Raw genomic sequence first — 113,520 nt, forward strand, 5'->3', positions numbered from 1 at the left:
GACAGCCACCGGCGGTTGGCGCGCAGTGATATCAAATAGCGTGTACGCCAGGGTCAAATGCTTCACATCCTTGGGCATGTCGCGATCGACGATAAAACGTACTGGCATTTCGATGCGTTGGCCGGGTTGCAGCACTTGCTGGGTGAAGCAAAAACACTCGGTCTTGTGGAAATACATCGCCGCTTCGGCCGGGGAAATGCTCGGCACCGCCTGCGCGGTCATCGCCTTGTCAGTGGGGTTGTAGGCGACAAACAGCATCTCGGTGACGGCGCCCGGGTTGACCACCACCTCATCCGCCTTGGCGTGGAACTCCCAGACCATATCGATGGCATTGGTCGACAGGAACTGCACCCGCACCTGCCGCGAGGGGTCCACTACCTGCTCACCCTCGTACTGCCCGGCGGTCTTGCCGTTGATGCCGAACGCCTTGCACATCACGTCATAGATCGGCACCAGGGCGAAGCCGAAGGCGAACATGGCGACCACCAGGATCAACAGGCGCGTCACCAGCCGCCTGATCGGTACGGACTCAGCCATAACGACCACCCAAAGTGAACGCGATCAATGTGGGAGCGGGCTTGCCCGCGAATGCGGTGTGCCAGGCACTGCATGTGGCGACTGATACACCACTTTCGCGAGCAAGCCCGCTCCCACAGGGGATTTGCGGTGCCTGGGTGGCCGAAGTGCTCATTTGACCTCCGGCGGCGTGGTGAAGGTGTGGTACGGCGCGGGCGAGGGCACGCTCCACTCCAGGCCTTCGGCACCATCCCACGGCTTGGCCGGCGCCGGCGGGCCGCCACGGATGCACTTGATCACAATGAACAGGAAGAAGATCTGCGTGGCGCCAAACATGAACGCGCCGATCGACGAGACCATGTTGAAGTCGGCGAACTGCAGGTTGTAGTCCGGTACCCGGCGCGGCATGCCGGCCAGCCCGACGAAGTGCATCGGGAAAAACGCCATGTTCATGCCCACGAAAGACAGCCAGAAGTGCAGCTTGCCCAGGGTTTCGTCGTACATGTGGCCGGTCCATTTCGGCAGCCAGTAGTAGGCGGAAGCGAAGATGCCGAAGATCGCACCGGGCACCAGTACGTAATGGAAGTGCGCCACCACGAAGTAGGTGTCGTGGTACTGGAAGTCCGCCGGCGCGATCGCCAGCATCAGCCCGGAGAAACCGCCGATGGTGAACAGGATCACGAAGGCCACGGCAAACAGCATCGGCGTCTCGAACGTCAGCGAGCCCTGCCACATGGTGCTGACCCAGTTGAACACCTTCACCCCCGTCGGCACCGCGATCAGCAGTGTGGCGTACATGAAGAACAGTTCACCCACCAACGGAATGCCGACCACGAACATGTGGTGCGCCCACACGATGAACGACAGGAACGCGATGCTCGCCGTGGCGTAGACCATCGAGGTGTAGCCGAATAGCGGCTTGCGCGAAAAGGTCGGGATGATCGAGCTGACGGCACCGAAGGCCGGCAGGATCATGATGTACACCTCGGGGTGGCCGAAGAACCAGAACACATGCTGGAACAGCACCGGGTCACCGCCACCGGCCGCACTGAAGAAGCTGGTGCCGAAGTGGATGTCCATCAGCATCATGGTCACGCAACCGGCCAGCACCGGCATCACCGCAATCAGCAGGAATGCGGTGATCAGCCAGGTCCAGACGAACAGCGGCATTTTCATCAAGGTCATGCCCGGGGCACGCAGGTTGAGGATGGTGGCGACCACGTTGATCGCGCCCATGATCGAACTGATGCCCATCAGGTGGATGGCAAAGATGAAGAACGTCACGCTTTCCGGCGCATAGGTGGTGGAGAGCGGGGCGTAGAAGGTCCAGCCGAAATTCGGCCCGCCGCCGGGGGTGAACAAGGTGGACACCAGCAGCAGGAACGCCGCCGGCAGCAGCCAGAAGCTGAAGTTGTTCATGCGCGGCAGGGCCATGTCGGGCGCGCCGATCATCAGCGGGATCATCCAGTTGGCCAGGCCGACGAACGCCGGCATCACCGCGCCGAACACCATGATCAGGCCGTGCATGGTGGTCATCTGGTTGAAGAACGCCGGCTCGACGATCTGCAGGCCGGGCTGGAACAACTCGGCACGGATCACCATGGCGAACGAGCCGCCGAGCAAAAACATGGTGAAGGCGAACCACAGGTACATGGTGCCGATGTCTTTGTGGTTGGTGGTCAGCACCCAGCGCATCAGGCCCTTGGCGGGACCGTGGGCGTGGTCGGCGTGACCATGGTCATCGATCACAGTGCTCATGGCCGTTCTCCTGCAAACGAGTGGGCGGGGTGGTTCAGGGCAGATGCAATGAAGGAAGTCATTTGCTTTCGGCCTGTTTCAGAGCCAGCACATCCTTGGGCGTCACCATGTCGCCTTTGTTGTTGCCCCAGGCGTTGCGTTCGTAGGTGACCACGGCGGCGATGTCCACTTCCGAGAGCTGCTTGCCAAACGCCGCCATGGCGGTGCCGGGCTTGCCGAAATAGACGCGATGCAGGTGGTCTTCCTTGGGCCCGACGGCAATTGGCGAGCCCTTGAGCGCCGGGAACATCGGCGGCAGGCCCTGGCCTTCGGCCTGGTGACAGGCCACGCAGGTGGTGTGGTAGACCTTGTCGCCACGGGCCACCAGCTCTTGCAGGGTCCACTCTTTGGAGGTCAGCTCCTTGAGTTTGGCAGCCTCTTCCTTGCGCTCGCCGAGCCAAGTGTCGTAGTCGGCCCTGGATTTGACCTCGACCACGATGGGCATGAAGCCGTGGTCCTTGCCGCACAGTTCGGCGCACTGGCCACGGTAGATGCCGGGCTTCTCGATGCGGGTCCAGGCCTCGTTGACGAACCCGGGGATGGCGTCGCGCTTGACCGCGAAGGCCGGCACCCACCAGGAGTGGATCACGTCGGCGGCGGTCACCAGGAAGCGAACTTTCGCCCCCACCGGCAGCACCAGCGGCTGGTCGACTTCCAGCAAGTAATGCTCGCCCTTGGTCGCCTTGTTGTGGATCTGCTCGGCGGGAGTGGCCAGGTTGCTGAAGAACTCCACGTCCTGGCCCAGGTATTTGTAATGCCACTTCCACTGGTAGCCGGTGACCTGAATATCGATGTCCGACTCGGTGCTGTCGTAGATATTGATCAGGGTTTTGGTCGCCGGGATGGCCATCGCGATCAGGATCAGCAAGGGCACCACGGTCCAGAGGATTTCCACGGTCGTGCTCTCGTGGAACTTGGCCGCCACCTGGCCTGTAGAGCGCCGGTGCAGAATCATCGACCAGAACATCGCGCCAAACACGATGATGCCGATCACCACACAGATCCAGAAAATGGTCATGTGCAGGTCAAACACAGCGTGGCTGACTTCAGTCGCCCCTGGCGCCATATTCGTTGTCCAGGCGGCGTGCGCCTGACCGAATACCGACCACAACAGAAGGCCCATCCAAACATGTGGATGTCGCGTCATTGCGGGTTCCCCTTATCGTTCTTGTTATCCCGCCGGTTTGCACCTGCGTCGAAGGGAGCGGCTTCCATACTGCTTACAACCGCTTAGCCTCACCTGCTTATGCAGTCTGGCGTCATCAGCTAATTGCGTACAAATCCGAGTATAGACAGGGTCTGCAACCCCGCAATGTGTAGGGGCAAATCAGCAAAAACGGACAGGCGGAGCCAATAAAACCGGGAGCAGAATCGTTTATCCGACGAACGATGGCGTTTCGATATAACGCAGGTGCATAACCGTGAAATAATTATGACAAATGCGTCTGAGGTGCTCGTATAAACGAGCTACCTTGTCATCTCCCTTTTCCTACACCTGTTTCACTGGAGCCCTCATGAACACCGCCGCATTGCGCGAGCAGATTTCCCGTGCCCATCAACACGAAGCCAGCACGGGCCAGTTGGCCCAGCAACTGGCAAGCCAATTGCCACGTCTGCACTCGGCCATTGCCCTGGCCGACGGTGATCGCAACATTGTCATGACGCGCTTCGTCACAGCCTACATCGAACTCGTCCCGGACCTGCTCGAAGCCGCCAATGACGTGGCCCGCGAGGCCGGTATCGAAAGCCAGATCAAGCCGGTGCTGAAGATCGCCGAACAGTTCTTCCTGCAACCGCCGGCGATCCTGGCCGGGCACGAGGGGCTCGACGGCCTGCTGGATGAGGCCTACCTGGCGCACCGCCTGGTGGAAGAAGTCAACGATCTGTATATCAAGCATTTCGGCCAGCCGCTGATCCCGGCCGATACCACGGTGGCCAACGTGATTGCGCACCAGCTGATTGGCGAAGAATTTGCCAACAGCCTGGATGAGGCCGTGCATTTGGCGGTGGATGAGATGCTCAACGAAGAAAGCTTTGCGCTGGAGTCGGTGGAGGCTTACCGAGAAACCCTCAAGAGCCCGGACACGGAAGCTGCGTGGAAACGCTGGCCGTGCCTGTCGCGGCAGTTGGGGGTTGAGTTGACGCTGGACCAGCCGGCCTGATTTCCTGCTACGCAAACGATCCAATATGGGAGCGGGCTTGCCCGCTCCCACATTTTTGATTCGGTTTCGTCAGCCTGTTGCGGGTGCGGAGCCTATCCCCGTCGTCGTTCTGACCCGCCCCTCCAACCGCCGCTTCAATCCACGCGCCTCGATCACCAGCTTCGACCCCTTCGCCGCATTGGCCCGCCCCCACTCCTCCAGCAACTCCAGGCAGGAATGGTCGATGTAACTCAGGTTGTTCAGCGGCACATGTACGGTCGTCCCCGCCGGCACCGCCGACAGCACCTGGGTCAGCGCCGGCACTTTCAGGAACGTCGCCGCGCCACTCAAACGCAGCTCCATCTCACCGTCCTGCGGCAAGTCGATCAGGCTCACTTTCAGACGCGAGGCCTTGAGCGCCAGCTTGACCAGCGTCAGCCCGAACCCCACCAGTACACCGGTCAGCAGGTCGGTAAAGATGATCGCCAGCGCAGTCGCCGCATAGGTGAACATCGGCATCCGCCCGTAACGCCCCAGGGCCTTGAACGCCTTGATGTCCACCAGCTTGATCCCGGTGTACACCAGCACGCCCGCCAGGCTCGCCACCGGGATGCTTTGCAGCACACTCGACAGCAACAACACGAAGGCCAGCAGCCACAGGCCATGGAACATGGCCGACAAGCGCGTGGTGGCGCCGGCCTGCACGTTGGCCGAACTGCGCACGATCACACCAGTCATCGGCAGGGCGCCAACCAGACCACACAGCATGTTGCCGACACCTTGAGCCGACAACTCCTTGTCGAAATCCGAGCGCTGGCCGCTGTGCATGCGGTCCACCGCCGCTGCGGAGAGCAGGGTTTCGGCACTGGCGATAAACGCCACGGCAAAGGCGGCGATCAACAGCTGCGGATCAGCCAGGTTCAGCAGGTCGCTGGGGCGCAGCCAATCGATGGCATCGGCGAGGTTTTCCGGGACCTCCACCCGCTTGACCTGCAACACCAGCAACAGGCTGACAAGCGTGGTCAGCCCCACACCCAACAGCGCGCCGGGCACAAACCGCAGGGATTGCGGGCGGAATTTGTCCCACAGGTACATCACCAGCATCGTCGACAAGCCAAGCAAGCCGGCTTGCCAGCCCAGGCTCGGAATCGCTTGCGCCACCGCAGCCGGGAAACCTGCCAGGTTATCCAGCCCGGAGGGTTTGGGCGCGCCGTCGAGCATCACATGGATCTGCGACAGCACAATCAGCACGCCAATCCCCGCCAACATGCCGTACACCACCGCCGGTGCCGTCACGCGGAACCAGCAGCCCAGGCGCAAACGCCCAGCCACCAGTTGCAGGAAGCCCGCCAGCAGCAGGATCGGCCCCAGCATCATCATTCCGTGTTGGCGCACCAACTCGAACACCAACACCGCCAGACCCGCCGCCGGACCGCTGACCTGCAGCGGCGAGCCCGCCAGCCAACCGACCACCAGGCCACCGATAATCCCGGTGATCAACCCCTTGGCCGGCGGCATCCCGGAAGCAATCGCGATGCCCATGCACAGGGGCAGGGCGACCAGAAACACAACCACCGAGGCGAGCAGCTCCCGTGGCAATACAGCTTTCAATTGAGCAGCACGCATGATGACTCTCCCGAGGCATTCGCCGGGCGCGGTAATGCCTGGCTGCATCCATGGCAGCCACCGCATCACCCGGCAGGGAAGTGTTTTAGAAGCGCGCTTTAGGCGTCGCGCAAGGAATCGGCCCTTCGCCGTTCAACGGTCTGAACGTGGCCTGATCGGCATCGTAGGCGCGGATTTCGCTGGTCTCGATGTTGTAGATCCAACCATGGATAAACAAATGACCATTGGCCATGCGCGAAGCCACGGAGGGGTGGGTGCGCAAATGTTGTAGCTGGGCGATGACGTTTTCTTCGGTCAGCACCTTCATGCTCTCGCCTTCGTTGGCGCAGTCGCAGTTGTCATGGACCATGGTCTTGGCGACCTCGGCATGCCGCAACCAGGCCTTCACCGTCGGCATTTTTTCCAGGCTGTCGGGGTTGAGCACCGCACGCATCGCACCGCAATCGGAGTGCCCGCAGACAATGATGTGCTGGACGCCCAGGGCGAGTACGGCGTACTCGATGGCAGTGGAAACACCCCCATTCATCTGGCCGTAGGGCGGCACCACGTTGCCGACGTTACGGGTCACGAACAGGTCGCCCGGTGAGCTCTGGGTAATCAGCTCGGGGACGATGCGCGAATCGGCGCAGGTAATGAACATCGCCCGCGGGCTCTGGGCCGTGGCGAGTTTCTTGAAGAGTTCTTCCTGCTGGGGGAAGACGTCGTGATGGAAATGCAAAAAGCCGTCAACGATATGCTTTAGCGCTGCATCGGCGGATTCCGCCACCTCAGGGGCTGAAGCCGACGCAGCCAACGGCTGTTTATCCTTATCACTCATGATTCATCCTCTTGGTTAATGCAGGGGAGTGTTCAAGCCAGTTCGACGCCAGGCCAATGCAATTTGTTGCAAATGCCACAAATCAGACTGCCGACTCATCAGTCACTCGCTGAACAAGGTAGCCGCCGAAACTTAACTCAAACTGAATGAACCGCTCTAGATCGCGGGTTTCAGTGATGTCAAAGTGAGACTATTCCTACAGAAAAAGTACACCTTTCCCAGCATTCTACAACAACGCCATCTGCCTGCCCGGCGGGCAGAACGCCGTGCAATCCAGGTTGAATCCTTCCCGACGGTTGAGCCCCAGGCGTTTGATGGCCTTGCTGAAGCGCTGGGCCAGCAATTCGGCAAACGGCCCCTCGCCACGCATGCGTACACCGAAGCGGCTGTCGTAAACCTCGCCACCGCGTACCTGGCGCACCAGGCTCATCACATGGGCGGCGCGCTGCGGGTAATGGGCCGCCAGCCACTCCTCGAACAGCGGCGCCACCTCCAGCGGCAGGCGCAGCATCATGTACGCTGCGCTTTGTGCCCCGGCAGCGTGGGCTTCGGTAAGCAGGCTCTCCAGTTCGCTGTCGTTGATCATCGGGATCATCGGCGAGCACAGCACGCCCACCGGGATGCCTGCCTCGCGCATCACGCGGATCGCCCGCAATCGCGCCTTGGGCGCCGCCGTACGCGGCTCCAGGATGCGCTTGAGCTCGTCGTCCAGGCTGGTGAGGCTGATCATCACGGCCACCAGGCGCTGCCTGGCCAATTCGGTCAACAGGTCGAGGTCGCGCAGGATCAGCGAGCCCTTGGTGATAATTGTCACCGGGTGCCGGTAGCGCAGCAGCACTTCAAGGGTTTGCCGGGTGATCCGGTATTCGCGCTCGATGGGTTGGTACGGGTCGGTGTTGGAGCCCAGGTTGATCGGCGCGCAGACATAGCCCGGTTTCGACAGTTGCTGTTCCAGCACGTCTGCGGCATTGCTCTTGGCGATCAGCCTGGTCTCGAAATCCAGCCCCGGTGACATGTCCCAATACGCATGGCTGGGCCGCGCATAGCAGTAAATGCAGCCGTGTTCGCAACCGCGATAAGGGTTGATCGAACGGTCGAACGGCAGGTCCGGCGAGTTGTTGCGGGTGATGATGGTCTTGGCCGTCTCGATCCGCACCTCGGTGCCCTGGGTCGGCGGCACTTCCTGATACCAGCCGTCGTCCTCGGCCACGCTGACGGTCGGCGCAAAGCGGTTATGCAGGTTGGTGGCCGTACCTCGGCCACGGGGTGGCAGCGCAGTAGACATGAAAACGCCTCGATACTGTTTTTATATACAGTATCGAGGCGCGCGGGTTCTGACCAGTGCCGTTTGGCGGCCAGGGAAGGATCAGTGCTTCTGGCGCAAGTCCGCCACGTCGCCCGCTTTCACCGGCTCGCCTTTATTGCCCCAGCTGCCACGGATGAAACTGACTACATCCGCCACTTCCTGGTCCGACAGACGCCAGGCGAACGCAGGCATGGTGAAGGTGGAGGGCGCCGTGTGCGTAGCGGGCAAGGTGCCGCCGTTCAACACAATGTTGATCAACGAGGTGGCGTCCGCCGTCTGCAGCACCGGGTTGCCCGCCAGCGCCGGGAACACCCGCGTGTAGCCATGGCCGTCGGTGCGGTGACAGGCCGCGCAGTTGTCGATGTACACCGCCGCGCCGCGCCGGCTGTCATCGCCTTTCCACAAAGCGTCGGCGACCTGCTTGTCGTACTGATGCGGCTGATCCTTGGGGTCCACCGCCGGCAGGCTCTTGAGGTAACGGGCGATGGCGGTCAGGTCGTTTTCCGACATGTACTGCATGCTGTGGACGACAACATCACTCATGCCACCAAACACCGCGCTACGGTCACTGCGGCCGGTCTTGAGGAATTGCACCAGTTGCTCCTCGCTCCAACCGCCGAGGCCGTCCTTGTGATCGCCACGCAGATTCTTCGCGATCCAGCCTTCCAGCGGCGCACTGCCGGACAGGAATGCACTGCCATCAGTGGCACTCAGGGCTTTTTCCTGCATGGTCAGAGCCCGTGGCGTATGGCATGCGCCGCAGTGGCCGAGGCCTTCCACCAGATAGGCGCCACGGCTGATCACCGGGTCGGCCTGCGCAGTTGGCTGCGGCTCGGCAACCTCAGGCGCGAACATCCAACGCCACGCGGCCAGCGGCCAGCGCATGCTCAGCGGCCAGGGAATATCACTCGCCTTGTTCTCTTGAGCGACCGGCTCCACCCCTTTCATGAAGTACGCATATAGCGCCTGCATATCGCTGTCGCTGACGCGCGCGTAAGACGGGTAGGGCATCGCCGGGTAAAGCGTACTACCGCTCTTGGCGACGCCATGGCGCACGGCCTTGTCGAAATCCTCGAAGCTGTAGTCGCCCAGGCCGGTCTTGTCCGGGGTGATGTTGGTGGAATAGATCACGCCAATCGGCGTTTCCATCGGCAGGCCACCAGCGAACGGCTTGCCGCCCTTGGCGGTGTGGCAAGCCACGCAGTCACCGGCGCGGGCCAGGTATTCACCCTGCTTGACCAGGTCGGTTTCAGCAGCGCTCACCGAGCAACTGCCGAACAGTGCAAACGTCGCGATAACAAGTGCTTTCATGGTCATCGCTCCTTATGCCTGAACCAGTGGGCCGGGGTTTTTCAGGTACTGCTCGCGGATCGCGCGGGCCGACCAGTAGGTCAACGCCGCCACCAGGCCGGTAGGGTTGTAACCCAAGCCCTGTGGGAAAGCGGAAGCGCCCGGGACAAACACGTTGTGTACATCCCAGCATTGCAGGTAGCGGTTCAACGCACTGGTCTTCGGGTCGGTGCCCATGATCGCGCCACCGTTGAGGTGGGTGGTCTGGTACGACGCGGTGTTGAAATGCTCGCCGACCTTTTTGCCCAGCACGGCAATCGCCTTGGGGTTCATCGCCTCGGCAACCTTGCCCATTTTCTCGACCATGAAGCGGTTCATCTTGATGTCGTTTTCCTGCCAGTCGAACGTCATCCGCAGCAACGGCAGGCCGTAGGCATCGCGGAAAACCGGGTCTAGATCCAGGTAGTTGCCCCGGTAGGATTGATGGGCACCGTGGGCATCCATCGACACCTGGTGGGTGTAGTAATCGGCGGTGGCACGCTTCCACGCACTGCCCCAGGCCGGGGTGCCCGGCGGGTTGGACGTACCGGCAATCGGCCGACTGCCAGCCTGGTTGACCCACATCGGCGAGCCGCCAACGAAGCCATGGGGGCCATGGTCGAAGTTGTCGGCGTTGAAATCATCCATCGCCACGCCATTGCCGCCCGCACCGATGAAGTTGTTGGTGTGGGTGTCCTTGTCGAAGAACGCCTTGATAGTGGCCATGTTCTGGTAGGCAAAGTTCCGGCCCACCACACCCTCATTGGTAATCGGGTCGTAGGGTTTTCCGATACCCGACAGCAGCATCAACCGCACGTTGTGGAACTGGAACGCGCCGAGGATCACCAGGTCCGCCGGCTGCTCGATTTCCCGGCCCTGGGCGTCGACATACGTCACGCCGGTGGCCTTGCTCTTGGTGCTGTCGAGATTGACCTTGAGCACGTGGGAATTGGGCCGCAGCTCGAAGTTCGGCACCTGGCGCAGCGCCGGCAGGATGTTCACGTTCGGCGAAGCCTTGGAGTACATGTAACAAACGTAGCCGCTGCAAAACCCGCAGAAGTTGCATGGGCCCATCTGCGCACCGTAGGGGTTGGTGTAGGGCCCCGAGGTGTTGGCCGACGGCAGGTTGTAGGGTTTGTAACCCACATCGCTAGCCGCTTTCTGAAACAGCTGTGCGGAGACGGTGTTTTTCTGCGCCTCCAACGGGAATGGGTTGGAGCGATCCGGCGCATACGGGTTGCCGCCACGGCCTTCACCGACCAACTGGCCTTTGACGGTCCAGGCCTGGCCGGAGGTGCCGAAGACTTTTTCCGCGTAGTCGAAAAACGGCTCCAGCTCTTCATAGCTGACGCCAAAGTCCTGAATGGTCATGTCCTTGGGGATGAAGTTTTTGCCGTAACGCTCTTCGTAATGGCTGCGCATGCGCAGCTCGATCGGGTCGACCCGAAAATGCACGCCCGACCAGTGCAGGCCCGCACCGCCGACGCCATTGCCCGGCAGGAACGCACCCAGTTGGCGGTTGGGCAGGGCCACATCATTCACGCTATGGCGAATGGTCACCGTCTCTTTGGAGATGTCCTGGAAGAGTTTTTTACGCACGCTGTAGGTCAGTTCGTCGATGACCTGCGGATAGTTGCCATCCGGGTACGTGTCCTGCATCGGGCCGCGCTCGAGCGCTACCACGTTGAGGCCCGCTTCAGTCAGCTCCTTGGCCATGATCGCGCCGGTCCAGCCGAAGCCTACGATCACAGCGTCTACTTTCTTCATGATGGTCGCCACGTTTATGCCCTCTCGCCGCGGATGGAAACTGCCGGGAAGGGGTATTGCTCGTTGCGTTCAACCCAGTCCATGAAGTCGGCGCGAGCGCCGGGGAAGCCGATCATGGTCCAGCCGACCATGCCTTTGTTGCCACCGTGGATCGGGTCGCAGAAGAAGCCTTCCTTGGTGTTTTGCAGCAGCAGGTTGAAGAAAATCTTCGGCGGCACCGCGTCGAAATGCGCGGTCACCTCACTGCCCCCAGCCTCCAGGCGACGCAGCATATCGTCTCGGGTAGCGCTGTCTTGCGCAGCAAACACTTTACCGTTGAACGCTTTCGACCATGCATCCGTCGCGGCGATGCCCAGACGATAGATGTCCTTGGGCACCAGTTTGCTCTGCCAGCCCATCTCAGGCGGCGCGTCGGCATTGAACGGACCCTGCATGAACCACAACGCACCACTGGCGTAAGGCGTGTTCATCTGACGGTCGATGTATTCCGGCACACCGGCTTCCACGGCGCCTGGGCCCTGGGCATCGGTAGGAATCAACTGCGCGACGGCGGCGTTGATAAACGCCCACTCTTCGGCAGTGAAGTAACTTGGCTCGTAGGCCTTTTCGTTGACCAGCGCCTTAGCCGGGCTGGCCTGTGCCGGCTCGGGCGTAGCCATCAACATCGAGCCGCCAAGGCCGGTACTGGCAACCGTGACCACCGGGATCAAGGTCAAGGATTTGCGCAAAAAGTCACGCCGGGGGTTGTCTTGATCTTGATCAGACATGGGTGCACCTCATCATGTGGTCACGGGTTCGACAGCCGCTTCTTGGGAGCGGCTTGTGGTGTGCGGGCAGCGTGTTGGATAGAACGCAGCGGCAATCAATAGTTACAAATGATAGCAGCCTAACCATCAACAGAATCGTTTCAGCGACTAAAGACTGAGGATTCACGCTTTTTTGACGGGCGCCTCACGCCCCATTGACCCCCCGCAGACCAATCTGCGCGCTATCTACCCACAGCCCATTCGGTGACGTTGCCCATGTTCAAGAATCGCTGGCTGCCAGCGCTCGGCCTGGCACTTACGGCACTGTTCGCCACGGTTTATGCCCAAGCCGATGACAGCCCTTCCATCCGCTCAGCCGAGTGGGCACAGCCCGTGGGCAGCCAATACAACCTGCACCAGATGACGCCGACGCTGTATCGCAGCGCTCTGCCGGACAGCAGCGCCGTGCCACTCCTGCAAAAGCTCAAGATCGGTACCGTGATCAACTTCCTGCCCGAGTCGGATGGCAACTGGCTGAAGGCTGCGGGCATCCGTCAGGTCCAACTGAGTTATCGCACCAATCATGTGGATGATTCCGACGTGCTGGCAGCGCTCAGAGCAATCAAGGAAGCCGAGGCCAACGGCCCGGTGCTGATGCACTGCAAACACGGCTCCGACCGTACCGGCCTGATGGCAGCGATGTATCGCGTGGTGGTGCAAGGATGGAGCAAGGAAGAGGCGCTGAACGAGATGACCCTGGGCGGCTTTGGCACCAGCAATGGCTTCAAAGACGGCGTTCGCTACATGATGAAGGCCGATATCGACAAGTTGCGTACAGCACTGGCGAATGGCGATTGCAGCACCAGTGCATTTGCACTGTGCTCGATGAAGAGCTGGCTCAACACGGCTGGAACCGGCCGTGTTGAACCAACGAACGATACGGGATTGGCGATAAAACCCTGAATGGGCGTCAGTCTTTTTTCAGTTTCGGGTTAGGAAAAAACTGTACCGCCTGCACCTTCGGGTCCGGCGCCTTCAGCGCCGAGGTATTCACCCGCGTGCCCAATTCCTTGGGTACCGACAGACCCTGATCATTGAGCGTGTCGGTATAACCGCAGGCCACACACTCACGGTGCGGCACGCTGTCTTCAGTCCACATCTTCAACTTGTCCGGCTCGCTGCACGCCGGGCAGACCGCGCCGGCGATAAATTGCTTTTTGGTCACCACAGGTCCTTCACTCATGCTGCCGCGCCCTCACTCAGGCCGCTGTGGCGCAAGAGTGCGTCAATCGACGGTGCACGTCCGCGGAAGTCGACGAACAGCACCATCGGCGCCTGGGAGCCACCGCGTGCCAGGATCGCCTCACGGAATGCGCGGCCGGTTTCGGCATTCAGCACGCCGTCTTCTTCGAACTTGGAGAAGGCATCGGCGGAGAGCACTTCGGCCCACTTGTAGCTGTAGTACCCAGCCGCATAACCACCGGCGAAAATGTGCGCAAAGCTGTTCGGAAAACGGTTGTAGGCTGGCGGACGCATCACCGACACCTCATCGCGCACGCCTTCGAGCACCTGGGCCACACTGCGGCCGTCGCCGTGGGTGGCGTGCAGCTCGAAGTCAAACAGCGAGAACTCCAACTGGCGCACCATCATCAGGCCGGACTGGAAGTTTTTCGCCGCGAGCATTTTTTCCAGCAGGTCCTGGGGCAGCGGCTCACCGCTCTCATAGTGACCGGAGATCAGCGCCAGGCCTTCCGGCTCCCAGCACCAGTTCTCCATGAACTGGCTTGGCAACTCCACCGCATCCCAGGCCACGCCGTTGATGCCGGACACGCCAGCGTGCTCGACGCGGGTCAACAGGTGATGCAGGCCGTGGCCGAATTCGTGGAACAGCGTAGTCACTTCATCGTGAGTCAGCAGGGCAGGCTTGCCACTGTCGGCCGGGGTGAAGTTGCACACCAGGTTGGCCACCGGGCTTTGCAGCACGCCGTCGATCTTGCGGCGACGGTCGCGCGCGCCGTCCATCCAGGCACCGCCACGCTTGTTGGCGCGGGCGTACAGGTCAAAGAAGAAGCGGCCAACGTGCTGGCCGTTTTCCTTGATTTCAAACAGGCGCACATCCGGGTGCCAGGTGTCGAAGCCCTTCAGTTCGGCGATCTCGATGCCGTACAGGCGTTGCACGATGGCGAACAGGCCGCCGAGCACCTTGTCGATCGGGAAGTAGGCACGCAGCGCTTCCTGGGACACGCTGTAACGCTGCTCACGGAGTTTTTCGCCGTAGAAACCACTGTCCCAGCTTTGCAGGTCGGCACAGCCTTGCTCGGCAGCATAGGCCTTGAGCTGTTGCAGGTCCTGGGCGGCAAACGGCTTGCTGCGCTTGGCCAGGTCACGCAGGAAGCTCAGCACCTGGTCGCTGGACTCGGCCATCTTGGTGGCCAGGCTCAGTTCGGAGAACGAGGCGTAGCCCAAGAGTTGAGCAAGCTCCTGACGCAGGTCGAGGATTTCTTCCATCACCGGGCCGTTATCATTCTGACCGGCATTCGGGCCTTGGTCTGACGCACGGGTGCAGTAGGCCGCGTAGACCTCTTCACGCAGGGCGCGGTCCTGGGCGTAGGTCATTACCGCGTAGTAGCTCGGAAATTCCAGGGTGATCAGCCAGCCATCGAGGCCTTTGGCCTGGGCAGCGCCAGCCATCTGCGCCTTGGCCGAGTCGGTCAGGCCGGCGAGGGTGGCTTCATCGGTAACGTGTTTGGTCCAGGCCTGGGTCGCGTCCAGCAGTTGGTTGGAAAACTTGCTGCCCAACTCGGAAAGCTTGCTCTGCACTTCGGCGTAGCGTTTTTGCTGCTCCGGCGGCAAATCGATACCCGACAGGCGGAAGTCGCGCAGGGAGTGTTCCAGGATAGTTTTTTGCGCCACGTCGAAACCGGCCGCTTCCGGGCTGTTGGCCAGGGCTTCGAAAGCCTGGAACAGCTCGCGGTTCTGGCCCATCTCGGTGGAGTAGGCGCTCAACGCCGGCAGGCAGCCTTCGTAGGCTTCGCGCAGTTCAGCGCTGTTGCACACGGCGTTGAGGTGGCTGACCGGGCTCCAGGCGGCGCCCAGGCGGTCATTCAGTTCGTCCATGGCCAAGACCAGGCCGGCCCACGTAGGATTTTTCCCCTGGCTTTGCAGGATGCCTTCGATGGCGACACGGTTGTCGGCGAGGATCTGTTCGATGGCCGGCTGTACGTGCTCGGCACGGATCGCCGAGAACGGCGGCAGGTCGTAGGGCTGCAGAAGAGGGTTGTTCGCGCTCACGGTGGGTACCTTGGCTGAAGACATGTAAGAACAAAGATGGGGCCATCTTAATTACAATCAACGCCCACCGCAGCTATCAGCAGAAGAGAGAGAAGCTATCGTGACCCTTCGCACCTATCAAAACCACACGCCAGCCCTGGGCGCCGGGGCTTTTGTCGATATTTCGGCGGTGGTGATCGGCGATGTCGAAATCGGCACCGACAGCTCCGTATGGCCACTGACCGTGATCCGTGGCGACATGCACCGCATCCGCATCGGTGCGCGCACCAGCGTGCAGGACGGCTGCGTGTTGCACATCACCCACGCCGGGCCTTTCAACCCGGACGGTTTCCCGCTGCTGATCGGCGATGACGTGACCATCGCCCACAAGGTCATGCTGCATGGCTGCACGGTGGGCAGCCGGGTCCTGATCGGCATGGGCAGCATCGTGATGGACGGTGCCGTGGTGGAAGATGACGTGATCATCGGCGCCGGCAGCCTGGTGCCGCCAGGCAAAAAACTGCAAAGCGGCTTTTTGTATGTGGGCAGCCCGGTTAAACAAATCCGCCCACTGACTGACAAGGAACGCGCGTTTTTCACCTACAGTGCAGCGAACTACGTGAAGCTCAAAGACCTGCACCTGGCTGAAGGATTCGATCAATGACCCTGCATTACCCAACCGTGCTGTTCGACCTGGATGGCACCCTCACCGACCCGCGTGAGGGCATTACCCGTTCGATCCAGTACGCCCTCGCCAAGCTCGGTATCGACGAGCCGGACCTGACCAGGCTCGAACACTTTATCGGCCCGCCATTGCTGCAAGCCTTCATGCAGTTTTACGGTTTCGACGAAGCCAAGGCGTGGGAAGCGGTGAACTTCTATCGCGAGCGCTTCAAGGTCACCGGCCTGTATGAAAACCGCGTGTTCGACGGCGTGATGCCGTTGCTGGAAGAATTGAACAGCCAGGGCCGCCAGTTGTACGTGGCTACCTCCAAGCCGTGGGAATTCGCCCGCGAGATCGCCCGGCATTTCGACTTTGCCAAGCACTTCAAAGTGATCTACGGCAGCGAGCTGGACGGTACGCGCACGAACAAAGTCGAGCTGATCGCCCATTTGATGCGCGAAGAAGGCCTGGACCCGGCGACCACCCTGATGATTGGTGACCGCAAGCACGACCTGATCGGTGCGCGTAGCAACGGGCTGGATTCGGCGGCGGTAGGCTATGGATTTGGCAGCTTTGAAGAGTTGCATGCCGAGGCGCCGACTTGGCACTTCGAGACGTTGGCCGAGATGCATCAGGCGTTTTTGCAGCAGCCTTGAAACCGCTATCGCAGGCAAACCAGCGCCCACATCCGACTGTATTCACACATCAAAATGTGGGAGCGGGCTTGCCCGCGATGAGGCCCTAAAGCCCCTCCATCTCCAACTGCCTCAACGCCACCTTGCGCTGCTCCACCGGCAACGCCCCCATCCGCTCCACCGCCGCATAAAACCTCAGCCAATCCCCACCTTCTTGCCGAAACAACGCCGCAAACGCCGGCACCCACTGGTCATACAGCCCGAATGGCAACAGCCGCGCATTGTTCATCGGCTGGTTGATCCAGGCGTCATAACGCTTGTCGCCCGCCCACTGGCTGTCACGCATCTGCCGGTAATCGCTGCGCAAGCGCTCAAACTCAAGCGCTTTGGCCGCCCGCATCGCCTCCTTCGACAGCGGTTGGGCGTAGAGCTTTTCCAGACGCTGGCGAGTATCGAGAATCAGCCGGATAAACTGGTCACGTTGCTGCAACGCCCCATCGCCGAGCGGCGCCAGCCCTCGTGCGGCACGCCACTGGCGCGTGCCTTCCTGCTCGACGAAGTTGGCAAATGACTCGTTGAATTCGGTGTCGTCCTTCACATAGAAACGCTGGTGCGCCAGCTCATGAAAGATCAGCGTGGCCAGGCGCTCGTCACCCCAGTTCATCATCGAATTCAGGATCGGGTCGTTGAACCAGCCCAGGGTCGAGTAGGCCTCGACGCCGCCAATCGACACGTCCATGCCTCGCTGGCGCAACAACGCCGCTTCACCCCGTGCAGCGCCCTGGTTGTAGTAGCCGCGATAGGCGACGCAACCGGCGATGGGAAAGCAGTGGGTTTCAGGCGACAGGGAAAATTCTGTCGTGGCGAAGACATTCCACACCACATAGGGCCGGCCAATGTCGGCGTACAACCTGTAGCTCTGGTTGTCAGGCAAATGCAGTTGTTCGCTGGCAAAGGTCCGCGCCTTTTGCGCTTGCGCCAGGTGTTCACGCAGCAGTTGGGGGCGAGAGGGGTCGGCAATGACCGTGGAAACCGGCTCGCGAGCGCGCAGCAATTGCCACTGGCCGCTAGCCAACTGGCCGTAATAGCTGACACTTGAGCAGCCGCTGAGCAGCAGCACCATCAACCCCGGAAGAAAACGCCTGACCATGCCCCAACCGCTCCTGGGTGATTTGCTCGCAAGACTATCGCGCCGGCACGGAATTTTTCCATGGCCTGCGGTGTTTATACTCATGGGGAGCCTGCAGCGTCAGGCTCAATTCATTTCTTTCATTGAGTGCCCGCCATGCGTCAGCTCTTGCTTCCCGTCGCCGTCCTGCTGCTCAGCGCCTGCACCTCGACGCCGTTACCGGCAGTCGATCCGCAACAGGCCTGGGTCGATTTCACCACCCCGACACCGGGCGCCAAACTGCTCATGGCGCAGCGCCTGGACGGCAAAAACCTCAACGATGGGCGCTTCTTCCAAGTGCCGCCCGGGCGCCACGAGCTGATGGTGCGTTTTGATTTCGAGGTGCCGACTGGCGGCGGTTTCGGCGGGTTGGGGCAGACTGCCGAGCGCACCTGCTTCATAACGTTGCAGTACGACCACTTCCAGGCAGGCCAGCGCTATGTGCTGGAAGGGCGCTCGCTGGCGTACACCCCGAACATCCGGCTGTACAACGCCGCGCGCAAGCTGCTGGCCGAGGAGCGCAGCGTCAACTGCCTCTGATCAGTCGTTGTTCTTCTGGTAAATGATGGCCTTGGTGCCGTTCTCACAGCTGCCGACGACCATGGCTACATCGTGCTTGTCGGCTTCTTCCTTGGTCACGATCTCCAAGGTGTAGGACGGCACGGCGTTCGCCTGGATCTTGATCTCGATCTCTTTCCTGAGCTCTTCACAATCTTTGGGGGCGGCCACGGCCGAAGTGGCCAACACACCGCAGATGATCGCCAAAGCAAAACGTTTCATGTGTGAAGCTCCCTGAATGCATTGCGCACGGGTGTGCGCCTAGGCTGCAATGGCTATAGGACCATAGTTTGCCCACGCAGGTTCTGATTTAACGCAAAACCAATATGGAAACGGGCCTGCTCGCGAAGGCGCGGTATCAGAAACACATTCAGTGGCTGACACTGCGCGTTCGCGAGCAAGCCCGCTCCCACATTTTTTGACCCGCGGTATCAGCTAACCAGCGTCGCATCCAGGCTGATTTTCGCATTCAGTACCTTGGACACCGGGCAGCCTTCCTTGGCCTTTTTGCTCAGTTCTTCGAACTGCGCCTGGCTCGCGCCCGGGATCTTGGCCTTGAGGATCAGATGCACCGCCGTGATCGCAAAGCCGCCATCGACTTGATCGAGGGTCACTTCAGCCTGGGTGTCGATGCTGTCAGCCTTGAGCCCGGCATCGCCGAGAATCATGGAGAACGCCATGGAGAAACATCCGGCGTGGGCCGCGCCGATCAGCTCTTCCGGATTGGTGCCCTTGCCACCTTCAAAACGCGCCTTGAAGCCGTAAGGCGCTTCGCGCAGTACCCCGGTTTCCGTGGAAATGGAACCCAGGCCCGTCTTCAAATCACCTTCCCAATGTGCAGATGCTTTTTTCACGATACTCATAGCGGTCTCCTCGAACGATGGTTTTGCGTCAGTAAGGGTTCTGAGGATAGTCGGACAGGCAAAGTTCATCCTGTCGGAGAAACCTAGCAATTAAGTAGGAAATTTCCTGCCGTGCTATTGAATCTCGGGTATATGCCCTCATTGCATAGAACATGCACATGAAGCGCCAGGTCTTGGTTCGTCTACACAGCCTGCGCGCCCCCTTGGAGAAGCAGGCTTATGAAATCGCTGTCCGACGTGAAATTCTCGACCCTCGACCTCGTGCCCGTGCGGGCCAACGGCAGCCCGGCGCAGTCGTTGCGCAATTCCCTGGACCTGGCCCAGCACGTGGAAAAGTTCGGCTACAACCGTTTCTGGGTGGCGGAACACCACAATATGGACGGCATCGCCAGCTCGGCCACCTCGGTGTTGCTTGGCTACCTGGCCGGCGGCACCTCGACGATTCGCGTCGGCTCTGGCGGCGTGATGCTGCCCAACCACGCGCCGCTGGTGATTGCCGAGCAGTTCGGCACCCTGGAAAGCCTCTACCCCGGCCGTATCGACCTGGGCCTGGGCCGCGCGCCCGGCTCCGACCAGATGACCGCCCGCGCCCTGCGCCGTGAACGCTCCGGCAGCGCCGACGAGTTCCCCGAGGACGTTGCCGAACTGATGGCGTACCTCGGCCCGCGCACCCCGGACCAACGCATCATCGCCGTACCCGGCACCGGCACCAATGTGCCGGTGTGGCTGCTCGGTTCCAGCCTGTTCAGTGCACAACTGGCTGGTGAGCGCGGTTTGCCCTACGCCTTCGCCTCCCATTTCGCACCGCGCTTGATGCACGAGGCGATTCGCGTCTACCGCAATCACTTCAAGCCTTCAGCCGTGTTGGATAAACCGTACGTGATGCTCGGCATTCCGCTGGTGGCGGCGGACACCGATGAGCAAGCCGACTATCTGGCCACCTCGGTGTACCAGCGCATCCTCGCGCTGATGCGCGGGCAAAGCCTGGTGCAGCGCCCACCCGTGAACAGCATGGACGGCCTGTGGCTACCCCATGAAAAAGATGCCGTCGGCAGCTTCCTTGGCCTGGCGATGGTCGGCAGCCCGGCAAAAATCCGCGCCAAACTGGAAGTGCTGATCGAACAAACCGGTGCAGACGAGTTGATCTTTACCTGCGACCTGTACGAACACGCCGACCGGATTCATTCCTACGAACTGCTGGCGCAGTTGATGAAGGGCTGAAGAACGCACTTATGGCGAGGGAGCTTGCTCCCTCGCCACAGGTGCCGGCAACACGGGGTCAACCGCGTTTGTAGACGATTTCCTTGGTGCCGGCTTCACACGAGCCAACCACTTTGGCGTCGCCCGCAGCACCTTTCTCCACAACGTCCAGGGAATAGTGCGCAACGCCCTTGGCATCCAGTTTCGCTGCAATCTCGCTCTTCAGCTCGTCACAAGGCTTGCCCGCCGCCAGGGCCGTACCCGCAATGCTCAACAAACCTACCGCTAGCAGAAACTTCTTCATCCGTTACCTTCCTTGCGCTGTTCAAAAAAAGCGTGCCGACGCTCATGGCGTCGGCACCCATTGGTTGTAGCGCAGGTTATGGCAATCGGCCAGTCGGCAAGTTCAACCGCGGCGATCAACTACTGGCGATTCGGAACCCTACCTTGAGCGTGACCTGAAAGTGTGCGGCCTTGCCATCCTTGATATGCCCACGGGTATCGACCACCTCGAACCACTCCAGGTGCTTGATGCTCTTGTTGGCCTCGGCCAGCGCATTGTTGATGGCGTCTTCGATGCTGGAGGTGGACGAGCCCACCAATTCCACTTTTTTGTAGGTGTGATGATCAGACATGGTGTTTCTCCTGAGGGTCGTCAATAAAGCCTAGCAGTCAATGTTCATACTGCTTCTGGCGACCGTTCCTACGCGAAAGTTCAGATTTACTGCACTTTCTGAAAGCGCTGGAGTCGGTATCTACACACGCCACTCAATCACTTCAGGAGAATCCACATGGCCAACACTTCTTTACGCAAAGCGTCGCTGGAAAGCATGGAAGCCGAGATTTCGAGCCTGCTCAAGTCTCTGGAAAGCCTCAAGGACGACGCGTCCGACGAGTCGCGCAAGACCTTGAAGGCCCTGAAAAGCAACGCCGAGAATGCCCTCAAGCATTCCCGCCACCTGATCAGCGATGCCTACGAAGAAAGCAAAGTGAAAATCCGCGAAACCGGTGTTGCAACCCGGGACTACGCGCAGGAGCACCCATGGACTACAGCCGGTGTGGCGGTAGGTGCATTGGGTCTGCTGGCTGCTTACTTGCTGTGCAAACGCGGTGACTAAACCGGCGGGTGCTCAAGCTCAGCCTTGAGCCACTGCGCCAGTCTCCCGGCGCGCCCGTCTGCGGCGCGCTTGGGCAGCCACAACGCCAGGTGCGCCGGGGTTTCGCTGAAACCCCACGGCGCCACCAGGCGACCCGCGCGCAAGTCCTCGGCCACCAGCGGCTGCGGCGCAATCGCCACGCCCAACCCGGCCACCGCTGCTTCCAGCAAATAATACAAATGCTCAAACCCCTGGCCGTGTTTCAACGCACCGGGCTCAATGCCGTGTTGCTGTGCCCAACTGGGCCAGGCTTGCGGGCGCGAAGTCGTGTGCAGCAAGGCTTCGCCGCACAAGGCCGAGGCGGGCGCATGCCGCAGCCGCTCGTAGCCGGCAAAGCGTGGGCTCAGCACCGGGCCGATGCGTTCGCTGGCCAGTTCATACACTTGCATGTCCGCCGGCCACGGTGGTTCGGCGAACACCAGCAAGGCGTCCAGTCCCGGACGCCGTGGGTCAAGATCACCGTCACCCGCCGACAGGTGCAGACGCAAATCCGGCAGGTCTGCATTCAGGCGGCCCAGGCGCGGAATCAACCAGCGCGCCAGCAAACTGCCTGAACAACCGAGCACGAACGGCGCGTCGGCGCTGGCCTGGGTCAACTCTGCACACACATCCCTCAAGTGCTCGAACGCCTCGGCACTCGCGTCACGCAGGCGCACACCGGCATCTGTGAGTTTAAGGCCACGCCCATCCTTGACGAACAGGCTCACGCCCAAGTGCTCTTCCAGCACCTTCAACTGGCGACTGACCGCGCCGTGGGTCACATGCAATCTCTCGGCTGCCTGGCTGACGCTGTTCAATCGCGCAGTGGCTTCAAACGCACGCAGGGCGTTAAGGGGCGGAAGGTCGCGGCTCATATGTGAGTTTTCCTGACATGTTGCAGCGATCTTATCGGTTTTCAGGCCACTGCGTCAGGGGTAGAGTGGCCGTCATTGTTTCCTACACCCATTCCTTCCTGGAGCGTCCTATGACTCAGTCCCAGACCGACCTACGCAACGGCCCAGACGCCAACGGCCTGTTTGGCGCGTTCGGCGGCCGTTACGTCGCTGAAACCCTGATGCCGTTGATCCTCGACCTGGCCCGCGAATACGAAGCGGCCAAGATCGATCCGGCGTTCAACGAGGAATTGGCCTACTTCCAGCGCGACTACGTCGGCCGTCCGAGCCCGCTGTATTTCGCCGAACGCCTGACCGAATTCTGCGGCGGCGCCAAGATCTACCTCAAGCGCGAAGAGCTGAACCACACCGGCGCGCACAAGATCAACAACTGCATCGGCCAGATCCTGCTGGCGCGGCGCATGGGCAAGAAACGCATCATCGCCGAGACCGGCGCGGGCATGCACGGCGTGGCCACCGCCACCGTGGCGGCGCGCTTCGGCCTGCAATGCGTGATCTACATGGGCACCACTGACATCGAGCGCCAGCAAGCCAACGTGTTCCGCATGAAGCTGCTGGGGGCTGAAGTGATCCCGGTGGTCGCCGGCACCGGCACCCTGAAAGACGCCATGAACGAAGCTCTGCGTGACTGGGTAACCAATGTCGACAGCACCTTCTACCTGATCGGCACCGTGGCCGGCCCCCACCCGTACCCCGCCATGGTGCGCGACTTCCAGGCCGTGATCGGCAAAGAAACCCGCGACCAGCTGCAAGCCCAGGAAGGCCGCCTGCCGGACAGCCTGGTGGCGTGCATCGGCGGTGGCTCCAATGCCATGGGCCTGTTCCACCCATTCCTTGACGACAAGAGCGTGGAAATCATCGGTGTTGAAGCGGCCGGCCACGGCATCGAAACCGGCAAGCACGCCGCCAGCCTCAACGGCGGCGTACCTGGCGTATTGCACGGTAACCGCACCTTCCTGTTGCAGGACGACGACGGCCAGATCATCGACGCTCACTCGATCTCCGCCGGCCTCGACTACCCGGGCATCGGCCCGGAACACGCGTGGTTGCATGACATCGGCCGCGTCCAGTACACCTCGGTGACTGACGATGAAGCCCTCGACGCCTTCCACAAATGCTGCCGCCTGGAAGGGATCATTCCTGCGCTGGAAAGCGCCCACGCCCTGGCCGAAGTGTTCAAACGCGCACCGACCCTGCCGAAAGATCACCTGATGGTGGTTAACCTTTCCGGCCGTGGCGACAAAGACATGCAAACCGTGATGCATCACATGGAACAGTCGCAGCAGGAGAAACACTGATGAGCCGCCTGCAAACCCGCTTTGCCCAACTCAAAGAACAAAACCGCGCCGCCCTGGTGACCTTCGTCACCGCCGGTGACCCTGGCTACGACACCTCACTGGCGATCCTCAAAGGCTTGCCTGCCGCTGGCGCCGACGTGATCGAGCTGGGCATGCCCTTCACCGACCCGATGGCCGACGGCCCGGCGATCCAGCTGGCCAACATCCGCGCACTGCAAGCCAAGCAGAACCTGCTGAAAACCCTGCAAATGGTCCGCGAGTTCCGCAAGGACAACCGCGACACCCCGCTGGTGTTGATGGGCTACTTCAACCCGATCCACAAATACGGCGTGCCGAAGTTCATCGCCGATGCGAAAGAGGCGGGCGTCGACGGCCTGATCGTGGTCGACATGCCGCCGGAGCATAACGGCGAGCTGTGCGACCCGGCCCAGGCTGCAGGCATCGACTTTATCCGCCTGACCACGCCGACCACCGATGACGTGCGCCTGCCGACCGTACTCAATGGCAGCTCCGGCTTTGTGTACTACGTGTCGGTAGCCGGTGTGACCGGTGCCGGTGCCGCCACCCTGGAACACGTTGAAGAAGCCGTGACCCGCCTGCGTCGGCATACCGACCTGCCGATCAGCATCGGTTTCGGTATCCGCACCCCGGAACAAGCAGCGGCGATCGCCCGTTTGGCGGACGGCGTAGTGGTGGGTTCGGCGTTGATTGATCACATCGCCACTGCGAAAAATGATCAGCAAGCCATCGACGGCGTGCTCGGCCTGTGCGCGGCATTGTCGGAAGGCGTCCGTAACGCGCGTAAGTAAGCGGCTCGTAAGTGGTAGGTAAAGTTCCTGATACACAGGAATCAAACTGAAAACTCAGTACCTAAACTGACAAGACCAAGGGATTTCGAACCTCGTTCGAGATCCCTTTTTTGTTTGTGTGCCCTGAGGAATACCCGATGAAAATGCCTAAATCCGTGATTGCCGGCCTTGGCGTGCTGGTGCTTGGCGCCAGTGCCCTGGTGCAAGCCGCGCCGAATGACCAGGGCGGCCCTGAGCGTGGCGGCCCGCAAGGCCAGCATGAGCAGCCGCGTGGCGACGACCATCGTGGCCCGCAGGACAACCGTCGCGGCGGCCCGCCCCAGGATTTCGGCCCGGTACGCCAGGTGATCCGCGACAACCACGGCCAGTTCTCCCGTGGCGCACCGCCGCCGCCGAATGTGCGCCTGGTACGTGGCAAGCCGCTGCCCCATGGTTACTACGGCGAACGCCTGGACAACCGCGCGCTGGCACGGCTGCCGGTGTACCAGGGTTATGAATGGCGCCGTTCGGGGCCGGACATCGTGTTGATCGCGGTAGGCACCGGCATCGTCTACGAGATCCTCGACGGCGTCCTCAACTGACCCGGGTCTTGTAGTGAGCGGGCTTGCCCCGCGCTGGGGGACGAAGCCGCCCCAAATCCAGACACCTCGGTCTCTCTGAAACACCGCGGGGGCTGTTTGGGACGGCTTGCCCCCCAGCGCGGGCAAGCCCTCTCACTACGGGGGTTACAGTTGGATGCGTTCGACTTTGCCGACCAGCAGCACGTAGGAAAGCGCACCCAGCAACGCCAACACGGCGATGTAGGTAATCGCGGGAGCAAACGAGTCACCGCTGGCCAGGAAGCCAATCACGATCGGCGTGGCGATTGCCGCCAGATTGCCGATGAAGTTGAACACACCACCCGTCAACCCGAGCAACCGCGCCGGGGCCAGGGTCGAGACCAGCGACCAGGTGATCGATGCCAGCCCGTTGCCAAAAAACGCCAGCGCCAGGAACGCAATGACCCACGCCGTCGAGTCCACATAGTTGGCACCGATGATTGCCGTGGAAATCAGCAGCCCGCCAATGATCGGCAACTTGCGCGCAAAGCCCACCGAGGCTCCCCGGCGAATCAGCCAGTCGGAAAAGATCCCGGAACACAACACACCCACAAATGCGGCGAGAAACGGCAGCGACGCGAGCAGGCCAGACTTGATGAAGTCCATGCCGCGATATTTCACCAGGTAGGTCGGGAACCACGTCAGGAAAAACCACAGCGTGGAGTTCAGGCAGAACTGCCCCAGGTAGATGCCCCAGAGTTTGCGCTTGCTCAGCACTATCCCCAGGTCGACCCAGCTGAACGGCGTCTTCGCGGTTTTTTCCTGCATATCCACCAGGCCGCCGCCTTCACGGATCAGCTCGATTTCTGCGGTGTTGGCACCTTTGAAATCCTTTGGCTCGCGGTATACCGCGTACCAGATTGCCGCCCACAAAATACCCACGCCACCTGTGACCACAAACACCATGTGCCAGCCGAATGCGTGTTGCAGCCACGCCAGCACCGGCGTCAGGAACGCCAGCCCGACAAACTGCCCGGAGGTGTAGAAACCAATCGCGGTGGCGCGCTCGCGCTCGGGGAACCAGGTGGTGACCACGCGGCTGTTGATCGGGTAGGCCGGGGCTTCCAGCGCGCCCACCGCCATGCGCAAGACGAACAGCGCGATAAAGCTGGCGGCAAAGCCGAGCATCACGGTGGCGATGGACCACAACAACAGCGCGGCGGTGTAGAGAATGCGCGGCGGCACGCGATCTACCAGCCAGCCGCCGGGGATCTGCATGGCGGCGTAGGTCCAGCCGAACGCAGAGAAGATCAGGCCGACGTGTACCGGGTCGATCCCCAGTTCGCTGGTCAGCGCGGGGGCGGCAATCGACAGGTTGCTGCGGTCGAGGTAGTTGATCACCACGGTGATGAACAGCAGCACCATGATGAAAAAACGCTTTCTGGTAGGCGTGACTAAAGAAGCCTGCCCGGTGAAGGATTCAGGATGCATGAGGGGGTTGCCTCTTCTTATGTTTATTGAGGACGGGTCTTACTGACGGATCCGGATCAAAATGTGGGAGCTGGCTTGCCAGCTCCCACATTGTTGACCGTGTTCCTTCAGTCAGGAATCACCACTCGGCAAAGCTACCGTCGGCGTGGCGCCAGATCGGGTTGCGCCAGCGGTGGCCGATGGCCGCGCGTTCGATCACATATTCCTCGTTGATCTCGATGCCCAGGCCTGGCCCGTTGGGGATCTTCACGAAGCCCTGGTCATAGTCGAACACACCCGGATCACGCACATAGTCGAGCAGGTCATTGCTCTCGTTGTAATGAATGCCCAGGCTTTGCTCCTGGATAAACGCGTTGTAGCAAACCGCGTCCAGTTGCAGGCACGCCGCCAGGGCAATCGGGCCCAGTGGGCAGTGCAGGGCCAGGGCCACGTCGTAGGCTTCGGCCATGTTGGCGATCTTGCGGGTTTCGGTGATGCCGCCGGCGTGGGACGCATCCGGCTGGATGATGTCGACGTAGCCTTCGCTGAGCACGCGCTTGAAGTCCCAACGCGAGAACAGGCGCTCGCCGAGGGCAATCGGGGTGCTGGTCAGCGGCGCCAGTTCCTTGAGCGCTTCGTAGTTTTCGCTGAGCACCGGCTCTTCGATAAACATCAGCTTGTACGGGTCCAACTCTTTCATCAGCACTTTGGCCATGGGCTTGTGCACGCGGCCGTGGAAGTCGACGCCGATGCCGACGTTCGGGCCCACCGCGTCACGTACGGCGGCGACGTTGGCCAGGGCCAGGTCGACTTTTTCGAAGCTGTCGACGAACTGCAGCTCTTCGGTGCCGTTCATTTTCACCGCGGTGAAGCCACGGGCCACGGCCTCTTTGGCCGCGCGGGCGGTGTCGGCCGGGCGGTCGCCACCGATCCACGAATACACACGGATCTTGTCACGCACCTGGCCGCCGAGCAGGTCGCTGACCGACACGCCGAGGGCCTTGCCCTTGATGTCCCACAGCGCCTGGTCGATGCCGGCGAGGGCGCTCATGTGCACGGCGCCGCCGCGGTAGAAGCCACCGCGGTAAAGCACGGTCCAGATGTCTTCGATGTTGCGCGGGTCTTTGCCGATCAGGTAGTCGGACAGTTCTTCAACCGCAGCCGCCACCGTGTGGGCGCGGCCTTCGACCACGGGTTCGCCCCAGCCGGTCACGCCCTGGTCGGTCTCGACTTTCAGGAAGCACCAGCGCGGTGGGACGATAAAGGTCGTCAGTTTGGTGATTTTCATCTGTTATCTCTCTTATAGATGCGGCGCCTGTGGGCGCAAGACTTGATCTCAGCTCAGGGCTTTCCAGGCGGCGACATAAGCCTGGGCGCGGCTCGCTACCTGATCCACTGTCATACCCGGTTTGAACAACCCGGAACCCAGCCCGAACCCCTTGGCGCCGGCGTCGATAAACACCTGCATGTTGTCCGGGGTAATGCCGCCCACCGGCAGCAGCAGCGTGCCCGCCGGCAGTACCGCCAGCCACGCCTTGATCACCGCCGGGCCCATTTGCTCGGCGGGGAACAGTTTCAATACGTCGGCCCCTTCGGCCAGGGCGGCAAAGGCTTCGGTGGGCGTGGCAACGCCCGGCGACAACAACAGCCCTGCCGCTTTTGCGGCACGCAAGACCTTGGCGTCACTGTGGGGCATGACGATCACCTGGCCGCCGGCAGCTTTCACCTGCTCGACCTGTTCCGGCGTCAGCACCGTGCCGGCACCGATCAGGCAATCGGCGGGCAGGCTGTCGCGCAGCGTGCGGATGCTGGTGTAAGGGTCCGGCGAGTTGAGCGGGACTTCAATGACGCGAAACCCAGCCTGGTACAACACCTGGCCGATGGCCTGGGCTTCGTCCGGGCGGATACCGCGCAGGATGGCGATCAAACCGTTTTGTGCGAGTGCGTGCTTGAGCATGTCAGACCTGCAATGCTGGTTGAGTGAGCCCGGCGGCCACGGCCAACTGCCACAGGCCGCGCGCGGTGGCCTCCTGCGCGAGGCTGACGTGGGCGAAACCGCAGAGGGCGAGGGCGCGTTGGTAGCGGGCACACAATGGCGCTGCGCCCACCAGGATGATCGGCTGCTGTTTGGCGCGCTCCGGCAGCCCGATCAGTTCATGGCCGATCAGCAGGCCGGACAGGTAGTCGGGCTGCTGCTGCGGCGAAAGTTCGGCCGTGAGCCCCAGGGTGCGGGCGCTGAACAGGGTCGACAGCACACCGCGCCGGCCGTCCTCCGACAGCGCCACCTGCACGCCACGGTCGAAGGCTTCGGCCTGGAACTGTTCGGTGATCTGCTGGGTGCGCCCTAGGATGCTGTGTTTGCTCAGCACCGCAAAGACTTCCCCGGTCATGAAGGTATCGAAATGGGTGATGCAGCCATCGACCACCTCGACCCACTTGGAATGGCTGCCCGGCAGGCCGATCAGCACGTCGGCGCCGAGCCCTTGCAGCACGCCCAGCACCTGAGTTTCTTCGCCGCGCATCACGTTGGGCAAGCCGGCCTGCTCGATCACGCCCGGCACGATATGCACGTCCACCCCGCGCAGGCTGCGCACGCGGTGCAAAGCCTGTCCGAGGCTGGCGACGTCGACGGGGGTATTGCGATAGGCCGCTTCGCTCCAGCCCTGGGCGCTGCCGACCATGCCGCAGGCGATCACCGGCACGCCTGGCTGGGCGTCGAGCCAATCGCCGCAGGCCGTGTCGAAGGCCAGTTCGAAGCCATCGCTGCAGCGCACACCGGCAATGTCCCGGGGCTTGTCAGGCAAATGCATGATCCCGCACGCCAGCGCGCGGTGTTCCAGCACGACGCCTGCCGGGCCGAGTTTGTAAGCACGAAGGGAGCTGGTTCCCCAATCGAGCGCGATCAATTGCGCCTGCATCGCTTCACCTGAGTTCTGAGCGGATGCGACGAATATAAACCTACGCGGAGGAAAGTCTCAATATATAAATATCAATCCCATATTTAGGGATTTGATTTAAGAAAATGCCGACAAATTCAACTCTCGCATCGCGCCCATCCAGACCGCGTAGTCGGTGTGATCCTTGAGGTCATCGCCGGTATCGGGGTGCAGGAACACCACCAGACCGTTGCGATGAATCACCAACCACGGCAGCACCACGCCGATGTATTCGGGATCGAACGCCAGCTGGCAGCTCCAATCCGGGTGCGGGCCCACTGGCCGTTCATGCACGCGGCCCATGCGCAGCGGAAAAAGTTTGGCGGCGTCTTCGCACAAGGTGCGCGCCTGTTCGAGGGTGCTCGCGTCGAAGTAGACATGGGCGTGGTAGCCCTTGATACGTTGCATGACGGCCTCCGGATCCAGTAAGCGCCAAATCCTAGACCGCAATCGACGGGAGGGCCAGCCCGGTCAATGACTGCGCGCTGCTGGCCTGTTCGGCCAATAGCCACTGGACAAAGCGCTCGACAAACTGCCCGCGACGTTTGCGCTGGGGCTGCACCACGTAGTAGCCGAAGCGCGAGACCACCGTGTCGCCGAACGGTCGACACAGCCAGTTCTGCTCCAGCAGGTTGTCCACCAAGTGGCGCCAGCCGATTGCCACGCCCTGGCCGGCAATGGCCGCCTGGATCAGCAGGGTGTAGTTGTCGAAACGCAGTTGCCCGGGCGTCGGCGCTGCGCTGATGCCCAGCTCGCGGAACACGCCGCTCCAGTCGAACCACTGGCTGTTGTTTTCCTGGCGCAGGTGCAGCAAGGGAAAATCGTGCAGATTCTGTACAGTCAGCGGCGTGGCCTGGGCCTTGAGCCACTGCGGGCTGCACACCGGGAACACTTCCTCGTTGAACAGCCACAGGCTTTCGCCCTGCTTGAAGCGGCCGTCGCCGAACAGCACCGCCACGTCAATGTCACTGCGCAGGCTGGCGTGGTTGCGCTCGCTGGTGACCAGGCTTACATCGACCTGCGGGTTGGCCTGGTGGAAGCGATGCAGGCGCGGCATCAGCCAATAGGCGGCGAAAGCGAAGTCGGTGGCCACTTGCAGCACTTCGTGCTGATCCTGCTGGGTGATCGCGTTCAAGCCCTGGTTGATGTTCTGCAAACCGCCTTGCACGTGCTCAAACAGCAGCGCGCCGGCGTCGGTCAGTTCGATGCCGCGATAGATACGATCAAACAGGCGGGTTGCCAGCTGTTCCTCCAGGCGCTTGATCTGCTGGCTGATGGCCGGCTGGGTGGTGCCCAGTTCCATCGCGGCAGCGGTAAAACTGCGGTGACGCGCGGCCGCTTCAAAGGCGCGCAGCAGGTCGAGGGACAAATCCCCTAGGGCTTCATACATAAGCTGTGCTTATCCTAGACATTGCTTTTCATGGGCTTTACCCCAATTTCCATGGGCTGCATGCTCATTCGCATAAACACCGCCTATGGAATGCCGAGAACCCATGAAGCGCAAGAACATTCTTTTCATCATGGCCGATCAAATGGCCGCACCGTTGCTGCCGTTCTACGGTTCTTCGCCGATCCAATTACCGAATTTGAGCCGCCTCGCCGCCCAGGGCGTGGTGTTTGACGCCGCCTATTGCAACAGCCCGCTGTGCGCACCGTCGCGTTTCACCCTGGTCAGTGGCCAGCTGCCGAGCAAGATCGGCGCCTACGACAACGCGGCCGATTTCCCCGCCGATATACCGACGTATGCCCACTACCTGCGTCGCCTCGGCTACCGCACGGCGCTGTCAGGCAAGATGCACTTCTGCGGCCCCGACCAGTTGCACGGCTATGAAGAACGCCTGACCAGTGACATCTATCCCGCCGACTACGGCTGGGCGGTGAACTGGGATGAACCGGACGTGCGCCCCAGTTGGTTTCACAACATGTCCTCGGTGCTGCAAGCCGGGCCATGCGTGCGCACCAACCAGCTGGATTTCGACGAGGAGGTGGTGTTCAAGGCCCAGCAATACCTGTTCGACCACATTCGCGAAGATGGCGACCGGCCGTTCTGCCTGACCGTGTCGATGACCCATCCCCATGATCCGTACACGATTCCCAAACCGTTCTGGGATTTGTACGACGACGCCGAAATCCCCTTGCCTGCAACGCCTGCGCAGGAGGACCTCGACCCGCACTCCCAGCGTCTGCTCAAGGTCTACGACCTGTGGGGCAAGCCGCTGCCGGTGGATAAGATCCGCGATGCACGGCGTGCCTACTTCGGCGCGTGCAGTTACATCGACAGCAATGTCGGAAAACTGCTGCAAACCCTGGAAGACACTGGCCTGGCCGATGACACCATCATCATCTTCTCCGGCGACCATGGCGACATGCTCGGCGAGCGCGGCCTCTGGTACAAAATGCACTGGTTTGAAATGGCCGCCCGGGTGCCGCTGTTGGTCAGCGCGCCGGGGCAATTTGCGCCGGGGCGGGTCAGCAACGCCGTGTCCACTGCCGACCTGCTGCCCACGCTGGTCGAACTGGCCGGCGGCGCGCTGGACCCACGCTTGCCACTGGACGGCCGCTCACTGGTCCCGCACTTGCAGGGGCAGGGCGGGCACGACGAAGTGTTTGGCGAATACATGGCCGAAGGCACCATCAGCCCGCTGATGATGATTCGCCGCGCCAGCTTCAAATTCATCTACAGCGAGGACGACCCGTGCCTGCTGTTTGATGTGCACAACGACCCGCACGAGCGGGAGAACCTCAGCCAGTCGCCGGAACACCGGCCGCTGTTCGAGGCGTTTTTAAGTGAGGCGCGGGCCAAATGGGACATCCCGGCGATCCACCAGCAGGTGCTCGCCAGCCAACGCCGCCGTCGCCTGGTGTTTGACGCACTGACCCAGGGCAAGCTGAAGAGCTGGGATCACCAGCCACTGGTGGACGCCAGTCAGCAATACATGCGCAACCACATCGACCTCGACGATCTGGAGCGCAAGGCACGTTATCCACAACCCTGCCAAAACCAATAAATAGACAGAGGGAAGGCCATGCAAAAGTTGACTGCGGTGCTGGGCATCTTGGCGTTGAGCAGCGCCAATGTGTATGCGGACACCCGTTGTGACACGGTGAAAATGGCCGATCCGGGCTGGAGCGACATCGCCGCCACCAATGCCATCACCAGCTTTCTGCTGACGGGCATGGGCTACAAGGCCAAGGTCGACACCCTGGCGGTACCGATCACCTTTGGCGGGCTCAAGGACGGCCAGGTGGACGTGTTCCTCGGTAACTGGATGCCGGCGCAGCAGGGGTTCTATGACAAGTTCATCGCCAATGGCGAAGTGGTGCAGTTGGCGAAAAACCTCGAAGGCACCGAGTTCACCCTTGCCGTGCCGGACTACGTGTGGGCCGCCGGTGTGCATGAGTTTGCCGACTTGAACAAGTTTGCCGACAAGTTCGACAAGAAAATCTACGGCATCGGCTCCGGCGCGCCGGCAAATATCTCGTTGCAGGACATCATCAAGAAAAACGACTTCGACCTCGGCCAATGGAAACTGATCGAGTCCAGCGAACAGGCGATGCTCGCCGAAGTATCGCGGGCGGTTAAGAAGCAGAAATTCGTGACCTTCCTCGGCTGGACCCCGCACCCGATGAACGTGCAGTTGAAAATGCATTACCTCAAGGGCGGCGAGAAGTACTTCGGCGACACCGGCAGCGTGTACACCCTGACGCGCAAAGGCTACGCACAAGCCTGCCCGAACGTAGGAAAACTGCTGACCAACCTGAGTTTTACCCAGGAGATGGAGAACAGCATCATGGCCGAGGTGAGCAACAACAAGGTCAGCAATGCGGATGCGGCGAAGGCGTGGATCAAGGCCAATCCGGCGGTGTTGGATAAGTGGCTGGAGGGGGTGAAGACCGTGGATGGCAAAGATGCACTATCGGCAGTAAAAGCAAAACTCTAAGACCTGATGCAATCCAAATGTGGGAGCGGGCTTGCTCGCGAAGGCGGTGTGTCAGCCAACGATTGCTTAGCTGAACCACCGCATTCGCGAGCAAGCCCGCTCCCACAAAGTCCAGTGTGTGCTGATATTCTGCGCCAAACTTCAAGACCGAGACCCTGATGCCCCGGCCCAACCGCCACACACTTTTCCCCTTCCTCAGCTGGCTCCCGCGCCAGACTCGCGCGAGCGTCGGCCGGGATGCGATGGTGGGACTCAGCGGCGCCGTACTGGCTTTGCCGCAGTCGATTGCCTACGCACTGATTGCCGGCCTCCCACCGGAATACGGGCTCTACGCCGCGATCATTCCGGTGCTGATCGCCTGCCTCTGGGGCTCATCCTGGCACCTGATCTGCGGCCCGACGGCGGCGATTTCCATCGTGCTGTACGCCAGCGTCAGCCCACTGGCCGTGCCGGGTTCCCAGGACTACATCACCCTGATCCTGCTGCTCACATTCCTTGCCGGGGTTTTCCAGTGGTTGCTGGGCATGCTGCGCTTCGGCGCGCTGGTGAATTTCGTGTCCCACTCGGTGGTGCTGGGTTTCACCCTGGGCGCCGCCGTGGTCATTGCCCTGGGGCAACTGCCGAACCTGTTGGGGCTGGATCTGCCCAGCCAGGCCACGGCGATCAAGAGCCTGATGGCGCTGGTGGATCACAGCGGGGAATGGGACCACGCCTCACTGGCCCTGGGCCTGGGTACATTGTTGGTGGGGGCGCTGCTGAAATACCGGGTACCGCGCTGGCCGACGCTGTTGATCGCGCTGGCACTGGGCAGCCTGGTGGCCTGGCTGTGGCCGGCGATGTTCGGGCATGTGGCGCGGGTCAGTTCGTTTATCGGCAAGCTGCCGCCGTTCAGCCCGTTGCCGATGGACCTGGATATGATCTTGCGCCTGCTGCCCAGCGCCGTGGCGGTGGGCATGCTCGGGCTGGTGACCAGCCTGTCGATTGCACGCTCGCTGTCGGCGCGCTCGCAGCAGTTGCTCGATGCCAATCAGGAAGTCCGGGCGCAGGGTTTATCCAATATCGCCGGCGGATTTTTCTCCGGGTACTTGTCAGCCGGTTCCTTTACCCGCTCTGGCCTAAGTTACGAAGCCGGCGCCTGCTCGCCGCTGGCCGGGGTGTTTTCGGCGTTGTGGGTGGCGCTGTTTGCGCTGTTTGGCGCGGCCTTGATCGCCCATATCCCGATCCCGAGCATGGCCGCGAGCATTCTGTTGATCAGTTGGGGGCTGGTGGACCGTCGCGGCATTCGCGCCTTGTTCCGGGTGAGCCGCGCCGAATTCCTGGTGATGGCTCTCACGTGCGTCGCCACCCTGCTGCTGGAACTGCAAACGGCGATTTATGCGGGGGTGCTGGCGTCGTTGTTTTTCTACCTCAAGCGCACCTCGCAGCCACGGGTGCAGCATTGGCGCGACGGTGATGAGGATGTGCTGCGGGTGGGCGGTTCGATCTTCTTTGGCGCCAGCCATTACCTGCAAGTGCGCCTGCAACGGCTGCAGGGCGAGCGGGTGGTAATCGAGGCGCAGCAGATCAACTTTATCGACTACTCCGGGGTGGAGATGCTGCACCAGGAGGCGCGCAGGTTGCGGGGGTTGGGGAGGAGTTTGACCTTGCGTCGGGCAAGGCCTCAAGTCGTGGAGGAATTGAAGAAACTGGAAGGGGCCGACAGGTGCCCCATTCACTTCGAAGACTGAATATGGTCAGTGTGGGAGCTGGCTTGCCTGCTCCCACACTGACCGTGCCCACATTGGGTTTGTGTCAAGCCAGTTGGCGGCGTAGTTCAGCCAATACGGGCGCCGATTCCGGGCGCACACCGCGCCACAGGAAGAACGCTTCCGCCGCCTGTTCCACCAACATACCCAGGCCATCCATCGCCACAGACGCGCCTTGTTCAGTCGCCCAGCGGCAGAATGCCGTCGGCTCCTTGGCGTACATCATGTCGTAGCAAAACGTCTTGCCCGGTTCGATCAGGCTGCCGGCAATCGGCGGTACATCGCCTGACAGGCTGGCGGAGGTGGCGTTGATGATCACGTCCACCGGCTCACGCAACCAGTCGAAACCGCTGGCAGACACGGGGCCCAGGTCGTCGAACAGCTCGGCGAGCATCTCGGCCTTTTCCACGGTGCGGTTGGCGATGATCAACGATGCCGGCTGCTGCGCCAGCAACGGCTCCAACGCGCCACGTACCGCGCCACCGGCGCCCAGCAGCAGGATACGTTTGCCTTGCAGGCTCAACCCGGCGTTGACCGTAAGGTCGCGCACCAGGCCGGCGCCGTCGGTGTTGTCCCCCAGCAGCGTGCCATCGGCGAGCTTGCTCAGGGTATTCACCGCGCCAGCACGTAGGGCGCGTTCGGTGAGAGTGTTGGCCAGGCGGTACGCGTCTTCCTTGAACGGCACGGTGACGTTGGCACCACGGCCTTGCTGAAAGAACTCACGGGCGCAGCCGATGAAATCATCCAAGGGTGCGAGCAAGGTGCTGTAGTCCAACTGCTCGCCAGTCTGTTCGGCGAACATCCGGTGAATCAGCGGCGACTTGCTATGCCCGATGGGGTTGCCGAATACCACATAACGATCCATCAGACCGCCGCCTTTGGCGCGGCAAGGCCCAGCCAGTCACGGTCTTGCAGGAAGTAGTCGGTGAGGCGCGCCTCTTCGCTGCCGGCTTCGGCTTTCCAGTCGTAGCTCCAGCGCACTTGGGGCGGCAGCGACATCAAGATCGACTCGGTACGCCCGCCCGATTGCAGGCCGAACAGCGTGCCACGGTCGTAGACCAGGTTGAATTCAACGTAGCGGCCACGGCGGAATTCCTGGAATTCACGCTGTTGCTCGGTGTAGGCGGTGGCCTTGCGGCGCTGCACGATCGGCAGGTAGGCGTCGATGTAGGCGTCGCCGATGGCACGGATGAAGGCGAAGCAGGTGTCGAAGTCCCACTCGTTCAAGTCGTCGAAGAACAGGCCGCCGATGCCACGCGGTTCATTGCGGTGCTTGATGTGGAAGTAGGTGTCGCACCAGGCCTTGTAGCGCGAGTACACGTCCGCGCCGAATGGCGCGCAAGCCTGCTCGGCGACGCGGTGCCAGTGGATGCAGTCTTCTTCATTGGCGTAGTAAGGCGTGAGGTCGAAGCCGCCGCCAAACCACCACACCGGCTCTTCACCTTCTTTTTCGGCGATGAAAAAGCGCACATTGGCGTGGGAAGTCGGAACATGAGGGTTATGCGGGTGGATCACCAGCGACACGCCCAAGGCTTCAAAACCGCGACCGGCCAGTTCAGGACGATGGGCACTGGCGGACGGCGGAAGACCGCTGCCGAACACGTGGGAAAAGTTGACGCCGCCTTTTTCGATCACCGTACCGTTCTCGATCACACGGGTGCGACCGCCGCCGCCGGCAGGCCGGGTCCAGGCGTCTTCGATAAAGCGAGTGTCCGCCTCGAAGGTTTCCAGGGCGCTGCAAATGCGGTCTTGCAGGTCAAGCAGGTAGGCCTTTACAGCCTCGGTGCGGGTAGTCATGGCATCACCTTGAATCGGGCAAAGCTACGCGAGGCCATTGGGCGTCGGCGGCAAATGGGCGCACAGGATACCACCGCACCCGGTTGCACCGCAGTTGACGAAGATCAAGCTTAGGAGTTCGATAGCCGACTACGCGAATTCGACCAAAGGAGAAGGCAGATGGCAAAACGTATCCAGTTCAGCGCCCATGGTGGCCCCGAAGTGCTTGAGTATGTGGACTACACGCCAGCGGAACCCGGCCCACAGCAGGTTCGCGTACGTAACGAGGCGATTGGCCTGAATTTTATCGACACGTATTTCCGCAGCGGTTTGTATGCACCACCCGCGCTGCCATCGGGGTTGGGCGCGGAAGGCGCGGGGGTTGTCGACGCTGTCGGCAGTGAAGTCACCCAGTTCAAGGTCGGCGACCGCGTGGCCTACGGCAGCGGGCCGCTGGGCGCGTACAGCGAACTGCATGTGCTGCCGGCCGCCAACCTGGTGCACCTGCCGGACGAGATCAGCTTCGAACAAGCCGCCGGGGCCATGCTCAAGGGCCTGACCGTACAGTACCTGCTGCGTCAGACCTATGAGTTGAAGGGTGGTGAAACCATCCTGTTCCACGCCGCGGCCGGGGGCGTGGGTTCGTTGGCCTGCCAGTGGGCCAAGGCCTTGGGCGTAAAGCTGATCGGCACCGTGAGTTCGCCGGAAAAAGCCGCCCTGGCCAAATCCCTTGGCGCATGGGAAACCATCGACTACAGCAAGGAAAACGTCGCACAGCGCGTGCTGGAATTGACCGACGGTAAAAAAGTGCCAGTGGTGTACGACGGCGTCGGCAAGGACACCTGGCTGACCTCGCTGGACAGCGTGGCACCCCGCGGGCTGGTGGTGAGCTTCGGCAATGCCTCGGGCGCAGTGGAGGGAGTGAACCTGGGGATTCTGTCGGCGAAAGGCTCGCTGTACGTGACCCGCCCAACCCTGGCGACCTACGCCAACAACCCGCAGAACCTGCAGGCGATGGCGGATGATCTGTTCTCGATGATCAAGAGTGGCAAGGTGCGCATCGACATCAACCAGCGCTATTCGCTGGCAGATGCGGCGAAGGCGCAGACAGAGTTGTCGGCACGGCGCACGACCGGCTCGACGATTCTGTTGCCGTGAGACTTTAGATCTCTAGAACTTCAAGGGCCTCTTCGCGAGCAAGCCCGCTCCCACAGGTTGATCGGGTTCCAACTGGAACGACTCGGTCAAGTGTGGGAGCGGGCTTGCTCGCGAAGGCTGCGCCTCGGTTTCAGGACGGGCGCACCACCTGACCCGTGGCCAGATCGCGAATCAGGCTCGGGTTCTTGCGCCCCCCCAAGGCCCCACCCAATATCAGGTCCACCTGGCCACGGAAATACTGCTCCACGCGAATCCGCGTACGCGCCGCCGGGCGGCCCTGCGGGTTGGCCGAAGTGGAAATCAGCGGCCCCACTTGCGCGCACAAATCCCGCACCAGCGGGTGATCGCTGACCCGCAACGCCACGGTGTCATGCACACCGGTGACCCACTCCGGCAGCAAGCCCTGATGGGGCACCAACCAGGTGTTCGGCCCCGGCCAGGTACTGGCCATGCGGTCGATCCAGTCTTGCGGGAAGTCCTCGAACAAAAAGTCGAACTGGCGGATGTTATCCGCCACCAGGATCAAGCCCTTGTCCACCGAACGGTTCTTGATCGCCAACAGTCGATCCACCGCTTCTTCATTCCAAGGGTCGCAGCCCAGCCCCCACACCGCCTCGGTTGGATAGGCAATCACCGCGCCTGCGCGAATTTCTCGTGCGGCTTCCAGCACACGCCACCTGTTGGCCATTGTTTACTCTCCAGACTAAAGCTCTGGGCAGTTTACCGATCTCTGTTACAAAACCTAGCGGCGCGCGAGCCAGCGCCCGCTTTCGCAGATCACCCGGCCGTCCAGTTCCAGCTCGGTGAGGGTCGCCAGCACTTGGGACAACGGCTGCCCGCTGGCCATCGCAAGGGCTTCGCTGGTGTGGGGCGCCGCGTGCAACAGTGCCACCAATGGGTGTGTCACCGGCACCGGCGCCGGGCGCGACAGCGCCTGCCAGCCGCGCAAGCCTTCAAGGATATGCTCGATGGTTTCCACCAGCACCGCGCCCTCGCGGATCAACTGATGACAACCCTTGGCGCCGGGATGGTGGATCGAGCCCGGGATCGCATACACCTCGCGGCCTTGCTCGGCAGCGAGTTTGGCGGTGATCAGTGAACCGCTGGCCATGCTGGCTTCCACCACCAGCACGCCGAGGGACAGGCCGCTGATGATGCGGTTGCGTCGCGGAAAGTTGCCGGCCTGGGGCGCAGCGTCCAGCGGAAACTCGGAAACCACCGCGCTGCCCTGCTCAATCATCGCCGCTGCGAGCCGCCGATGACGCTGTGGATAAAAATTTTCCAGCCCGGTGCCGAGCACGCCGATTGTCTGCCCCCCCACCTCCAGAGCGGCCTGATGCGCAGCACCGTCGATGCCCAACGCCAAGCCGCTGGTGATGACAAAACCGGCACCGGCCAGGCTTCGGGAAAAAGCGGCCGCCGTGTCCATCCCAGGACGCGAAGCACGCCGGCTGCCGACGATCGCCAGTTGCGGTTTTTCCAGGATCGAGGGGTCGCCGGCGACGAATAACAACGGCGGCGCATCGTCGATCTGGGCGAGCAAGGCGGGGTACTCGGGTTGGTCCCACATCAGCAATTGCTGGGCTGGAGCCGCCAACCAGGCCAATGCCGCACTGGCTCCGTCGCGCACTTCATGGTTGCGCCGCGCATCCGCGCTGATGGCCGGCAAGCCAAGGGAGCGCCACGCACTGGCGGGGGCGCTGATGGCCTTTGACGCGCTGCCGAAGGCTTCGATCAATCGGTGAAATCGCTTGGGACCCAGTTCCGGCAGCCTGTGCAAGCGTAGTCGCGCTTCCAGTTCTGCCGGGGATATTTCATGGCTGTTTGTCGGATACATCTGATCATCCTTGATCGGAACAAGCTGTGGATAACTCTGTTGGTAACTTATTTAGCAGGCTATTTATTGCCTTTGATGGGCAGTCTCGAAACGGTCCAACACCGCCAGTGCTCGCGAGGCGTTGAGCACCAGGCCGTAGCTGAGTTTTTCGTAGGTGCGAAACACCAGTAGGGTGCCGGCGCGTTCATCGGGGAGTTTTTGTGGGGCACCGCTGAGGGGATCGCGCACGGTGGCGCCGGTCTTGATCACCGCCAGCAATCGGCCCTCGACCAGGCCGTCGCGGCGGCCTTTGTTCAGGGTCACGGCGTCCAGCACGCCGATCTGGGTGACGCCCCTGGGGACGTCGATGATTTTTCCTGCAATGAACGGGGCCGATTGCTGCACTGGCAGGCTGGCCGGATCGACCGGTGGCTGGGCGCGAAGCAAGCGGTCGCCGGGACGGACCTCCTGGGTGACCTGCTGCACCGCCAGGGTGGTGAGGTCGCCCGCCGTCACAAAGCGCGCAGTACCGATGGCGTCGGCGTTGATGCCCAGCAGTTCGCGGGTGTCGGGGTCGGTGTAGGCCTTGCCGCGGCGAAAGATGCCGTAGTCCGGCTGGGTCGGGTCGAGGTCGCCCCGGGCATGCACGCGCTCACCATTGGCGCCCAGCACGCGCCCGGTATCGGCGGCGACAATGTAGGGCGCAGTGTCCAGATCCTGCGGTGTATCAAGAATGCGGTTGTTCAGTAAAAAACGCTGGATGGCCTGCTGTGTCGCCTGATCCAGGCGCTGGCCGGACGAGGGCAGCAGGGCTGTTGCGAACGGGGCCCACAGCAGCAAGACGAGTAGCGATTTCCTCATGGGGTGAATCTCCTTTATTATGTGCGTTCGCGTGAAATGCCTTGGCCTTCGCGGCTTTTGGGCGTTTCACACCGGCTGGCTGGGTCCATCCCACCGCCGATTTGCCTTTACCTCACATGTGCAGCAATTACGCTTATGGCTATTTTGAACATCCTCGAATTCCCCGACTCGCGCCTGCGCACTGTCGCCAAACCGGTGGCCGTAGTGGACGACAAGGTTCGTCAGTTGGTCGATGACATGTTTGAAACAATGTATGAAGCCCCGGGCATCGGCCTCGCCGCGACCCAGGTCAACGTGCATCAGCGTGTCGTGGTCATGGACCTGTCGGAAGATCGCAGCGAACCGATGGTGTACATCAACCCCGAGTTCGAACCGCTGACCGAAGAGATGGGCGAATACCAGGAAGGCTGCCTGTCGGTGCCGGAGTTCTACGAGAACGTCGAACGCCCGCTGCGCGTGAAGATCAAGGCGCTGGACCGCGACGGCAAGCCGTTCGAGCTGATCGCCGAAGGCCTGCTGGCGGTGTGCATCCAGCATGAATGCGACCACCTCAACGGCAAGCTGTTTGTCGATTACCTGTCCACGCTCAAGCGTGACCGGATCAAGAAGAAGCTGGAAAAAAAGCATCGCCAGCAAGCTTGATGCCCTTCTTCCAAAGGCTTGCTGCGGCAAGCCTTTTTCTTTTGTGACTGCTTTTAACCGAGACCTCCCATGACCGAGCCACTGCGCATTGTTTTTGCCGGCACTCCCGAATTTGCCGCCGAACACCTCAAGGCCCTGCTTGCCAGCCCTTACGACATCGTCGCGGTGTACACCCAGCCGGATCGCCCGGCCGGTCGCGGGCAAAAACTGATGCCGAGCCCGGTCAAGCAACTGGCGCTTGAGCACAACATTCCTGTGCTGCAACCGCCGACCCTGCGTAATGCCGAAGCCCAGGCCGAGCTGGCCGCGTTGCAGCCGGACCTGCTGGTGGTGGTGGCCTACGGCTTGATCCTGCCGCAAGTGGTGCTGGATATTCCGCGCCTGGGCTGCATCAACAGCCACGCCTCGCTGCTGCCACGCTGGCGCGGTGCGGCGCCGATCCAGCGTGCCGTTGAAGCGGGCGACAGCGAAAGCGGCGTGACCGTGATGCGCATGGAGTTGGGCCTGGACACCGGCCCGATGCTACTCAAGGTCGCCACCCCGATCACCGCCCAGGACACCGGCGGCAGCCTGCACGACCGCCTCGCCGAACTGGGCCCGCCCGCCGTACTCCAGGCCATCGTCGGCCTCGCTGCCGGCACTCTGGACGGTGAAGTGCAGGACGACAGCCTGGCCACCTACGCCCACAAGCTGAACAAAGACGAAGCGCGCATCGACTGGAGCCGCCCCGCCGTAGAACTGGAGCGCCTGGTGCGTGCCTTCAACCCGTGGCCGATCTGCCACAGCACCCTCAACGGCGAAGCCCTGAAAGTGCTGGCTGCGAGCTTGGCCGACGGTAAAGGCGCCCCCGGTGAAATCATCGGCGCCAGCAAGGACGGCCTGCTGGTCGCTTGCGGGGAGCAGGCGTTGTGTCTGACCCGTCTGCAATTGCCTGGTGGCAAGGCGTTGAATTTCAGCGACTTGTTCAACAGCCGTCGTGAGAAATTTGCCCTTGGCACCGTCCTCGGGGCCGCGCAATGAACCCACGTCTGGCCGCCGCCAAGGCGCTCGCCGCTGTCCTCAACGGCAAGGCTTCGCTGAACAGTTCGCTGCCTACGCAGATGGACAAAGTCGAAGACCGTGATCGCGGTTTCACCCAGGACCTGGCCTTTGGCACTGCCCGCTGGCAGCCGCGCTTGTCGGCGCTGGCGGCCAAGTTGCTGCAAAAGCCGTTCAAGGCAGCGGACGCGGATGTGCAAGCACTGCTGCTGGTCGGCCTCTATCAGTTGCTCTACACCCGCGTGCCGGCCCACGCCGCCATCGGCGAGACGGTCGGGTGCGCCGACAAGCTGAAAAAGCCCTGGGCCAAGGCCCTGCTCAATGCGGTGCTGCGCCGCGCCCAGCGTGAAAGCGAAGCGCTGCTGGCCGAGTTGGAGCATGACCCGGTGGTGCGCACCGCCCACCCGCGCTGGCTGCAAAAGTCCCTGAAGGCGTTCTGGCCAGAGCAGTGGGAAGCCATTTGCGCCGCCAACAATGCGCACCCGCCGATGATCCTGCGGGTCAACCGCCGCCATCACAGCCGTGACGCCTACCTGCAATTGCTCACGGCCGCCGGCATCACCGCCACGCCGTGCGTGTACAGCGTCGACGGCATCGTGCTCGAAGCGGCTACCGATGTGCGCGGCCTGCCGGGCTTTGTCGACGGCTGGATCAGCGTGCAGGACGAAGCGGCGCAACTGGCCGCCGACCTGCTCGACCTCGCACCGGGACAGCGTGTACTCGACGCCTGCTGCGCGCCTGGCGGTAAGACATGCCACATCCTGGAGGTCGAAAAAGACCTCGCCGGTGTAGTCGCCGTCGACCTGGAGGCCAAACGCCTGGTACGTGTGCGTGAAAACCTCGCCCGCCTGGGTCTCAGCGCCGAGTTGATCGCTGCCGACGGCCGCGATACCGCCAGCTGGTGGGACGGCAAACCCTTCCAGCGCATCCTGCTCGACGCACCGTGCTCCGCCACCGGCGTGATCCGCCGCCATCCGGACATCAAGCTCACCCGCCAACCCGACGACATCGCCGCCCTAGCCGTGCTGCAAGGCGAGTTGCTCGACGCCCTGTGGCCAACCCTGGAAGTCGGCGGCATCCTGCTCTACGCCACCTGCTCCACTTTGCCGACGGAAAATACCGAAGTGATCGAAGCCTTCCTCGCCCGCACCAGCGGTGCACGGGAGCTGGACCTCGCCACGTCGGCTGGCATCAAGCAGCCCCACGGCCGCCAGTTGCTGGCGCAAGAAGGCGGACACGATGGCTTCTACTACGCCAAACTGATCAAGATCGCCGCCGCGCGCGGCTGAAACGGGTTTAAGGGAGTGACCGGATGAAAATCATCATCCTCGGGGCAGGGCAGGTCGGCGGCACGCTGGCCGAGCATTTGGCCAGCGAAGCCAACGACATCACCGTGGTCGACACCGACAGCGAACGCCTGCGCAACCTTGGCGACCGCCTCGACATCCGCACCGTGCAAGGCCGTGCGTCGTTCCCGACGGTGCTGCGCCAGGCCGGTGCCGACGACGCCGACATGCTGGTGGCGGTGACCAACAGCGACGAGACCAACATGGTCGCGTGCCAGGTTGCCCACACCCTGTTCCACACTCCGACCAAGATCGCCCGCGTGCGCGAAGCCGCCTACCTGACCCGCGCCGGCCTGTTCGACAACGACGCAATCCCGGTGGACGTGCTGATCAGCCCGGAACAAGTGGTGACCCATTACATCAAGCGCCTGATCGAGATCCCGGGGGCCTTGCAGGTGATCGACTTCGCCGAAGGCAAGGCGCAATTGGTGGCGGTGAAGGCGTACTACGGCGGGCCGCTGGTGGGCCAGCAACTGCGCCAGTTACGGGAGCACATGCCGAACGTGGAGACCCGCGTCGCCGCGATTTTCCGGCGCGACCGGCCGATTTTGCCCCAGGGCGATACGGTGATCGAGGCCGACGACGAGGTGTTTTTCATCGCCGCCAAGGCGAATATTCGTGCAGTCATGAGCGAAATGCGTCGGCTCGATGAGAGTTACAAACGCATCGTCATCGCAGGTGGTGGGCAGATTGGCGAGCGCTTGGCCGAGGCGATTGAAAGCCGCTATCAGGTCAAGATCATCGAGATGAGTCCGGCGCGTTGCCGGCATTTGTCCGACACCCTCGACAGCACCGTCGTCCTGCAAGGCAGCGCCTCGGACCGCGACCTGTTGATGGAAGAGAACATCGCCGACGCCGACATCTTCCTGGCCCTGACCAACGACGACGAGGCCAACATCATGTCGTCGCTGCTGGCCAAGCGGCTGGGGGCAAAGAAGGTGATGACGATCATCAACAACCCGGCCTACGTCGACTTGATCCAGGGCGGCGACATCGACATCGCCATCAGCCCGCAACTGGCGACCATCGGCACCTTGCTCGCCCACGTGCGCCGCGGCGACATCGTCAGCGTGCACTCCCTGCGCCGAGGCGCGGCGGAGGCGATCGAGGCGATTGCCCACGGCGATGCAAAATCGAGCAAGGTGATCGGCAAGGCCATCCGCGATATCGGCCTGCCGCCGGGTACCACCATCGGCGCGATTATTCGCGATGAAGAGGTGATCATTGCCCACGACGATACGGTGATCGAGACCGGGGACCATGTAATCCTGTTCCTGGTGGATAAAAAACATATCCGCGATGTGGAGAAACTGTTCCACGTGGGGCTAAGTTTTTTCTGATTTGACGGAGTGACCAACATGCTCGAATCCCTGGAAAAAATGCTCGCCAAGGGTGTGGATAACTCGTTGCTGCGCTTCGGCTTGGGCAAGGGGTATCTGGATTTGAAGGACAACGCCAAGGCGGCGGAGCATTTGCAGAAATGCGTCGAGTTCGATCCGAAGTATTCGGCGGCGTGGAAGCTGTTGGGCAAGGCGCAGGCGGGTTCAGGTGATGTGGCGGCGGCGCGACTGGCTTGGGAGAAGGGGATTGAAGCGGCCCAGGCCCACGGCGACAAACAGGCCGAAAAAGAAATGACGGTGTTCCTGAAAAAACTCGACCGCCAGGCCTGAAGTAATTCCTGTGGGAGCTGGCTTGCCTGCGATGCTGGCAACTCGGTCTGTCAGTTACACCGAGGTGATGCTATCGCAGGCAAGCCAGCTCCCACATTCGACCTCCATTGGCAGAGAGGTCAGCGGCTAGTCAGTACCATCGCTCCTCACCCGGCGGGCGCTTCTTGAAGCGTTTCATGCTCCACATGTACTGGCTCGGATAAGCGCCGACATACCGCTCCACCACCTTGCTCATCGCCGCACAGGACGTGGCGGTGTCGGTGCTGTACATGTCTTCCGGTGCCGCTTCCAGAATCACTTTGTAACCCGAACCGTCCGGCAGCCGCAGGGCATGCAGGAATACGCCCACGGCCTTGTGGCCGGCAAGCATGTTCGGCACGAACTTGCTGGTCAGCGCCTGGGTGGCGAAGAACGGCACGAAGATCCCGGCGGATTCAGCCGGCTCAGGGTCGGCAGGAATGCCCACCTGGCCACCCCGGCGCACCTCCTTGATCACACTGAGGATGCCTTCCTTGGTCGACGCCGCCACACGGTTGCCCAATTGCACGCGTTGTTTGCGCAGCAGTTCATCCACCGCCTTGAGCTTGGGCGGACGGTAGAAAATGATCGGTTTGCACTGGCTGCAATAGAAGTGGTTCAACACTTCCCAGTTGCCCAGGTGGCTGGTGATGCCGACCACGCCTTTGCCCGAGGCCAGGGCTTCATGCAGCACGTCGAGGCCTTCGACTTCGCGGACCAGGTCAATCGAACGCTGGGCCGGCCAGATCCAGGCGCAGGCGCTTTCGGTCAGGGACTTGCCGATGTCCATCAAGCTCTGGCCGACCAGGCGCTCGCGGGCGGCCGGGTCCATGTCCGGGAAGCACTTGGAGAGGTTGATCCGCACGGTGTCGCGAGAGCGGTTGGGGGTTTTCCACATGATCCAGCCAATCGCGGTGCCGACGGCCTGGACAGCGCGCCAGGGCAGCAGGGCGAACAACCGCAGAGCCCCTACCAGCAAGGCGCCTTTTAACTTTTCCACAGGTCACTCCTGATCGTGTGTGGTGCGCAAAGCGGGCATTCTAACCGGCGTTGGCCAAGTCCGCGTAACGGTCGCAGTCCTGGGTGTGGTCCATGACCATGCCGGACGCCTGCATGAACGCGTAGCAAATGGTCGGGCCGACAAAGGTGAAACCGGCCTTTTTCAGCGCTTTGCTCATGGCCTGCGCCTCGGGGGTGATCGCCGGGACTTCGCTGCGGTCCTTGAAGTGATTGACCTTGGGCGCGCCGCCGACAAACGACCAGAGCAACCCCACCGGGTCTTCCAGCGCCAGCCAGGCCGCGGCATTGCGCCGGGTGGCGTTGAGCTTGAGGCGATTGCGCACGATGCCCGGGTCCAACATCAACGCTTCGATTTCGGCATCGCTCAGCCGCGCCAGGCGCTGGGCATCAAAACCGAACAAGACCTTTCGATAATGCTCGCGTTTGCGTAAAACGGTGATCCAGGAAAGGCCTGCCTGGAACCCTTCGAGTAAAAGCAACTCGAACAAACCCTGCGCATCGCGCAGCGGCGTTCCCCACTCCTGATCGTGATAAGCCATGTACAGCGGATCTTCAGAACACCAAAAGCAGCGTGGCATAAGGCTCCAGGGAGTGGTGGCAGGGCCGAATCGGGTATACTCCCGCTCTTTAAATCGCAGCCCAAGTAACAGGTGAATTTCGTGAGCCAGCCTACGCCAGCCGTGCGTACCTTCCAAGACTTGATCCTCGCCCTCCAGCAGTACTGGGCCGAGCAAGGTTGTGTGGTACTTCAGCCCTACGATATGGAAGTAGGCGCCGGCACTTTCCACACCGCAACATTCCTGCGGGCCATCGGCCCGGAAACCTGGAACGCCGCTTATGTGCAGCCCAGTCGTCGCCCGACTGACGGCCGCTACGGCGAGAACCCGAACCGTCTGCAGCACTACTACCAGTTCCAGGTGGTACTGAAGCCGAACCCGGACAACTTCCAGGAACTGTACCTGGGCTCGCTCAAGCATGTCGGCCTGGACCCGCTGGTCCACGACATCCGCTTCGTCGAAGACAACTGGGAATCGCCGACCCTGGGCGCCTGGGGCCTGGGCTGGGAAGTCTGGCTCAACGGCATGGAAGTCACGCAGTTCACCTACTTCCAGCAGGCCGGTGGCATCGAGTGCTACCCGGTCACCGGCGAAATCACCTACGGCCTGGAGCGCCTGGCCATGTACCTGCAAGGCGTGGACTCGGTCTACGACCTGGTCTGGGCTGACGGCCCGTTCGGCAAGGTGACCTACGGCGACGTGTTCCACCAGAACGAAGTGGAGCAATCCACTTACAACTTCGAACACGCCAACGTCGACAAGCTGTTCGAACTGTTCGACTTCTATGAAAGCGAAGCCAAGCGCCTGATCGAACTCGACCAGCCGCTGCCGTTGCCAAGCTATGAAATGGTGTTGAAGGCGTCCCACACCTTCAACCTGCTGGATGCGCGCCGGGCGATCTCGGTGACTGCGCGTCAGCAATACATCCTGCGTGTGCGCACCCTGGCGCGTTCCGTCGCCCAAGCCTACCTGCTGGCTCGCGCCAAGCTGGGCTTCCCGATGGCTACCCCGGACCTGCGTGATGAAGTGTTGGCTAAGCTGGAGGCTGCACAATGAGTGCTCAAGATTTCCTGGTTGAACTGGGCACCGAAGAGCTGCCACCCAAGGCACTCAACACCCTGGCCGACGCGTTCCTGGCCGGTATCGAAAAAGGCCTGCACAGCGCTGGCCTGAAGTTCGCCGCGAAAAAAGTCTACGCCGCGCCACGTCGCCTGGCGGTGTTGCTGACCGCGCTGGAAACCCAGCAGCCGGACCGCAGCATCAACCTCGACGGCCCACCGCGCCAGGCGGCTTTTGATGCTGAAGGCAACCCGACTCAAGCCGCACTGGGCTTCGCCAAGAAGTGTGGCGTCGAGCTGAGCGAGATCGACCAGAGCGGCCCGAAGCTACGCTTCAGCCAGGTCATCACCGGCAAGCCGACCGCCAGCCTGTTGCCGACCATCGTTGAAGATTCCCTGAACGACCTGCCGATCCCCAAGCGCATGCGCTGGGGTGCACGCAAGGAAGAGTTCGTGCGTCCGACCCAATGGCTGGTGATGCTGCTCGGTGACCATGTCATCGATTGCACCATCCTCGCCCAGAAAGCCGGTCGTGATTCCCGTGGCCACCGCTTCCATCATCCTGAAGCCGTGCGCATCACTTCGCCGGCCAACTACGCCGCCGACCTGCGTGCCGCCTACGTGCTGGCCGACGCCAACGAGCGTCGCGAACTGATCAGCAAGCGCACCGAAGAACTGGCGCGCCTGCAGGAAGGCACCGCCATCGTGCCGCCAAGCCTGCTCGACGAAGTGACCGCCCTGGTGGAATGGCCGGTGCCACTGGTGTGCTCGTTCGAAGAACGCTTCCTCGATGTGCCGCAAGAAGCGCTGATCACCACCATGCAGGACAACCAGAAGTATTTCTGCCTGCTGGACGTGGACGGCAAGTTGCTGCCGCGCTTTATCACCGTGGCCAACATCGAGAGCAAGGACCCACAGCAGATCATCGCCGGTAACGAAAAAGTCGTGCGCCCGCGCCTGACCGACGCCGAGTTCTTCTTCAAGCAAGACAAGAAGCAGAAGCTGGAAGACTTCAACCTGCGCCTGCAGAACGTGGTGTTCCAAGAGAAACTCGGCAGCGTCTACGACAAGGCCGTGCGCGTATCCAAGCTGGCTGCCTACATTGCACCGCGCATCGGCGGTGATTCCGCCTGGGCCGCACGTGCGGGCCTGCTCTCCAAGTGCGACCTGGCCACCGAAATGGTCGGCGAGTTCCCAGAGATGCAAGGCGTTGCCGGCTACTACTACGCCCTCAACGACGGCGAGCCGGACGATGTGGCCCTGGCCCTGAACGAGCAGTACATGCCGCGCGGTGCCGGTGCCGAGTTGCCAAGCACCCTGACCGGTGCGGCCGTGGCCATCGCCGACAAGCTGGACACCCTGGTCGGCATCTTCGGTATCGGCATGTTGCCTACCGGTAGTAAAGATCCGTATGCCCTGCGCCGTGCGGCCCTGGGCGTGCTGCGTATCCTGATCGACAAGAAACTGGACCTCGACCTGACACAGGCCGTGGTGTTCGCCGTCGGCCAGTTCGGCGCCAAGGTCAAGCAAGCCGGCCTGGCCGAGCAAGTGCTGGAGTTCGTATTCGACCGCCTGCGTGCACGTTACGAAGACGAAGGCGTGGACGTGTCGGTGTACCTGGCAGTGCGTGCCCTGCAACCGGGTTCGGCGCTGGATTTCGACCAGCGCGTACAAGCCGTGCAGGCCTTCCGCAAGTTGCCGGAAGCCGACGCCCTGGCCGCCGTGAACAAGCGTGTGTCGAACCTGCTGAGCAAGGCCGAAGGCCTGGGCAATGCAGACGTCGATCCTGGCCTGTTTGCCGACGCCAAGGAGTTCTCGCTGAACTCGGCCATTGCCAAGGCAGAAACTGCGGTGAAGCCGCTGATCGCCGAACGCAACTACGCCGAAGCCCTGGCGCGCCTGGCGACCTTGCGCGACCCGGTAGATGCGTTCTTCGAGGCTGTGATGATCAATGCCGAAGATGCAGGTGTGCGTAAAAACCGCTACGCCATGCTGGCGCGTCTGCGCGGTCTGTTCGTCAATATCGCCGACATCTCGACGCTGAGCTGATCATGTTGAAACTGCTGATTCTCGATCGGGACGGGGTGATCAATTACGACTCCGACGCTTACATCAAGTCGGTGGCGGAGTGGGTTCCACTGCCCGGTTCGATCGAGGCCATCGCGCAGTTGAGCAAAGCCGGCTGGACCGTGGCCATCGCCACCAACCAGTCCGGCATCGCTCGCGGTTACTACGACATCGCCACCCTGGACGCCATGCATGCGCGCTTGCGCACGTTGGTGGCCGAGCAGGGCGGTGAGGTGGGGCTGGTGGTCTACTGCCCCCACGGGCCGGACGAGGGCTGCGATTGCCGCAAGCCCAAGCCTGGCATGTTGAAAATCATTGCAGAACATTACAAGGTGCCATTGGCTGGGATATGGTTCGTCGGGGACAGCCTCGGTGACCTGGAGGCGGCCAAAGCCGTCGACTCTCAGCCAGTTTTGGTTAAGACCGGGAAAGGCGAAAAGACCCAGGCGAAAAACCTGCCGGTGGGCACCTTGATTTTTGACGATCTGGCGGCGGTTGCCGCAGAACTTATCAACAACTAGCCGCCCTCGACTTCCTGACCAAGGAGTGTTCGGGAGTGCGCTTTTAACAGGCGGGCCATGCCCCGCAACGGTAAATGCCGCCATGTCGATCTTGCAGGCCATCAGAACCTTTTTCTTTTACCTGCTGCTGGGCACCAGTTCGTTTCTCTGGTGCACCCTGAGCTTTTTTATTGCGCCGTTTTTGCCGTTCAAGGCGCGCTATCGCTTTATCAACGTTTATTGGTGCCGCTGTGCGTTGTGGCTGTCCAAGGTGTTCCTGGGCATTCACTTCGAAGTCAAAGGCGCTGAAAACGTCCCGGACCAGCCCTGCGTGATTCTGTCGAACCACCAGAGCACCTGGGAGACGTTCTTCCTCTCTGCGTACTTCTCGCCCCTGAGCCAGGTGCTCAAGCGCGAACTGCTGTACGTGCCGTTCTTCGGCTGGGCCATGGCCATGTTGCGTCCGATCGCGATCGACCGTGACAACCCCAAGGCCGCACTCAAGCACGTGGCCAAGAAGGGCGACGAGCTGCTCAAGGACGGCGTGTGGGTGCTGATCTTCCCGGAAGGTACGCGGGTGCCGTTTGGTACCGTGGGTAAGTTCTCCCGGGGCGGTACGGCATTGGCGGTCAACGCCCAACTGCCGGTGTTGCCGATTGCGCACAACGCCGGCAAGTTCTGGCCCAAGGAAGGTTGGGCCAAGCGTGCGGGCACCATCACCGTGGTGATCGGTGAGCCGATGTACGCCGAAGGCGAAGGCCCACGGGCTATCGCTGCGCTGAATGACCGTGCTGCGGCGTGGAATGAGGCTCAGCAACGCGCCATGGGTTCGCTGCCGCCAGAGCCGGTTGTAGTGGAGACGCCGGTGGCGTGAGCATCTGTGGATAACCTGTGCACGGATTGTTGGCGAATTGGCATTTTTGCTTCATAACAACCTGATTTACTTGCATATTTCCCGAGCGCATAAAATCCGGAAAAAGGTGCATAAGTTTTTCCCCGTATAAAAAAACCGGTCCTTGTGACCGGTTTTTTATGCACAACGAAAAATACGTTTTTCAGTCGTCCAGCAACGGCAATTGCAGGCTGAACGTGGTGCCCTTGCCCAGCGTGCTTTCGCAGTTGATCCGCCCACCATGGCGCTCCACGACGGCCTTGACCATGGTCAGCCCCAACCCCAAGCCCTCGCTGCCCTGAGCCGACTCAAAGCGGCGGTATTGGCTGAACAACTCCGGCAAGTCCTCGGCGGCGATACCGGGGCCCTGGTCGCTGATGCGGCATTCCAACCAGCCCTGCGCGGTGTGGTGGCGCAACCTGACGGTTGTTCCTGAGGGCGAATACTTGATGGCGTTTTCCAACACGTTGAACAACGCGCGGGTCAGCAGCGATTGATCGGCTGACACCATGCCCTCGTCGGCTTCGTCCAGATCGTGCACCAGGTGAATACCCTTGAGCTGGGCAATCAACGCCACTTGGTCAAACGCGTCCATCACCAGCATGGCAAACAGCGTCGGCTGGAACTGGTAACCGTCCGCCTCGGCCTTTGCCAACTGCACGAAAGATTCGGTAAGGCTCAAGGCCCGGCGTACCTGCTGCTCGACCTGGGCAAACACCGGCGACTCGCTGCCATGCACATCCAGCAACGCGAGGATCGCGGAGTGGGGCGCACGCAGGTCGTGGGAAAGAAAGCGCAGCATGGTTTCGCGATGTTGCTGGGCTTCACGTTCCTTGCTCAGGTCCGTCAGGCTCAGCAACCAGCCAAGCGCCACGTCGCCTTCAGCCGGCAGCAGAGGCGCCAGTTCCATGCGCAGGCTACGCTGGCGGATGTCCCGGAACTCAACCAGTTCCAGCGCCGAGAGGGCAGGGCGCACGCCGTTGTGCAGGGGTGGATAACCCAGGTCGGCCAGTTGCTCCAGCAGGTTATCGGCGACCAGATCATTGCCGAACACTTCTCGGGCGATGCGGTTGGCCAGCAGGATATTGCCCCTGGGATCGGTAATCAGCGTCGCCACCGGCAGGCACTCCAAGCCATCGGCCATGAAGCGCCGGGTATCACGCGTGCGGCTTACAGCTTGTTCCAGGGCGAAGATACGGCCCTGCAACACATCGCCTTTGCTGGCAGGCGCTCGGCGGCGTTCGGGCAGCACTTTGGGCTCGTTGTCCAGGCGGGCCAATTCCCAGCCGAAGTAGGCGAGGATCACGCTCAGGCGCCGCCAGTTCCAGATCAGGTAGCTGAGCAGCAAACCGATCAGGCATGCGGCTGGTGACCACCAGTGGCCCAGGCGCAACAAGGCCCACGCAGTGATCAACGCGGTGGCCATGCAGCCTAAGGTCATCCACAGCGCGTAGCGGGGGCGATAGAGCAGCAAACCCAGCAGCAAGGCCACCAGGGAGGACGCCATCAGTGCCGCCAGCCAGCCGGGCAGATCAACAATGCTGCGACCCTGCAGCAGGCCGTTGAGCACATTCGCCTGCACCTCCACACCCGCCGTGGTGCCGATCGTGGCGGAAATGGGCGTGACAAAACGATCCCCCATGCCGGACGCGGTCGCGCCGACCAGTATCAGACGATCACGCAGTAGCTCGGGGGCCACTTCACCCCGTAACACGCTGGCGTAAGACACACTCGGGAAATGACTGTCGGTCGCGATAAACGGGATGCGGATGCCGTGTTCGCGATGCCATTGTTCGGTGATCTTCCCGTGGGACGTTCCCGGCATAGGCCCGGGTTCAGGGGTGCTCATTGTGTACGCCAGCCAGGCCAGTTGCGGCACCTTCGCGCCCACCGGGCCTTCACGCAGGTACAGGTTGCGCACCACACCGTCGCTGTCCGCCTCGACGTTAATGTGCCCCAGCCCCTTGGCGCATTTGAGCAGCGGTAGCATTTGCGGCCCTGGTTGGCTGTAGCCCCCCGGACCTTCACGCACCAGCGGCAGCAAGACGTTGCCGGCGTTGCAGACCGCGTCGGCCAGGCGTTTGTCATGGGTGGGGTCAGCGGGCTCGCTGAAGATCACATCGAACAGAATCGCGGCCGGCTGGGCGGCGCTCAAGCGATCAATGAGATCGGCATGCAAACTGCGCGGCCAGGGCCACTGGCCTAGTTTTTTGAGACTCGGGCCGTCGATGGTCACCAGCAGAATGCGGGGGTCTACTGGCAACGGTGCGAGGCGGCGCAGGCTGTCGTAGAGCGGGTTGTTCAAGGCCAGACCGGGGCTCAACGACAGGTAGGCGGTGATGGGCAGCAGCAGCAAACCAATCCATAACCACTCGCGCACCAGACCGTGGAACAAGCGCTGGGCATGGGTGGGTTGGCGTTTCTCGGGCTTGCCCCAGAGCATCATAGGTCAGCGCGCCTGTGTGGTTGATGGGTGGTAAAGCCAGTGAAGCTCATTTTCGGCAGGTTGGAACAGTTCCACTGCTGGGTGTTCATAAGGAAAGGCATCCGACATCGACGCACAGGAGTTTACGGCAGCTCACGCGTCGGCTGATCCTTTTCCTTACGGTCGGGAGTCGGTATCTTTCCCACATTGGTACCGAGGGTGTTCATGGGTTTAACCGCCCACTGATCTCAGCGTACCGAGAGATCCAAGGGGTCGATGAATCCAGGCACAATTCTTCAGATTCAACGGCTGGCATCTGCGCAGTACGTACCCTCAGACGACTGCCGTACTCTCCACAAAAAAGGACTACCCATGCGTGTCGCAATACTGGATGACGAGCCCGCCGAGCTGCGTCGGGTGGAACAGACACTGCGACAAATCCCCAGCACCGCCGAACAGCCTTGGACCCTGCATTGCTTCGAGCGCGGTGAGGACCTGCTGCGCCAATTGCGTCGGGAAACTTTTGACCTGCTGATCCTCGACTGGCAGCTCCCGGACATCTCCGGCATTGCCCTGTTGCGCTGGACCCGTGAACACATGGAGTCGCCACCCGCCGTCATTATGCTCACCAGCCGGGATGCCGAGAGCGACATCGTCACCGCGCTGAACAGTGGCGCCGATGATTACGTCAGCAAGCCGTTTCGGCCCAATGAGCTGAAGGCACGGGTAAGTGCAGTTCTACGTCGCCATGGCCTGCAAAAATCTGCGGCCAATGAAGTGCAGAGCTTCAACGATCTGACCTTTGATGACGCCGAATTGACCGTGACCCGCGCGGGTAAACCGATCAACCTCACGGAACGTGAATACCGCCTGGCCAGTTGCCTGTTTGCCAACCTGGCGCGGCCTCTGTCCCGAGAGTACCTGTATGAGCGGTTTTGGACCCATGAAGAGATGGTGTCGTCGCGACCCTTGGATACGCATATCTACCGACTGCGCAACAAGCTGGGGCTCACGGCAGACAGGGGTTGGCAGCTGTTGACGATCTATGGGTATGGGTATCGGTTGGAGAGTGTGGCGGCAACTTCACAGGGTTGAAAGTTGGGATGTTCCACGTGGAGCATTTTAAAAACCGTAGTTTTACCCAATAAAAAAGGCCAACGCATAGCGTTGGCCTTATTGGTTTAGCGGTAGCCTGGATCAGAAATCCAGGTTGGAAACCGCCAATGCGTTGCTTTCGATGAAGTCACGGCGAGGTTCGACCGCATCACCCATCAGGGTGTTGAAGATCTGGTCTGCGCCAATGGCGTCTTCGATGGTCACGCGCAGCATGCGACGCTGGCTTGGGTCCATGGTGGTTTCCCACAGCTGATCCGGGTTCATTTCGCCCAGACCTTTGTATCGCTGGATAGTGTGACGCTTGGTGCTTTCGGCCATCAGCCAGTCGAGGGCTTCTTTGAATTCCTTGACTGCCTTCTTGCGTTCGCCACGCTGAATGTATGCGCCATCGTCCAGCAGGGTGCTCAGTTGCGCGCCCAGTGTGACCACGGTTTTGTAGTCGTTGCTGCCGAAGAAGTCGCGGTTGAAGGTGACGTAGTTCGACAGGCCGTGGGAGATCAGTTCGACCTCTGGCAACCAGACGTTACGCTCACGGTCTTCGCGCAGGCTGGCCTTGTAGACCAGGCCAGACTTCTCGACAGTGCGCAGACGCACTTCGTACTGGGCCAGCCAATCCTGCATCGCTGCGTGATCGCCCAGCTGTTCCAGGCTAACGGCTGGCAGGTAGATGAAGTGCTCGGTCAGTTCCTGAGGGTACAGGCGCGACAAACGCTTGAGGGTCTTCATCACCATGCGGAAGTCGTTGACCAGGCGCTCCAGCGCCTCACCGGAGATGCCCGGGGCTTCGTCGTTCAGGTGCAAGCTGGCATCTTCCAGGGCCGACTGCGTCATGTACTCTTCCATGGCGTCGTCGTCTTTGATGTATTGCTCTTGCTTGCCCTTTTTCACTTTGTACAACGGCGGCTGGGCGATGTAGATGTAGCCGCGCTCGATCAGCTCCGGCAACTGACGGAAGAAGAAGGTCAGCAGCAGCGTGCGGATGTGCGAACCGTCGACGTCAGCATCGGTCATGATGATGATGTTGTGGTAGCGCAACTTGTCGATGTTGTACTCATCACGGCCAATACCGCAGCCCAATGCCGTGATCAAGGTGCCGACTTCCTGGGAAGAAATCATCTTGTCAAAACGGGCTTTCTCGACGTTGAGGATCTTACCCTTCAACGGCAGGATGGCCTGGGTGCGACGGTTACGACCCTGCTTGGCGGAACCGCCAGCAGAGTCACCTTCCACCAGATACAGTTCGGAGAGGGCAGGGTCCTTCTCCTGGCAGTCCGCCAGTTTGCCCGGCAGGCCGGCGATGTCCAGCGCGCCTTTGCGGCGGGTCATCTCACGGGCCTTACGCGCGGCTTCACGGGCACGTGCTGCGTCGATCATCTTGCCGACGACCAGCTTGGCTTCGTTCGGGTTCTCCAGCAGGAAGTCGGAGAAGTACTTGCCCATCTCCTGTTCCACTGCGGTCTTCACTTCGGAAGACACCAGCTTGTCTTTGGTCTGGGAGCTGAACTTAGGGTCCGGCACTTTTACCGAGATAATCGCGGTCAGGCCTTCACGGGCATCGTCACCGGTAGTGGCAACTTTATGCTTCTTGGCCAAGCCTTCGGCTTCGATGTAGGTGTTCAGGTTACGCGTCAGTGCGGAACGGAAACCCACCAGGTGAGTACCGCCGTCGCGCTGTGGAATGTTGTTGGTGAAGCACAACAGGTTCTCGTTGAAGCTGTCGTTCCACTGCAGGGCGATTTCCACGCCGATGCCGTCTTCGCGCTGGATGTTGAAGTGGAACACCTGGTTGACCGCAGTCTTGTTGGTGTTCAGGTATTCAACGAACGCACGCAGGCCGCCTTCGTACTTGAACAGCTCTTCCTTGCCGCTGCGCTCATCCTTGAGGACGATACCCACACCGGAGTTGAGGAAGGACAGTTCACGAATACGCTTGGCCAGGATGTCCCAGCTGAAGTGGATATTCTTGAAGGTTTCAGCCGATGGCTTGAAGTGGATCTGCGTACCAGTGGTTTCGCTGTCGCCGACAATTTTCATCGGTTCTTTCGGAACGCCGTGGATGTAGGTCTGTTCCCAGATCTTGCCGCTGCGGCGAACGGTCAGGATCAGTTCTTCGGACAGTGCGTTCACTACGGATACGCCTACACCGTGCAAACCGCCGGATACTTTGTAGGAGTTGTCATCGAACTTACCGCCGGCGTGGAGCACGGTCATGATGACCTCTGCCGCCGAAACGCCTTCTTCTTTATGCACATCGACCGGAATGCCGCGACCGTTGTCGCGTACGGTGATGGATTCATCCGGGTGGATGATAATGCTGATGTCGTCGCAGTGACCGGCCAGCGCTTCGTCGATGGAGTTATCGACCACCTCGAACACCATGTGGTGCAGACCGCTACCATCATCGGTGTCGCCAATGTACATACCGGGACGTTTGCGTACGGCATCCAAACCTTTCAGCACTTTAATGCTGGTCGAGTCGTACGTGTTTTCTTCGCTCATGCCTTCACTCCCGATGGTCGTGGGTCTGGGTGATACGGCCCTGTTCCACGTGGAACAAAGCGACTGGCGTTTCCGTCTGCCAGCCTTCCCTCAATAATTCGTGGTCTACACAGGTGATAAACACCTGGCAGCGTAAGTCTTCCAACAAGCGGCATAGCGCGCGGCGATGCTGCTCGTCGAGTTCAGACGGCAAGTCATCCACCAGATAAATACACTGACCGCGTCGGGCTTGGCTAACCAAATGCCCCTGAGCGATACGCAGCGCGCACACCACCAACTTCTGCTGGCCACGGGACAAGATGTCTGCGGCATTATGAGCGCCTAATCTAAGGCGCAAATCGGCACGTTGGGGGCCGGCCTGGGTATGGCCAATTTGCTGGTCCCGCTGCAAGGACGTCGCGAGTACGGCACTCAGTTCTCGCTCTTTATCCCAGCCACGGTAGTAGCTCAGCGTCAGCCCTTCGAGATCCAACAACTCACTCAAGGTCTGCTCAAAGACTGGTTTCAAGGCTTTGATATAGGCGCGGCGGTATTCATCAATTTCGTCGCTGGCCAGGCACAGTTCCCGGTCCCAGGCCGCTTGCGAAGCGGCGTCAAGTGTACCATGCCGCAGCCATGAGTTCCGCTGCCGCAGGGCCTTCTGCAAGCGCTGCCAGGTGGCCATAAAACGCGGTTCCACGTGGAACACTCCCCAATCGAGGAACTGCCTGCGGATTTTTGGCGCACCTTCCAGCAAACGGAAGCTGTCTGGGTTGATCAATTGTAGCGGCAGGATTTCCGCCAGCTGTGCTGCGCTACGCGCATTTTGACCATCAATACGGATTTGAAACTCACCACCGCGATCACGGGATATGCCCAAGGCGCTATGTCCCCCTTCAGCCAATTCGACTTGGCCAAACACCGTGCAGGCCAGTTGCTCGTATTGGATCACCGGCAACAGGCGGGCACTGCGAAAGGAACGGGCAAGCCCCAGCAAGTGGATGGCTTCCAGCACGCTGGTTTTGCCACTGCCGTTGGCGCCATGGAGGATATTGATGCGGGGGGAGGGGGAGAAGGTCACCGGGTGCAGATTGCGCACCGCGGTGACCGAGACGCGACTGAGGGACATCTAGCTTCTATTACAGGCGCATCGGCATAACAACGTAAGCCGAGTCGTCGTTGTCGGATTCCTGCACAAGGGCACTGCTGTTGGAGTCCGACAGAATCAGGCGAACCTGTTCAGTGGTCATCACCCCCAGCACGTCCAGCAAGTAGCTCACGTTGAAGCCGATCTCCAGGGAACCGCCGTTGTAGTCGACGCCCACTTCTTCCTCGGCTTCTTCCTGCTCCGGGTTGTTGGCCTGGATTTTCAGCTGACCGTTGGCCAGTTGCAGACGGATACCACGGTACTTTTCGTTGGAAAGAATCGCGGTGCGGCTGAAGGCTTCACGCAACGCCTGGCGGTCGCCGAGCACCAATTTGTCACCGCCCTTGGGCAGTACGCGCTCGTAATCCGGGAACTTGCCGTCAACCAGCTTGGAGGTAAAGGTGAACTCGCCGGTGGTCGCGCGGATGTGGTGTTGGCCCAACACGATGCTGACATTGCCATCCGGCTCAGTGAGCAGACGCGCCAGTTCGAGGATACCCTTGCGCGGCACGATGACCTGATGACGGTCCGGCTGGCCGATGTCGGCTTTCATCGAGCACATGGCCAGGCGATGGCCGTCGGTGGCTACGGCACGGATGATGCCTTCGGATACTTCCAGCAGCATGCCGTTGAGGTAGTAACGCACGTCCTGTTGCGCCATGGCGAAGCTGGTGCGCTCGATCAATCGACGCAGCTTGCTCTGCTCCAGGCTGCAGGTCAGCGAGCCCGGGCCTTCTTCCACGGTTGGGAAGTCATTGGCTGGCAAGGTCGACAGGGTGAAGCGGCTACGACCAGCCTTGACCACCAACTTGGCTTCATCAACCTTGATGTCGATCAGCGCGTCGTTCGGCAGGCTCTTGCAGATGTCCATCAGCTTGCGCGCTGGAACGGTGATCTCGCCAGGTTCGGCAGGCTCTTCCAACTGCACACGACCGACCAGTTCGACTTCAAGGTCGGTACCAGTCAGGGACAATTGCTGGCCTTCGACCACCAGCAATACGTTGGAAAGCACCGGCAAGGTCTGTCGGCGCTCGACGACGCCTGCGACCAGTTGCAGGGGTTTCAACAGGGCTTCGCGTTGAATGGTGAAATGCATGGTCTAGTCCCTTGCCTTAATAAGCTGCGCTGGTGTCATCAAGTGGTCAGTGTACGCAGCAGGTTCTTGTAGTCCTCGCGAATATCCGCGTCGGATTCCTTGAGTTCGTTGATTTTGCGGCACGCGTGCAACACGGTGGTGTGGTCACGACCGCCAAATACATCGCCGATTTCCGGCAGGCTGTGGTTGGTCAGCTCCTTGGAGAGCGCCATGGCCACTTGCCGTGGACGTGCCACCGAGCGCGAACGGCGCTTGGACAACAGGTCGGAAATCTTGATTTTGTAGTATTCGGCAACAGTGCGTTGGATGTTATCCACACTCACCAATTTGTCTTGCAGGGCCAGCAGGTCTTTCAGGGACTCGCGAATCAGCTCGATGGTGATGTCGCGACCCATGAAGTGCGAGTGCGCGATAACCCGCTTGAGTGCGCCTTCCAGCTCACGCACGTTGGAGCGAATGCGCTGGGCAATGAAGAACGCTGCATCGTGGGGCAGGTCGACTTTCGCCTGGTCGGCCTTTTTCATCAGGATCGCGACGCGGGTTTCCAGTTCCGGCGGCTCTACCGCAACGGTCAGACCCCAGCCGAAGCGCGACTTCAAGCGTTCTTCCAGGCCTTCGATTTCCTTCGGATAGCGGTCACTGGTCAGGATGACCTGTTGGCCGCCTTCGAGCAGGGCGTTGAAGGTGTGGAAAAACTCTTCCTGTGAACGTTCCTTGCGTGCGAAGAATTGAATGTCATCGATCAGCAAGGCATCAACGGAACGGTAGAACCGCTTGAACTCGTTGATGGCGTTTAGCTGCAAGGCCTTGACCATGTCAGCCACGAAGCGCTCCGAGTGCAGGTACACAACCTTGGCATTCGGGTTCTTCTTTAATAGGTGGTTACCCACAGCGTGCATCAAGTGAGTCTTACCCAAGCCGACGCCGCCATAAAGGAAGAGCGGGTTGTAACCATGCTTGGGGTTATCGGCGACCTGCCAGGCGGCCGCTCGGGCCAGCTGGTTGGATTTACCTTCGACAAAGTTCTCGAAGGTGAAGGTGCGGTTCAGGTAGCTGGTGTGCTTGAGCGCGCCTTCAACTTGCACGGTGCGCTGTTCGGCGCGAACCGGTGCTTGCTGGGAGCTGGCACCGGCCATCGGGTCGAAGCTGTCGCGTGACGGCTCTTCGTTCTCCGGCGCGCTTTTCTGCGCGGAAGCCTTGGATGGCGCGGGAGCTGGCGCAGGCGCCGGCGGTGCCGTCACGGCCTGGGCTTGCGAGGCAGCGGCAGCCAACGGCGCATTCGGTGCAGCGCGAGGCGCGGAGCTGCGCTTGCTTCCTATTAATAAGGAGAGCACAGGGGCAACACCGTTGCCATGTTCGTCGAGCAATTCGAGAACGCGGCCCAGGTACTTCTCGTTGACCCAGTCGAGAACAAAACGATTGGGTGCGTAGACACGCAACTCGTCGCCTTCGGCTTCGACTTGTAGCGGACGGATCCAGGTGTTGAATTGCTGGGCAGGCAGCTCCTCGCGCAAAAGCTCCACGCACTGCTGCCAAAGTTCCACTGACACGGATATCCCCTAAGTTGAAAGCCGGTGAGGCAAAAACAGCCGCCATTGTAGCGGCGAGCCGCCCACTTATCCACATGTAGGTTGCGCACAGGGCAGCCAAAATCAACGTGTTAAGCACAAAAAATGCGACCAATGGTCTGTGCATAAGCTCTGTGGATAAGCGTGCCTAAGCTCGTTGTACAAGTGGGGGCGAAAGTCTGTGGGTAACTGGCCTGTGGATAACAACCCATTCCACCCACAGCTTATCCGACAGTGCAGCACAGGCAGAGCCCAGTTTCTCCCCCGTGTTGTCATTCTCTGTACATCAGGTGGAATATGGCCTGGAGGCAGTTATCCACAGAGGAGGGCGTGCCTAGCTTTTATAAGCTTTACAGAAAAGCTTTAAATAACTTCCTTCTTTATTTTTATATCTATGGCATTGCTCATGAACGCCTGGCGAACAAGAAACGGCGAATTGGCCTATAGAGATCTAATTGAAGGAAAAGCTGGTTGGAAATTGACCTAGAGGCTTGCTTTCTCTAGAATCGCCGGTCTCTTAAAACGGGGGCCATTCCGGCCCGTTGTGGACGAACCAGGTAACAACGCCATGAAACGTACTTTCCAACCAAGCACCATCAAACGCGCCCGCACCCACGGTTTCCGTGCTCGCATGGCTACCAAGAACGGCCGTGCTGTCCTGTCGCGTCGTCGCGCCAAAGGTCGTGCACGTCTGGCAGTTTGATAATCCGGTACCTGCGGTGAGTCAGGACTTCAGTCGGGAAAAGCGTCTGCTTACCCCCCGGCACTTCAAGGCAGTCTTTGACTCCCCCACCGGCAAGGTTCCGGGGAAAAATCTCCTGCTCCTTGCGCGTAACAACGATCTGGATCACCCCCGTCTCGGGTTGGTGATCGGCAAGAAGAGCGTAAAGCTCTCCGTTGAGCGCAATCGCCTCAAGCGTCTGATGCGCGAATCGTTTCGCCTCCACCAGGACACTCTGGTTGGTTGGGATATTGTTATCGTCGCGCGCAAAGGCTTGGGGGATGTAGAAAACCCCGAATTGATTCAGCATTTCGGCAAGCTCTGGAAACGTTTGGCTCGCACCAGCAAGCCAGCACCAGCAGTCAGCACCGAAACTGTAGGGGTAGACAGCCTTGATGCGTAAACTGGCAATCGTTCCGATCCAGTTTTATCGCTATGCCATTAGTCCTCTGATGGCCAACCACTGTCGTTTCTACCCCAGTTGTTCCTGCTACGCGTTAGAGGCCATAGAAAATCATGGTCTTCTGCGCGGTGGCTGGCTGACCTTTCGTCGTTTAGGTCGCTGTCATCCGTGGAATGCCGGTGGTTATGACCCGGTTCCACCTATCCCTACCTCCCGTTCTTCTTCGATGGCCGAGTAATCATGGATATTAAACGCACGATCCTGATCGTCGCCCTGGCAATCGTGTCCTACGTCATGGTCCTTAAGTGGAACCAGGACTACGGCCAAGCTGCCCTGCCGACTCAGAATGTTGCTGCCAATGCTGTTCCAGCGGGGCTTCCCGATACAGTGAGTGGCACCAACACTGCCGCCAGTGATGACATTCCACGTGCCGCGGGCGAAACCAATGCCCCTGCCGAAGTGCCAGTTGCCGCTAGCACGGACCTCATCCAGGTCAAAACGGATGTATTGGACCTGGCTATCGACCCGCAAGGTGGCGATGTTGCCAAGCTGACACTTCCGCTGTACCCACGCCGTCAGGATCACCCGGAAATTCCATTCCAGTTGTTCGATAACGGTGGCGAGCGCGTTTACCAGGCTCAAAGTGGCTTGATCGGCACCAACGGTCCCGATGCAAGCGCTACCGGTCGTCCGGTTTTCTCCTCGGAGAAGAAGAGTTATCAACTGGCCGATGGCCAGGACCAATTGGTCGTTGACTTGAAGTTCAGCAAGGACGGCGTCAACTACATCAAGCGGTTCACACTCAAACGTGGCCTGTACGACATTGTTGTCACCTACCTGATCGACAACCAGAGCGCTCAACCTTGGACCGGTGCGATGTTTGCCCAGCTCAAGCGTGATGCCAGCTCCGATCCGTCTTCCAGCACCGCGACTGGCACCGCGACTTACCTGGGCGCTGCCCTGTGGACAAGTTCGGAGCCGTACAAAAAAGTGTCGATGAAAGATATCGACAAGGTAGCCGAAGACAAGCAAAAGGCGCCGATCACCTACAACGTGAACGGTGGCTGGGTTGCATGGCTGCAACACTACTTCGTGACCGCGTGGATTCCCCAGCCTGGCCAGAACAACCTGGTCGCAGCGCGCAAGGACACCAAAGGCAACTACATCATTGGCTACACTGGCCCGGCGTTGACCGTCGCACCAGGTGCCAAGGCTGAAACCAGCGCCACTCTGTACGCCGGGCCGAAAAGCCAGGCTGTACTCAAAGAGTTGTCCCCAGGTCTGGAACTGACTGTGGACTACGGCATCCTGTGGTTCATTGCCCAGCCGATTTTCTGGCTGCTGCAACATATCCACAGCATCGTCGGCAACTGGGGCTTCTCGATCATCTTCTTGACCATGCTGATCAAGGGGATCTTCTTCCCACTGTCGGCAGCCAGCTACAAGTCGATGGCGCGCATGCGTGCCGTGGCCCCGAAACTGGCCGCGTTGAAAGAACAGCATGGTGATGACCGGCAGAAAATGTCGCAGGCCATGATGGAGCTGTACAAGAAAGAGAAGATCAACCCGCTGGGTGGTTGCTTGCCGATTCTGGTACAGATGCCGGTGTTCCTGTCGCTGTACTGGGTTCTGCTGGAAAGCGTGGAAATGCGTCAGGCGCCGTTCATCCTGTGGATTACTGACCTGTCGATCAAAGACCCGTTCTTTATCCTGCCGATCATCATGGGCGCGACCATGTTCATCCAGCAGCGTCTGAACCCGACTCCGCCGGACCCGATGCAGGCCAAGGTAATGAAAATGATGCCAATCATCTTCACCTTCTTCTTCCTGTGGTTCCCAGCTGGTCTGGTGCTGTACTGGGTGGTCAACAACGTATTGTCGATCTCTCAACAGTGGTACATCACGCGTAAAATCGAAGCGGCTACCAAAAAAGCCGAGGCGTAATTTACTCTGTGGATAACCACTCAAGACGCCCCCTAGTGGGGCGTTTTGCTTTCCGTCACTTTTGTTCTGGAACCTGCCGATGAGCGCTCCTCGTGAAACCATCGCTGCTGTCGCTACCGCTCAAGGTCGCGGCGGCGTCGGTATTGTGCGTATTTCCGGGCCACTCGCTGGCGTGGCGGCCCAAGCCATCAGCGGGCGGGAGCTGAAACCGCGTTATGCCCATTACGGTCCGTTCCTGGATGCTGACAGCAGTGTGTTGGACGAAGGCCTGGCGCTTTACTTCCCGGGGCCGAATTCGTTCACCGGCGAGGATGTCCTGGAATTGCAGGGCCACGGTGGCCCGGTGGTGCTGGACATGCTGTTGCAACGCTGCCTGCAATTGGGTTGCCGATTGGCCCGGCCGGGGGAGTTCAGCGAGCGTGCGTTCCTGAATGACAAGCTCGACCTGGCCCAGGCCGAGGCGATTGCCGACTTGATCGAGGCCAGTTCTGCACAGGCGGCGCGCAATGCGCTGCGCTCGTTGCAGGGGGCGTTTTCCCTGCGTGTGCATAACTTGACCGAGCAATTGATCAGCCTGCGCATCTATGTCGAGGCAGCGATTGATTTCCCGGAAGAGGAAATCGACTTTCTTGCCGATGGCCACGTATTGGCGATGCTGGATAAAGTCCGTGAAGAGTTATCCACAGTGCTGCGCGAAGCCGGGCAGGGCGCCTTGCTGCGTGATGGCATGACGGTCGTTATCGCGGGGCGCCCGAATGCGGGCAAATCCAGCCTGCTGAACGCCCTGGCCGGGCGCGAAGCAGCTATCGTCACCGAGATCGCCGGCACTACCCGCGACATCCTGCGTGAACATATCCACATCGATGGCATGCCGTTGCACGTGGTCGACACTGCCGGTTTGCGTGATACCGATGACCAGGTGGAAAAGATCGGCGTGGAACGGGCGCTCAAGGCCATCAGTGAAGCAGACCGCGTGTTGCTGGTTGTGGATGCCACCGCGCCTGAAGCTGTGGATCCTTTTGCACTGTGGCCTGAATTCCTCGAACAGCGACCGGACCCGGCCAAGGTCACGTTGATCCGTAACAAGGCCGACCTCACGGGTGAGGCGATTGCCATGGAAACCAGCGAGGATGGCCACGTCACTATCAGCTTGAGCGCCAAGTCGGCGGGTGATGGCCTCGAGTTGCTACGCGAACATCTCAAGGCCTGCATGGGCTACGAGCAGACCTCCGAAAGCAGCTTCAGCGCGCGCCGCAGGCACCTGGAGGCGTTGCGCCATGCAAGCGCGGCGTTGGAGCATGGTCGCGCGCAGTTGACCCTGGCGGGTGCCGGAGAGCTGCTGGCCGAAGATTTACGCCAGGCGCAGCAGCTGTTGGGGGAAATCACCGGCGCATTCAGCTCCGATGATTTGTTGGGACGGATCTTTTCCAGTTTCTGCATCGGCAAATAGCCGAGTTATCCACAGCGGTTTACCAGTTATAGGACACCGTACCGAGCAAGGTACGGCTGTCACCCCAATAGCAACGCCCCGCATCGTTGCAACCCGACACATATTCCTTGTCGAACAGGTTCTTGGCGTTCAGGTCCACCGACCAGTGCGGGTCGATCTGATAACCCACAACCGCATCCACCAATGTGACGCTTCCAGGGTCGAGCTTGCCGTACAAGCTCGGCTTGCTGTAGGAAAACGCGCTATCGAAGTAACGCACACCGCCACCAAAGGACAGGCCTTTGAGCTGGCCATCGAGGACGCGATATTTACCCCACACCGAGGCTTGATTGCGCGGAACACCCGTCATCTGGCGCCCCTCTACCAGCGAACCGGCGAAATCCTTGGTAATCCGTGCATCGGTATAGGTGTAGGCCGCTGTCACGTTGAGGTTGGGCGTTATGTTGCTGTTGATCTCGACCTCGGCACCTTTGGCACGGCTTTCACCCACCTGGCGGTACGTGTTGGTGGTGGAGTCGAGGTAGGTATCGTCCTCCTTGCGCAGGTCATACACCGATAATGTCATCGCCGTATCCCAGCCAATCGGCTCGTACTTCACACCCACTTCGTATTGGCGACTGGTGATCGGCTTGAGCGGTGAGCCCGCCACCGAGATCTGCTGCACCGGTACGAATGCTGTGGAATAGCTGACATAGGGCGTCAGGCCGTTGTCGAACTGGTACATCACGCCACCCTGGTAGGTGAACTTCTGTTCCGTGGTGCTGGAGTCGGTCGAGGGCTTCACCTTGTCGCGGAAATCACTTTCGACCCAGTCCTGACGGCCGCCGAGCAAGAACAACCAGTGGTCATACTTACTCTGGATCTGTGCATAAACCCCTTTCATCTGCTGTTCCAGCAAGGTGTTCTGGATGGCGAGCGGTGTGGTCGGTTCGCGCAGGTACACCGGGTTATACACATTGATGGTCCCGGCAAACCCGGCGTCCCAGTCCTGGTTGAACGAGGTGCGATCGTAGCTCGCGCCGAACAGCACAGTATTTTCCAGGTCGCCCAGCTGGAATTTCCCCTCCAACTGGTTATCCAGGGAATACACCATCGACTTGTTGTAGCGGTCGTAAGCATTCATGTTCAACTGGGTGCCGAAGCCGCGGTTGTTCAACTCTCCGGGCCAGGTCTCATGACGGTTGATGCGTGACTGCATGTAACGCGAGTTCTGGCGGAACTGCCATTCGTCGTTGAAGCTGTGGCTGAATTCGTATCCGGTGCTCCAGGCTTCCCGCTCAAACGTGTTCCAGTCCGGATCGCCGAGCAGGGTGTGCTTGGACAATTTCCCATTCGGGTTGGTCAGCAAAGTGCCGGCGGCGGGTAGGCCAAGTTCCAGGTTGGTGTGGTCTTTCTGGTAGTTGGCCAACAGCGTCAGGGTGTTGTAATCGTCGAAATTCAGGGTCAGGGACGGCGCAATGTAGAGGCGATCATCTGGCACATGGTCGGTCTGGGTGTCGGACTTGCGACCAAGCATCACCACGCGCCCCAGGATATTGCCGGCGTCAGTGAGTGGGCCGGAAATATCCACACCCAGTTGGCGGCGGTTATTCGAACCGTAACCCAGTTGCACCTCGCCCTGTGGCGTGGCGGTTGGATGTTTGCTCACCAGATTCACCAGGCCGCCGGGGGCGTTTTCGCCGTAGAGCAGGGAAGAGGGCCCCCGGAAGATTTCCACACGCTCCAGGCCATAGGGCTCGCTGGTGGTGTCGTACCGATTGCCTTGTACGCGCAGGCCATCGCGCAGCAAGCCGTAGCCGTAATCGGTGGCGTTAAACCCGCGAATGAAGAACAGGTCACCCGCCAGACCATCGCCTGCGGCAAAGGGCGGCGCGAAGATACCGGGTACATAACCGAGGACTTCAGTCAGGGTCTGGGATTTCTGGTCCTTGATACGTTGGCCGGTGACCACCGATACAGAACGCGGCGTTTCCGACAGAGGCGTACTGGTCTTGGTGCCGATTCGACTGTTTTGCGCTTTGTAACCGACGTCTCCGGCAATCTCCTGATAAAAACCACCCTGTTGATAAGTACTGACGGTGGTAGGCGCCAACGTCAATTCCCCGGTCGGCGCGGCTTGTAATACATAACTGTCAGGCGCTTGCGCGACGGCCTGTAGGCCAGATTCGCGGAGTAACAGTGCAAAACCCTGTTCTGTTGAGTAATCCCCATCCAATCCAGGGCTGCGCAAATGCGCAGTCTGTTGCGGGGAGAAAGAGAGAATGACATTGGCCCTGGCGGCAAATTGGCTCAAGACGTTATCCAGCGGGCCAGCGGCAATGCTGTAGTGCTGCGTCGCGCTCGCGGCCATCACACAGGTAGGCAGGAAAACACCGACGGCACTGGCAGTACTTAACAGTAAACCGCATGAAAAGCCGTGGCGGGACAGTCGCTGGCGAAGCTGGGTAGGAAGGCGCATGTGTGGGTAAGCCCTGAAGGTTGCGTCGTAATTACCTGTAGGGCCGCGACAGATTGAAAAAAGATAACCCCCTTGTGGATTATTTTTCAGTCAGCCGATTCGCTGCACCGACACCCAATACCGGGTGAAGTACTTCACTTGGATCGGCAATGTCGCCTGCAGGTTAGCCAGCACTGCGTCGGTGGCATCCAGTCGGAAAGCCCCGGAAACGCGCAGGTGTTGCGAGGCCAAATCGCATCTGATGACACCGGATCGATAGCGGGCGAGTTCGTCGATGACGTCACCGAGCCGTGCGTCCAAGACGACCAACTGGCCGTCGACCCAAGCGGTCTGTGCACGAAGATAGCGTTGGTTGGGTCCGACATTTTGTCGATCGAAGTCAGCGCTTTCGCCGGCGCCAAGTAATCGACTGTGTTCAGGCTGATCCGCAGGCGAGATGTTCACCTTGTCCTCCAGCACACCGACTCGTGTGGAGCCCGCCAGTTGGCGCACGGTAAATCGCGTCCCCAATGCCTGCACCCGTCCTTGGCGGGTTTCAACATAGAACGGTGTCTGCCCACCCGACTTGCCGGTGTTGATAAGTACTTCACCTTCGCGCAGGCGAATCAAACGCTGGCGCCCATCGAATGCCACATCAATGGCGGTGCTGGTATTGAGATCGATCCGTGTGCCGTCAGCCAGTTCGATACGCCGCCGGCCGCCCACGGCCGTACGGTAGTCGGCCCAGATATTCCGCAGGTCAGTGTGTTGCTGAACGTTCCAGCCGACATACCCCGTACCGCCAAGTACCAGCATCCACTTGAGCACCTGTCGCCGTTGTTCGAGGGTCGACAATGCGCGGTGGCTAACGTCCTGGGGCAGGGCACCGAGGCTGCGTTGTAACCGTTCCATCTGGTTCCACGCGGCCTGGTGGGAAGGATCGCCATTGAGCCATTGTTGCCAGGCATGTCGTTCACTAGGGGTCGGCGGCTGTGCCTGAAACTGCACATACCAACTGGCGGCTGCCTCGAAGGCTTTGCGGTCGGGGGCGGACATCAGAGGCTGGCCATGATCAGCGCGCACTCGGTCAGCGCACGGATCATGTGCTTTTTCACAGTGGTCAGGGAAACCTGCAGTTGATCGGCGATCTGTTGATAAGTCAGGCCCTGTATTTGTGACAGCATGAAAATCCGACGTGCTCGCTCCCCCAGGCCAGACAGGGCTTTATCCACAGCCACCAGGGTTTCGATGATGATTGCCTTGTCTTCTTCACTGATTGCGAAGGTTTCAGGGCGTTCGGCCAGGCTTTGTTTGTAGGCCTGTTCGATGGCGTGGCGGCGATAACGATCGATCACCAAGCCCCGTGCGATGGTCGCCAGATAGTCTCGCGGCTCCAGGATCTGTGCCGCATGCCGTCCACCCAGAATACGCACGAACGTATCGTGTGCCACGTCGGCCGCATCGCAGGCGTTATGCAATTTGCCTTTGAGCCATCCCTGCAACCACGAGTGGTGCTGCTCGTAGATGTGTTGGACGGCGGCCATGTGTGAAGGAGGGGACATAGGGCGCGACAGGGCAGGTTAATGATAATCGCTATTATTAACTGCACTATGGTTTCTCACAATAGGTCTCTTTTTCCAGAACTCTCATCGAATCGAAAGATTTCGGTGGCTTCCCCATGCGCCAAATATGCCGCGATTCGTCTGTTTCTGTGGATTAAGCCCTGTGAATAACCGCCCCTGTGCCCAGTTGATAACAGGGCCTGAAAACTGAAGATAAACCCATCTGTGGATAACCACCTGTTTAATCCACAGGCTTAAAGCACTTATCCAACGGCCTCATTGGCACATGACCACAGACTTTTGAATCGCTGTACACAAAGTAAATAAAGGCCTGTAGAGATCTATCCACAGAAATGTGGCTCAGTAGAAATAAACATAAAAACAAAGATTTAATAAATTTCTCTCTTTTAATTTCTATTGTCTGTGATTCATCCACAGCTGGTTAAATTTTGTGCAAAGGGTTCTTTAGGAAGGGCTAAGTCCCTATACTTGCCGCCAAAGCTCTAAATCTCTTTCAACAGACAATTCCTGATTACCTACATAAGCAGGCACGAGGTGCGTGGTGGATTTCCCTTCCCGTTTTGAAGTGATCGTCATCGGCGGCGGTCATGCCGGTACCGAGGCAGCACTGGCGTCAGCACGTATGGGCGTAAAAACCCTGTTGCTTACGCACAACGTGGAAACCCTCGGTGCCATGAGTTGCAACCCCGCCATTGGCGGGATCGGCAAAAGCCACTTGGTCAAAGAAATCGACGCCCTCGGCGGCGTGATGGCCATGGCTACCGACAAGGGTGGTATTCAATTTCGCGTGCTCAACAGCCGCAAAGGCCCGGCCGTGCGTGCTACCCGGGCACAAGCCGACCGCATCCTGTACAAGGCGGCCGTGCGCGAAACCCTGGAGAACCAGGCGAACCTGTGGATATTTCAACAGGCCGCGGACGACCTGATCGTCGAGCAGGACCAGGTGCGCGGTGTTGTCACCCAGATGGGCCTACGTTTCTTCGCAGAATCCGTGGTGTTGACCACTGGTACGTTCCTGGGCGGACTTATCCACATCGGTATGCAGAACTATTCCGGTGGTCGCGCCGGTGATCCGCCGTCGATTGCCCTGGCAAAACGCCTGCGTGAATTGCCGCTGCGTGTCGGTCGCCTGAAAACCGGGACCCCGCCGCGTATCGACGGGCGTTCTGTGGATTTCTCGGTGATGACCGAACAAGCCGGTGATACGCCGATACCTGTGATGTCGTTCATGGGCTCCAAAGAGCAGCATCCGAAACAGGTGAGCTGCTGGATTACCCATACCAATGCCCGTACCCACGAAATCATTGCTGCGAACCTCGACCGTTCGCCGATGTATTCCGGGGTGATCGAAGGCATCGGCCCGCGTTATTGCCCGTCGATCGAAGACAAGATCCACCGCTTTGCCGACAAGGAAAGCCATCAGGTCTTCATCGAGCCCGAAGGTTTGACTACCCACGAGCTTTACCCGAACGGCATTTCCACTTCGCTGCCTTTCGACGTGCAGATCCAGATCGTGCAATCGATTCGCGGCATGGAAAACGCACACATCGTGCGTCCGGGCTACGCCATCGAGTACGACTACTTCGACCCGCGTGACCTCAAGTACAGCCTCGAAACCAAAGTCATCGGCGGCCTGTTCTTCGCCGGCCAAATCAACGGCACCACCGGTTACGAAGAAGCCGGCGCCCAGGGTTTGCTGGCCGGAACCAACGCTGCGCTGCGCGCGCAGGGCAAAGACAGCTGGTGCCCGCGTCGCGATGAGGCATACATCGGCGTGCTGGTTGACGACCTGATTACCCTCGGTACCCAGGAACCGTACCGGATGTTCACGTCCCGGGCGGAATACCGTCTGATCCTGCGCGAAGACAACGCCGACCTGCGCCTGACCGAAAAAGGTCGCGAGCTGGGCCTGGTCGATGACGCGCGTTGGGAAGCCTTCTGTAAAAAACGCGAAAGCATTGCGCTGGAAGAACAGCGTCTGAAAAGTACCTGGGTTCGCCCGGGTACCGAGCAGGGCGACGCAATTGCCGAAAAATTCGGCACGCCGCTGACCCACGAGTACAACCTGCTGAACCTGCTTTCCCGTCCGGAAATCGACTACGCTGGTCTGGTCGAAGTGACGGGCGGTGGCGCAGAAGATCCACAGGTCGCCGAGCAAGTCGAGATCAAGACCAAATACGCCGGTTACATTGACCGTCAGCAGGACGAAATCGCTCGTCTGCGCGCCAGCGAAGATACCAAGCTGCCTGTGGACATCGACTACACCGGGATTTCCGGGCTGTCGAAAGAAATCCAAAGCAAGCTGGGGATAACTCGCCCGGAAACCCTGGGCCAGGCTTCGCGTATCCCCGGTGTGACCCCGGCAGCCATTTCGCTGTTGATGATTCATTTGAAAAAACGCGGCGCGGGCCGTCAGTTGGAGCAAAGCGCTTGAGTTCGTCTGTCACCTCACAACATGCCGAAGAGTTATCCACAGGTGCGCGCCAGTTGGGTGTCGACCTGACCCCGGCCCAGCACGAATTGCTGTTGGGCTACCTGGCCCTGTTGATCAAATGGAACAAGGCTTACAACCTGACCGCAGTGCGCGATCCGGACGAAATGGTTTCGCGTCATTTGCTCGACAGCTTGAGTGTGATGCCGTTTATCGAAAACGGCCGCTGGCTCGACGTCGGCAGTGGCGGCGGCATGCCGGGCATTCCCCTGGCCATCCTGTTTCCCGAGTCGCAAGTGACCTGCCTGGACAGCAACGGCAAGAAAACCCGCTTCCTGACCCAGGTCAAACTCGAACTCAAGTTGGATAACCTGCAAGTTATCCACAGTCGCGTCGAAGCCTTCACGCCTGAACAGCCTTTCAACGGAATTGTTTCCCGGGCCTTCAGCAGCATGGACAACTTCAGCAACTGGACTCGCCACCTGGGCGACCGTGACACCCGCTGGCTGGCAATGAAGGGCGTCCATCCAAGCGACGAGCTGTTAGCATTGCCGGCAGACTTCCACCTCGATAGCGAACACGCCTTGGCCGTACCCGGTTGCCAAGGCCAACGCCATCTGCTGATACTGCGCCGCACGGCATGATTGGGAACACAAGCAAGAATGGCTAAGGTATTCGCGATAGCGAACCAGAAAGGTGGCGTGGGCAAAACCACCACCTGCATCAACCTCGCAGCATCCCTGGTCGCCACCAAGCGCCGGGTGCTGTTGATCGATCTCGATCCACAGGGCAACGCCACCATGGGTAGCGGTGTGGATAAACACGGCCTGGAAAACTCGGTCTATGACTTGCTGATCGGCGAGTGCGACCTGGCCCAGGCCATGCACTTTTCCGAACACGGCGGTTATCAACTGCTGCCGGCCAACCGCGACTTGACCGCGGCGGAAGTGGTGCTGCTGGAAATGCAGATGAAAGAAAGCCGTCTGCGCAGCGCCCTGGCGCCGATCCGCGAGAATTACGATTACATCTTGATCGACTGCCCACCGTCGCTGTCGATGCTCACGCTGAACGCACTGGTGGCCGCCGATGGGGTGATTATCCCCATGCAGTGCGAGTACTACGCGCTGGAAGGCTTGAGCGACCTTGTGGATAACATCAAGCGTATCGCTGAGTTGCTCAATCCGAACCTGCAGATCGAAGGCCTGCTGCGCACGATGTTCGATCCGCGCCTGAGCCTGATGAACGATGTGTCGGCGCAGCTCAAGGAACACTTTGGCGACCAGCTCTACGACACAGTTATCCCGCGCAACATCCGTCTGGCCGAAGCGCCAAGCTACGGCATGCCCGCGCTGGCGTATGACAAATCCTCGCGTGGCGCCATTGCCTACCTGGCCCTGGCCGGCGAGATGGTTCGTCGTCAACGCCGCAACTCACGCACCGCTGCAGCCCAGCCAACTTAAGGAATCCCCATGGCCGTCAAGAAACGAGGTCTCGGACGTGGACTGGATGCACTGTTGAGTGGTCCGACCGTCACATCGCTTGAAGAACAAGCGGTGCAGGCCGACGAGCGCGAGCTGCAGCACCTGCCCCTGGACCTGATCCAGCGCGGCAAATACCAGCCACGCCGGGACATGGACCCCCAGGCGCTGGAAGAACTGGCCAATTCGATCAAGGCCCAGGGCGTGATGCAGCCGATCGTGGTCCGCCCGATCGGTGGCGGACGTTTTGAAATCATCGCCGGTGAACGCCGCTGGCGTGCCAGCCAGCAGGCCGGCAAGGAGACCATCCCGGCGATGGTCCGCGATGTGCCGGATGAAACCGCTATCGCCATGGCCTTGATCGAGAACATCCAGCGTGAAGACCTCAACCCGATCGAAGAAGCGATCGCGTTGCAGCGTTTGCAGCAGGAATTCCAGCTGACCCAGCAACAAGTGGCCGAGGCCGTGGGCAAGTCCCGCGTGACCGTGTCCAACTTGCTGCGCCTGATCGCGCTGCCGGAAGTCATCAAGACCATGCTGTCCCATGGCGACCTGGAAATGGGGCATGCCCGCGCTTTGCTCGGTTTGCCCGAAAATCAACAGGTTGAAGGGGCGCGACACGTTGTCGCACGAGGGCTCACCGTTCGTCAGACCGAGGCCCTGGTTCGCCAGTGGTTGAGCGGCAAACCTGCACCGGTCGAAACGGCCAAACCTGATCCGGATATTGCCCGTCTTGAACAGCGCCTGGCCGAGCGGCTGGGCTCTGCGGTGCAAATTCGCCACGGCAAGAAGGGCAAAGGCCAATTGGTCATCGGCTATAACTCTCTCGATGAGCTTCAGGGCGTCCTTGCCCACATCCGCTGAAACATTTGCTTATGTAGCGTGTGATCGGAAATCACTACCCGACAGTTGAATAGGGGCAGAACCGCCCCTATACTCTGCGCGCATTTTGTCGGCACAAATTATGCCAAGTTATTGATTTCCGGCAGCCGACCATTGAGGAGCAAGAGTGATGGAAACCCGCACGCCAAACACGTTGCCGTTCCATCGCTTGGCCGTATTTCCGGTTTTATTGGCTCAATTTGTCATTTTGCTGATCGCCGCTTTGGCGCTTTGGTACTGGCATGGAGTCGTAGCCGGATATTCAGGACTCTGCGGAGGCCTGATAGCCTTGCTGCCCAATATGTATTTTGCTCACAGGGCCTTTCGGTTTTCCGGCGCCCGAGCAGCCCAGGCGATCGTCCGGTCATTTTATGCCGGCGAAGCAGGGAAACTGATTTTGACGGCAGTGCTGTTTGCACTGACCTTTGCAGGTGTGAAGCCATTGGCGCCGCTGGCTGTATTCGGCGTCTTCGTGTTGACCCAACTGGTCAGCTGGTTCGCTCCCCTGCTAATGAAAACAAGACTTTCGAAACCTTAGGGCGTTTGAGGCAACCATGGCAGAAACAACCGCTTCGGGCTATATCCAGCACCACTTGCAGAACCTGACCTTCGGTCAGCTTCCTAATGGCGGCTGGGGCTTTGCCCACTCCGCAGCAGAGGCCAAAGAAATGGGCTTCTGGGCTTTCCACCTGGATACTCTGGGTTGGTCGGTCGCATTGGGTCTGATCTTCGTCTTCATTTTCCGCATGGCGGCAAAGAAGGCGACTTCCGGTCAGCCAGGTGCTTTGCAGAACTTCGTTGAAGTATTGGTCGAATTCGTCGATGGCAGCGTGAAAGACAGCTTCCATGGCCGTAGCCCGGTGATTGCACCGCTGGCACTGACCATCTTCGTCTGGGTGTTCCTGATGAACGCCGTCGACCTGATCCCGGTCGACTGGATTCCTCAGCTGGCCATCCTGATCTCCGGCGATCACCACATTCCTTTCCGTGCGGTTTCCACCACGGACCCTAACGCTACCCTGGGCATGGCCCTGTCGGTATTCGCGTTGATCATTTTCTACAGCATCAAGATCAAGGGCATCGGCGGCTTCATCGGCGAACTGACCCTGCACCCGTTCGGCAGCAAGAACATCTTCGTTCAAGCGCTGCTGATCCCGGTGAACTTCCTGCTGGAATTCGTGACTCTGGTTGCCAAGCCTATTTCCCTGGCTCTGCGACTGTTCGGCAACATGTATGCCGGCGAGCTGGTGTTCATTCTGATCGCTGTGATGTTCGGCAGCGGCCTGCTCTGGCTTAGCGGCCTGGGCATTGTTCTGCAGTGGGCGTGGGCTGTGTTCCACATCCTGATCATCACCCTGCAGGCCTTCATCTTCATGATGCTGACCATCGTCTACCTGTCGATGGCGCACGAAGAGAACCATTAAGACCAGTCTCGACTAGTCTGATGTCCTTCCCGGTAAAACGGGAAGGTAGGCCCTACCGGGCTATGAAACGATTTGTTTTACCGCTTTAAAATCTAAAAAACCTAAACCATACGACGTAAAAGTCGGGAGGAAAGATGGAAACTGTAGTTGGTCTAACCGCTATCGCTGTTGCACTGTTGATCGGCCTGGGCGCCCTGGGTACTGCCATTGGTTTCGGCCTGCTGGGCGGCAAATTCCTGGAAGGCGCAGCGCGTCAGCCAGAAATGGTTCCAATGCTGCAAGTTAAAATGTTCATCGTCGCCGGCCTGCTCGACGCCGTGACCATGATCGGTGTTGGTATCGCTCTGTTCTTCACCTTCGCGAACCCTTTCGTTGGTCAACTCGCCGGTTAATCACTCGTCTTTTCGAGTGATTGGTGTGTTGTGCAACGAATGAGCGAGGTATTGGCGTGAACATTAATGCAACCATTATTGGTCAGTCCTTAGCGTTCTTGATTTTTGTCGTTTTCTGCATGAAGTTCGTATGGCCTCCGGTCATCGCAGCTCTGCACGAACGTCAGAAGAAGATCGCGGATGGGCTGGACGCTGCAGCACGAGCAGCTCGCGACCTGGAGTTGGCCCAAGATAAAGCGGGTCAACAACTGCGCGAAGCGAAAGCTCAAGCAGCCGAAATCATTGAGCAAGCCAAGAAACGCGGTAACCAGATCGTTGAAGAGGCTGTTGAAAAAGCCCGTATCGACGCTGACCGTGTGAAGGTTCAGGCTCAGGCCGAGATCGAGCAGGAACTGAACGGTGTCAAAGACGCGCTGCGTGCCCAACTGGGTGCTCTGGCCGTTGGCGGTGCTGAGAAGATCCTGGGTGCCACAATCGATCAAAACGCGCACGCGGAGCTGGTTAACAAACTGGCTGCTGAAATTTAAGCGAGGGCGATCATGGCAGAATTGACCACGTTGGCCCGACCTTACGCTAAGGCAGCCTTCGAGCACGCCCAGGCCCACCAGCAGCTGGCCTCTTGGTCAGCCATGCTCGGCCTGGCTGCAGCAGTGTCGCAAGACGACACCATGCAGCGCGTGCTCAAGGCCCCGCGACTGACGAGCGCAGACAAGGCCGCCACTTTTATTGAAGTGTGCGGCGACAAGTTTGATGTGAAGGCACAGAACTTCATCAACGTCATTGCCGAAAACGACCGTCTCCTGCTTCTGCCGGAGATTGCCGCTCTGTTCGACCTGTACAAGGCCGAGCAAGAGAAATCGGTAGACGTTGAAGTGACCAGTGCTTTTGCATTGAACCAAGAACAGCAAGACAAACTCGCCAAGGTTCTCAGTGCACGACTCGACCGGGAAGTGCGCCTGCAAGTTGCGGAAGACCCATCCCTCATTGGGGGTGTTGTCATTCGCGCCGGCGACCTGGTTATCGATGGCTCGATTCGCGGCAAACTCGCGAATCTTGCCGAAGCATTGAAATCTTGAGTTTGAAGGGGCAGCAGAGCAATGCAGCAACTCAATCCTTCCGAAATAAGTGAAATTATCAAGGGCCGCATCGACAAGCTCGATGTGACCTCCCAAGCCCGTAACGAAGGCACTGTCGTCAGCGTATCTGACGGCATCGTGCGGATTCACGGTCTGGCCGACGTAATGTACGGCGAGATGATCGAGTTTCCGGGCGGCGTCTACGGTATGGCCCTCAACCTGGAGCAAGACTCCGTAGGTGCCGTTGTATTGGGCGCGTACACCAGTCTGGCTGAAGGCATGAGCGCCAAGTGCACTGGCCGCATCCTGGAAGTTCCGGTTGGTAAGGAACTGCTGGGTCGCGTAGTCGACGCACTGGGTAACCCTGTTGACGGTAAAGGTCCACTGGGCAACACCGAGACCGACGCGGTCGAGAAAGTTGCTCCAGGCGTGATCTGGCGTAAGTCGGTAGACCAGCCTGTACAGACTGGCTACAAGGCTGTCGATGCCATGATCCCAGTCGGCCGTGGCCAGCGTGAGCTGATCATCGGTGACCGTCAGATCGGTAAGACCGCCCTGGCGATCGACGCGATCATCAACCAGAAGAACAGCGGCATTTTCTGCGTCTACGTAGCCATCGGTCAGAAGCAATCGACCATCGCCAACGTGGTTCGCAAGCTGGAAGAAAACGGCGCCCTGGCCAACACGATCATCGTGGCTGCCAGTGCTTCGGAATCTCCTGCGCTGCAATTCCTGGCACCGTACTCCGGTTGCACCATGGGTGAATACTTCCGCGACCGCGGTGAAGACGCGCTGATCGTTTATGACGATCTGTCCAAGCAAGCAGTGGCTTACCGCCAGATTTCCCTGCTGCTGCGCCGTCCACCAGGCCGTGAAGCCTACCCAGGCGACGTGTTCTATCTCCACTCCCGTCTGCTGGAGCGCGCATCCCGCGTTTCGGAAGAGTACGTAGAGAAGTTCACCAACGGCGCAGTGACCGGCAAAACCGGTTCCCTGACCGCACTGCCGATCATCGAAACCCAGGCTGGCGACGTTTCCGCGTTCGTTCCGACCAACGTGATTTCCATCACCGACGGTCAGATCTTCCTGGAATCGGCCATGTTCAACTCGGGCATCCGCCCTGCAGTGAACGCCGGTGTTTCGGTATCCCGTGTGGGTGGTGCCGCTCAGACCAAGATCATCAAGAAGCTCTCCGGTGGTATCCGTACCGCTCTGGCTCAGTACCGTGAACTGGCGGCATTCGCCCAGTTCGCTTCTGACCTGGACGAAGCGACCCGTAAGCAACTTGAGCATGGTCAGCGCGTTACCGAGCTGATGAAGCAGAAGCAATACGCCCCAATGTCGATCGCTGACATGGCGTTGTCGCTGTATGCCGCTGAGCGTGGGTTCCTGACCGACGTTGAAATCGCCAAGGTCGGCAGCTTTGAACAAGCGCTGATTGCTTACTTCAACCGCGATCACGCCGAACTGATGGCGAAGATCAACGTGAAGGGTGACTTCAATGACGATATCGACGCTGGCATGAAAGCCGGTATCGAGAAGTTCAAGGCCACCCAAACCTGGTAAGCCGCAGCGGGAGCCGCAAGGCTCCCGCTTGCTAACCTGATAGGTGTTACATGGCAGGCGCAAAAGAGATTCGCAGTAAGATTGCGAGCATCAAAAGCACGCAAAAAATTACCAGCGCCATGGAAAAAGTGGCGGTCAGCAAAATGCGCAAGGCACAAATGCGCATGGCTGCTAGCCGTCCTTATGCGGAGCGTATCCGCCAGGTAATTGGGCATCTGGCCAACGCCAACCCGGAATACCGCCACCCGTTCATGATCGACCGCGAAGTTAAGCGCGTCGGTTATGTGGTTGTGAGCAGTGACCGTGGTTTGTGCGGTGGTTTGAATACCAACCTGTTCAAGGCCCTGGTCAAGGACATGGCGGTAAACCGCGAAAACGGCGTCGAGATCGATCTGTGTGTTGTTGGTAGCAAGGGTGCGGCCTTTTTCCGTAACTTCGGCGGCAACGTCGTAGCAGCTATCAGCCACCTGGGTGAAGAGCCGTCGATCAATGATTTGATCGGCAGTGTGAAGGTGATGCTGGATGCGTACCTGGAAGGCCGGATTGACCGCCTCTCCGTGGTATCCAACAAGTTCATCAACACCATGACCCAGCAGCCAACCGTGGAGCAATTGATTCCACTGGTGGCGACTCCGGATCAGGAACTCAAGCACCACTGGGACTACCTCTACGAACCAGACGCCAAAGAGCTGCTTGACGGCTTGATGGTGCGCTACGTGGAGTCGCAGGTGTACCAGGCGGTGGTCGAGAACAACGCAGCTGAACAAGCGGCGCGGATGATCGCGATGAAAAACGCTACCGACAACGCCGGTGATCTGATCAGCGATTTGCAGCTGATCTACAACAAGGCGCGTCAGGCTGCGATCACCCAAGAGATCTCGGAAATCGTCGGCGGCGCTGCCGCGGTTTAACGGTTCAAATATTCAGAGGATCCAGCTATGAGTAGCGGACGTATCGTTCAAATCATCGGCGCCGTTATCGACGTGGAATTTCCACGCGACAGCGTACCGAGCATCTACAACGCGCTGAAAGTACAAGGCGCGGAAACTACTCTGGAAGTTCAGCAACAGCTGGGCGACGGCGTAGTTCGTACCATTGCGATGGGTTCCACCGAAGGCTTGAAGCGCGGTCTGGACGTTATCGACTCTGGCGCAGCCATCTCCGTACCGGTCGGTAAAGCGACCCTGGGCCGGATCATGGACGTACTGGGCAACCCAATCGACGAAGCCGGCCCGATCGACACCGAAGAGCGCTGGGGCATTCACCGTCCAGCACCTTCGTTCGCCGAACAAGCTGGCGGCAACGACCTGCTGGAAACCGGCATCAAGGTTATCGACCTGGTTTGCCCGTTCGCCAAGGGCGGTAAAGTCGGTCTGTTCGGTGGTGCCGGTGTAGGCAAGACCGTAAACATGATGGAACTGATCCGTAACATCGCCATCGAGCACAGCGGTTATTCCGTGTTCGCCGGTGTGGGTGAGCGTACTCGTGAGGGTAACGACTTCTACCACGAGATGAAGGACTCCAACGTTCTGGACAAAGTGGCACTGGTTTACGGTCAGATGAACGAGCCGCCGGGAAACCGTCTGCGCGTAGCACTGACTGGCCTGACCATGGCCGAGAAGTTCCGTGACGAAGGTAACGACGTTCTGCTGTTCGTCGACAACATCTACCGTTACACCCTGGCCGGTACTGAAGTATCCGCACTGCTGGGCCGTATGCCTTCGGCAGTAGGTTACCAGCCGACCCTGGCTGAAGAGATGGGCGTTCTGCAAGAACGTATCACTTCGACCAAGGAAGGTTCGATCACTTCGATCCAAGCGGTATACGTACCTGCGGATGACTTGACCGACCCGTCGCCAGCGACCACCTTCGCCCACTTGGACGCCACCGTCGTTCTGTCCCGTGACATCGCTTCCCTGGGTATCTACCCAGCGGTCGATCCACTCGACTCGACTTCGCGCCAGCTGGACCCGAACGTGATCGGCCAGGAGCACTACGACACCGCTCGCGGCGTTCAGTACGTGCTGCAGCGTTACAAAGAACTGAAGGACATCATTGCGATCCTGGGTATGGACGAGCTGTCGGAAGCCGACAAGCAGTTGGTAAACCGTGCTCGTAAGATCCAGCGCTTCTTGTCGCAGCCGTTCTTCGTGGCTGAAGTCTTCACCGGTGCCTCGGGTAAATACGTTTCCCTGAAAGACACCATTGCTGGCTTCAAAGGCATCCTCAACGGTGACTACGACCACCTGCCAGAACAAGCGTTCTACATGGTCGGCGGCATCGAAGAAGCGATCGAGAAAGCCAAGAAACTGTAATCCAAGCGCCCGGAAACGGGCGCTCATCAGGTTGAGGCAATCAGATGGCTATGACAGTCCATTGCGATATCGTCAGCGCGGAAGGGGAAATCTTCTCCGGTCTGGTAGAGATGGTGATTGCACACGGCGAACTCGGTGACCTTGGTATTGCCATGGGTCACGCGCCGTTGATCACCAGCTTGAAGCCAGGTCCGATCACTCTGACCAAGCAAGGCGGGGAAAAGGAGGTGTTCTACATCTCCGGTGGTTTCCTCGAGGTTCAGCCGAACATGGTCAAGGTACTTGCCGACACCGTGCAACGTGCTGGCGACCTGGATGAAGCCTCCGCTCAGGAAGCCGTCAAGGCTGCTGAGAAGGCCCTGAATGAAAAGGGTGCGGACTTCGACTACAGCGCTGCTGCTGTACGTCTGGCCGAGGCTGCAGCCCAGCTGCGCACGCTCCAGCAGATCCGCAAGAAGTAAGCGGCCCAGCCGTCATGCTTCATGTGTGATTTGATTAAAAAGGGTAGCCTCGGCTACCCTTTTTCTTTTTTTGCAAAACACTTCTTTGGTCTGACGCCGGACCGCCCAGGATTGGTAGCCATTCATGTCTCTTGAAATCGTCATTCTCGCCGCAGGCCAGGGCACCCGCATGCGTTCGGCACTGCCCAAGGTGCTGCACCCGGTTGCCGGCAACTCCATGCTTGGCCATGTTATCCACAGCGCCCGGCAACTTGATCCGCAGCGTATTCACGTGGTCATCGGCCACGGTGCCGATGTGGTACGTGAACGCCTGGCTGCGGACGACCTGAATTTCGTATTGCAAGACAAGCAACTCGGCACCGGCCACGCCACCGCGCAAGCCGTGCCGTTCATCACGGCCGACACCGTGCTGATCCTCTACGGCGACGTGCCCCTGATCGAAGTGGAAACCCTGCAACGCCTGCTCAAGCACGTGGTACCCGGCCAGATGGGCCTGCTCACAGTCGAACTGGCTGATCCCTCCGGCTACGGCCGTATCGTGCGCAACGCTGACGGCAAGGTCGCGGCCATCGTCGAGCATAAAGACGCCAGCGAAGCCCAGCGCGCCATCACCGAAGGCAATACCGGAATCATGGCGGTGCCTGGCAATAAGCTCGCCGACTGGATGAGCCGCCTGTCCAACAACAACGCCCAGGGCGAGTACTACCTCACCGACGTCATCGAGATGGCCGTGAGTGATGGTCTGCTGGTCGCCACCGAGCAACCCCACGACCCGATGGAAGTGCAGGGCGCCAACGACCGCAAGCAACTCGCTGAACTGGAGCGTCACTACCAACTGCGCGAAGGCCGCCGCCTGATGGCCCAGGGCGTGACCCTGCGCGACCCGGCGCGCTTCGATGTGCGTGGTGAAGTCACCGTGGGCCGCGATGTGCTGATCGACATCAACGTGATCCTCGAAGGCCGCGTAATCATCGAAGACGACGTGATCATCGGCCCCAACTGCGTCATCAAGGACAGCACCCTGCGCAAAGGTGTGGTGGTCAAAGCCAACAGCCATCTGGAAGGTGCAGTGATGGGCGAGGGCAGCGATGCCGGTCCGTTCGCACGCTTGCGTCCGGGCAGCGTGTTGGAGGCCAAGGCCCATGTGGGTAACTTCGTCGAACTGAAAAACGCCCACCTGGGCGAGGGCGCCAAGGCCGGTCACCTGACTTACCTGGGCGATGCCGTGATCGGCGCGCGCACCAACATTGGCGCGGGCACCATCACCTGCAACTACGATGGCGCCAACAAGCACCAGACTGTGTTGGGCGAAGACGTGTTCATTGGTTCCAACAACTCGTTGGTTGCCCCGGTGAGAGTCGGCGATGGCGCCACCACCGCGGCCGGCTCTACCATCAACCAGGATGTGGATAACTTGCAGCTGGGCGTCGCGCGCGCTCGTCAGCGCAACATTGATGGCTGGAAACGCCCGGTCAAAATCAAAAAGAGCTGAGTTATCCACAGCTCCCCTGGCCAGCGTTATCCCCTGTGGGAGCTGGCTTGCATGCGATAGCGGTCTATCAATAGCAAATCTGCAAGCTGACACACCGCTATCGCAGGCAAGCCAGCTCCCACATTTGATTGGGGATTTTTCCAGAAATTTACCACGCCCCGCTTGACGATCTTTCGCCAATAGGTTTTGATTGCCTTCGTTATCTTTCGAAACGAAACTTATCATCACCATGTCGAAACGAAATACCCCCCAACGCCGCCACAACATCCTGGCTTTGCTCAATGAACAGGGCGAAGTCAGCGTGGACGCATTGGCCAAGCATTTCGAAACGTCGGAAGTGACCATCCGCAAGGACCTGGCCGCTCTCGAAAGCAACGGCCTGTTGCTGCGTCGCTACGGTGGTGCCATCACCATGCCCCAGGAACTGGTAGGCGATGCCGCCCAGCCCATTTCGGTGTACAAGCGCGCCATCGCCCGCGCCGCCGTGATGCGCCTGCGTGAACACGCACGCATCATCATCGACAGCGGTAGCACCACCGCCGCGATGATCCCTGAACTGGGCCACCAGCCCGGCCTGGTGGTGATGACCAACTCCCTGCACGTGGCCAGCGCCTTGAGCGAACTGGAACACGAGCCCGTGCTGCTGATGACCGGCGGCACCTGGGACCCGCACTCGGACTCGTTCCAAGGCCAGGTCGCCGAACAGGTGCTGCGGTCCTATGACTTTGATCAGCTGTTCATCGGCGCCGACGGCATCGATTTGCAGCGCGGCACCACCACCTTCAACGAACTGCTGGGCCTGAGCCGTGTGATGGCCGAGGTCGCCCGTGAAGTGGTGGTGATGGTCGAATCCGACAAGATCGGCCGCAAGATTCCCAACCTGGAACTGCCCTGGAGCAGCGTCCATACCCTGATCACCGATGATCGCCTGCCGCTTGAGGCCCGCGACCAGATCCAAGCCCGCGGCATTACGCTGATATGCGCGGCAATCATCTAGGAGAAACACCATGTGTGGCATCGTAGGCGCAGTCGCTGAACGCAACATCACCCCGATCCTGATCGAAGGCCTCAAGCGCCTGGAATACCGTGGCTATGACAGCGCCGGTGTAGCCGTCTTCACCAACGCCGGCAAGCTGGAGCGCACGCGCCGTCCGGGCAAGGTCAGCGAGTTGGAACAAGCCTTGAACGGCGAGCCGCTGGTTGGTCGCCTCGGTATCGCCCACACCCGCTGGGCCACCCACGGCGCTCCGTGCGAACGCAACGCCCACCCGCATTTCTCCGGCGACCTGGCCGTGGTGCACAACGGCATCATCGAAAACCACGAAGTGCTGCGCGACCAACTCAAAGGCCTGGGCTACGTGTTCACCTCGGACACCGACACCGAAGTCATCGCCCACCTGCTCAACCACAAACTCAAGGACCACAGCGACCTGACCGCCGCCCTCAAGGCTACGGTCAAGGAACTGCATGGCGCCTACGGTCTGGCCGTGGTCTGCGCCAGCCAACCGGACCGCGTCGTTGCCGCCCGCAGCGGCAGCCCGTTGGTGATCGGTCTGGGTCTGGGGGAAAACTTCCTCGCTTCCGACCAACTGGCCCTGCGTCAGGTCACCGACCGCTTCATGTACCTGGAAGAAGGCGATATTGCCGACATCCGTCGCGAAAGCGTGCAGATCTGGGACGTAAACGGCAACTCCGTCGAGCGTGAAGCCGTGCAGTACCGCGACGGTGCCGAGGCTGCCGACAAGGGCGAATTCCGCCACTTCATGCTCAAGGAAATCCACGAGCAACCAGCCGTGGTGCAACGCACCCTGGAAGGGCGCCTGAGCCAGCACCAGGTGCTGGTCAACGCGTTCGGCCCGCAAGCGGCCGAGCTGTTCGCCAAAGTGCGCAATGTGCAGATCGTCGCCTGCGGCACCAGCTACCACGCCGGCATGGTCGCCCGTTACTGGCTGGAAGAACTGGCCGGCATCCCGTGCCAGGTCGAAGTCGCCAGCGAGTTCCGCTACCGCAAGGTCGTGGTGCAGCCCGATACCCTGTTCGTGACCATCTCCCAGTCCGGCGAAACCGCCGACACTCTGGCAGCCCTGCGCAATGCCAAGGAACTGGGCTTCCTCGCCAGCCTGGCGATCTGCAACGTCAGCATCAGCTCCCTGGTGCGCGAATCCGACCTGACCCTGCTGACCCAGGCCGGTCGTGAAATCGGCGTAGCCTCGACCAAAGCCTTCACCACCCAGTTGGTCGGCCTGCTGCTACTGACCCTGTCCCTCGGCCAAGTCCGTGGCACCCTTGCTGCCGGCGTCGAAGCCACCCTGGTCGAAGAGCTGCGTCGCCTGCCTACCCGTCTGGGCGAAGCCCTGGCCATGGACAGCACCGTGGAAAAAGTCGCCGAACTGTTCGCCGACAAAAACCACACCCTGTTCCTCGGCCGTGGCGCGCAATACCCGGTCGCTATGGAAGGCGCCCTCAAGCTCAAGGAAATCTCCTATATCCACGCTGAAGCCTACCCAGCCGGTGAGCTGAAACACGGCCCATTGGCCCTGGTAGATGACGACATGCCGGTGGTGACCGTCGCGCCGAACAACGAACTGCTGGAGAAGCTCAAGTCCAACCTGCAGGAAGTGCGCGCCCGTGGCGGCCAACTGGTGGTGTTCGCCGACGAAAAAGCCGGCATGACCAACGGCGAAGGCACCCACGTCATCAACATCCCACACATCCACGACATCCTGTCGCCGATCCTCTACACCATCCCGCTGCAACTGCTGTCGTACTACGTCGCCGTGCTCAAAGGCACCGACGTCGACCAGCCGCGCAACCTGGCAAAGTCGGTGACGGTGGAGTAACCCCGCGTAGCCTGGAGGCCCCTCGGGTCTCCAGGATCAGCACGACGAAAGGATTCGACCTCGATGCCAACCCCTCTTTCCCCAATCGGCGAGCGTTTGCACAATCGCCGGTTTGCGGTCGCAAACAACACCCAGGGCCTCTCCGGTGACGGTACGGTGTTCCATTATCAAGTCGAAGGCGATGCCATCTGGGGCACCTACCAAGGCGGGCGGATTCGTATCGGCCAGCAGGTCGGGCGTGTAACCGGCGAGGATACGATCGAGTTGCTGTTTCAGTGCGTGACCACACAGGGCGAGTTATCGGCCGGCTGGTCTCGCGGCACGGTCGGCGTTGATGCTGCCGGGCGCACTACGCTGGCGTTTGTATGGGGTTGGTTGTCGGGGGCGACGGGAGGTGGGGAGTCCAGCTACACCGAGCTTGTCACGTAGCCGCAGATCACGGCACAAACTCCACCCGCAACCCCCGGCTCGCACTGCGCCCCTGATCATCGCTGACCCGCAGCCGATACTCTCCCGACTTGCCCGGTCGCCAGTTCAGTGTGGTCTGCGGCGGGCCCTGGCCGATCAAGGTTTGATCGGCGAACCAGTACAGCGTCGCAGCATCGCTGGCCGCGTTGGCATTCAGCGGGATGCTTTCCTGGGGTTGCGACAGGCGCAGTTGATAGCTCACTTGGGTCAGCGGTGAGCGGATCTGCGGCGCTTCGCTTTGGTCGCTGATGCGGTTGGGTTGGCAGTTTTTCATCACGCTGGGCGGCGTTCGCCGGGGCAGGCCGGCGGCGCGGTACAGGCGCTGTATGTCGCTGGGCCAGAATTCGAAGACTTCTTCACGGGTGTACTGCGCCTCGAAGGGCGGGCACGCGGCCTTGCCGGTGCGTGTGTCGATCAGCACCGGGCGATGCAGGTTCGACACGCGAATCGGCGACACGCCGGGCAGATACCAGGTCTTGCGGGTTTGCGGGCACCAGCGGTTGGGCAAATCGCCGGAGGCGGCGCAGACGTCGATGCGTACCAGCCCGGCGGGCGGCTTGTCGGGTTTGATCACCACGTTGGGCAACGCCAGGGGCAGGGCGTCGGCGATGCGGAAGAACAGCGGCGCGGCGGTCTTGGCGCCGATAAACGCTGGGTTCGGCCGGCCGTCGAAGTTGCCCACCCACACCACCAGCACGTAGGGGCCGACCAGGCCGGCGCTCCAGGCATCGTGAAAACCCCAGGAGGTGCCGGTTTTCCACGCGGTGCGCCAATGGCGGCCGGGCAAGCCATCCGGGCGCGGGTTACGACGCAGCATGTCGCGCACCATGAACGCGGCCTGGGGCGTGAGCAGTTGCGCCCCGGTGGATTGCGGCTGCTCCTGCAAATAACGCAGCGGCCGCAAATGCCCGTCACCGGCCAGCATCACGTACAGCCGCGCCAGCTCCTCCGGGGTCATCTCGCCGCCGCCGAGGGCCAGAGCCAGGCCGTAATGACTTTCGTCACGCAGGCCCTTGATACCGGCGCGTTGCAGCAATCCATACAAGGACGGCGATTTCACCTGGCTGGCCAGCCATACTGCCGGGATATTGCGACTACGGATCAATGCATCGCGCGCCGTCAGCGGGCCGACAAAACTGCCGTCGAAATTTTCCGGCTGGAAGTAGCCGAAGTTACTGGGCAAGTCCTTGAGGATGCTCATGGGGTGGATCACCCCCTGGTCCAACGCCAATCCATACAGAAACGGCTTGAGCGTGGAGCCCGGCGAGCGACGCGACAGCACGCCGTTGACCTGACCGTGGATGCCTGTGGATAAGTAATCCGCCGAACCCACCAGCGCCTTGACGCTCTGGTCGCGGCTGTCGATCAGGATCGCCGTGGCGTTCTCCACGCCGGTGCTGCGTCGTTCGGCGATAAAGCCGCTGATCAGACGCTCGAGCAGTTGCTGCAACGGCAGGTTGAGGGTGCTGTTCAGCTCATTGCCGGGCTGGGACGCCAGCAGTTGCTCACTCAAATGCGGCGCTAGAAACGGGATCTGTTGGCGGTTACGCGCCTCCAGCGGCAAGTCCAGCAAACTGTCGTTACGCGGGTCTTGTGGATAAGTCTCGCGCCAGTCGGCCATCAAGCGCAGCCGCGCATTTTGCAGCGAGGGCCCGAAACGCGCGCGCCGCCCCGGCTGTTGCGGAATCACCGCCAGCGCCAGCGCTTCGGACAACGACAATTGTGCGGCTGCCTTGCCAAAGTAGATGCGGCTCGCGGCCTCGGCGCCTTCGATATTGCCGCCCATCGGCGCCAGGTTCAGGTAGGCCTCCAGGATGTCGTGTTTGCTGTAGCGCGCCTCCAGCCACAGCGCCAAGGCCATCTGCTGCAACTTGCCGGGCACCTGGCGGGTGTTCAGATCCCACAGGCGCCGCGCCAGTTGCATGCTCAACGTTGAACCGCCCTGGCGCTGGCCACCGCTGTAGGTGGCCATGGCCGCACGCAGCAAGGCCGGCGGGTTGATCCCCGGGTGCCAGTAGAAATTGCGGTCTTCCTTGAGCAGCAAGGCTTCGACCAGTGAAGGAGACATCCACTCCAGCGGTAGCCATAAGCGGTATTGGCCGTCGTCCGCCAAGGTCATGCGCAGCAGCGAGCCGTCGTCGGCCAGCACCAGCCGTGACGAGGTCACGGCCTGTTCCAGCGGGGCATGGGGCCACAGGCGCAGCCCCGCCAGCACCACCGCCGCTAGCAGCAGCGGCGGCGCCAGGCGTTTAAGGCTTGGTAATTTCAAGCTGGCCTACTTTGCCGCGCCCTTGCAGGGTGGTTTCGTACATGCCTTCGGCGTAGGCCGGTGGCGTATTGAACGTACCGGCATTGGTGGCGCGCACGCGGTACACGAAGGTGCCTACATCGCGCAGTGCAGTGCCGTACAACACCACTCGATCATCGCGTACATCCACGTAGTCCGGCTGCCAGTTGCTCAGCTCGGTTTCGCCGATGGGCGCTTGCCAGGCTTCTGCTTCCTGGCTGTCTTCTTCCACATACTCGGACTCTTCGCCCTCACTCTCTTCGCTGTTGGCCGCTTCCGGCTCAGGCGGCAAGTTATACACAGGCTCGACGCCACCCGGCAGCAGGTCGACCACCGCCACTTGCTGCACCTGGTCGCGATCGGTGGCGCGCAGACGCAAGCGCACCAGGAACTCATCGCCCACTGCGACCTTGCTCACCGGTTCGCCCTTGAGGTCGAGGTACTCGTGGATGATCTCCAGGCCGTTGTTGATCGGCTTGAGCTTGGCGCCCTTGTCGAAACCGGCTTCGCTGAGCATGTAGAAGGCCGCCGGGCCGTCGGATTTTTCCATGACCAGTTTTTGCGTGGCCCCGGGAACGGCGGCGCGCGGCGGCTGGCCGGCCATTTCCAGCAACTGTTGTTGCTTGTCGCCCAACCAGGCCGTGGCCTTGAGCGTCATGTCGCTTTGCGCACGCTGGCCGTAGTTATCCAAGGCCCGCAGCAACAGTGCCGCCGACAGCGAGTTGTAGCGCTGCTCGTTCAAGCGCTTGCCGAGTTTATCCAGCAGCGCCGTTGGCACGTCGTCCATCAGCTCCGGGAAATGCCGCGCCAGCAGGTGCAAGTGTTCGGCGTCGTGCACCAGCGGGTCGTAGTACATACCGTCGCTGGTCCACTTATCCACAAGGGCGCGCCAAGGGATCTTGCGGAACAACGTATCGGCCTGGCGATCCTGCTTGAGCAACTTGTAGCTGGCGGCCAGGTAAGCGGCGCCGAGGTCGTTCTGCCAGCTGTCCTTGAAGTAGCTCTCGTAGCGCTCGCGGATGTCACTCAAGGCACCGCTCACCAGAATCCCCTGACGGCTCAGTAGGTAACTGGCGTAGGCACGGTTGCGCAATTCCGACAGGCCTTCGCTAGGACCGTTGGCGAGGTCTGTCAGATACGCGTTCGAGCGCACCAGCAGGTCTTCCGGCACCGGCAACCCACGCTCCTTGGCTTCGATCAGGAAGTCGGTGGCATACAGGCTGGCGTACGGCGCCACATCCGGGTTGGCCGCCCACAAACCAAAGCCGCCGGCCTGGTTCTGGCGTTGGCGCAACATGCGCACCGCGCTGCTGAAGGCCTGCTCGGCTTCAGGGGCGTTGCCACCCCAGATCAGCGCGGGCATGGCCTTGGACACCAATTGCTCGGTGCAGGCGTAGCCGTAGTCATCCAGGTAATGCTTGAGACCGTTGGCCCACACCAGCGGCGAGGCGGCGACGCCCAGTTGCACGTCGCGCAGTTGGCTGAACAGCTCGCGGGTTGGCTTGAGCTCTTTGCTGGCGCTGTCGAAGCGGCCCAGGCTCAAGGCCACGCGGTGCTCACTCAGGGGGCGGATCGAAGTGGTTTCCGCCACCTGGATACGCTTGCCATCCGGCAGTACCGCGACAAAGCGCAGGTCGGCCGAACCCAGGGTTTCACCGACCTTGATCTTGAACTCGGCGGTGCCTTCCTTGCGCGGTTGCAGGGCCAAGGTGCTGCCCTTGTCGCCCTGCACCTTGAGGCCGTCGCTGGTTTGCACCTCAAACTTCACGTCGGCCGCGGCGTCGAGGTTGCTGAACACCCCGGCGCTGACATTGAACATATCCCCAGGCGCCACGAAGGCCGGCACGTTCGGTGTGATCACGATCGGCCCACGCACCTCGGTATTGGCCTCACTGACACCCACGCTGTCGCTGTCCACCGCCACCGCGAAGAGGTGCAGCTTGCCGTTGAAACTGTCCGGCACCTGGTAATGCAGCACAGTCTCACCGGCCGGCAGGTCCACCAACCCGGACCACCACGCCACGGGCGGCTGATGTTTACGCTTGAACGGGTTGAGGTGATTGGCCAGGGCGCCTTCCGTATCGCCACCGGGCGCTGCCCCACTGAGCAGGCGGCTGAATTCCGGCAGGATCAGGTCAAGGATCTGACTGGTGCCGACTTCCAGCGCGCGCTTCTGGAAGAAGAAACCCAACGGGTCCGGCGTCTGGTAGCGCGCCACTTGCAGGATGCCTTCGTCTACCGCATACACCACGGCGCGGCCCGGGCGGTCGGCGTTGACCTTGATGTCGAGCATTTGCCCCGGCTCGACCTTCGCCGGGCCCTCGACTTTCAGCGCCATGCGTCGCGCGTCCAGGTTGATACTGAAGGGCACCACGCCGTAGGACAGCGGGCTCATGTACACCTCGGCCGAGCCCATGTCCCGCACAAACTGCACGTTGACGTAGGCATTGCCTTCAAGCCCCGCAGGCACGCGGATATGTTGCACGCTGTTGGTGCTGTCAGCCTTGAACCACTGCTGGGTATAGACCTTGTCCCGTTCGATGGTAATCAAGCCGGCCCCGGTGTACGGCGCGCGGATACTGATGGCGATCTCGTCGCCGGTGGCGTAGCTGCGTTTATCCAGGCGCAGTTGCAGTTCGGCGTTGCGCTCCAGGGAGCGCGAGGTGTTGCCGCGCCCGGCCACGCTGTAGTCGATCTGGTTGAGCAGGTTGCCGTTGGCGTCTTTCAGTTGCAGGGTGTAATCACCCGGCGTGCCGGTGTTGAGGCTCTGCCTGGCGCCGTCCTGGGTCATCACCAGCTTGGATGCCGGCTGGCTGATGTTCTTGATGCGCGACTCGTACTTGTAGGTGCCGTTGGACTGTTTCACCAGCACCGACACATAGCGGTGCTCGACCACTTCGCTGGTCAGGCCCTCCACTGCCAGCGGCGAAAGGTCCGGCGCCACGGCCAGCCATTGCACCTCGCGTGGCGCATCCTTGGCGACGTACGACAGCGAGTCCTGACTTTTCACACCCACAAGGTAAGGCGCAGACGACACCAACAAGGCACTTTGCGCCGCCACGTTGCGCCCGCCTTCGGCTTCGAACACCTGGGTCATGACCTGCAGGCGATAGGTGCTGTTGGCGAAGCGTTGCAGGTTGAGGTCGAGCAGAGCCTGGCCGTTGTCATCCACGGTGGTTTCGGCGAGGTCTTCGGTGCTGGCGTCTTCCAGGGAGTCGTTGAGGCGGAAGCGGTAATCGGGATAGCGCTCGAATGCCGCGAGCGTTGGGCTCAGGGACATTTTCGCGGTCACCCGACGCCCGGCCGCCGGGGCGCCGAACAGGTGCATCGCGGTGACTTTGGCGACCACTTGGTCGGGTGGAATCCAGCCCTGCACGGGAGTGTCATGCAGGCTCAGGCTGACTTTCATGCGGTCCGGTTCAAAGTCGCGGACCTTGAAGCTGACGCTGCCCAGGTCGGTGCGAGTCTGTTTCTGGCCAATCAACTGCAAGGTCGCGGTGTAGTCCCCGGCGGGGGCGACTTCGCTGCTGGGGAAATCAAAGGTTTCAAAACCACTGGCGGACAGCTTCAGCGGCTGGCGAATCACTTCCAGGCCGCGTGGGTCGGTGATTTGCAGCTCTACCGGCAGGCCTTGCAGGGCACCTTTCCAGTTGCCGCTGCGCACGATCATGCCCAGGTGCGCGGTCTCGCCAGGGCGGTACAGGCCGCGGTCGGTAAACAGGTAGGCGCTGAGGCGATCAACCGCACCGTCTTCTTCCAAACCGCCTACATCGAAGCGCGACAAATCCAGTTGCTGGGACTGACGGGCAATCGGCAGGAAGGATTGGTCATTGCCGCGAGTGACGACATACATCAGCGGCGTTTTCTCACGGCGCAATTCATCCAGCTTGGCGAAATGCGCGTGGCCTTCGCCATCGGTGTGCCCGCTGCTCACGGGCAAGCCGTTGCGGCCGATGATGTCGACCTGTGCGTCGGCCACCGGCGAACCGTTGCCGATGGACTGTACGTACACATCGTGGCTGCCATCGCTGGAGCGCTTGGCGATGATGCCCAGGTCGGTCACTACGATAAAGCGCAGGTCGCTGGTGCTGCTGCGGTCGTACTCGAAGGTGCGCTCGACCGGCTCGTCCTGGGGGCTGAGCTTGAGTACAAAAATGCCACGACGGCCGCCGTTGGCGGTGAGGTAGTGGCTGAGGTCGACGTTGTCGTAGACGGTTTTCGCCGGGTCATTGGACGACAGTGGAATGTCCAGCGTCTGACGTTCCACCATGCGGTCGAAGTACTCGTTGCCGAAATTCGGCCGGGCAAAGCTACCGCTGCTCTGGTCCACCAGATGCTGCAATTGGTTGGGCAGCAGGCGGGCAATTTCCACATGGGCGCCGGGCACGCCACGGGCCATGAAGCCCAGGCGTTTTTCGCCGTTGAGGCTGAGCAGGGCGCCGTCAGACAGGAACTGCAACGTGCGCGGGTACGCCGGCATGCTGATCAGCGACGCCGTAGGATTCTTCGCCAGATAACCGCCGATGGCTTCCAGGTTGGCGGGCACGCGCACATAGATAGCCCGGCCGGCCGGGGCCTTGAACTTGAAGGCATGCAGGGTGTTCAACGGTTCGACGCTGGGCACGTGGGTCAGGTTGACCTTGGTGCTGCGGGCGAGCAGGGCATCGTCGATGTCGTTGCTGTTGTAGGGGCGCGTATCGTCCTCGGCTTTTTCCGGCAGCAGCCAGGCCTGCACCTTACCGGCGATGGTGTCATCGGCTACGGCGCTGGAGCTGCTGAACATCAGCACCGGCTCGGGTTCGCCGCGCTGGTTGTCGACAAAGCTGACTTCGGCGCCAGTGAATGTCAGGCGATAACGCCCGGGCACAGTGACTTGCGCCACCAGCGGCGCGGTGCTGGCGTTGCCGCCGTCGCGGGCCTTGAGGCCTTCGTCGAGCTTGGCGCTGACCGGGGTACTTTCCAGCGGTGTAGCCAGGGCGGCGGAGCGCACGTAGGCGTTGAGTTTTTTCTCGTCGAACGTCACTTCCGGCCGATTGGGCAACTGGGCGTCGCGGTAGGCCAGGCCTTTGCCAAGGGTCACTGTCACGCGTTTGCGTAGGCTGTCTTCATCCACTGGGTGGGAAAAGTGGAAGGTCGCTACTAGCTGTTTCAGCGTTGGATTGGACGGGTCCTGGTACAGCTCGTTTTGCGCCAGGGTGGCGCGGAACGGTTGGGTGGAGAACTGGGCACTGTATTGGTCGAGCAGTACGCCGTCGGCCAGCAGGTTTTTCTTCGCCAGGTCCAGGGTGTAACCGGCGTCGATCGGCCAGTCTTTCTCCGGCACGAACAGCAAGGTGCGGTCATCGGACCAGCGCCACGTACCCGCCACGCTCGGCTTGAGGGTGATGCCTTCGCTCACCGGCTTGCCAATCGCCGCCAGTGGGGCCACGGACTCGGCGAAACGCACCTGCAAGTTATCCACAACCGGCGTTGGCTGGGTGTAATCGGTGAGGTTGGGCTTGTGCAGCGAATACCCCACGGTGTGGGGCTTGGGCAGGTGGGAATACCACTGCCAGCCGTAGAACCCGGCGGCGCCCAGCAGCACCAGGCCCAACACGCCGGCCCCGGCCTGGCGCGGATAAGCGCGGGCCTTCTGACCGAGCGCCAGCACGCCATCACCGATGGCGCGCAGCCAGAGCGGCGGGCTCCATTGGCCGAACAGGGCACCCACCACAGTCGTTAATGCACCGTACAAACGGCGACAGATCGTTTTGAACGAGTCGAACATGGTGAGCATCCCTGGCTAAGTGCGGCGTATCTTACAGTGTCTTTGATACAAAAGATGACACCGATACGCCGCACTATTTGTGGCGAGGGAATGTTACGAAGGGGTCATACATTCCAGCGAGCGATCCACCATGACTTTGGCCATTTTCGCCAGATAGCTGGCGGCTTTGGGTGAGTCACCTAATGCTTCAGCGCACTGGAGCAGGTCTGAGGCGTAAGCCAGGGCGTCTTCGAAGCTGAGTTCGGGATGGGTGATGAAAAAGGGATGGGGTGGGTCGGGCCTTACTTTGCTCATTGCGTTAACTCCAATGTAGAAAATTGGAGCTGACAGCCATCGCTGCTAAACAATGGGTGGCAGCTGTACGCAGGTTAGCAGGCCGGAACATTGGGAATCCGACGCACCCGAAGGTGCCCTGCGCACAGCCACCATAAAGCGTTGGCAGAAAAAAACGCCATGCTTGAGATGGCGCTTGTGCGCCCAATGTTGAACATTCGAGCTGCTAAACCCGGTCACTGAATGGGCAGTGACGAACGCAGACTAGCTACCGAAAAGGCAGGGCACAAGCGGATGGGATTCTCTCGGAAATGTCCTGCGAAAGAAAGGGACGCGAGTGGTAGGAGTGCTTGTTTCAGACTTTGCCGCAGAACAAATGCACGCAGGTTTGCTGACGGGGTTTGGCACGATTTGTAAGCCTATAGGCTTACAAATTACCGACCCTTGTAAGCCTGTAGGCATACAAGTTTTTAGGTGTCACCGCAAAGCCTATGTGGGAGCGGGCTTGCTCGCGAAGACGGTGTGTCAGCCAACCTATCAAGTGGCTGAAACACCGTCTTCGCGAGCAAGCCCGCTCCCACATTTTTGATTTTTGGATGGCTGGAGAATGGTGGACTCAGGTCCACCAGAACCGCACCAGGTGAAAGAAAATCGGCGCGGCGAAACACACCGAGTCCAAGCGATCCAGCATCCCTCCATGCCCCTCGATCATGTGCCCCCAATCCTTCACGCCCCGGTCGCGCTTGATCGCCGACATCACGATGCCGCCAGCAAACCCCAGCAGGTTGATCAACAGCGCGATCAGGAACGACTGCCATGGGTTGAACGGCGTGGTCCACCACAGGGCTGCGCCGATCAGGGAGGACAGCAAGATCCCGCCGACAAAGCCTTCCACGGTTTTGGAGGGCGACAGGTTGGGCGCGATCTTGTGTTTGCCGAACAACTTCCCACACACGTACTGGAGCACGTCCGACAGTTGCACCACGATCACCAGGTAGGCGATCAGCAGCAGGTTGCGGCCCTCGTAGCCGGGAATGTCGAGGGTCAGCAGGGCCGGCACGAACGACACGCAGAACACGGCGATCATCAGGCCCCATTGCACCTTCGACGCCCGTTCCAAAAAGTGTGTGCTGTCGCCGCCGAGGGAGGCGAGGATCGGCAGCAGCAGGAACACGTACACCGGGATGAAGATCGAGAACAGCCCGTACCAGTCCGAGTAGATCAGCAGGTATTGCAGCGGCAGCGCCAGGTAGAACGCGGCCACCAGCGCCGGGTAGTCGCTGCGGCGGGTGGGGGTGAGGGTGAGGAATTCGCGCAGGGCGTAGAACGACACCGCGTAGAACAGCAGGATCACCGCCCCGGTGCCGAGCCAGAAGGCGATGCCGATGACCACCACCATCACCCACCAGGCGTTGATGCGTGCGTTGAGGTTGTCGATCACCGCGTTGGGCGTGCCACGGGTGCGCAGCTTGAGGATCAGGCCGATCAGCGAGGCGAGCACCAGGATCGCGCCGATGCCGCCGAACAGCATTATGGTCTGGCTATGCATATCAGGAATGCTCCGGGGCTAGGGCGAGCAGGGCGTCACGGGTGCGGGCGAGGAACGCGGTCTTGTCTTCGCCTTCTTCCAAATGCAACGGCGTGCCGAAGCTGGTGGTGCACAGCAGGGGCAGCGGCAACACGCGACCCTTGGGCATGACCCGGTTGAGGTTGGCTATCCACACAGGCACCAGTTCGGCCTGTGGGTAACTTTTTGCCAAGTGATACAAGCCGCTTTTGAACGGCAACAGGCCGTCTTCCAGATTGCGCGTGCCTTCGGGAAACAGGATCAGCGAGTCGCCGCCTTCCAATGCGGCCAACATGGGCTGCAACGGGTTATCCACAGGGTCCTTGCGCTCGCGGTCGATCAGCACGCCGTTGAACACACGGTTGATGATGTAGCGGCGCAAGGCGCTTTTGCTCCAGTAATCGCTACCGGCCACCGGGCGCGTGAATTTGCGCAGGTTTTGCGGCAATGAGGCCCACAGCAGCACGAAGTCGCCGTGGCTGCTGTGGTTGGCGAAGTAGATGCGTTGCACCGGCACAGGTGCGCAGCCCAGCCACAGGCTGCGGGCGCCGGTAACGGTGCGGGCCATGGAGGTAATCAGCGTGGCGACCACGGGTTCGAACATGGGAATTCCTTATCCGGCGAAAGGCAGCCAGGGGCTGGCGAGGATCGCGCCCAGGGTCAGCAGTGTTTGTGCACCCAGCAACCAGGCTTGTTTGCGCAGCAGTTTGAGAGCGCCGCGACGGCGTTCGGTCCAGGGCCGGCCGGCGCGTTTGGGCGCTTGCAGGCCAAGGGTTTGCAGGGCCAGGTCGAGGTCGGCGGTGCGTTCGGTGTCGCGGGCGAGCAGGGCGAACAGGTCGGCATCGAAGGCCACGCGCAGCGCCCAGTACTTTTGCAGCAGCCCAAGGATAATCATCCACAGGCTGAGCAGCAGGCAGATCGGCGTAATGCTGGCCATCAGCAGTTGGGCCAGGCCGAACAACACGCCGAGCAGGGTCAGGCCTGTGGATAACTGATCCAGCGAACGGCCGCGGCGCAGCAGGCTGGCGACGACCTGGAGTTCCATATCAGCGGGCATGGGGCAAACCCTCCAAAGCTTCACGGTGAGCGGGGTGCAGGACCACATCGGCCCGCGCTGTACGAATAATAGTCAGCGCATCCTCCACCGTCGTGGCCCGCCCGCTGTGCAGCAGCCACGCGGCAACCGCCGTCGCGCTGCGCGAATAGCCCAGGGCGCAACACACCAGCAGCGGGCCACTGGCGCGCAGGCGTTCGATGGCCTCGGCGGCGAGCAGGCATTCGGCGGGCGTCGGGGCGATCAGGTCCAGCACGGGGATGGCCTGATAGGCACGGCCCTGTGGATTAATCGGCAATTCGGCGCAGAGATCGACGATGGCCTTGAAGGGCTCCTGCTCGCGGGTCGTGGGAATGCGCCCGAGCCAGACGTTATCCACAATCCGGTCCGGTTGTGGATGTTTGCGTGTCCACAGGCGCGAGTTGATCCACGCCGCCGCCAGGTAAGGCGCATACAGCCAGCGCGCGGCCGGTGTCAGTCGACCATCGGCGCGCTTCTGGAAGCCTGCGGCGCCCAGCACGAAGTAGTTCGCCTTGATCAAGGCCAGGGACACCGCCGGCCACAGTAGCCACAGCCAGCCGCCGCCCAGGGCCAACGCAAGCACCGCCAGCAGCAACGCGCCCAGGCCGTAACGCACGCCCAGCCGCCAGCGCTTGGGGTCCCGCGTCAGCCGCGCATTCAGCAGCGGGCTCGGATGTTCCACCGGCCATAGCCACACGCAGATCCAGCCGGCGAGGGCGCCTGTGGGTAAGTCGATAAAGTGATGTTGATAAGTGGTCAGCACCGAAATACCGATCAACGCGAACCAGCCGTGTACCAGCCAGCGCCAGACACCCTGGGTGTGGCGCTGGTACATGACCCACAGGATCACCAGCAGCGCGATGTGCAGCGACGGCGCCTGGTTGAACGGTTTGTCGAACCCGGCCAGCACGGCAAACAGCCAGCCGAACACGCCATCCAGTTCGGGTCGCTCGAAGGTGAAACGCAGCGGCCAGATCAGGAAGCAACTCACGGCAATCACCTGCGCACTCAACAGCCGCAGCGCATGTTGCTTCAGTTCATGCCGGCTGTTGGGCAGCAACAGGGAGAACCCGTAAAGCAGGTCGATGGACCAGTAGGGCACGATGGTCCACGCCAGGAAGGGCATGTGGGTTTCCCAGTCGAACACCAGCGTGCCGACGTCGCTGCGCTGGCTGGTGACCCAGGTGGCGAAGCCGTAGGTGCTGAAAAACAGCGGCGCCAACAGCAGCAGCCAGAGGACGGCGGGCTTGAGCAGACCGGGTTCGCGCATGTTCAGATCTTCTGTGCCACGGACACGGTGAAAATGCCCCATTCGTCCACCCGCTGGGTGATCTTGCGAAAGCCCGCCGCCTCGACCAGTTGATCCATCTCCGCCTGGCTGCGCCGGCGCATTACCCAGGCCTGGCCCTGGCGGTGGCTGGTCAGCGCACGGGCGATCAGCTCCAGTTGCGGGTGCCATGGCTGGCCGGTGTAGACCAGATAACCGCCGGGCTCTACCGCTTCAGCCAGCCCGGCCAGCGAGCCGCCGACCATGGCGTTGTCGGCAAACAATTCGTACAGCCCGGATACCACCGCCAGCGTCGGCTTGGGCGCCAGCGCGGCCAGATCCGTACGGTCAAATGCATCGCCTTTGACGAATTGGGCAATGTCGCCCAGGCCCTTCTCGCGAATCAGCGCGCCACCGTCACGCACATTGATGTCGCTGTAGTCGCGCAGCAGGATCGACTCCGGCAGCGGCGAAACGCCCTGCAAGGCTTCCAGAATGTAGCGACCGTGGCCGGCGGCGATGTCGACGATGCGTACTTCGCGATCATCGGCACGCAACTTGGCCATGGCCAGGCGCAGCAGTTCCTCGACGTTCAGCTTGCGCTGGCGGATGCCGCGCCAGCCGATGGAGTTGAGGTAGTTGGTATCGATCATCCGCCCCAGCCCGCCCTTGCCGGTGGGCTTGTTGCGGTACACGTAGTCCAGGGTGCTGCCGGAGTCGAAACCGGTGTCGAAGCCCAGCTTGACCCCGTCCGACAGGTTCTTGCCCAGGCCCATGCTGGCGCGGGTCAGGCGCCAGTACAGGTCGCGCAGGGAGTTGCGCGGTAACGGCGCGGCGAGGGCTTCGGATTCGGCGCAGGTGGCGCCGATCTTGTCGGCGTCGAGCAGCGAGGCGCGGTCCAGCGGGTGTTCGAAGTTCTGCAGGATAAAGCGCTTGGCGCTGCTAACGGCGGTGGCGCGGTCGCGCTCGCCGAGGGTGTCGTGGAAGAAACCGGGGAGGATGTGCAGCTCTTTTTTCAGGCTGCCAAGGCGGTCGAAAAATTGCTGCTGGGGTTTGCGGTGCACCACGAAGTCCGAGCCGGACACCAGTAATTGGGTCGGCACCTGGATCGCCTGGGCATCGGCCACAACCCGGTCGGCCGCTTCGTACAGGCCGAGCAGCACATTGACCGAGATCGCCTTGGTGATCAGCGGGTCGCTGTCGTAGGACGCCACGCGCTCGGGGTCATGGCTGAGGAACTTGGCCTTGACGTAGCTGTTGACGAAAAAGTTGCCGCGAAACTTGCGCATCAGCGCCAGGCCTGGCCGGGCGAACGGCACGTAGAGCTTGACCTTGAACGCCGGCGAGGCGAGCACCAGCGCGCGGATCTTTGGCGCGTAGTCATGCACCCAGGTGGCCGCGATCACCGCGCCGACGCTTTGGGCGATGACGGCGAAGTTCTCTTCTTCGATGCCATAGGTGGCGCCGATGTGGTCGCAGAAGGTTTGCACGTCGCGGGCGCTGGTGGCGAAGCTGGGGCTGTCGCCGCGTTCGCCGGGAGACTGGCCGTGGCCACGGGCATCCCAGGCGAAGAAGTCGAAGTGTGGCAGGTCCAGTTCATCGACCAGATGGGCGATGCGCCCCGAATGCTCATGGCCGCGATGGAACAACACGATGGCCTTGCGTGGCCCGTCGCCCGCGGTGGCCGGCCAGTGCCGGTAGAACAGCTCGACGCCATCGTGGGTACTGAAGGTGTGTGCTTGTTGTTCGCGCATCGCAAAATCCTTATGCAGAAGGGGAGTCTTGTTGTTCTTTGAGGCCCTGGCGCACCCGGTTGACCAGGGTGTAGGCAAGCAGGGCGGCGACCAGCCACATCACCCCATCCACCCAGCTGGCGCCGAGCCAACCCAGCGCTACACCAGTGGCCAGCACGCCGAGCACAAACGCCCGATCGCTCTTGCCCATCGGCCCGTCGTAGCGCCGCGATGCGCCCACCATCGGCCCGAGCACCCCGGCGTATTCGCTGAACACCGCCAGCAACGCCACCAGCAGCACCGGCGCCAGGCTCACGCCGGGGATCAATGCAAACGGCAGGATCAGCGCGCTGTCGGCAATCACGTCGCACAACTCATTGAGGTAGGCGCCCAGGCGCGACTGCTGGCCGAATTCCCGGGCGAGCATGCCGTCGATGGCGTTGAGGGCCATGCGCAGGATCATCCACAGCGGGATCAGCGCAAACAGCCACAGGTGTTGGGCGAAGCTGGCGATCAGCAGGCCGACCAGCAGGGAAACCACGCCGGCCAGCACGGTGATCTGGTTGGCGGTGGTGCCGTTGTCGTAGAGGCGCTGCACGAGGGGGCGCAGCAGGTTTTGAAAACGCGGTTTGAGCTGATAGATCGAAATCATGGGAGGTGACGCTTCCTTGTCCGTGGACCCGCGAAAAACTGGCTTGGAGTGTGCCGCTTAATCCTGGCCTGTACCAGTGATGGCGCGTGTTTATGGGGGTTTAGTCACGCTCCCGAGCACAACGAGGTATAGAAGTGGAAACGATCAATGTGGGAGCTGGCTTGCCTGCGATTGAATTACCTCGGTTTTGCTGGAAGACCTTGTTGTCAGCATCGCAGGCAAGCCAGCTCCCACAGGGAATCGGTGGTTGGGTTTGAAAGCGACATTCACCGGACAAAAATTTCACGCCCCGTGTTATATCGTAACCAATTGTGTGCAAGCGGACGTAAGTGGATGCAAGTGGATCTAGAGGCTGACGGCGCTTCGGTGGAAGGCCTGCCGCGTTTTCAGCAGGGGCTGTTCCATGCCCGTCGATTGCGCCAGGCCGGGATCAGCCTGACGGCTGTGGCACTGTGCGGGTGGGTACTGGCGCTGTTCGTCGCGCTGTTCGCGCCGCTGTCGATCTGGCCGGTGGTGTTGATCAACTGTGCGTCGGCGTTGCTGTTGCTGGTGGCCGGTTTGCAGTCGGCGTGGTGGGTGGCCGATTGGCGCGCCCAGGCGCTGGAAGAACCTGCGGTGCACGTGCCGGTTGAGGACACCAGCCGCTACGCCCGCTTCACCGAGCGCTTCGCCCAGCAGATCGGTACGCCGGTGGTGTGGCTCGGCGGTTGGTCGCTGCTGGCACTGGTCAGTGTCGTCGAGTTCTGGAACCTGGCCCTGCCCGCTGCAGCAGTCGGTCAATCCGCCAGCATCGGTGCCGCGTTGGCACTGGCCCTGGCGTTTGGCCTGCTGGTGTTCGAACGCCGCCTCGCCCAGGAAACCGCCGTGCAATGGCCGGAAGCCGCGCAGCTGGCGCAGTTGAGCCGGGTGGCGATTATCTGCCTGGTGCTCAGTGGAATTTGCCTGCTGTTCGCTAGTGCCGAAGCGGTCTGGCCGTTGCGGCTTGCGGTGCTGATCGGCGGGCTACCCGCGCTGGTCGCCATCGAGTTTCTGCTCAGGGCCATCCTTTCGCTGTTCAGTCCGCGCCAACCACGCCTCGAACCGCGGCTGATGGCGCAAAGCGTTATCGCCGGGCTGCTGCGCTGGCCGCCACAACCCTTGCTCGCCTTGCAGCACGAATTGCACAACCGCTTCGGCATCGACCTGCGTCAGATCTGGGCGTTTACCTACATCCGCCGCGCATTTCTGCCGGTGTTGCTGGTGGTGCTGGCGGTAGGCTGGGCGCTTACTGGTGTGCACGAAGTGCCCCTGCAAGGTCGCGGGATTTATGAGCGCTTCGGCAAGCCGGTGGAGGTGTTCGGCCCTGGCCTGCATGCCGGTCTGCCCTGGCCGCTGGGCCGCGTGATCACTGTGGAAAACGGCGTGGTGCATGAACTCGCCACCAGCGTCAGTGAGGCCGCCGCCCCGGAGCTGGCCGCCGCTGAAGGCCCGGCGCCGCTGATCGCCAACCGCCTGTGGGACGCCAGCCACGTGAATGACAAATCCCAGGTCATCGCCAGCAGCAGCGGCGACAAGCAGGGCTTCCAGATCGTCAACATGGACGTGCGTTTCGTCTACCGCATCGGCCTCAACGACCACGCCGCGCTGGCCGCCACCTACAACAGCGCGGATGTGCCGACCCTGATCCGCAGCACCGCCAGCCGCATCCTGGTCCACGACTTTGCCTCGCGCACCCTTGACGAATTGCTCGGCGAGCAACGCACCAGCCTCGCCGACGAGATCGGCCGCGCCGTGCAGGCCGATCTGCATCACCTCGACAGCGGCGTGGAAATCCTCGCCACGGTGGTGGAAGCGATCCACCCACCGGCCGGCGCCGCTAATGCCTATCACGGCGTGCAAGCTGCGCAGATCGGCGCACAGGCGCTGATCTCCCGTGAACGCGGCGCCGCCAGCGAACAAACCAACCTGGCCCTGCTGCAAGCCAGCAGCGCCCGTGACCAGGCCACGGCCACCGCGCGCGAAGTGAATGCCGGTGCCCAAGCGGCCGACCTGCGTTTCGCCGCCGAACAAAAGGCCTACGCCAGCGCGGGCAAAGCCTTTGTGCTGGAACAGTACCTCGGCCAACTGAGCCAGGGCCTGGCCCACGCCAAGCTGTTGATTCTGGATCATCGCCTGGGCGCCGACAGTGCGCCGACGATCGATCTGCGTTCTTTTTCCTTGCCGGCCGATCCGTCGCTGCCGCGCAAAGCCGTTCAATAAGGAGTCGGTCTGTTGAGCGCTCATTCTCACGATCACGGTCATCATCATGGCCATCACCACCACCACCATCATCATGGCGACGAACCCGCCGCCGGCCCGTTCCCGTGGCGACGCATGGCCTGGGCGGTGCTGCTGGTGCTGTTTGCGGTCGCGGCCGCGAGCCTGGTGCAAGTGCGCTCCGGCGAAGCCACGGTGATTACCCGTTTCGGCAACCCGGCGCGGGTGCTGCTGGAGCCGGGCCTGGGCTGGCGCTGGCCGGCGCCGTTCGAAGCGGCGATCCCGGTGGACCTGCGCCTGCGCACCACCTCCAGCGGCTTGCAGGACGTGGGCACCCGCGATGGCCTGCGCATCATCGTGCAGGCGTACGTAGCGTGGCAGGTGCAGGGCGATGCCGACAACGTGCAGCGCTTTATGCGCGCCGTGCAGAACCAGCCGGATGAAGCGGCGCGGCAGATTCGTACCTTTGTCGGTTCGGCGCTGGAAACCACCGCAGCCAGCTTTGACCTGTCGAGCTTGATCAACACCGATGCCAGCCAAGTGCGCATTGCTGATTTTGAAGCGCAGTTGCGCCAGCAGATTGATCAACAATTGCTCACTACCTACGGCGTGCGCGTGGCCCAAGTCGGTATCGAACGGCTGACCTTGCCGTCGGTGACGCTCACCGCCACCGTCGACCGCATGCGCGCCGAGCGTGAAACCATCGCCACCGAGCGCACGGCCGTGGGCAAGCGTGAAGCGGCGCAGATCCGCTCCGCCGCCGAGCGTGACGCGCGCATCGTGCAGGCCGATGCCACGGTCAAAGCCGCCGACATCGAGGCGCAATCTCGGGTCGAAGCCGCGCAGATCTACGGCCGTGCCTACGCCGGTAATCCGCAGCTGTACAACCTGCTGCGCTCGCTGGACACCTTGGGCACCGTGGTTTCGCCAGGCACCAGGATCATCCTGCGCACCGACGCGGCGCCGTTCCGCGCCCTGGTGGACGGGCCGAAGGACGTCCAGCCATGACCGAGCGTGACAGCCCGGACAGCCCATGGGTCCAGGCCGGGCGCCTGACGTTCCTGGCGCTGTACGCGGTGACCGTATTGGCCGCGTTGGCCTGGGCGTTTTCCAATGTGCGCCAGATCGACCCGCAGAACCGTGCCGTGGTGTTGCACTTCGGCGCCCTCGACCGTATCCAGAATGCCGGGCTGTTGCTGGCCTGGCCGCAGCCGTTCGAGCAAGTGGTGCTGTTGCCCGCGGCCGACCGCGTGATCGAGCGCCGGGTCGAGAACCTGTTGCGCTCCGAGGCGGCGACCCAGGCTGACCGCGTGGCCAGTTTCGCCACGCCATTGAGTGATGCGCTGGCCGGCTCCGGTTACCTGCTGACCGGCGATGCCGGGGTGGTGCAGCTGGATGTGCGGGTGTTCTACAAAGTCACCGAGCCCTATGCCTTTGTGCTCCAGGGCGGGCACGTGCTGCCAGCGCTGGATCGACTGGTGACGCGCAGCGCCGTGGCCCTTACGGCGGCGCGGGACCTGGACACGATCCTGGTGGCGCGCCCCGAGCTGATCGGCTCCGACAACGGCGCCGCCGAACGTCGCGAACGGCTGCGTGGCGATCTGGTGCAAGGCATCAATAAACGCCTGGCGGAGTTGACCTCCAGTGGTTTGGGCCTGGGTATCGAAGTCACCCGGGTGGATGTGCAATCGAGCCTGCCGGGCCCGGCGGTGAATGCTTTCAACGCAGTGTTGACCGCCAGCCAGCAGGCCGACAAAGCCGTGGCCAACGCCCGCACCGACGCAGAAAAACTCACCCAGGCCGCCAACCAGCAGGCCGACCGGCTGGTGCAAGTCGCCCACGCCCAGGCCAGCGAACGCTTGGCCAATGCCCGGGCGCAAACCGCCACCGTCGCCAGCCTGGCCCAGGTCAAAGACCCGGGCTTGCTGCTGCGCCTGTACCGCGAACGCCTGCCGAAGATTCTCGGCCAGGCCGGTTCCGTGACCACAGTCGATCCGAAAGACGACTCCCGCTTGATCATTCAGGGAGCCGAACAATGAGCGCACCCATGCTGACCTCCGCCGAGCAGCGCAGTGCTGCGCGGCAATTGACCCTGGCCATGCTGGCCCTCGGTTTGCTGGTGCTGGGCCTGGTGTGGCGCTGGCTGGCGCCGGATCAAAGCGGGGTCAGCCAGTTGCTGCTGGGGGTTGCCTCGCTGTTGGTGGCCGTGCCGGTGATGCGTTCGGCGTGGTACAGCCTGCGCTTTCCGAGCCTGCATGGGATCACCGACCAACTGATCGCCCTGGCCATGCTTGGGGCCTGGGCCACTGGAGATCTGCTGACGGCCGCACTGTTGCCGATCATCATGATCTTCGGCCACGTGCTCGAAGAGCGCAGCGTGATCGGCTCCCAGGAGGCGATCCATGCCCTGGGCAAACTGACCCGCAGCCATGCGCGGCTGGTGCAGGCCGATGGCAGCATCGTCGAGGTGGATAACGGCACGCTGCACACCGGCGATATTGTCGAAGTGCGCGCCGGCGACCGTGTGCCCGCCGATGGCGTGGTGCTGTCGGGCCAGGCGAGCCTGGACACCGCGCCGATTACCGGCGAGTCGGTGCCGCTGGAAGCGAGTGCCGGCGTGCAGGTGTTTGGCGGCGCGATCAACCTCGACGGCTTGCTGCGCCTGGAAGTGACGCGCACCGGGCATGAATCCACGTTGGGCAAAGTCATCGCGCTGATGCAGAACGCCGAGCGCTCCAAACCGCCGATCACGCGGCTGCTGGAGCGCTATGCCGGCAGCTATATGGTGTTGGTGCTGCTGCTGGCGGCGGTCACCTGGTTTGTCACCAACGACGCGCAGGCGATGCTGGCGGTGCTGGTGGCGGCGTGCCCGTGTGCGTTGGTGCTGTCGGCGCCGGCCACGGCGATTGCCGGGATCGCGGTCGCGGCGCGGCATGGGATTTTGATTCGCAGCTCGGCGTTTCTGGAGGAGCTGGCGGACCTGACCTCGTTGGTGGTCGACAAGACCGGCACCCTGACCTATGGCACCCTGCGCCTGCAATCCATCGAGACCACTGCGCCGGATCGGCAACGGTTGCTGAACCTGGCCGCCAGCCTCGGCTCGGCCAGCAGCCACCCGGTCAGCCGCGCGTTGGCGGGCTTGGCGACGCAGGAACAATTGCCGGGGCTGACCGATATTCGTGAACGCCAGGGTCTAGGCGTAGTGGCGCAGACCGCTCAGGGCGAAGCGGCGCTGGGGCGGCCGGAGCTGTTCGAGCAGTTGGGCATCGTCACCACACCGGTGCCGACTCACGACGGCCCGATTGCCGGGTTGGCGCTGGACGGCCAGTTCCTCGCCTGGCTGCTGCTGGCCGACCGCGTCAAACCGGAAGCGCGCCAGGCGCTGCAAGAGTTGCGCGACCTCGGCCTGGGCCGCCAACTGCTGCTGACCGGCGACCGTCAGAGCGTGGCCGACAGCCTGGCGCTGGACGTGGGCATCAGCGACGTCCAAGCCCAGGCGCTGCCGGAAGACAAGCTCAACCGCGTGCTGGGCGAGATCGGTAGCGGCTTTCGCCCGATGGTGGTGGGCGACGGCATCAACGATTCCCTGGCGCTCAAGGCCGGTGTGGTCGGCGTGGCCATGGGCGCAGGCGGCGCCGACATCGCGCTGGCCTCGGCGGACGTGGTGCTGATCGGCAGCGACCTGCGGCGCCTGGGCACCTGTGTGCGCTTGAGTCGCCAGTGCCGGCAGACGTTGCAGGTCAACGTGATCATCGGCCTGGGCTGGACGCTGGCGATCGTAGTGTTCGCCGCGTTTGGCTGGTTGGGCGCTGCCGGGGCGATGATCGCTGCGGTGTTGCATAACCTCAGCACCTTGCTGGTACTGGGCAACGCCGGGCGTTTGCTGCGCTTCCAGGAGCCGTTGTTGACGCTCGAAGAATAAATTTCGAGCTTGTTGTAACGCCAGCCGGGCACCTCTCTCTAGTGGTGTGTCGAGACCGCACACTCCGTGCGGTCCGACACCCCTACTGATCTTTTGAGGACTACAACAATGAACATCAAGAACGCCGTTTCCGGTGCTGCCCTGGCTATCGCTGCCGCCACTATGTTTGCCGGTGTCGCCACCCAGGCTCAAGCCGCCGACGCGACTGTTCACTGCTACGGCGTGACTTCCTGCAAAGGTATGAACGACTGCAAGACCGCAGAAAACGCCTGCAAGGGCCAGGCCGTCTGCAAGGGCCACGGCTTCAAGGCCATGACCAAGGCCGCGTGCGATGCGGCGGGCGGTAAAGTCGGCGAGTAAACGAGTGCACCCGCAGCGGTTGCCGTCCACCGCTGCGGACACTTTGCCCAGGAGTGTCTTATGTCCACTTCCCTTGCGAGCCTCGGTTACGGCCTGGGTCTGCGCAACCAGTACTACCAACAGATCCTTGAACAGTCGCCGGCCGTGGATTGGTTCGAAGTGATCTCCGAGAATTATCTGGTGCAAGGCGGCAAGGCCTTGTACTACCTGGACGCGATCGCCGAGCGTTATCCGTTGGTGATGCACGGCGTGTCCCTGTCCATCGGCGGGCCCCACGCCCTCGATCTCGATTACCTGAAACAGATCAAGCAACTGGCCGAGCGTATCCAGCCGGCGTGGGTGTCCGATCACCTGTGCTGGAGCCGCGGCAGCGCGCACCAGTTGCATGACCTGTTGCCGCTGCCTTACACCGAAGAGAGTCTCTACCACGTCGCCGCCCGCGTGCGCCAAGTGCAGGATGTGTTGCAGCGTCCGCTGGTGCTGGAAAATGTCTCCAGCTATGTGCGCGCCCAGGCGGATGAGTTGACCGAGTGGGAATTCCTCAATGCCCTGGCCCACATGTCGGGCTGCCAGTTGTTGCTGGACGTGAACAATGTGTATGTCAGCTCGCGTAACCATGGCTTCGACGCGTGGACGTTTATTCGCAACCTGCCGCCGCAGAGTATCCGGCAATTGCACCTGGCCGGGCATATGGACTACGGCGACTATGTGGTCGATACCCATGACCACCCGGTGTGCGATCCGGTATGGGCGCTGTATCAGCAGACCCTGGAGCACTTGGGGCCGGTTTCGACGCTGTTGGAGCGCGACGACCATTTCCCGCCGTTCGAAGAACTGCTCACCGAGCTGGGCAAGGCCCGTGAACTAGGGGCCAGCGCCCTGGCCAGGAGGCCGCTATGCGCCTGACCGAATGGCAATTGGCCTTTGAGCAGCACCTGCTTGCCGACACTTCAGTCGCCGACACCGGCTTCGCCGCCACGTTGCTGGGCGGGCCGAGCCTGGACGTAGACACGGGCCTGGCGATTTACCACAACGCCTATCGTGCGCGGTTGCACGAAGTGTTGCGTCATGACTTCGGCGCAGTCTGGTATTGGCTGGGGGATGAGGAGTTTGCGTTGCTCGCCGAGGCCTACGTGCGGCGCTATCCATCGGCCCATTACAGCCTGCGTTGGTTTGGCGAGCGTTTTGCCGCGTTTATCGTCGAGCACTTGGTGGCCGAACAGAGTGCGCCACTGGCCGAGCTGGCGCGTTTGGAATGGGCGTTCACCCTGGCGTTCGATGCGCCCCAGGGCGAACCGCTGAGCCTGAATACGATGGCGCTGCTGTCACCTGAGGATTGGCCGGATTTGCGCGTCAGCCTGGCGCCTTCGGTGCAACAGCTGATTTGCCACTTCAATAGCGTGGCGATCTGGCGTGCGAGCAAGGATCAAGCGGATTTCCCTGGCAGCCAAGCCTTGGACACGGCGCGCATCTGCCTGGTGTGGCGCCACCAGAATGTGTGCCGCTACCGCAGCCTGGAACCGGCCGAAGCGTGCGCCTTGGCGGGGATGGTGAGCACCGGCTGGAGCTTTTCCGAGCTGTGCGGCGAGTTGGCTGCCACCTATTCGGAGGGCGCTCCGCTACAGGCTGTTACATGGTTGAAACAGTGGGTCGAGGAGGGCTTGCTCGAGCGCCGGGCGCCATAGTGACGGGCTATCAGATCGATAGCCTCCTACTTTTCTTGGGATGGTCTACCCTCTTTTCAGACGTCTGAAACAAGGGGGGACTACTCATGCTCGCGCAACTTCCACCGGCCTTACAGAATCTTCAGCTGCCGCTGCGTCTTCGACTCTGGGATGGCCATGAATTCAACTTGGGCCCCGAGCCCAGTGTGACCATCGTGGTGAAGGACCCCACGGTCGTGCCGAAACTGACCCATCCGACGCTCGACCTACTGGGCGAAGCTTTTATCGAGGGCAAACTGGAGCTGGAAGGCTCCATCAGCGAAGTGATCCGGGTATGCGATGAGTTGAGCTCTGCCCTGGTCGACGATGACGAGGGCACCCGCCCGGTGCGCTCGATCCACGATAAGGCTACAGACGCGGCGGCGATTTCCTACCATTACGACCTGTCCAACGCGTTCTACCAGCTGTGGCTGGACCAGGACATGGCGTACTCCTGCGGTTATTTCGAAACCGGCAGCGAATCCATCGATCAGGCCCAGCAAGACAAATTCCGCCACCTGTGCCGCAAGTTGCGCTTGCAGCCGGGCGAGTACTTGCTCGACGTCGGCTGTGGCTGGGGCGGGCTTGCGCGGTTTGCGGCGCGGGAGTTCGGGGTCAAGGTATTTGGCATCACCCTGAGCAAAGAGCAACTGGAACTGGCCCGCGAGCGGGTGAGCGCCGAAGGCCTGGCGGACCAGGTCGACCTGCAACTGCTCGATTACCGCGACCTGCCCCAGGACGGGCGTTTCGACAAAGTGGTAAGCGTGGGCATGTTTGAACACGTCGGCCACGCCAACCTGGCGCAGTACTGCCAGACCCTGTTTGGCGCGGTGCGCGAAGGCGGCCTGGTGATGAACCACGGCATCACCGCCAAGCACACCGACGGCCGCCCGGTGGGGCGCGGTGCCGGCGAGTTTATCGAGCGGTATGTGTTTCCCAATGGCGAGTTGCCGCATTTGGCGATGATGACCGCCGAGCTTAGTGAGGCCGGGCTGGAAGTGGTCGATGTCGAAAGCCTGCGCTTGCACTACGCACGCACGCTGGACCATTGGAGCGAGCGCCTGGAGGACAACCTGGAGGCCGCGGCGAAGATGGTGCCGGAGCAGGCGTTGCGGATCTGGCGGTTGTACCTGGCCGGGTGCGCCTATGCGTTTGCCCGGGGCTGGATAAATCTGCATCAAATCCTTGCACTCAAGCCCCATGCAGATGGCAGCCATGAACTGCCTTGGACGCGTGACGATATTTATCGAGGGTGAGGGATGTTTTCCCAGGTCAATGTTGTCGGGTCTTCCACGGTGTTTTTGTAACGGTGGAAGACGCCGTGCTGTTTGGCTGGGTTTTGATCGTTTTGTATATACAGCTGCTGGGTAAATACGTTGGTTGCCTGGCTAAAGGTTAAATCATGGCGAGCCAGGTATGCGCCCCAGTCGGTGGATGGCAGTGAGATAAAAGATATGCCCCAGCGTGGATCGTTCATATCGCCGACGATCACGAAGACGCCCCAATGGCGTTCGCCGGGTGAGAGGATCAGGTAGATGCCATTGTCGTAGAGATAGACCGCTGCCCGGTCGAAGGGCTTGTCTGGGTACAGCACTTTGTAGTGCAAATACAGGATGTCGGTTGGCTTGCCGATCTGCACGACGATCGAGGGGGCGCTTTGGGTGGCTTTCATGAAGGGCTCCAATTGTCATAAGTGACAGGTTGAAGCCTAGAGCAGGGGCGGCTGGAGAAGACGCCGTTTGTCGTATCGAGACATTTTCCAGGCCAATTGCCGCTGTCACTTACAAAATGGGTGAAATCAGCCGCGCCACCCGCATGCCCAATTGTTGCAGGCGCCGAGTCTCGCGGCTTTCTTCCTGGCTGACCTCGTGAGCCAGGGCAAAGTCGTCCAGCAGCATCCGTTCCACTTCATGGGCGAAGGCTTCATCCACCGTCAGCAACATCACTTCAAAATTCAGCCGGAATGAACGGTTGTCCATATTCGCACTGCCGATGGCGCTGATTTCGCTGTCCACCAGCACCACCTTCTGATGCAGAAAACCCGGCGTGTAGCGAAACACACGCACGCCGGCGCGTACCGCTTCGATCGCATACAGGCTGGAGGCCGCGTAGACGATGCGGTGGTCGGGGCGCGACGGCAGCAGCAGGCGCACGTCGACGCCGCGCAATACCGCCAGGCGCAGGGCGGCGAACACCGCTTCGTCGGGGATGAAGTACGGGCTGGTGATCCACACGCGTTCGGTGGCGGCGTGGATAGCCTCGACGAAGAACAGCGAGCAGGTTTCATACGGGTCGGCCGGGCCGCTGGCGAGCAGTTGGCAAAGCACGCCGTCTTCCGGGTAGGTGTCCGGCAGGATCAATGGCGGCAGTTCCCGTGCGGCCCAGAACCAGTCTTCGGCAAACGACTCCTGCATGCACGCCACCACCGGGCCGGTGACCTGCACGTGGGTATCGCGCCAGGGTGCCAGCGGCGGCTTTTGGCCGAGGTATTCATCGCCGACGTTATGCCCGCCGACAAACCCGGTGACGCCGTCCACCACCACGATCTTGCGATGGTTGCGGAAGTTGACCTGGAAGCGATTGAGCCAGCCGCTGCGGGTGGCGAAGGCCTTGACCTGTACCCCGGCGTCACGCAGGGATTGCACATAACGGTAGGGCAGGGCGTGGCTGCCGATGCGGTCGTACAGCACGTAAATGGCTACGCCCTGAGCGGACTTTTCCTTCAATAGAGCGTGCAACTGCCTGCCAAGCTCGTCGTCATGAATGATAAAGAACTGGAACAGCACCGCCGTTTTTGCCTGGCGGATGGCGTCGAAAATCGCGCTGAAGGTGGCGTCGCCATTGATCAACAAGCGCACGTCGTTGTTGGCCAGGCACGGCATGCGTCCCAGTTTGGGCATGGCGCGCAGCGAGGCGTAGGCGCTGGAGTTGCGCGCGGCGAGGGCTTCCTCGACCCACGGGCGCCAGTTCAGCTCGGTGATGGCGGTGTGCATTTCCTGGTTGGCCTGGCGGCGTGCCTGGATGTAGGCGTCGAAGGTGCTGCGGCCAAAGATCAGGTAGGGGATCAGCGTGAGATAAGGCATGAACATCAGCGACAAGGCCCAGGCGATCGAGCCTTGCGCGGTCCTGACGGTCAGCACCGCGTGGAGCGCGGCGAGGGTCCCGAGAAAGTGCAGCGTGGCGATGACGTAGGCGAGCAGGTGTGGGCCAAAGAAATCCATGGACGACGTTACTCCAGACAATCCAATGCCTAACAGACCATGTCTGGTGACGAATGTCGCTATTTTCTTTGCCGTGCAACACTGACCGCTTTGCGGCGTCTAACGCCCACAATTACCCAGGAGTTACCCGATGAATGCACGTCTGCTCTGCTTAGCCATGGTTGTTGGTTTGTCGCTGCCGGTGGCAGCACAGGCGCAGATGCTGGCGCCAGGCTTGTGGGAATTGACCACCAGCAATATGAAAGTCGATAACCAGGAGCTGCCGGACTTGTCGCTGATCCTCGGTCAGCTCAAGCAACAGATGACCCCCGAACAGCGCGCCATGCTGGAAAAGCAGGGCATCACCATGGCCGGCAAAGGCGTGCAGGTGTGCCTGACTCCGGCGCAGGTCGCCTCGGATTCGATCCCCCTGACCGACCCGCAATCGGGCTGCAAGCAGCAAGTGACCGACAAGACCGGCAACCAGTGGAAGTTCCGCTTCAGTTGCCCGAAAGCCCAGGGCACCGGCGTGGCGACCTTCCAGAGCCAGAAGGAATTCACCACCACCGTCAACGGCACCTTCAATGCCACCGGCATCCAGCAGAAGGGCAGCCTGGACAGCCACGCACAGTGGCTGGGCAACGATTGCGGCACGGTCAAACCCCGCGCTTAACGC

105 protein-coding genes (2 of these 105 cut by a window edge) are annotated in these 113,520 nt (G+C 61.1%); 55 read left to right on the plus strand and 50 right to left on the minus strand.

What is annotated here, in order from left to right; all coding sequences use genetic code 11:
- The 3 genes from OPU96_RS10910 to coxB all read right to left on the minus strand — a co-directional run.
- Positions 1–537, minus strand: partial view of a cytochrome c oxidase assembly protein gene (locus tag OPU96_RS10910; RefSeq protein WP_192298185.1) — the 5' portion only. Its footprint begins 15 nt before the window's first position; the window shows 537 of its 552 coding nt (coding positions 1–537); its start codon is at positions 535–537; the stop codon falls past the left edge of the window.
- A 150-nt stretch (positions 538–687) separates the two neighbouring features.
- Positions 688–2,274 carry a cytochrome c oxidase subunit I gene (ctaD, locus tag OPU96_RS10915; protein ID WP_017734710.1) on the minus strand — a complete coding sequence of 529 codons (1,587 nt, stop codon included), beginning with the start codon at positions 2,272–2,274 and terminating at the stop codon, positions 688–690.
- 58 nt (positions 2,275–2,332) lie between these two features.
- On the minus strand, positions 2,333–3,460 hold the full coding sequence (gene coxB, locus OPU96_RS10920) for a cytochrome c oxidase subunit II (RefSeq protein WP_192298184.1): 1,128 nt from the start codon (positions 3,458–3,460) through the stop codon (positions 2,333–2,335).
- 367 nt (positions 3,461–3,827) lie between these two features.
- Here coxB and OPU96_RS10925 point away from each other — a divergent pair, with 367 nt between their 5' ends.
- Positions 3,828–4,475: a hypothetical protein gene (locus OPU96_RS10925; RefSeq protein WP_226454792.1), complete on the plus strand. Its 648-nt coding sequence runs from the start codon at positions 3,828–3,830 to the stop codon at positions 4,473–4,475.
- A 69-nt stretch (positions 4,476–4,544) separates the two neighbouring features.
- Here OPU96_RS10925 and OPU96_RS10930 read toward each other — a convergent pair whose 3' ends face one another.
- The 6 genes from OPU96_RS10930 to OPU96_RS10955 form a co-directional block, all read right to left on the minus strand.
- Positions 4,545–6,080 (minus strand): SulP family inorganic anion transporter, encoded by a 1,536-nt coding sequence (locus OPU96_RS10930; RefSeq protein WP_192298182.1) that lies wholly within the window; start codon positions 6,078–6,080, stop codon positions 4,545–4,547.
- A gap of 85 nt (positions 6,081–6,165) precedes the next feature.
- Positions 6,166–6,897 (minus strand): carbonic anhydrase, encoded by a 732-nt coding sequence (locus tag OPU96_RS10935; RefSeq protein ID WP_226454791.1) that lies wholly within the window; start codon positions 6,895–6,897, stop codon positions 6,166–6,168.
- A 226-nt stretch (positions 6,898–7,123) separates the two neighbouring features.
- On the minus strand, positions 7,124–8,182 hold the full coding sequence (locus OPU96_RS10940; RefSeq protein WP_192298180.1) for a PA0069 family radical SAM protein: 1,059 nt from the start codon (positions 8,180–8,182) through the stop codon (positions 7,124–7,126).
- 81 nt (positions 8,183–8,263) lie between these two features.
- Entirely contained in the window at positions 8,264–9,514 is a 1,251-nt protein-coding gene (locus OPU96_RS10945) for a cytochrome c (protein ID WP_305391805.1), read from the minus strand.
- Positions 9,515–9,526: 12 nt separating this feature from the next.
- Positions 9,527–11,311 (minus strand): GMC family oxidoreductase, encoded by a 1,785-nt coding sequence (locus tag OPU96_RS10950; RefSeq protein WP_498559071.1) that lies wholly within the window; start codon positions 11,309–11,311, stop codon positions 9,527–9,529.
- Positions 11,312–11,313: 2 nt separating this feature from the next.
- A complete protein-coding gene (locus tag OPU96_RS10955) occupies positions 11,314–12,066 on the minus strand; it encodes a gluconate 2-dehydrogenase subunit 3 family protein (protein WP_498559072.1) in 753 nt (250 codons plus the stop codon).
- 255 nt (positions 12,067–12,321) lie between these two features.
- On the opposite strand from OPU96_RS10955, the gene OPU96_RS10960 reads away from it, so the two are divergent.
- Positions 12,322–13,008, plus strand: a complete 687-nt coding sequence (locus OPU96_RS10960; protein WP_226454786.1) for a phosphatase domain-containing protein — start codon at positions 12,322–12,324, stop codon at positions 13,006–13,008.
- Between the two features lie 7 nt (positions 13,009–13,015).
- On the opposite strand, the gene OPU96_RS10965 is transcribed toward OPU96_RS10960, so the two are convergent.
- Both OPU96_RS10965 and prlC read right to left on the minus strand, forming a co-directional pair.
- A complete protein-coding gene (locus OPU96_RS10965; RefSeq protein ID WP_192298175.1) occupies positions 13,016–13,288 on the minus strand; it encodes a YheV family putative zinc ribbon protein in 273 nt (90 codons plus the stop codon).
- Positions 13,285–15,336 carry an oligopeptidase A gene (gene prlC, locus OPU96_RS10970; protein WP_498559073.1) on the minus strand — a complete coding sequence of 684 codons (2,052 nt, stop codon included), beginning with the start codon at positions 15,334–15,336 and terminating at the stop codon, positions 13,285–13,287. Before prlC ends, OPU96_RS10965 begins: the two co-directional genes overlap by 4 nt.
- 100 nt (positions 15,337–15,436) lie before the next feature.
- Between prlC and OPU96_RS10975 the strand changes: the two genes are divergently transcribed.
- Both OPU96_RS10975 and OPU96_RS10980 read left to right on the plus strand, forming a co-directional pair.
- On the plus strand, positions 15,437–15,979 hold the full coding sequence (locus tag OPU96_RS10975; RefSeq protein WP_192298173.1) for a gamma carbonic anhydrase family protein: 543 nt from the start codon (positions 15,437–15,439) through the stop codon (positions 15,977–15,979).
- Positions 15,976–16,635 (plus strand): HAD family hydrolase, encoded by a 660-nt coding sequence (locus OPU96_RS10980; RefSeq protein ID WP_226454783.1) that lies wholly within the window; start codon positions 15,976–15,978, stop codon positions 16,633–16,635. Before OPU96_RS10975 ends, OPU96_RS10980 begins: the two co-directional genes overlap by 4 nt.
- An 85-nt stretch (positions 16,636–16,720) precedes the next feature.
- Here the strand turns inward: OPU96_RS10980 and OPU96_RS10985 are convergent, their stop codons facing one another.
- Positions 16,721–17,764 carry an aminopeptidase gene (locus OPU96_RS10985; RefSeq protein WP_305391801.1) on the minus strand — a complete coding sequence of 348 codons (1,044 nt, stop codon included), beginning with the start codon at positions 17,762–17,764 and terminating at the stop codon, positions 16,721–16,723.
- A 135-nt stretch (positions 17,765–17,899) separates the two neighbouring features.
- Here OPU96_RS10985 and OPU96_RS10990 point away from each other — a divergent pair, with 135 nt between their 5' ends.
- Positions 17,900–18,322, plus strand: a complete 423-nt coding sequence (locus tag OPU96_RS10990; protein WP_192298170.1) for a PA0061/PA0062 family lipoprotein — start codon at positions 17,900–17,902, stop codon at positions 18,320–18,322.
- On the opposite strand, the gene OPU96_RS10995 is transcribed toward OPU96_RS10990, so the two are convergent.
- Together OPU96_RS10995 and OPU96_RS11000 are read right to left on the minus strand one after the other, a co-directional pair.
- Positions 18,323–18,562: a DUF1161 domain-containing protein gene (locus tag OPU96_RS10995; RefSeq protein ID WP_192298169.1), complete on the minus strand. Its 240-nt coding sequence runs from the start codon at positions 18,560–18,562 to the stop codon at positions 18,323–18,325.
- A 209-nt stretch (positions 18,563–18,771) separates the two neighbouring features.
- Positions 18,772–19,203 carry an OsmC family protein gene (locus OPU96_RS11000; RefSeq protein ID WP_192298168.1) on the minus strand — a complete coding sequence of 144 codons (432 nt, stop codon included), beginning with the start codon at positions 19,201–19,203 and terminating at the stop codon, positions 18,772–18,774.
- A gap of 219 nt (positions 19,204–19,422) precedes the next feature.
- Between OPU96_RS11000 and OPU96_RS11005 the strand changes: the two genes are divergently transcribed.
- On the plus strand, positions 19,423–20,424 hold the full coding sequence (locus OPU96_RS11005) for an LLM class flavin-dependent oxidoreductase (protein ID WP_192298167.1): 1,002 nt from the start codon (positions 19,423–19,425) through the stop codon (positions 20,422–20,424).
- Between the two features lie 58 nt (positions 20,425–20,482).
- Here the strand turns inward: OPU96_RS11005 and OPU96_RS11010 are convergent, their stop codons facing one another.
- Positions 20,483–20,707: a DUF1161 domain-containing protein gene (locus OPU96_RS11010; RefSeq protein WP_192298166.1), complete on the minus strand. Its 225-nt coding sequence runs from the start codon at positions 20,705–20,707 to the stop codon at positions 20,483–20,485.
- A gap of 115 nt (positions 20,708–20,822) precedes the next feature.
- Positions 20,823–21,038: a dodecin gene (locus OPU96_RS11015; RefSeq protein ID WP_003220389.1), complete on the minus strand. Its 216-nt coding sequence runs from the start codon at positions 21,036–21,038 to the stop codon at positions 20,823–20,825.
- A gap of 156 nt (positions 21,039–21,194) precedes the next feature.
- On the opposite strand from OPU96_RS11015, the gene OPU96_RS11020 reads away from it, so the two are divergent.
- The gene (locus OPU96_RS11020) at positions 21,195–21,521 is read left to right on the plus strand and encodes an ElaB/YgaM/YqjD family protein (protein WP_003170746.1); all 327 of its coding nucleotides are present in this window, start codon (positions 21,195–21,197) and stop codon (positions 21,519–21,521) included.
- On the opposite strand, the gene OPU96_RS11025 is transcribed toward OPU96_RS11020, so the two are convergent.
- Positions 21,518–22,414, minus strand: coding sequence for a LysR family transcriptional regulator (locus tag OPU96_RS11025; protein WP_192298165.1), 897 nt, complete (start codon positions 22,412–22,414; stop codon positions 21,518–21,520). The genes OPU96_RS11020 and OPU96_RS11025 overlap by 4 nt on opposite strands.
- Positions 22,415–22,524: 110 nt before the next feature.
- Between OPU96_RS11025 and trpB the strand changes: the two genes are divergently transcribed.
- From trpB to OPU96_RS11040, 3 genes are all read left to right on the plus strand, one after another.
- The gene (gene trpB / locus OPU96_RS11030) at positions 22,525–23,751 is read left to right on the plus strand and encodes a tryptophan synthase subunit beta (RefSeq protein ID WP_226454781.1); all 1,227 of its coding nucleotides are present in this window, start codon (positions 22,525–22,527) and stop codon (positions 23,749–23,751) included.
- Positions 23,751–24,560 (plus strand): tryptophan synthase subunit alpha, encoded by an 810-nt coding sequence (trpA, locus tag OPU96_RS11035; RefSeq protein WP_192298163.1) that lies wholly within the window; start codon positions 23,751–23,753, stop codon positions 24,558–24,560. Before trpB ends, trpA begins: the two co-directional genes overlap by 1 nt.
- A gap of 137 nt (positions 24,561–24,697) precedes the next feature.
- A complete protein-coding gene (locus OPU96_RS11040) occupies positions 24,698–25,141 on the plus strand; it encodes an anti-virulence regulator CigR family protein (RefSeq protein ID WP_226454779.1) in 444 nt (147 codons plus the stop codon).
- A gap of 144 nt (positions 25,142–25,285) precedes the next feature.
- Here the strand turns inward: OPU96_RS11040 and OPU96_RS11045 are convergent, their stop codons facing one another.
- From OPU96_RS11045 to OPU96_RS11070, 6 genes are all read right to left on the minus strand, one after another.
- On the minus strand, positions 25,286–26,590 hold the full coding sequence (locus OPU96_RS11045) for an MFS transporter (protein WP_226454778.1): 1,305 nt from the start codon (positions 26,588–26,590) through the stop codon (positions 25,286–25,288).
- Between the two features lie 118 nt (positions 26,591–26,708).
- Complete coding sequence (gene dgoD, locus OPU96_RS11050) at positions 26,709–27,857, minus strand: galactonate dehydratase (protein WP_003170741.1); 1,149 nt, start codon at positions 27,855–27,857, stop codon at positions 26,709–26,711.
- Between the two features lie 48 nt (positions 27,858–27,905).
- Entirely contained in the window at positions 27,906–28,526 is a 621-nt protein-coding gene (locus OPU96_RS11055; RefSeq protein ID WP_192298159.1) for a 2-dehydro-3-deoxy-6-phosphogalactonate aldolase, read from the minus strand.
- A gap of 1 nt (position 28,527) precedes the next feature.
- A complete protein-coding gene (locus tag OPU96_RS11060; protein ID WP_226454777.1) occupies positions 28,528–29,487 on the minus strand; it encodes a 2-dehydro-3-deoxygalactonokinase in 960 nt (319 codons plus the stop codon).
- A 96-nt stretch (positions 29,488–29,583) separates the two neighbouring features.
- The gene (locus tag OPU96_RS11065) at positions 29,584–29,913 is read right to left on the minus strand and encodes a DOPA 4,5-dioxygenase family protein (protein ID WP_498559074.1); all 330 of its coding nucleotides are present in this window, start codon (positions 29,911–29,913) and stop codon (positions 29,584–29,586) included.
- 31 nt (positions 29,914–29,944) lie between these two features.
- Positions 29,945–30,895: a choline sulfate utilization transcriptional regulator gene (locus tag OPU96_RS11070; RefSeq protein ID WP_498559075.1), complete on the minus strand. Its 951-nt coding sequence runs from the start codon at positions 30,893–30,895 to the stop codon at positions 29,945–29,947.
- 103 nt (positions 30,896–30,998) lie between these two features.
- Here OPU96_RS11070 and betC point away from each other — a divergent pair, with 103 nt between their 5' ends.
- The 3 genes from betC (at position 30,999) to OPU96_RS11085 (ending at position 35,173) form a co-directional block, all read left to right on the plus strand.
- Entirely contained in the window at positions 30,999–32,513 is a 1,515-nt protein-coding gene (gene betC / locus OPU96_RS11075) for a choline-sulfatase (protein ID WP_226454774.1), read from the plus strand.
- 18 nt (positions 32,514–32,531) lie between these two features.
- Positions 32,532–33,446: a choline ABC transporter substrate-binding protein gene (gene choX, locus OPU96_RS11080; protein ID WP_498559076.1), complete on the plus strand. Its 915-nt coding sequence runs from the start codon at positions 32,532–32,534 to the stop codon at positions 33,444–33,446.
- A 158-nt stretch (positions 33,447–33,604) separates the two neighbouring features.
- Positions 33,605–35,173 (plus strand): SulP family inorganic anion transporter, encoded by a 1,569-nt coding sequence (locus OPU96_RS11085; RefSeq protein ID WP_498559077.1) that lies wholly within the window; start codon positions 33,605–33,607, stop codon positions 35,171–35,173.
- Positions 35,174–35,237: 64 nt separating this feature from the next.
- Here OPU96_RS11085 and aroE read toward each other — a convergent pair whose 3' ends face one another.
- Positions 35,238–36,056, minus strand: a complete 819-nt coding sequence (gene aroE, locus OPU96_RS11090; protein ID WP_226454771.1) for a shikimate dehydrogenase — start codon at positions 36,054–36,056, stop codon at positions 35,238–35,240.
- Positions 36,056–36,988 carry an oxygen-dependent coproporphyrinogen oxidase gene (hemF, locus tag OPU96_RS11095; RefSeq protein WP_305391795.1) on the minus strand — a complete coding sequence of 311 codons (933 nt, stop codon included), beginning with the start codon at positions 36,986–36,988 and terminating at the stop codon, positions 36,056–36,058. The genes aroE and hemF overlap by 1 nt, the downstream gene beginning before the upstream one ends.
- Positions 36,989–37,147: 159 nt before the next feature.
- Between hemF and OPU96_RS11100 the strand changes: the two genes are divergently transcribed.
- Positions 37,148–38,125 (plus strand): quinone oxidoreductase family protein, encoded by a 978-nt coding sequence (locus OPU96_RS11100; protein WP_226454769.1) that lies wholly within the window; start codon positions 37,148–37,150, stop codon positions 38,123–38,125.
- A gap of 130 nt (positions 38,126–38,255) precedes the next feature.
- Here the strand turns inward: OPU96_RS11100 and tsaC are convergent, their stop codons facing one another.
- The 3 genes from tsaC to OPU96_RS11115 all read right to left on the minus strand — a co-directional run bounded on the left by tsaC (position 38,256) and on the right by OPU96_RS11115 (position 40,802).
- Positions 38,256–38,813 (minus strand): L-threonylcarbamoyladenylate synthase type 1 TsaC, encoded by a 558-nt coding sequence (gene tsaC / locus OPU96_RS11105; protein ID WP_226454768.1) that lies wholly within the window; start codon positions 38,811–38,813, stop codon positions 38,256–38,258.
- A 54-nt stretch (positions 38,814–38,867) separates the two neighbouring features.
- Positions 38,868–39,962 carry a DNA-processing protein DprA gene (gene dprA / locus OPU96_RS11110; protein WP_192298148.1) on the minus strand — a complete coding sequence of 365 codons (1,095 nt, stop codon included), beginning with the start codon at positions 39,960–39,962 and terminating at the stop codon, positions 38,868–38,870.
- A 63-nt stretch (positions 39,963–40,025) separates the two neighbouring features.
- Positions 40,026–40,802 carry a peptidoglycan-binding protein gene (locus OPU96_RS11115; protein WP_498559078.1) on the minus strand — a complete coding sequence of 259 codons (777 nt, stop codon included), beginning with the start codon at positions 40,800–40,802 and terminating at the stop codon, positions 40,026–40,028.
- Between the two features lie 135 nt (positions 40,803–40,937).
- On the opposite strand from OPU96_RS11115, the gene def reads away from it, so the two are divergent.
- From def to OPU96_RS11140, 5 genes are all read left to right on the plus strand, one after another.
- Entirely contained in the window at positions 40,938–41,444 is a 507-nt protein-coding gene (gene def / locus OPU96_RS11120) for a peptide deformylase (RefSeq protein WP_017736259.1), read from the plus strand.
- A 69-nt stretch (positions 41,445–41,513) separates the two neighbouring features.
- Positions 41,514–42,464, plus strand: coding sequence for a methionyl-tRNA formyltransferase (fmt, locus tag OPU96_RS11125; RefSeq protein ID WP_498559079.1), 951 nt, complete (start codon positions 41,514–41,516; stop codon positions 42,462–42,464).
- Entirely contained in the window at positions 42,461–43,771 is a 1,311-nt protein-coding gene (gene rsmB / locus OPU96_RS11130; RefSeq protein ID WP_226454765.1) for a 16S rRNA (cytosine(967)-C(5))-methyltransferase RsmB, read from the plus strand. The genes fmt and rsmB overlap by 4 nt, the downstream gene beginning before the upstream one ends.
- 23 nt (positions 43,772–43,794) lie before the next feature.
- Entirely contained in the window at positions 43,795–45,168 is a 1,374-nt protein-coding gene (gene trkA / locus OPU96_RS11135) for a Trk system potassium transporter TrkA (protein ID WP_192298144.1), read from the plus strand.
- An 18-nt stretch (positions 45,169–45,186) separates the two neighbouring features.
- Positions 45,187–45,498: a tetratricopeptide repeat protein gene (locus tag OPU96_RS11140; protein WP_498559080.1), complete on the plus strand. Its 312-nt coding sequence runs from the start codon at positions 45,187–45,189 to the stop codon at positions 45,496–45,498.
- A 130-nt stretch (positions 45,499–45,628) separates the two neighbouring features.
- Here OPU96_RS11140 and OPU96_RS11145 read toward each other — a convergent pair whose 3' ends face one another.
- Positions 45,629–46,516 (minus strand): lysophospholipid acyltransferase, encoded by an 888-nt coding sequence (locus OPU96_RS11145; protein WP_192298142.1) that lies wholly within the window; start codon positions 46,514–46,516, stop codon positions 45,629–45,631.
- A gap of 40 nt (positions 46,517–46,556) precedes the next feature.
- Positions 46,557–47,114, minus strand: coding sequence for a DNA-3-methyladenine glycosylase I (locus OPU96_RS11150; protein ID WP_192298141.1), 558 nt, complete (start codon positions 47,112–47,114; stop codon positions 46,557–46,559).
- 81 nt (positions 47,115–47,195) lie between these two features.
- On the opposite strand from OPU96_RS11150, the gene glyQ reads away from it, so the two are divergent.
- From glyQ to OPU96_RS11170, 4 genes are all read left to right on the plus strand, one after another.
- Positions 47,196–48,149 (plus strand): glycine--tRNA ligase subunit alpha, encoded by a 954-nt coding sequence (gene glyQ / locus OPU96_RS11155; protein WP_003187265.1) that lies wholly within the window; start codon positions 47,196–47,198, stop codon positions 48,147–48,149.
- The gene (glyS, locus tag OPU96_RS11160) at positions 48,146–50,200 is read left to right on the plus strand and encodes a glycine--tRNA ligase subunit beta (RefSeq protein WP_498559081.1); all 2,055 of its coding nucleotides are present in this window, start codon (positions 48,146–48,148) and stop codon (positions 50,198–50,200) included. Before glyQ ends, glyS begins: the two co-directional genes overlap by 4 nt.
- Entirely contained in the window at positions 50,200–50,739 is a 540-nt protein-coding gene (gmhB, locus tag OPU96_RS11165; RefSeq protein WP_305392810.1) for a D-glycero-beta-D-manno-heptose 1,7-bisphosphate 7-phosphatase, read from the plus strand. Before glyS ends, gmhB begins: the two co-directional genes overlap by 1 nt.
- An 82-nt stretch (positions 50,740–50,821) precedes the next feature.
- A complete protein-coding gene (locus OPU96_RS11170; RefSeq protein WP_226454763.1) occupies positions 50,822–51,592 on the plus strand; it encodes a lysophospholipid acyltransferase family protein in 771 nt (256 codons plus the stop codon).
- A 181-nt stretch (positions 51,593–51,773) separates the two neighbouring features.
- Here OPU96_RS11170 and OPU96_RS11175 read toward each other — a convergent pair whose 3' ends face one another.
- Positions 51,774–54,056 carry a CHASE2 domain-containing protein gene (locus tag OPU96_RS11175; RefSeq protein WP_498559082.1) on the minus strand — a complete coding sequence of 761 codons (2,283 nt, stop codon included), beginning with the start codon at positions 54,054–54,056 and terminating at the stop codon, positions 51,774–51,776.
- Positions 54,057–54,407: 351 nt separating this feature from the next.
- Here OPU96_RS11175 and OPU96_RS11180 point away from each other — a divergent pair, with 351 nt between their 5' ends.
- Positions 54,408–55,130, plus strand: a complete 723-nt coding sequence (locus tag OPU96_RS11180; protein WP_305391789.1) for a response regulator transcription factor — start codon at positions 54,408–54,410, stop codon at positions 55,128–55,130.
- Between the two features lie 102 nt (positions 55,131–55,232).
- Here the strand turns inward: OPU96_RS11180 and gyrB are convergent, their stop codons facing one another.
- The 4 genes from gyrB to dnaA are packed head-to-tail and all read right to left on the minus strand — an operon-like array spanning position 55,233 to position 61,422.
- A complete protein-coding gene (gene gyrB / locus OPU96_RS11185; protein WP_192298136.1) occupies positions 55,233–57,650 on the minus strand; it encodes a DNA topoisomerase (ATP-hydrolyzing) subunit B in 2,418 nt (805 codons plus the stop codon).
- A gap of 4 nt (positions 57,651–57,654) precedes the next feature.
- Complete coding sequence (gene recF, locus OPU96_RS11190; protein WP_101265038.1) at positions 57,655–58,758, minus strand: DNA replication/repair protein RecF; 1,104 nt, start codon at positions 58,756–58,758, stop codon at positions 57,655–57,657.
- A 10-nt stretch (positions 58,759–58,768) separates the two neighbouring features.
- The gene (gene dnaN, locus OPU96_RS11195; RefSeq protein WP_122485322.1) at positions 58,769–59,872 is read right to left on the minus strand and encodes a DNA polymerase III subunit beta; all 1,104 of its coding nucleotides are present in this window, start codon (positions 59,870–59,872) and stop codon (positions 58,769–58,771) included.
- Positions 59,873–59,910: 38 nt separating this feature from the next.
- Positions 59,911–61,422 (minus strand): chromosomal replication initiator protein DnaA, encoded by a 1,512-nt coding sequence (gene dnaA, locus OPU96_RS11200; protein ID WP_192298135.1) that lies wholly within the window; start codon positions 61,420–61,422, stop codon positions 59,911–59,913.
- A 586-nt stretch (positions 61,423–62,008) separates the two neighbouring features.
- On the opposite strand from dnaA, the gene rpmH reads away from it, so the two are divergent.
- The 5 genes from rpmH (at position 62,009) to mnmE (ending at position 65,958) form a co-directional block, all read left to right on the plus strand.
- Positions 62,009–62,143 carry a 50S ribosomal protein L34 gene (rpmH, locus tag OPU96_RS11205; protein WP_003213577.1) on the plus strand — a complete coding sequence of 45 codons (135 nt, stop codon included), beginning with the start codon at positions 62,009–62,011 and terminating at the stop codon, positions 62,141–62,143.
- Positions 62,144–62,159: 16 nt separating this feature from the next.
- Positions 62,160–62,564, plus strand: a complete 405-nt coding sequence (rnpA, locus tag OPU96_RS11210; protein WP_226454760.1) for a ribonuclease P protein component — start codon at positions 62,160–62,162, stop codon at positions 62,562–62,564.
- Positions 62,557–62,802, plus strand: a complete 246-nt coding sequence (yidD, locus tag OPU96_RS11215; RefSeq protein WP_192298133.1) for a membrane protein insertion efficiency factor YidD — start codon at positions 62,557–62,559, stop codon at positions 62,800–62,802. The genes rnpA and yidD overlap by 8 nt, the downstream gene beginning before the upstream one ends.
- A gap of 2 nt (positions 62,803–62,804) precedes the next feature.
- The gene (gene yidC / locus OPU96_RS11220; protein WP_226454759.1) at positions 62,805–64,508 is read left to right on the plus strand and encodes a membrane protein insertase YidC; all 1,704 of its coding nucleotides are present in this window, start codon (positions 62,805–62,807) and stop codon (positions 64,506–64,508) included.
- Between the two features lie 79 nt (positions 64,509–64,587).
- Positions 64,588–65,958, plus strand: coding sequence for a tRNA uridine-5-carboxymethylaminomethyl(34) synthesis GTPase MnmE (mnmE, locus tag OPU96_RS11225; protein ID WP_192298131.1), 1,371 nt, complete (start codon positions 64,588–64,590; stop codon positions 65,956–65,958).
- A gap of 19 nt (positions 65,959–65,977) precedes the next feature.
- Here the strand turns inward: mnmE and OPU96_RS11230 are convergent, their stop codons facing one another.
- The 3 genes from OPU96_RS11230 to OPU96_RS11240 form a co-directional block, all read right to left on the minus strand.
- Complete coding sequence (locus OPU96_RS11230) at positions 65,978–68,416, minus strand: TonB-dependent siderophore receptor (protein WP_498559083.1); 2,439 nt, start codon at positions 68,414–68,416, stop codon at positions 65,978–65,980.
- A 90-nt stretch (positions 68,417–68,506) separates the two neighbouring features.
- Complete coding sequence (locus OPU96_RS11235; protein ID WP_498559084.1) at positions 68,507–69,451, minus strand: FecR domain-containing protein; 945 nt, start codon at positions 69,449–69,451, stop codon at positions 68,507–68,509.
- Positions 69,451–69,957, minus strand: coding sequence for a sigma-70 family RNA polymerase sigma factor (locus tag OPU96_RS11240; RefSeq protein ID WP_192298128.1), 507 nt, complete (start codon positions 69,955–69,957; stop codon positions 69,451–69,453). The genes OPU96_RS11235 and OPU96_RS11240 overlap by 1 nt, the downstream gene beginning before the upstream one ends.
- 562 nt (positions 69,958–70,519) lie before the next feature.
- On the opposite strand from OPU96_RS11240, the gene mnmG reads away from it, so the two are divergent.
- The 17 genes from mnmG to OPU96_RS11325 all read left to right on the plus strand — a co-directional run bounded on the left by mnmG (position 70,520) and on the right by OPU96_RS11325 (position 86,764).
- On the plus strand, positions 70,520–72,412 hold the full coding sequence (gene mnmG / locus OPU96_RS11245; protein ID WP_192298127.1) for a tRNA uridine-5-carboxymethylaminomethyl(34) synthesis enzyme MnmG: 1,893 nt from the start codon (positions 70,520–70,522) through the stop codon (positions 72,410–72,412).
- Positions 72,409–73,053 (plus strand): 16S rRNA (guanine(527)-N(7))-methyltransferase RsmG, encoded by a 645-nt coding sequence (gene rsmG, locus OPU96_RS11250; RefSeq protein ID WP_192298126.1) that lies wholly within the window; start codon positions 72,409–72,411, stop codon positions 73,051–73,053. Before mnmG ends, rsmG begins: the two co-directional genes overlap by 4 nt.
- Positions 73,054–73,071: 18 nt before the next feature.
- Positions 73,072–73,869 carry a ParA family protein gene (locus OPU96_RS11255; protein ID WP_017736233.1) on the plus strand — a complete coding sequence of 266 codons (798 nt, stop codon included), beginning with the start codon at positions 73,072–73,074 and terminating at the stop codon, positions 73,867–73,869.
- Positions 73,870–73,878: 9 nt separating this feature from the next.
- The gene (locus tag OPU96_RS11260; protein ID WP_016970690.1) at positions 73,879–74,751 is read left to right on the plus strand and encodes a ParB/RepB/Spo0J family partition protein; all 873 of its coding nucleotides are present in this window, start codon (positions 73,879–73,881) and stop codon (positions 74,749–74,751) included.
- Positions 74,752–74,899: 148 nt separating this feature from the next.
- Positions 74,900–75,307 (plus strand): F0F1 ATP synthase subunit I, encoded by a 408-nt coding sequence (locus tag OPU96_RS11265; RefSeq protein WP_010565865.1) that lies wholly within the window; start codon positions 74,900–74,902, stop codon positions 75,305–75,307.
- A 16-nt stretch (positions 75,308–75,323) separates the two neighbouring features.
- Positions 75,324–76,193 (plus strand): F0F1 ATP synthase subunit A, encoded by an 870-nt coding sequence (gene atpB / locus OPU96_RS11270; protein WP_192298125.1) that lies wholly within the window; start codon positions 75,324–75,326, stop codon positions 76,191–76,193.
- Between the two features lie 134 nt (positions 76,194–76,327).
- Entirely contained in the window at positions 76,328–76,585 is a 258-nt protein-coding gene (gene atpE / locus OPU96_RS11275; protein ID WP_002555987.1) for a F0F1 ATP synthase subunit C, read from the plus strand.
- A 56-nt stretch (positions 76,586–76,641) separates the two neighbouring features.
- The gene (locus OPU96_RS11280; protein ID WP_008439543.1) at positions 76,642–77,112 is read left to right on the plus strand and encodes a F0F1 ATP synthase subunit B; all 471 of its coding nucleotides are present in this window, start codon (positions 76,642–76,644) and stop codon (positions 77,110–77,112) included.
- Between the two features lie 12 nt (positions 77,113–77,124).
- Positions 77,125–77,661 (plus strand): F0F1 ATP synthase subunit delta, encoded by a 537-nt coding sequence (locus tag OPU96_RS11285; protein ID WP_017528669.1) that lies wholly within the window; start codon positions 77,125–77,127, stop codon positions 77,659–77,661.
- 21 nt (positions 77,662–77,682) lie between these two features.
- On the plus strand, positions 77,683–79,227 hold the full coding sequence (gene atpA, locus OPU96_RS11290) for a F0F1 ATP synthase subunit alpha (protein WP_192298124.1): 1,545 nt from the start codon (positions 77,683–77,685) through the stop codon (positions 79,225–79,227).
- Positions 79,228–79,277: 50 nt separating this feature from the next.
- Positions 79,278–80,138 (plus strand): F0F1 ATP synthase subunit gamma, encoded by an 861-nt coding sequence (gene atpG / locus OPU96_RS11295; protein ID WP_010565870.1) that lies wholly within the window; start codon positions 79,278–79,280, stop codon positions 80,136–80,138.
- A gap of 27 nt (positions 80,139–80,165) precedes the next feature.
- Complete coding sequence (gene atpD / locus OPU96_RS11300) at positions 80,166–81,542, plus strand: F0F1 ATP synthase subunit beta (protein WP_003177062.1); 1,377 nt, start codon at positions 80,166–80,168, stop codon at positions 81,540–81,542.
- 44 nt (positions 81,543–81,586) lie between these two features.
- Positions 81,587–82,003, plus strand: a complete 417-nt coding sequence (locus OPU96_RS11305) for a F0F1 ATP synthase subunit epsilon (protein ID WP_003177061.1) — start codon at positions 81,587–81,589, stop codon at positions 82,001–82,003.
- Between the two features lie 124 nt (positions 82,004–82,127).
- Positions 82,128–83,495 carry a bifunctional UDP-N-acetylglucosamine diphosphorylase/glucosamine-1-phosphate N-acetyltransferase GlmU gene (gene glmU / locus OPU96_RS11310; protein WP_498559085.1) on the plus strand — a complete coding sequence of 456 codons (1,368 nt, stop codon included), beginning with the start codon at positions 82,128–82,130 and terminating at the stop codon, positions 83,493–83,495.
- Between the two features lie 229 nt (positions 83,496–83,724).
- On the plus strand, positions 83,725–84,492 hold the full coding sequence (locus OPU96_RS11315) for a DeoR/GlpR family DNA-binding transcription regulator (protein WP_192298122.1): 768 nt from the start codon (positions 83,725–83,727) through the stop codon (positions 84,490–84,492).
- Positions 84,493–84,502: 10 nt separating this feature from the next.
- Positions 84,503–86,335 carry a glutamine--fructose-6-phosphate transaminase (isomerizing) gene (gene glmS / locus OPU96_RS11320; protein ID WP_226454754.1) on the plus strand — a complete coding sequence of 611 codons (1,833 nt, stop codon included), beginning with the start codon at positions 84,503–84,505 and terminating at the stop codon, positions 86,333–86,335.
- A gap of 63 nt (positions 86,336–86,398) precedes the next feature.
- The gene (locus OPU96_RS11325) at positions 86,399–86,764 is read left to right on the plus strand and encodes an avidin-fold protein (protein WP_498559086.1); all 366 of its coding nucleotides are present in this window, start codon (positions 86,399–86,401) and stop codon (positions 86,762–86,764) included.
- 7 nt (positions 86,765–86,771) lie between these two features.
- Here the strand turns inward: OPU96_RS11325 and pbpC are convergent, their stop codons facing one another.
- From pbpC to OPU96_RS11370, 9 genes are all read right to left on the minus strand, one after another.
- Complete coding sequence (pbpC, locus tag OPU96_RS11330; protein ID WP_498559087.1) at positions 86,772–89,072, minus strand: penicillin-binding protein 1C; 2,301 nt, start codon at positions 89,070–89,072, stop codon at positions 86,772–86,774.
- Positions 89,053–94,857, minus strand: coding sequence for an alpha-2-macroglobulin (locus OPU96_RS11335; RefSeq protein ID WP_498559088.1), 5,805 nt, complete (start codon positions 94,855–94,857; stop codon positions 89,053–89,055). The genes pbpC and OPU96_RS11335 overlap by 20 nt, the downstream gene beginning before the upstream one ends.
- 93 nt (positions 94,858–94,950) lie before the next feature.
- Complete coding sequence (locus tag OPU96_RS11340; protein ID WP_226454750.1) at positions 94,951–95,151, minus strand: DUF3077 domain-containing protein; 201 nt, start codon at positions 95,149–95,151, stop codon at positions 94,951–94,953.
- Positions 95,152–95,746: 595 nt separating this feature from the next.
- Complete coding sequence (locus OPU96_RS11345; RefSeq protein ID WP_192298116.1) at positions 95,747–96,679, minus strand: phosphatidate cytidylyltransferase; 933 nt, start codon at positions 96,677–96,679, stop codon at positions 95,747–95,749.
- A 1-nt stretch (position 96,680) separates the two neighbouring features.
- A complete protein-coding gene (locus OPU96_RS11350) occupies positions 96,681–97,301 on the minus strand; it encodes a lysophospholipid acyltransferase family protein (RefSeq protein ID WP_226454749.1) in 621 nt (206 codons plus the stop codon).
- A gap of 9 nt (positions 97,302–97,310) precedes the next feature.
- Positions 97,311–97,754, minus strand: coding sequence for a hypothetical protein (locus OPU96_RS11355; protein WP_226454748.1), 444 nt, complete (start codon positions 97,752–97,754; stop codon positions 97,311–97,313).
- Positions 97,744–99,042 (minus strand): phosphatase PAP2/dual specificity phosphatase family protein, encoded by a 1,299-nt coding sequence (locus tag OPU96_RS11360; protein WP_226454747.1) that lies wholly within the window; start codon positions 99,040–99,042, stop codon positions 97,744–97,746. Before OPU96_RS11360 ends, OPU96_RS11355 begins: the two co-directional genes overlap by 11 nt.
- Positions 99,043–99,044: 2 nt before the next feature.
- The gene (locus tag OPU96_RS11365) at positions 99,045–100,793 is read right to left on the minus strand and encodes a bifunctional alpha/beta hydrolase/class I SAM-dependent methyltransferase (protein ID WP_192298112.1); all 1,749 of its coding nucleotides are present in this window, start codon (positions 100,791–100,793) and stop codon (positions 99,045–99,047) included.
- Positions 100,794–100,803: 10 nt separating this feature from the next.
- A complete protein-coding gene (locus tag OPU96_RS11370) occupies positions 100,804–101,424 on the minus strand; it encodes a CDP-alcohol phosphatidyltransferase family protein (protein WP_192298111.1) in 621 nt (206 codons plus the stop codon).
- Between the two features lie 333 nt (positions 101,425–101,757).
- On the opposite strand from OPU96_RS11370, the gene hflK (OPU96_RS11375) reads away from it, so the two are divergent.
- From hflK (OPU96_RS11375) to cfaB, 8 genes are all read left to right on the plus strand, one after another.
- Entirely contained in the window at positions 101,758–103,662 is a 1,905-nt protein-coding gene (gene hflK / locus OPU96_RS11375; RefSeq protein WP_498559089.1) for a protease modulator HflK, read from the plus strand.
- 9 nt (positions 103,663–103,671) lie between these two features.
- Positions 103,672–104,667 (plus strand): protease modulator HflC, encoded by a 996-nt coding sequence (gene hflC / locus OPU96_RS11380; RefSeq protein WP_192298251.1) that lies wholly within the window; start codon positions 103,672–103,674, stop codon positions 104,665–104,667.
- Positions 104,664–105,698, plus strand: coding sequence for a protease modulator HflK (gene hflK, locus OPU96_RS11385; RefSeq protein ID WP_226454744.1), 1,035 nt, complete (start codon positions 104,664–104,666; stop codon positions 105,696–105,698). Before hflC ends, hflK (OPU96_RS11385) begins: the two co-directional genes overlap by 4 nt.
- Positions 105,695–107,581: a cation-translocating P-type ATPase gene (locus OPU96_RS11390; RefSeq protein WP_305391780.1), complete on the plus strand. Its 1,887-nt coding sequence runs from the start codon at positions 105,695–105,697 to the stop codon at positions 107,579–107,581. Before hflK (OPU96_RS11385) ends, OPU96_RS11390 begins: the two co-directional genes overlap by 4 nt.
- A 108-nt stretch (positions 107,582–107,689) precedes the next feature.
- A complete protein-coding gene (gene bufA2, locus OPU96_RS11395; RefSeq protein ID WP_071490868.1) occupies positions 107,690–107,941 on the plus strand; it encodes a BufA2 family periplasmic bufferin-type metallophore in 252 nt (83 codons plus the stop codon).
- Positions 107,942–108,001: 60 nt separating this feature from the next.
- Positions 108,002–108,847, plus strand: coding sequence for an MNIO family bufferin maturase (bufB, locus tag OPU96_RS11400; protein ID WP_226454741.1), 846 nt, complete (start codon positions 108,002–108,004; stop codon positions 108,845–108,847).
- Positions 108,838–109,626 (plus strand): HvfC/BufC family peptide modification chaperone, encoded by a 789-nt coding sequence (locus OPU96_RS11405; RefSeq protein ID WP_498559090.1) that lies wholly within the window; start codon positions 108,838–108,840, stop codon positions 109,624–109,626. The genes bufB and OPU96_RS11405 overlap by 10 nt, the downstream gene beginning before the upstream one ends.
- 86 nt (positions 109,627–109,712) lie before the next feature.
- Positions 109,713–110,900, plus strand: coding sequence for a C17 cyclopropane fatty acid synthase CfaB (gene cfaB, locus OPU96_RS11410; protein WP_192298104.1), 1,188 nt, complete (start codon positions 109,713–109,715; stop codon positions 110,898–110,900).
- Here cfaB and OPU96_RS11415 read toward each other — a convergent pair.
- Together OPU96_RS11415 and cls are read right to left on the minus strand one after the other, a co-directional pair.
- A complete protein-coding gene (locus OPU96_RS11415; RefSeq protein WP_498559091.1) occupies positions 110,888–111,316 on the minus strand; it encodes a hypothetical protein in 429 nt (142 codons plus the stop codon). The genes cfaB and OPU96_RS11415 overlap by 13 nt on opposite strands.
- A gap of 109 nt (positions 111,317–111,425) precedes the next feature.
- Positions 111,426–112,865, minus strand: coding sequence for a cardiolipin synthase (gene cls / locus OPU96_RS11420; protein WP_226454738.1), 1,440 nt, complete (start codon positions 112,863–112,865; stop codon positions 111,426–111,428).
- Between the two features lie 130 nt (positions 112,866–112,995).
- Here cls and OPU96_RS11425 point away from each other — a divergent pair, with 130 nt between their 5' ends.
- Positions 112,996–113,517: a DUF3617 domain-containing protein gene (locus tag OPU96_RS11425; protein ID WP_192298101.1), complete on the plus strand. Its 522-nt coding sequence runs from the start codon at positions 112,996–112,998 to the stop codon at positions 113,515–113,517.
- On the opposite strand, the gene OPU96_RS11430 is transcribed toward OPU96_RS11425, so the two are convergent.
- Positions 113,514–113,520, minus strand: the final stretch of a protein-coding gene (locus tag OPU96_RS11430) for a dihydroorotase (protein ID WP_226454737.1). It continues 1,331 nt past the right edge of the window; only the last 7 of its 1,338 coding nucleotides appear in the window; its start codon lies off the right edge, out of view — the gene reads right to left on this strand; it ends in the stop codon at positions 113,514–113,516. The two genes, OPU96_RS11425 and OPU96_RS11430, sit on opposite strands and share 4 nt — an antisense overlap.

Source organism: Pseudomonas sp. RP-B7, assembly GCF_059803535.1.

Excerpts from the sequence above, each read along its gene's own strand:
- ctaD (WP_017734710.1), bottom strand. The coding sequence starts at position 2,274 with ATGAGCACTGTGATCGATGACCATGGTCACGCCGACCACGCCCACGGT.
- coxB (WP_192298184.1), bottom strand. The coding sequence starts at position 3,460 with ATGACGCGACATCCACATGTTTGGATGGGCCTTCTGTTGTGGTCGGTA.
- OPU96_RS10925 (WP_226454792.1), top strand. The coding sequence starts at position 3,828 with ATGAACACCGCCGCATTGCGCGAGCAGATTTCCCGTGCCCATCAACAC.
- OPU96_RS10930 (WP_192298182.1), bottom strand. The coding sequence starts at position 6,080 with ATGCGTGCTGCTCAATTGAAAGCTGTATTGCCACGGGAGCTGCTCGCC.
- OPU96_RS10935 (WP_226454791.1), bottom strand. The coding sequence starts at position 6,897 with ATGAGTGATAAGGATAAACAGCCGTTGGCTGCGTCGGCTTCAGCCCCT.
- OPU96_RS10940 (WP_192298180.1), bottom strand. The coding sequence starts at position 8,182 with ATGTCTACTGCGCTGCCACCCCGTGGCCGAGGTACGGCCACCAACCTG.
- OPU96_RS10945 (WP_305391805.1), bottom strand. The coding sequence starts at position 9,514 with ATGAAAGCACTTGTTATCGCGACGTTTGCACTGTTCGGCAGTTGCTCG.
- OPU96_RS10955 (WP_498559072.1), bottom strand. The coding sequence starts at position 12,066 with ATGTCTGATCAAGATCAAGACAACCCCCGGCGTGACTTTTTGCGCAAA.
- OPU96_RS10960 (WP_226454786.1), top strand. The coding sequence starts at position 12,322 with ATGTTCAAGAATCGCTGGCTGCCAGCGCTCGGCCTGGCACTTACGGCA.
- OPU96_RS10965 (WP_192298175.1), bottom strand. The coding sequence starts at position 13,288 with ATGAGTGAAGGACCTGTGGTGACCAAAAAGCAATTTATCGCCGGCGCG.
- OPU96_RS10980 (WP_226454783.1), top strand. The coding sequence starts at position 15,976 with ATGACCCTGCATTACCCAACCGTGCTGTTCGACCTGGATGGCACCCTC.
- OPU96_RS10985 (WP_305391801.1), bottom strand. The coding sequence starts at position 17,764 with ATGGTCAGGCGTTTTCTTCCGGGGTTGATGGTGCTGCTGCTCAGCGGC.
- OPU96_RS10990 (WP_192298170.1), top strand. The coding sequence starts at position 17,900 with ATGCGTCAGCTCTTGCTTCCCGTCGCCGTCCTGCTGCTCAGCGCCTGC.
- OPU96_RS10995 (WP_192298169.1), bottom strand. The coding sequence starts at position 18,562 with ATGAAACGTTTTGCTTTGGCGATCATCTGCGGTGTGTTGGCCACTTCG.
- OPU96_RS11000 (WP_192298168.1), bottom strand. The coding sequence starts at position 19,203 with ATGAGTATCGTGAAAAAAGCATCTGCACATTGGGAAGGTGATTTGAAG.
- OPU96_RS11005 (WP_192298167.1), top strand. The coding sequence starts at position 19,423 with ATGAAATCGCTGTCCGACGTGAAATTCTCGACCCTCGACCTCGTGCCC.
- OPU96_RS11010 (WP_192298166.1), bottom strand. The coding sequence starts at position 20,707 with ATGAAGAAGTTTCTGCTAGCGGTAGGTTTGTTGAGCATTGCGGGTACG.
- OPU96_RS11015 (WP_003220389.1), bottom strand. The coding sequence starts at position 21,038 with ATGTCTGATCATCACACCTACAAAAAAGTGGAATTGGTGGGCTCGTCC.
- OPU96_RS11020 (WP_003170746.1), top strand. The coding sequence starts at position 21,195 with ATGGCCAACACTTCTTTACGCAAAGCGTCGCTGGAAAGCATGGAAGCC.
- OPU96_RS11025 (WP_192298165.1), bottom strand. The coding sequence starts at position 22,414 with ATGAGCCGCGACCTTCCGCCCCTTAACGCCCTGCGTGCGTTTGAAGCC.
- trpB (WP_226454781.1), top strand. The coding sequence starts at position 22,525 with ATGACTCAGTCCCAGACCGACCTACGCAACGGCCCAGACGCCAACGGC.
- trpA (WP_192298163.1), top strand. The coding sequence starts at position 23,751 with ATGAGCCGCCTGCAAACCCGCTTTGCCCAACTCAAAGAACAAAACCGC.
- OPU96_RS11040 (WP_226454779.1), top strand. The coding sequence starts at position 24,698 with ATGAAAATGCCTAAATCCGTGATTGCCGGCCTTGGCGTGCTGGTGCTT.
- OPU96_RS11045 (WP_226454778.1), bottom strand. The coding sequence starts at position 26,590 with ATGCATCCTGAATCCTTCACCGGGCAGGCTTCTTTAGTCACGCCTACC.
- dgoD (WP_003170741.1), bottom strand. The coding sequence starts at position 27,857 with ATGAAAATCACCAAACTGACGACCTTTATCGTCCCACCGCGCTGGTGC.
- OPU96_RS11055 (WP_192298159.1), bottom strand. The coding sequence starts at position 28,526 with ATGCTCAAGCACGCACTCGCACAAAACGGTTTGATCGCCATCCTGCGC.
- OPU96_RS11060 (WP_226454777.1), bottom strand. The coding sequence starts at position 29,487 with ATGCAGGCGCAATTGATCGCGCTCGATTGGGGAACCAGCTCCCTTCGT.
- OPU96_RS11065 (WP_498559074.1), bottom strand. The coding sequence starts at position 29,913 with ATGCAACGTATCAAGGGCTACCACGCCCATGTCTACTTCGACGCGAGC.
- OPU96_RS11070 (WP_498559075.1), bottom strand. The coding sequence starts at position 30,895 with ATGTATGAAGCCCTAGGGGATTTGTCCCTCGACCTGCTGCGCGCCTTT.
- betC (WP_226454774.1), top strand. The coding sequence starts at position 30,999 with ATGAAGCGCAAGAACATTCTTTTCATCATGGCCGATCAAATGGCCGCA.
- choX (WP_498559076.1), top strand. The coding sequence starts at position 32,532 with ATGCAAAAGTTGACTGCGGTGCTGGGCATCTTGGCGTTGAGCAGCGCC.
- OPU96_RS11085 (WP_498559077.1), top strand. The coding sequence starts at position 33,605 with ATGCCCCGGCCCAACCGCCACACACTTTTCCCCTTCCTCAGCTGGCTC.
- aroE (WP_226454771.1), bottom strand. The coding sequence starts at position 36,056 with ATGGATCGTTATGTGGTATTCGGCAACCCCATCGGGCATAGCAAGTCG.
- hemF (WP_305391795.1), bottom strand. The coding sequence starts at position 36,988 with ATGACTACCCGCACCGAGGCTGTAAAGGCCTACCTGCTTGACCTGCAA.
- OPU96_RS11100 (WP_226454769.1), top strand. The coding sequence starts at position 37,148 with ATGGCAAAACGTATCCAGTTCAGCGCCCATGGTGGCCCCGAAGTGCTT.
- tsaC (WP_226454768.1), bottom strand. The coding sequence starts at position 38,813 with ATGGCCAACAGGTGGCGTGTGCTGGAAGCCGCACGAGAAATTCGCGCA.
- dprA (WP_192298148.1), bottom strand. The coding sequence starts at position 39,962 with ATGTATCCGACAAACAGCCATGAAATATCCCCGGCAGAACTGGAAGCG.
- OPU96_RS11115 (WP_498559078.1), bottom strand. The coding sequence starts at position 40,802 with ATGAGGAAATCGCTACTCGTCTTGCTGCTGTGGGCCCCGTTCGCAACA.
- def (WP_017736259.1), top strand. The coding sequence starts at position 40,938 with ATGGCTATTTTGAACATCCTCGAATTCCCCGACTCGCGCCTGCGCACT.
- fmt (WP_498559079.1), top strand. The coding sequence starts at position 41,514 with ATGACCGAGCCACTGCGCATTGTTTTTGCCGGCACTCCCGAATTTGCC.
- rsmB (WP_226454765.1), top strand. The coding sequence starts at position 42,461 with ATGAACCCACGTCTGGCCGCCGCCAAGGCGCTCGCCGCTGTCCTCAAC.
- trkA (WP_192298144.1), top strand. The coding sequence starts at position 43,795 with ATGAAAATCATCATCCTCGGGGCAGGGCAGGTCGGCGGCACGCTGGCC.
- OPU96_RS11140 (WP_498559080.1), top strand. The coding sequence starts at position 45,187 with ATGCTCGAATCCCTGGAAAAAATGCTCGCCAAGGGTGTGGATAACTCG.
- OPU96_RS11150 (WP_192298141.1), bottom strand. The coding sequence starts at position 47,114 with ATGCCACGCTGCTTTTGGTGTTCTGAAGATCCGCTGTACATGGCTTAT.
- glyS (WP_498559081.1), top strand. The coding sequence starts at position 48,146 with ATGAGTGCTCAAGATTTCCTGGTTGAACTGGGCACCGAAGAGCTGCCA.
- OPU96_RS11170 (WP_226454763.1), top strand. The coding sequence starts at position 50,822 with ATGTCGATCTTGCAGGCCATCAGAACCTTTTTCTTTTACCTGCTGCTG.
- OPU96_RS11175 (WP_498559082.1), bottom strand. The coding sequence starts at position 54,056 with ATGATGCTCTGGGGCAAGCCCGAGAAACGCCAACCCACCCATGCCCAG.
- OPU96_RS11180 (WP_305391789.1), top strand. The coding sequence starts at position 54,408 with ATGCGTGTCGCAATACTGGATGACGAGCCCGCCGAGCTGCGTCGGGTG.
- gyrB (WP_192298136.1), bottom strand. The coding sequence starts at position 57,650 with ATGAGCGAAGAAAACACGTACGACTCGACCAGCATTAAAGTGCTGAAA.
- recF (WP_101265038.1), bottom strand. The coding sequence starts at position 58,758 with ATGTCCCTCAGTCGCGTCTCGGTCACCGCGGTGCGCAATCTGCACCCG.
- dnaN (WP_122485322.1), bottom strand. The coding sequence starts at position 59,872 with ATGCATTTCACCATTCAACGCGAAGCCCTGTTGAAACCCCTGCAACTG.
- rpmH (WP_003213577.1), top strand. The coding sequence starts at position 62,009 with ATGAAACGTACTTTCCAACCAAGCACCATCAAACGCGCCCGCACCCAC.
- yidD (WP_192298133.1), top strand. The coding sequence starts at position 62,557 with ATGCGTAAACTGGCAATCGTTCCGATCCAGTTTTATCGCTATGCCATT.
- yidC (WP_226454759.1), top strand. The coding sequence starts at position 62,805 with ATGGATATTAAACGCACGATCCTGATCGTCGCCCTGGCAATCGTGTCC.
- mnmE (WP_192298131.1), top strand. The coding sequence starts at position 64,588 with ATGAGCGCTCCTCGTGAAACCATCGCTGCTGTCGCTACCGCTCAAGGT.
- OPU96_RS11230 (WP_498559083.1), bottom strand. The coding sequence starts at position 68,416 with ATGCGCCTTCCTACCCAGCTTCGCCAGCGACTGTCCCGCCACGGCTTT.
- OPU96_RS11235 (WP_498559084.1), bottom strand. The coding sequence starts at position 69,451 with ATGTCCGCCCCCGACCGCAAAGCCTTCGAGGCAGCCGCCAGTTGGTAT.
- OPU96_RS11240 (WP_192298128.1), bottom strand. The coding sequence starts at position 69,957 with ATGTCCCCTCCTTCACACATGGCCGCCGTCCAACACATCTACGAGCAG.
- OPU96_RS11255 (WP_017736233.1), top strand. The coding sequence starts at position 73,072 with ATGGCTAAGGTATTCGCGATAGCGAACCAGAAAGGTGGCGTGGGCAAA.
- OPU96_RS11260 (WP_016970690.1), top strand. The coding sequence starts at position 73,879 with ATGGCCGTCAAGAAACGAGGTCTCGGACGTGGACTGGATGCACTGTTG.
- OPU96_RS11265 (WP_010565865.1), top strand. The coding sequence starts at position 74,900 with ATGGAAACCCGCACGCCAAACACGTTGCCGTTCCATCGCTTGGCCGTA.
- atpB (WP_192298125.1), top strand. The coding sequence starts at position 75,324 with ATGGCAGAAACAACCGCTTCGGGCTATATCCAGCACCACTTGCAGAAC.
- atpE (WP_002555987.1), top strand. The coding sequence starts at position 76,328 with ATGGAAACTGTAGTTGGTCTAACCGCTATCGCTGTTGCACTGTTGATC.
- OPU96_RS11285 (WP_017528669.1), top strand. The coding sequence starts at position 77,125 with ATGGCAGAATTGACCACGTTGGCCCGACCTTACGCTAAGGCAGCCTTC.
- atpA (WP_192298124.1), top strand. The coding sequence starts at position 77,683 with ATGCAGCAACTCAATCCTTCCGAAATAAGTGAAATTATCAAGGGCCGC.
- atpG (WP_010565870.1), top strand. The coding sequence starts at position 79,278 with ATGGCAGGCGCAAAAGAGATTCGCAGTAAGATTGCGAGCATCAAAAGC.
- atpD (WP_003177062.1), top strand. The coding sequence starts at position 80,166 with ATGAGTAGCGGACGTATCGTTCAAATCATCGGCGCCGTTATCGACGTG.
- OPU96_RS11305 (WP_003177061.1), top strand. The coding sequence starts at position 81,587 with ATGGCTATGACAGTCCATTGCGATATCGTCAGCGCGGAAGGGGAAATC.
- glmU (WP_498559085.1), top strand. The coding sequence starts at position 82,128 with ATGTCTCTTGAAATCGTCATTCTCGCCGCAGGCCAGGGCACCCGCATG.
- OPU96_RS11315 (WP_192298122.1), top strand. The coding sequence starts at position 83,725 with ATGTCGAAACGAAATACCCCCCAACGCCGCCACAACATCCTGGCTTTG.
- glmS (WP_226454754.1), top strand. The coding sequence starts at position 84,503 with ATGTGTGGCATCGTAGGCGCAGTCGCTGAACGCAACATCACCCCGATC.
- OPU96_RS11325 (WP_498559086.1), top strand. The coding sequence starts at position 86,399 with ATGCCAACCCCTCTTTCCCCAATCGGCGAGCGTTTGCACAATCGCCGG.
- OPU96_RS11335 (WP_498559088.1), bottom strand. The coding sequence starts at position 94,857 with ATGTTCGACTCGTTCAAAACGATCTGTCGCCGTTTGTACGGTGCATTA.
- OPU96_RS11340 (WP_226454750.1), bottom strand. The coding sequence starts at position 95,151 with ATGAGCAAAGTAAGGCCCGACCCACCCCATCCCTTTTTCATCACCCAT.
- OPU96_RS11345 (WP_192298116.1), bottom strand. The coding sequence starts at position 96,679 with ATGCATAGCCAGACCATAATGCTGTTCGGCGGCATCGGCGCGATCCTG.
- OPU96_RS11350 (WP_226454749.1), bottom strand. The coding sequence starts at position 97,301 with ATGTTCGAACCCGTGGTCGCCACGCTGATTACCTCCATGGCCCGCACC.
- OPU96_RS11355 (WP_226454748.1), bottom strand. The coding sequence starts at position 97,754 with ATGCCCGCTGATATGGAACTCCAGGTCGTCGCCAGCCTGCTGCGCCGC.
- OPU96_RS11360 (WP_226454747.1), bottom strand. The coding sequence starts at position 99,042 with ATGCGCGAACCCGGTCTGCTCAAGCCCGCCGTCCTCTGGCTGCTGCTG.
- OPU96_RS11365 (WP_192298112.1), bottom strand. The coding sequence starts at position 100,793 with ATGCGCGAACAACAAGCACACACCTTCAGTACCCACGATGGCGTCGAG.
- OPU96_RS11370 (WP_192298111.1), bottom strand. The coding sequence starts at position 101,424 with ATGATTTCGATCTATCAGCTCAAACCGCGTTTTCAAAACCTGCTGCGC.
- hflK (WP_498559089.1), top strand. The coding sequence starts at position 101,758 with ATGCAAGTGGATCTAGAGGCTGACGGCGCTTCGGTGGAAGGCCTGCCG.
- hflK (WP_226454744.1), top strand. The coding sequence starts at position 104,664 with ATGACCGAGCGTGACAGCCCGGACAGCCCATGGGTCCAGGCCGGGCGC.
- OPU96_RS11390 (WP_305391780.1), top strand. The coding sequence starts at position 105,695 with ATGAGCGCACCCATGCTGACCTCCGCCGAGCAGCGCAGTGCTGCGCGG.
- bufA2 (WP_071490868.1), top strand. The coding sequence starts at position 107,690 with ATGAACATCAAGAACGCCGTTTCCGGTGCTGCCCTGGCTATCGCTGCC.
- bufB (WP_226454741.1), top strand. The coding sequence starts at position 108,002 with ATGTCCACTTCCCTTGCGAGCCTCGGTTACGGCCTGGGTCTGCGCAAC.
- OPU96_RS11405 (WP_498559090.1), top strand. The coding sequence starts at position 108,838 with ATGCGCCTGACCGAATGGCAATTGGCCTTTGAGCAGCACCTGCTTGCC.
- cfaB (WP_192298104.1), top strand. The coding sequence starts at position 109,713 with ATGCTCGCGCAACTTCCACCGGCCTTACAGAATCTTCAGCTGCCGCTG.
- OPU96_RS11415 (WP_498559091.1), bottom strand. The coding sequence starts at position 111,316 with ATGAAAGCCACCCAAAGCGCCCCCTCGATCGTCGTGCAGATCGGCAAG.
- cls (WP_226454738.1), bottom strand. The coding sequence starts at position 112,865 with ATGGATTTCTTTGGCCCACACCTGCTCGCCTACGTCATCGCCACGCTG.
- OPU96_RS11425 (WP_192298101.1), top strand. The coding sequence starts at position 112,996 with ATGAATGCACGTCTGCTCTGCTTAGCCATGGTTGTTGGTTTGTCGCTG.